This window comes from Aeromonas sp. 61P, from assembly GCF_051919545.1.
GTDB lineage: Bacteria > Pseudomonadota > Gammaproteobacteria > Enterobacterales > Aeromonadaceae > Aeromonas > Aeromonas veronii.
This window is the reverse complement of the sequence record NZ_JBQBEL010000001.1, coordinates 3,154,606-3,269,948: the sequence shown is the minus strand read 5'-3', so window position 1 is coordinate 3,269,948 and position 115,343 is coordinate 3,154,606. Positions and strand designations below refer to the sequence as shown.

At 58.1% G+C, this 115,343-nt stretch carries 93 protein-coding genes and 7 pseudogenes (2 of these 100 only partly in view); 52 read left to right on the top strand and 48 right to left on the bottom strand.

Annotated elements, in window-relative coordinates; genetic code table 11:
- A protein-coding gene (locus tag ACTG2O_RS15495; RefSeq protein WP_416034868.1) for a DEAD/DEAH box helicase crosses the window boundary here: on the top strand, window positions 1–686 show its final stretch. 715 nt of this gene lie to the left of the window's left edge; only the last 686 of its 1,401 coding nucleotides appear in the window; the start codon falls outside the window, past its left edge; it ends in the stop codon at window positions 684–686.
- A gap of 118 nt (window positions 687–804) precedes the next feature.
- On the opposite strand, the gene ACTG2O_RS15490 is transcribed toward ACTG2O_RS15495, so the two are convergent.
- The 5 genes from ACTG2O_RS15490 to cra all read right to left on the bottom strand — a co-directional run bounded on the left by ACTG2O_RS15490 (window position 805) and on the right by cra (window position 5,745).
- On the bottom strand, window positions 805–1,455 hold the full coding sequence (locus ACTG2O_RS15490; RefSeq protein WP_368216687.1) for a hypothetical protein: 651 nt from the start codon (window positions 1,453–1,455) through the stop codon (window positions 805–807).
- Between the two features lie 116 nt (window positions 1,456–1,571).
- Window positions 1,572–1,958, bottom strand: coding sequence for an MAPEG family protein (locus tag ACTG2O_RS15485; RefSeq protein WP_368216686.1), 387 nt, complete (start codon window positions 1,956–1,958; stop codon window positions 1,572–1,574).
- Between the two features lie 224 nt (window positions 1,959–2,182).
- Window positions 2,183–2,740, bottom strand: coding sequence for a hypothetical protein (locus ACTG2O_RS15480; protein ID WP_150998585.1), 558 nt, complete (start codon window positions 2,738–2,740; stop codon window positions 2,183–2,185).
- A gap of 253 nt (window positions 2,741–2,993) precedes the next feature.
- Window positions 2,994–4,187 carry an aromatic amino acid transport family protein gene (locus ACTG2O_RS15475; protein ID WP_047435317.1) on the bottom strand — a complete coding sequence of 398 codons (1,194 nt, stop codon included), beginning with the start codon at window positions 4,185–4,187 and terminating at the stop codon, window positions 2,994–2,996.
- 571 nt (window positions 4,188–4,758) lie between these two features.
- The gene (gene cra / locus ACTG2O_RS15470; RefSeq protein ID WP_439976276.1) at window positions 4,759–5,745 is read right to left on the bottom strand and encodes a catabolite repressor/activator; all 987 of its coding nucleotides are present in this window, start codon (window positions 5,743–5,745) and stop codon (window positions 4,759–4,761) included.
- Between the two features lie 296 nt (window positions 5,746–6,041).
- Between cra and fruB the strand changes: the two genes are divergently transcribed.
- The 4 genes and pseudogenes from fruB (at window position 6,042) to ACTG2O_RS15450 (ending at window position 11,960) form a co-directional block, all read left to right on the top strand.
- Complete coding sequence (fruB, locus tag ACTG2O_RS15465) at window positions 6,042–7,142, top strand: fused PTS fructose transporter subunit IIA/HPr protein (RefSeq protein ID WP_368216684.1); 1,101 nt, start codon at window positions 6,042–6,044, stop codon at window positions 7,140–7,142.
- Complete coding sequence (gene pfkB, locus ACTG2O_RS15460) at window positions 7,138–8,130, top strand: 1-phosphofructokinase (RefSeq protein ID WP_439976666.1); 993 nt, start codon at window positions 7,138–7,140, stop codon at window positions 8,128–8,130. The genes fruB and pfkB overlap by 5 nt, the downstream gene beginning before the upstream one ends.
- Window positions 8,127–9,863 (top strand): PTS fructose transporter subunit IIBC, encoded by a 1,737-nt coding sequence (fruA, locus tag ACTG2O_RS15455; protein WP_368216682.1) that lies wholly within the window; start codon window positions 8,127–8,129, stop codon window positions 9,861–9,863. Before pfkB ends, fruA begins: the two co-directional genes overlap by 4 nt.
- 778 nt (window positions 9,864–10,641) lie before the next feature.
- Window positions 10,642–11,960 (top strand): annotated as a pseudogene (locus ACTG2O_RS15450) (IS4 family transposase).
- Between the two features lie 66 nt (window positions 11,961–12,026).
- Here ACTG2O_RS15450 and metG read toward each other — a convergent pair.
- Complete coding sequence (metG, locus tag ACTG2O_RS15445) at window positions 12,027–14,060, bottom strand: methionine--tRNA ligase (RefSeq protein WP_439976275.1); 2,034 nt, start codon at window positions 14,058–14,060, stop codon at window positions 12,027–12,029.
- A 186-nt stretch (window positions 14,061–14,246) separates the two neighbouring features.
- Here metG and apbC point away from each other — a divergent pair, with 186 nt between their 5' ends.
- The 4 genes from apbC to ACTG2O_RS15425 all read left to right on the top strand — a co-directional run bounded on the left by apbC (window position 14,247) and on the right by ACTG2O_RS15425 (window position 18,565).
- A complete protein-coding gene (gene apbC, locus ACTG2O_RS15440) occupies window positions 14,247–15,329 on the top strand; it encodes an iron-sulfur cluster carrier protein ApbC (protein ID WP_439976274.1) in 1,083 nt (360 codons plus the stop codon).
- 110 nt (window positions 15,330–15,439) lie between these two features.
- Entirely contained in the window at window positions 15,440–16,084 is a 645-nt protein-coding gene (udk, locus tag ACTG2O_RS15435) for a uridine kinase (protein ID WP_439976273.1), read from the top strand.
- A gap of 63 nt (window positions 16,085–16,147) precedes the next feature.
- The gene (gene dcd, locus ACTG2O_RS15430; protein ID WP_005336719.1) at window positions 16,148–16,729 is read left to right on the top strand and encodes a dCTP deaminase; all 582 of its coding nucleotides are present in this window, start codon (window positions 16,148–16,150) and stop codon (window positions 16,727–16,729) included.
- A 366-nt stretch (window positions 16,730–17,095) separates the two neighbouring features.
- On the top strand, window positions 17,096–18,565 hold the full coding sequence (locus tag ACTG2O_RS15425; RefSeq protein WP_021230067.1) for an inorganic phosphate transporter: 1,470 nt from the start codon (window positions 17,096–17,098) through the stop codon (window positions 18,563–18,565).
- Between the two features lie 132 nt (window positions 18,566–18,697).
- Here ACTG2O_RS15425 and ACTG2O_RS15420 read toward each other — a convergent pair whose 3' ends face one another.
- On the bottom strand, window positions 18,698–18,949 hold the full coding sequence (locus ACTG2O_RS15420) for a DUF1289 domain-containing protein (protein ID WP_439976272.1): 252 nt from the start codon (window positions 18,947–18,949) through the stop codon (window positions 18,698–18,700).
- Between the two features lie 150 nt (window positions 18,950–19,099).
- Here ACTG2O_RS15420 and mltA point away from each other — a divergent pair, with 150 nt between their 5' ends.
- The gene (gene mltA, locus ACTG2O_RS15415; RefSeq protein WP_139410175.1) at window positions 19,100–20,251 is read left to right on the top strand and encodes a murein transglycosylase A; all 1,152 of its coding nucleotides are present in this window, start codon (window positions 19,100–19,102) and stop codon (window positions 20,249–20,251) included.
- 118 nt (window positions 20,252–20,369) lie between these two features.
- Here mltA and yfaE read toward each other — a convergent pair whose 3' ends face one another.
- The 5 genes from yfaE to ubiG all read right to left on the bottom strand — a co-directional run bounded on the left by yfaE (window position 20,370) and on the right by ubiG (window position 26,204).
- Window positions 20,370–20,690 (bottom strand): class I ribonucleotide reductase maintenance protein YfaE, encoded by a 321-nt coding sequence (gene yfaE / locus ACTG2O_RS15410; RefSeq protein WP_439976271.1) that lies wholly within the window; start codon window positions 20,688–20,690, stop codon window positions 20,370–20,372.
- Window positions 20,687–21,820, bottom strand: coding sequence for a class Ia ribonucleoside-diphosphate reductase subunit beta (nrdB, locus tag ACTG2O_RS15405; RefSeq protein ID WP_019445145.1), 1,134 nt, complete (start codon window positions 21,818–21,820; stop codon window positions 20,687–20,689). The genes yfaE and nrdB overlap by 4 nt, the downstream gene beginning before the upstream one ends.
- 80 nt (window positions 21,821–21,900) lie before the next feature.
- Window positions 21,901–24,168, bottom strand: coding sequence for a class 1a ribonucleoside-diphosphate reductase subunit alpha (nrdA, locus tag ACTG2O_RS15400; RefSeq protein ID WP_019838757.1), 2,268 nt, complete (start codon window positions 24,166–24,168; stop codon window positions 21,901–21,903).
- A gap of 624 nt (window positions 24,169–24,792) precedes the next feature.
- Entirely contained in the window at window positions 24,793–25,488 is a 696-nt protein-coding gene (locus ACTG2O_RS15395) for an HAD family hydrolase (RefSeq protein WP_439976270.1), read from the bottom strand.
- Window positions 25,488–26,204: a bifunctional 2-polyprenyl-6-hydroxyphenol methylase/3-demethylubiquinol 3-O-methyltransferase UbiG gene (gene ubiG / locus ACTG2O_RS15390; protein WP_108571790.1), complete on the bottom strand. Its 717-nt coding sequence runs from the start codon at window positions 26,202–26,204 to the stop codon at window positions 25,488–25,490. Before ubiG ends, ACTG2O_RS15395 begins: the two co-directional genes overlap by 1 nt.
- A 198-nt stretch (window positions 26,205–26,402) precedes the next feature.
- On the opposite strand from ubiG, the gene gyrA reads away from it, so the two are divergent.
- Window positions 26,403–29,180 carry a DNA topoisomerase (ATP-hydrolyzing) subunit A gene (gene gyrA, locus ACTG2O_RS15385; protein ID WP_439976269.1) on the top strand — a complete coding sequence of 926 codons (2,778 nt, stop codon included), beginning with the start codon at window positions 26,403–26,405 and terminating at the stop codon, window positions 29,178–29,180.
- A gap of 76 nt (window positions 29,181–29,256) precedes the next feature.
- Here the strand turns inward: gyrA and ACTG2O_RS15380 are convergent, their stop codons facing one another.
- Entirely contained in the window at window positions 29,257–30,654 is a 1,398-nt protein-coding gene (locus tag ACTG2O_RS15380; protein ID WP_439976268.1) for an alpha-amylase family protein, read from the bottom strand.
- Between the two features lie 262 nt (window positions 30,655–30,916).
- Between ACTG2O_RS15380 and ACTG2O_RS15375 the strand changes: the two genes are divergently transcribed.
- Window positions 30,917–31,072, top strand: coding sequence for a hypothetical protein (locus ACTG2O_RS15375; protein WP_005336695.1), 156 nt, complete (start codon window positions 30,917–30,919; stop codon window positions 31,070–31,072).
- A 170-nt stretch (window positions 31,073–31,242) separates the two neighbouring features.
- Here the strand turns inward: ACTG2O_RS15375 and ACTG2O_RS15370 are convergent, their stop codons facing one another.
- Window positions 31,243–32,298 carry a PA0069 family radical SAM protein gene (locus ACTG2O_RS15370; RefSeq protein WP_323909419.1) on the bottom strand — a complete coding sequence of 352 codons (1,056 nt, stop codon included), beginning with the start codon at window positions 32,296–32,298 and terminating at the stop codon, window positions 31,243–31,245.
- Window positions 32,299–32,471: 173 nt separating this feature from the next.
- Between ACTG2O_RS15370 and ACTG2O_RS15365 the strand changes: the two genes are divergently transcribed.
- From ACTG2O_RS15365 to ACTG2O_RS15300, 14 genes are all read left to right on the top strand, one after another.
- Window positions 32,472–33,059: a tetratricopeptide repeat protein gene (locus ACTG2O_RS15365; protein WP_439976267.1), complete on the top strand. Its 588-nt coding sequence runs from the start codon at window positions 32,472–32,474 to the stop codon at window positions 33,057–33,059.
- 232 nt (window positions 33,060–33,291) lie between these two features.
- Window positions 33,292–35,220, top strand: coding sequence for a threonine--tRNA ligase (gene thrS, locus ACTG2O_RS15360; RefSeq protein WP_005336690.1), 1,929 nt, complete (start codon window positions 33,292–33,294; stop codon window positions 35,218–35,220).
- Window positions 35,221–35,223: 3 nt separating this feature from the next.
- The gene (infC, locus tag ACTG2O_RS15355) at window positions 35,224–35,772 is read left to right on the top strand and encodes a translation initiation factor IF-3 (protein WP_026034907.1); all 549 of its coding nucleotides are present in this window, start codon (window positions 35,224–35,226) and stop codon (window positions 35,770–35,772) included.
- Window positions 35,773–35,858: 86 nt separating this feature from the next.
- A complete protein-coding gene (gene rpmI / locus ACTG2O_RS15350) occupies window positions 35,859–36,056 on the top strand; it encodes a 50S ribosomal protein L35 (protein WP_005336688.1) in 198 nt (65 codons plus the stop codon).
- Window positions 36,057–36,071: 15 nt separating this feature from the next.
- Complete coding sequence (rplT, locus tag ACTG2O_RS15345) at window positions 36,072–36,428, top strand: 50S ribosomal protein L20 (protein WP_005336687.1); 357 nt, start codon at window positions 36,072–36,074, stop codon at window positions 36,426–36,428.
- Window positions 36,429–36,807: 379 nt separating this feature from the next.
- Window positions 36,808–37,791: a phenylalanine--tRNA ligase subunit alpha gene (pheS, locus tag ACTG2O_RS15340; protein ID WP_005336686.1), complete on the top strand. Its 984-nt coding sequence runs from the start codon at window positions 36,808–36,810 to the stop codon at window positions 37,789–37,791.
- A 12-nt stretch (window positions 37,792–37,803) separates the two neighbouring features.
- Window positions 37,804–40,191, top strand: coding sequence for a phenylalanine--tRNA ligase subunit beta (gene pheT / locus ACTG2O_RS15335; RefSeq protein WP_021230076.1), 2,388 nt, complete (start codon window positions 37,804–37,806; stop codon window positions 40,189–40,191).
- Window positions 40,192–40,194: 3 nt separating this feature from the next.
- Entirely contained in the window at window positions 40,195–40,491 is a 297-nt protein-coding gene (ihfA, locus tag ACTG2O_RS15330; protein WP_005300715.1) for an integration host factor subunit alpha, read from the top strand.
- A gap of 15 nt (window positions 40,492–40,506) precedes the next feature.
- Complete coding sequence (locus tag ACTG2O_RS15325; protein WP_439976266.1) at window positions 40,507–44,496, top strand: response regulator; 3,990 nt, start codon at window positions 40,507–40,509, stop codon at window positions 44,494–44,496.
- Complete coding sequence (locus tag ACTG2O_RS15320) at window positions 44,483–45,727, top strand: response regulator (RefSeq protein WP_439976265.1); 1,245 nt, start codon at window positions 44,483–44,485, stop codon at window positions 45,725–45,727. Before ACTG2O_RS15325 ends, ACTG2O_RS15320 begins: the two co-directional genes overlap by 14 nt.
- 3 nt (window positions 45,728–45,730) lie before the next feature.
- Window positions 45,731–46,372, top strand: a complete 642-nt coding sequence (locus tag ACTG2O_RS15315) for a GNAT family N-acetyltransferase (RefSeq protein ID WP_019445155.1) — start codon at window positions 45,731–45,733, stop codon at window positions 46,370–46,372.
- Window positions 46,373–46,432: 60 nt separating this feature from the next.
- The gene (gene cobB, locus ACTG2O_RS15310; RefSeq protein ID WP_005336680.1) at window positions 46,433–47,206 is read left to right on the top strand and encodes a Sir2 family NAD+-dependent deacetylase; all 774 of its coding nucleotides are present in this window, start codon (window positions 46,433–46,435) and stop codon (window positions 47,204–47,206) included.
- A 91-nt stretch (window positions 47,207–47,297) separates the two neighbouring features.
- Window positions 47,298–47,774 (top strand): hypothetical protein, encoded by a 477-nt coding sequence (locus ACTG2O_RS15305; RefSeq protein WP_439976264.1) that lies wholly within the window; start codon window positions 47,298–47,300, stop codon window positions 47,772–47,774.
- Window positions 47,774–49,426, top strand: coding sequence for a diguanylate cyclase domain-containing protein (locus tag ACTG2O_RS15300; protein ID WP_439976263.1), 1,653 nt, complete (start codon window positions 47,774–47,776; stop codon window positions 49,424–49,426). The genes ACTG2O_RS15305 and ACTG2O_RS15300 overlap by 1 nt, the downstream gene beginning before the upstream one ends.
- 285 nt (window positions 49,427–49,711) lie before the next feature.
- Here the strand turns inward: ACTG2O_RS15300 and ACTG2O_RS15295 are convergent, their stop codons facing one another.
- Window positions 49,712–51,289 carry a methyl-accepting chemotaxis protein gene (locus ACTG2O_RS15295; RefSeq protein WP_104456125.1) on the bottom strand — a complete coding sequence of 526 codons (1,578 nt, stop codon included), beginning with the start codon at window positions 51,287–51,289 and terminating at the stop codon, window positions 49,712–49,714.
- A 219-nt stretch (window positions 51,290–51,508) separates the two neighbouring features.
- On the opposite strand from ACTG2O_RS15295, the gene ACTG2O_RS15290 reads away from it, so the two are divergent.
- The 4 genes from ACTG2O_RS15290 (at window position 51,509) to ACTG2O_RS15275 (ending at window position 56,669) form a co-directional block, all read left to right on the top strand.
- Entirely contained in the window at window positions 51,509–52,771 is a 1,263-nt protein-coding gene (locus tag ACTG2O_RS15290; protein ID WP_000608644.1) for an IS1380-like element ISEcp1 family transposase, read from the top strand.
- 239 nt (window positions 52,772–53,010) lie between these two features.
- Complete coding sequence (locus tag ACTG2O_RS15285; protein ID WP_000134999.1) at window positions 53,011–53,652, top strand: MBL fold metallo-hydrolase; 642 nt, start codon at window positions 53,011–53,013, stop codon at window positions 53,650–53,652.
- Between the two features lie 549 nt (window positions 53,653–54,201).
- A complete protein-coding gene (locus tag ACTG2O_RS15280; protein WP_000179844.1) occupies window positions 54,202–55,881 on the top strand; it encodes a Mu transposase C-terminal domain-containing protein in 1,680 nt (559 codons plus the stop codon).
- Between the two features lie 2 nt (window positions 55,882–55,883).
- The gene (locus tag ACTG2O_RS15275; RefSeq protein ID WP_439976262.1) at window positions 55,884–56,669 is read left to right on the top strand and encodes a TniB family NTP-binding protein; all 786 of its coding nucleotides are present in this window, start codon (window positions 55,884–55,886) and stop codon (window positions 56,667–56,669) included.
- 174 nt (window positions 56,670–56,843) lie between these two features.
- Here ACTG2O_RS15275 and ACTG2O_RS15270 read toward each other — a convergent pair whose 3' ends face one another.
- The 4 genes from ACTG2O_RS15270 to dfrA17 all read right to left on the bottom strand — a co-directional run bounded on the left by ACTG2O_RS15270 (window position 56,844) and on the right by dfrA17 (window position 59,355).
- A complete protein-coding gene (locus ACTG2O_RS15270) occupies window positions 56,844–57,344 on the bottom strand; it encodes a GNAT family N-acetyltransferase (protein WP_000376623.1) in 501 nt (166 codons plus the stop codon).
- Between the two features lie 127 nt (window positions 57,345–57,471).
- A complete protein-coding gene (gene sul1 / locus ACTG2O_RS15265) occupies window positions 57,472–58,311 on the bottom strand; it encodes a sulfonamide-resistant dihydropteroate synthase Sul1 (RefSeq protein WP_000259031.1) in 840 nt (279 codons plus the stop codon).
- Complete coding sequence (locus ACTG2O_RS15260) at window positions 58,305–58,652, bottom strand: quaternary ammonium compound efflux SMR transporter QacE delta 1 (protein WP_000679427.1); 348 nt, start codon at window positions 58,650–58,652, stop codon at window positions 58,305–58,307. The genes sul1 and ACTG2O_RS15260 overlap by 7 nt, the downstream gene beginning before the upstream one ends.
- 229 nt (window positions 58,653–58,881) lie before the next feature.
- A complete protein-coding gene (gene dfrA17, locus ACTG2O_RS15255) occupies window positions 58,882–59,355 on the bottom strand; it encodes a trimethoprim-resistant dihydrofolate reductase DfrA17 (protein WP_001389366.1) in 474 nt (157 codons plus the stop codon).
- 157 nt (window positions 59,356–59,512) lie between these two features.
- Between dfrA17 and intI1 the strand changes: the two are divergent.
- The 3 genes and pseudogenes from intI1 (at window position 59,513) to ACTG2O_RS15240 (ending at window position 64,282) form a co-directional block, all read left to right on the top strand.
- Window positions 59,513–60,526 (top strand): annotated as a pseudogene (intI1, locus tag ACTG2O_RS15250) (class 1 integron integrase IntI1).
- A 336-nt stretch (window positions 60,527–60,862) separates the two neighbouring features.
- Window positions 60,863–61,423: a recombinase family protein gene (locus ACTG2O_RS15245; protein ID WP_001161490.1), complete on the top strand. Its 561-nt coding sequence runs from the start codon at window positions 60,863–60,865 to the stop codon at window positions 61,421–61,423.
- A 3-nt stretch (window positions 61,424–61,426) separates the two neighbouring features.
- A complete protein-coding gene (locus tag ACTG2O_RS15240) occupies window positions 61,427–64,282 on the top strand; it encodes a Tn3 family transposase (RefSeq protein WP_439976261.1) in 2,856 nt (951 codons plus the stop codon).
- A 331-nt stretch (window positions 64,283–64,613) separates the two neighbouring features.
- Here the strand turns inward: ACTG2O_RS15240 and tetR(A) are convergent.
- A pseudogene (gene tetR(A), locus ACTG2O_RS15235) lies at window positions 64,614–65,263 on the bottom strand (tetracycline resistance transcriptional repressor TetR(A)).
- Between the two features lie 105 nt (window positions 65,264–65,368).
- On the opposite strand from tetR(A), the gene tet(A) reads away from it, so the two are divergent.
- The gene (tet(A), locus tag ACTG2O_RS15230) at window positions 65,369–66,568 is read left to right on the top strand and encodes a tetracycline efflux MFS transporter Tet(A) (RefSeq protein WP_000804064.1); all 1,200 of its coding nucleotides are present in this window, start codon (window positions 65,369–65,371) and stop codon (window positions 66,566–66,568) included.
- A 31-nt stretch (window positions 66,569–66,599) separates the two neighbouring features.
- Here tet(A) and ACTG2O_RS15225 read toward each other — a convergent pair whose 3' ends face one another.
- Both ACTG2O_RS15225 and ACTG2O_RS15220 read right to left on the bottom strand, forming a co-directional pair.
- Window positions 66,600–67,484: a DMT family transporter gene (locus ACTG2O_RS15225; protein ID WP_000058717.1), complete on the bottom strand. Its 885-nt coding sequence runs from the start codon at window positions 67,482–67,484 to the stop codon at window positions 66,600–66,602.
- A gap of 137 nt (window positions 67,485–67,621) precedes the next feature.
- Window positions 67,622–68,014 carry a cysteine hydrolase family protein gene (locus ACTG2O_RS15220; RefSeq protein ID WP_001351729.1) on the bottom strand — a complete coding sequence of 131 codons (393 nt, stop codon included), beginning with the start codon at window positions 68,012–68,014 and terminating at the stop codon, window positions 67,622–67,624.
- Between the two features lie 3 nt (window positions 68,015–68,017).
- Here ACTG2O_RS15220 and ACTG2O_RS15215 point away from each other — a divergent pair.
- Window positions 68,018–69,769 (top strand): annotated as a pseudogene (locus tag ACTG2O_RS15215) (Tn3-like element TnAs1 family transposase); the annotation flags it as partial.
- A 31-nt stretch (window positions 69,770–69,800) separates the two neighbouring features.
- Here the strand turns inward: ACTG2O_RS15215 and ACTG2O_RS15210 are convergent.
- The 12 genes and pseudogenes from ACTG2O_RS15210 to potA all read right to left on the bottom strand — a co-directional run.
- A pseudogene (locus ACTG2O_RS15210) lies at window positions 69,801–70,799 on the bottom strand (substrate-binding domain-containing protein); the annotation flags it as partial.
- Window positions 70,799–71,730, bottom strand: a pseudogene (gene rbsK / locus ACTG2O_RS15205) (ribokinase). The pseudogenes rbsK and ACTG2O_RS15210, both read right to left, overlap by 1 nt.
- Before the next feature lie 108 nt (window positions 71,731–71,838).
- On the bottom strand, window positions 71,839–72,714 hold the full coding sequence (rbsB, locus tag ACTG2O_RS15200; protein WP_042061682.1) for a ribose ABC transporter substrate-binding protein RbsB: 876 nt from the start codon (window positions 72,712–72,714) through the stop codon (window positions 71,839–71,841).
- A gap of 30 nt (window positions 72,715–72,744) precedes the next feature.
- Complete coding sequence (rbsC, locus tag ACTG2O_RS15195; protein ID WP_005336670.1) at window positions 72,745–73,713, bottom strand: ribose ABC transporter permease; 969 nt, start codon at window positions 73,711–73,713, stop codon at window positions 72,745–72,747.
- A complete protein-coding gene (rbsA, locus tag ACTG2O_RS15190; RefSeq protein WP_439976260.1) occupies window positions 73,710–75,239 on the bottom strand; it encodes a ribose ABC transporter ATP-binding protein RbsA in 1,530 nt (509 codons plus the stop codon). The genes rbsC and rbsA overlap by 4 nt, the downstream gene beginning before the upstream one ends.
- Window positions 75,240–75,275: 36 nt before the next feature.
- Window positions 75,276–75,695, bottom strand: a complete 420-nt coding sequence (gene rbsD, locus ACTG2O_RS15185) for a D-ribose pyranase (RefSeq protein WP_139432909.1) — start codon at window positions 75,693–75,695, stop codon at window positions 75,276–75,278.
- A 233-nt stretch (window positions 75,696–75,928) separates the two neighbouring features.
- Window positions 75,929–76,546, bottom strand: a complete 618-nt coding sequence (locus ACTG2O_RS15180) for a glutathione S-transferase family protein (RefSeq protein ID WP_439976259.1) — start codon at window positions 76,544–76,546, stop codon at window positions 75,929–75,931.
- 394 nt (window positions 76,547–76,940) lie between these two features.
- Entirely contained in the window at window positions 76,941–77,441 is a 501-nt protein-coding gene (locus ACTG2O_RS15175) for a hypothetical protein (protein WP_439976258.1), read from the bottom strand.
- A 509-nt stretch (window positions 77,442–77,950) separates the two neighbouring features.
- Window positions 77,951–79,018 carry an extracellular solute-binding protein gene (locus ACTG2O_RS15170; RefSeq protein WP_005345409.1) on the bottom strand — a complete coding sequence of 356 codons (1,068 nt, stop codon included), beginning with the start codon at window positions 79,016–79,018 and terminating at the stop codon, window positions 77,951–77,953.
- A gap of 81 nt (window positions 79,019–79,099) precedes the next feature.
- Entirely contained in the window at window positions 79,100–79,870 is a 771-nt protein-coding gene (gene potC, locus ACTG2O_RS15165; protein ID WP_005336644.1) for a spermidine/putrescine ABC transporter permease PotC, read from the bottom strand.
- Window positions 79,867–80,754, bottom strand: a complete 888-nt coding sequence (potB, locus tag ACTG2O_RS15160) for a spermidine/putrescine ABC transporter permease PotB (RefSeq protein WP_439976257.1) — start codon at window positions 80,752–80,754, stop codon at window positions 79,867–79,869. Before potB ends, potC begins: the two co-directional genes overlap by 4 nt.
- Window positions 80,741–81,844 (bottom strand): spermidine/putrescine ABC transporter ATP-binding protein PotA, encoded by a 1,104-nt coding sequence (potA, locus tag ACTG2O_RS15155; protein ID WP_439976256.1) that lies wholly within the window; start codon window positions 81,842–81,844, stop codon window positions 80,741–80,743. Before potA ends, potB begins: the two co-directional genes overlap by 14 nt.
- Before the next feature lie 201 nt (window positions 81,845–82,045).
- On the opposite strand from potA, the gene ACTG2O_RS15150 reads away from it, so the two are divergent.
- Both ACTG2O_RS15150 and ACTG2O_RS15145 read left to right on the top strand, forming a co-directional pair.
- Entirely contained in the window at window positions 82,046–82,783 is a 738-nt protein-coding gene (locus ACTG2O_RS15150; protein ID WP_005351939.1) for a hypothetical protein, read from the top strand.
- A 16-nt stretch (window positions 82,784–82,799) separates the two neighbouring features.
- A complete protein-coding gene (locus tag ACTG2O_RS15145; protein WP_139734853.1) occupies window positions 82,800–83,486 on the top strand; it encodes a DUF2987 domain-containing protein in 687 nt (228 codons plus the stop codon).
- 103 nt (window positions 83,487–83,589) lie between these two features.
- On the opposite strand, the gene ttcA is transcribed toward ACTG2O_RS15145, so the two are convergent.
- The 11 genes from ttcA to ccoN all read right to left on the bottom strand — a co-directional run bounded on the left by ttcA (window position 83,590) and on the right by ccoN (window position 93,832).
- Window positions 83,590–84,498 (bottom strand): tRNA 2-thiocytidine(32) synthetase TtcA, encoded by a 909-nt coding sequence (gene ttcA, locus ACTG2O_RS15140; RefSeq protein ID WP_005336634.1) that lies wholly within the window; start codon window positions 84,496–84,498, stop codon window positions 83,590–83,592.
- Between the two features lie 74 nt (window positions 84,499–84,572).
- Window positions 84,573–85,520, bottom strand: coding sequence for a universal stress protein UspE (gene uspE, locus ACTG2O_RS15135; protein ID WP_439976255.1), 948 nt, complete (start codon window positions 85,518–85,520; stop codon window positions 84,573–84,575).
- Window positions 85,521–85,670: 150 nt separating this feature from the next.
- On the bottom strand, window positions 85,671–86,426 hold the full coding sequence (locus ACTG2O_RS15130; RefSeq protein ID WP_005351934.1) for an FNR family transcription factor: 756 nt from the start codon (window positions 86,424–86,426) through the stop codon (window positions 85,671–85,673).
- A 68-nt stretch (window positions 86,427–86,494) separates the two neighbouring features.
- On the bottom strand, window positions 86,495–87,181 hold the full coding sequence (locus ACTG2O_RS15125) for a sulfite exporter TauE/SafE family protein (RefSeq protein WP_005360560.1): 687 nt from the start codon (window positions 87,179–87,181) through the stop codon (window positions 86,495–86,497).
- Window positions 87,165–87,353: a cbb3-type cytochrome oxidase assembly protein CcoS gene (gene ccoS / locus ACTG2O_RS15120; RefSeq protein WP_005360558.1), complete on the bottom strand. Its 189-nt coding sequence runs from the start codon at window positions 87,351–87,353 to the stop codon at window positions 87,165–87,167. The genes ACTG2O_RS15125 and ccoS overlap by 17 nt, the downstream gene beginning before the upstream one ends.
- Before the next feature lie 138 nt (window positions 87,354–87,491).
- Window positions 87,492–89,876 (bottom strand): heavy metal translocating P-type ATPase, encoded by a 2,385-nt coding sequence (locus ACTG2O_RS15115; protein WP_439976254.1) that lies wholly within the window; start codon window positions 89,874–89,876, stop codon window positions 87,492–87,494.
- 86 nt (window positions 89,877–89,962) lie between these two features.
- Window positions 89,963–90,463 (bottom strand): FixH family protein, encoded by a 501-nt coding sequence (locus tag ACTG2O_RS15110; RefSeq protein ID WP_005345427.1) that lies wholly within the window; start codon window positions 90,461–90,463, stop codon window positions 89,963–89,965.
- A 140-nt stretch (window positions 90,464–90,603) separates the two neighbouring features.
- Window positions 90,604–91,587: a cytochrome-c oxidase, cbb3-type subunit III gene (gene ccoP, locus ACTG2O_RS15105; RefSeq protein WP_005351929.1), complete on the bottom strand. Its 984-nt coding sequence runs from the start codon at window positions 91,585–91,587 to the stop codon at window positions 90,604–90,606.
- Complete coding sequence (locus tag ACTG2O_RS15100; protein WP_005336620.1) at window positions 91,587–91,766, bottom strand: CcoQ/FixQ family Cbb3-type cytochrome c oxidase assembly chaperone; 180 nt, start codon at window positions 91,764–91,766, stop codon at window positions 91,587–91,589. Before ACTG2O_RS15100 ends, ccoP begins: the two co-directional genes overlap by 1 nt.
- Before the next feature lie 10 nt (window positions 91,767–91,776).
- Window positions 91,777–92,391, bottom strand: a complete 615-nt coding sequence (gene ccoO / locus ACTG2O_RS15095) for a cytochrome-c oxidase, cbb3-type subunit II (protein WP_005336618.1) — start codon at window positions 92,389–92,391, stop codon at window positions 91,777–91,779.
- Between the two features lie 16 nt (window positions 92,392–92,407).
- Entirely contained in the window at window positions 92,408–93,832 is a 1,425-nt protein-coding gene (gene ccoN, locus ACTG2O_RS15090; protein WP_005360548.1) for a cytochrome-c oxidase, cbb3-type subunit I, read from the bottom strand.
- Between the two features lie 281 nt (window positions 93,833–94,113).
- Between ccoN and ACTG2O_RS15085 the strand changes: the two genes are divergently transcribed.
- The 9 genes and pseudogenes from ACTG2O_RS15085 to ACTG2O_RS15045 all read left to right on the top strand — a co-directional run bounded on the left by ACTG2O_RS15085 (window position 94,114) and on the right by ACTG2O_RS15045 (window position 107,785).
- The gene (locus ACTG2O_RS15085) at window positions 94,114–94,575 is read left to right on the top strand and encodes a hypothetical protein (protein WP_439976253.1); all 462 of its coding nucleotides are present in this window, start codon (window positions 94,114–94,116) and stop codon (window positions 94,573–94,575) included.
- Between the two features lie 93 nt (window positions 94,576–94,668).
- A complete protein-coding gene (locus ACTG2O_RS15080) occupies window positions 94,669–95,127 on the top strand; it encodes a GAF domain-containing protein (protein WP_005336610.1) in 459 nt (152 codons plus the stop codon).
- A gap of 102 nt (window positions 95,128–95,229) precedes the next feature.
- Window positions 95,230–95,868: an RNA chaperone ProQ gene (proQ, locus tag ACTG2O_RS15075; protein WP_005351923.1), complete on the top strand. Its 639-nt coding sequence runs from the start codon at window positions 95,230–95,232 to the stop codon at window positions 95,866–95,868.
- A gap of 8 nt (window positions 95,869–95,876) precedes the next feature.
- A pseudogene (gene prc / locus ACTG2O_RS15070) lies at window positions 95,877–97,891 on the top strand (carboxy terminal-processing peptidase).
- Between the two features lie 145 nt (window positions 97,892–98,036).
- Window positions 98,037–100,661, top strand: a complete 2,625-nt coding sequence (pepN, locus tag ACTG2O_RS15065; protein WP_439976252.1) for an aminopeptidase N — start codon at window positions 98,037–98,039, stop codon at window positions 100,659–100,661.
- Window positions 100,662–100,731: 70 nt separating this feature from the next.
- Window positions 100,732–100,953 carry a DUF2835 domain-containing protein gene (locus ACTG2O_RS15060; RefSeq protein WP_033136823.1) on the top strand — a complete coding sequence of 74 codons (222 nt, stop codon included), beginning with the start codon at window positions 100,732–100,734 and terminating at the stop codon, window positions 100,951–100,953.
- A gap of 278 nt (window positions 100,954–101,231) precedes the next feature.
- Window positions 101,232–106,070, top strand: a complete 4,839-nt coding sequence (locus ACTG2O_RS15055; protein WP_439976251.1) for an NAD-glutamate dehydrogenase — start codon at window positions 101,232–101,234, stop codon at window positions 106,068–106,070.
- A gap of 77 nt (window positions 106,071–106,147) precedes the next feature.
- Window positions 106,148–107,158, top strand: a complete 1,011-nt coding sequence (pyrD, locus tag ACTG2O_RS15050) for a quinone-dependent dihydroorotate dehydrogenase (protein WP_005351917.1) — start codon at window positions 106,148–106,150, stop codon at window positions 107,156–107,158.
- Window positions 107,159–107,248: 90 nt separating this feature from the next.
- Complete coding sequence (locus tag ACTG2O_RS15045; RefSeq protein ID WP_005351916.1) at window positions 107,249–107,785, top strand: cell division protein ZapC; 537 nt, start codon at window positions 107,249–107,251, stop codon at window positions 107,783–107,785.
- Here the strand turns inward: ACTG2O_RS15045 and ACTG2O_RS15040 are convergent.
- Window positions 107,773–107,916 carry a hypothetical protein gene (locus tag ACTG2O_RS15040; RefSeq protein WP_339385646.1) on the bottom strand — a complete coding sequence of 48 codons (144 nt, stop codon included), beginning with the start codon at window positions 107,914–107,916 and terminating at the stop codon, window positions 107,773–107,775. The two genes, ACTG2O_RS15045 and ACTG2O_RS15040, sit on opposite strands and share 13 nt — an antisense overlap.
- 247 nt (window positions 107,917–108,163) lie before the next feature.
- Between ACTG2O_RS15040 and ACTG2O_RS15035 the strand changes: the two genes are divergently transcribed.
- From ACTG2O_RS15035 to rmf, 6 genes are all read left to right on the top strand, one after another.
- Window positions 108,164–108,427: a type B 50S ribosomal protein L31 gene (locus ACTG2O_RS15035; protein WP_005336598.1), complete on the top strand. Its 264-nt coding sequence runs from the start codon at window positions 108,164–108,166 to the stop codon at window positions 108,425–108,427.
- On the top strand, window positions 108,428–108,553 hold the full coding sequence (ykgO, locus tag ACTG2O_RS15030; protein ID WP_005336596.1) for a type B 50S ribosomal protein L36: 126 nt from the start codon (window positions 108,428–108,430) through the stop codon (window positions 108,551–108,553). It abuts the gene before it with no gap.
- Window positions 108,554–108,692: 139 nt separating this feature from the next.
- On the top strand, window positions 108,693–110,888 hold the full coding sequence (gene rlmKL, locus ACTG2O_RS15025; RefSeq protein WP_026035067.1) for a bifunctional 23S rRNA (guanine(2069)-N(7))-methyltransferase RlmK/23S rRNA (guanine(2445)-N(2))-methyltransferase RlmL: 2,196 nt from the start codon (window positions 108,693–108,695) through the stop codon (window positions 110,886–110,888).
- Window positions 110,888–111,118 carry a glutaredoxin family protein gene (locus ACTG2O_RS15020; protein ID WP_064336064.1) on the top strand — a complete coding sequence of 77 codons (231 nt, stop codon included), beginning with the start codon at window positions 110,888–110,890 and terminating at the stop codon, window positions 111,116–111,118. Before rlmKL ends, ACTG2O_RS15020 begins: the two co-directional genes overlap by 1 nt.
- 73 nt (window positions 111,119–111,191) lie before the next feature.
- Window positions 111,192–113,105 (top strand): ATP-binding cassette ATPase Uup, encoded by a 1,914-nt coding sequence (gene uup / locus ACTG2O_RS15015; RefSeq protein WP_179903896.1) that lies wholly within the window; start codon window positions 111,192–111,194, stop codon window positions 113,103–113,105.
- A gap of 158 nt (window positions 113,106–113,263) precedes the next feature.
- Window positions 113,264–113,443, top strand: a complete 180-nt coding sequence (gene rmf / locus ACTG2O_RS15010; protein ID WP_005315693.1) for a ribosome modulation factor — start codon at window positions 113,264–113,266, stop codon at window positions 113,441–113,443.
- An 84-nt stretch (window positions 113,444–113,527) separates the two neighbouring features.
- Here rmf and fabA read toward each other — a convergent pair whose 3' ends face one another.
- Both fabA and ACTG2O_RS15000 read right to left on the bottom strand, forming a co-directional pair.
- Window positions 113,528–114,088, bottom strand: a complete 561-nt coding sequence (gene fabA, locus ACTG2O_RS15005; RefSeq protein WP_005336586.1) for a 3-hydroxyacyl-[acyl-carrier-protein] dehydratase FabA — start codon at window positions 114,086–114,088, stop codon at window positions 113,528–113,530.
- A 77-nt stretch (window positions 114,089–114,165) separates the two neighbouring features.
- A protein-coding gene (locus ACTG2O_RS15000) for a Lon protease family protein (protein WP_005336580.1) crosses the window boundary here: on the bottom strand, window positions 114,166–115,343 show its 3' portion. Its footprint extends 799 nt past the window's final position; the window shows 1,178 of its 1,977 coding nt (coding positions 800–1,977); its start codon lies off the right edge, out of view — the gene reads right to left on this strand; its stop codon occupies window positions 114,166–114,168.

Sequence of the window (115,343 nt, the reverse complement as noted above, 5' to 3'; positions counted from 1 at the left end):
TCACCAGCAACAACTGGCAGCAGGTACTGGTGTTCACCCGTACCAAGCACATGGCCAACCGTGTTGCCGAGACCCTCGACAAGAACGGCGTCAGCGCCGCCGCTATCCACGGCAACAAGAGCCAGGGTGCCCGTACTCGCGCGCTGGCCGGTTTCAAGGATGGTAGCGTCAAGGTGCTGGTGGCGACCGACATCGCCGCCCGTGGTTTGGACATCGACAAACTGCCGCAAGTGGTCAACTTCGAGTTGCCGAACGTGGCGGAAGATTACGTGCACCGCATCGGTCGTACCGGTCGTGCCGGTGCTGCCGGTCACGCCATCTCCCTGGTTGCTGCCGATGAAGGGAAGCTTATCAAGGCGATCGAGCGTCTGACCAAGCAGAACATCCCGTGCGAGCAGGTGGCCGGTTTTGAAGCCTCCCGCGAGACCCTCGACAACATCGCCCGTGGTATCGGCGCACCGCTGCGCAAAGAGCCCCGTGATCCGAGCGAGCAGCGCCGTGCGCCGCGTCCGCAAGGTCAAGGCCAGCGTCAGGGGGCCGGTCGTTCCGCCTCCAATGGCAATGCGGGTGGTGCACGTACCGGTAACGGTGGCAAGCCCAAGCCGCAAGGTGGTCAGCGTCCGGCTGATGGCGCTGGCAAACCGGCTCAGGCCCGTCGTCCACGTCGCTCTACCCACAACCAGTAAGCGGCTCGGGAGTTTGACTCCCCAGCTATGCGGTTGACTGAAAAGCCCTGCCAATCTGGCAGGGCTTTTTGTTTTTTCAGCCATGTAATCGGCACTGTGTGGTGCTGCGAGAACCGCGCTAGATGGCGGAGAGGTATTGCTTTTGCATCGCCAGCCAGCGGCCGTTATTGATAAACGCCAGCTGTACCTTGAGCAGGGCCGCAATTTCCGCGCGGTGCTTTTTATCGAGGTAGAGAAAGACCTGTTCTTTGGTGAGCTTCTGCCAGGGGGACGCCAGTGCGGGTTGAGAGGCGGGGCGCATCTTGATGAGCCAATCCACTTTGCCTCGATGCAGTTGGGCAAGCCCCTGCTTCTCATCGTTCAACCAGATGACCTGATAGTTGCCGAGGAAGCGCTCGCACCACTGGATGCCACGCAGGCAGCCAATCACGGTTCCCTTGGCAGGGGGCCAGTTCGGGTTATCCCTTGGCTGACCATAAATCGCCGCCTCCGAGATGGGAGCACCGATCTGCAGCAAGTGGGGATAGGTCTGATCAAAGCCCTTGATCCGGGCCATATCGCCATCGACGGCATGGTTTGCTTCAATCAACTTTTCGCAGCGGGCATAGGTGCAGGGGATCAACTGAAAGTCGATGCCGGCCCGGCCAAACCAGTCATGAATAAAAGGGCGCAATATCGCAGTGTGCTCGACCGCTGCCGCCAGCTTTAGCGGGGTTGCGTGGGCAACGTGAGTCAGCCCGACAAGCAGTAACCAGCCAATCCACTTCATATCGCACTCCTGAATCGGGCTTGTTCAAGCAGCACTGTTGCGACTATCTGTGCAGTAAAGAATAGCCGATGGGGATGGCTGGCAGACCGCTTCGCCAGCTATTCGTGACGGCCGGGTCAGGGGAGCTGCGCCGTGATCAGGATATGGGCAGCGCTCACCAGGATCACCGTGAAGGTCAGCCCCATTCCCGCCACCCGATAACGGAAGTTCTCCGGCGTGCGGCTCATGCCAAAGGCGTGGCAGAGACGGCCAAGGAGCAAGGTGCTCCCCAGCAGATGGATAAGCCAGGGGGCATGGCTGCCGGTTTCAACGAAATAGATGAGCAGCAGGGCGAGGGGGACATACTCGGCAAAGTTGGCATGCACCCGCATGGCACGCAACATGGCGGGGTCATCCCCATGCCCCAGCGCCACCTTGCGGCTATGGCGGGTGCGAATGGTTCGAATGCTCAGCAACACAAACAGCAGAGCGAGCAGGGCCGCGTAAACAGGCAGTATGGTCATGGTATCTGGCTCCTTGTGTGATGATAACGAGGGGCTGGAGTTGAGAGACTCGACATTGCTCGGCATCTCAATGATTTGCCTTGAGGGTAGCAGCAAACTGCGTTAGCACGACCGTCATCTATTCACTTGCCATCTGCCAAGCGCAGGCGCAAAAAAACAGCCCTGCCGAGGTGGCAGGGCTGTTTTTTGATCATATTGATGGTGGGCAGAGCAGGGCCCTGTCATTACCCCTCATAAGGGAGGGAGGAGTGGTGCAGCACGATGCGCACCTTGCCATCATCTCCTTTCTTGAAACCCCAGGTCTTGTCGACTGTAGTTTCCTTGTTGTCGCGATCCACCAGATGCACCTTGCCCATGGTCAGCGCCATGTCGCCGTTGATATAGACGGCGGCGTTGTCATAGCGATAGCTCTGCCAGTTTTTCAGGGCGAACCCTTTGTCGGCGGGGTAGGCGCTGTTGTTGCCGACAAAGTAGGCCAGCGCCCCCTCGCGGTTGGTGCGAAAGGTCTGCTCGCCACCGGCAAGGGTGGGTTTGAACAGCACCGGCCCCTGCTGGTAGCCATAAGCGCTGTCGAGCACCGACTCGGCAGTCGCCTTGGCGCGCTCAATCCCACCGGCGCGATAGTCATCGCTTATCTTGATGAGCGCCGCGCCCCAACCATCCTGCGCGGCCTTGATCTCCGCCTCGGTAATATTGTTGTTGGCGATTTCGGCTGCGCTGAGTGCGCCGCTGGCGGCAAGCAGGACGAGGGCAAGGGTGCTCTTCTTGAGGTGCAACATCATTGTTTTCAAACTCCTGATAGCGATAAACGAGCGGGCAGTGTAGCGAAGGAGCATGAACGGTTTTTGAACTGATTATTCAGGGTTGGGTAGTAAAAAGGTCGGTATATAGCTGAAGGTTTGGGTGTTTGTTTGGTAAGGGTCGCAGTCTTAATTAATGGCGGATGCCTGTATCCAACTTGATTTCTTGTCCAACAAAAAGCCCCGCCAATCAGATTGGCGGGGCTTTGCTATTTGGGGGCATCAGTATCGGGGATTACAGCGCTGGCAGCATTCCAAGGCTGACGCTGATCTGTACGCCAACAATCAGCACGCCCATGGCGGCGGCCACTCCCAGCGCCACCACGCCACCCGGGGCGCGGTAGTGGTGGGCGGGGGCTTGCTTGCGGCTCTGCCACACCAGCGCCACCGGCAGCAGTACCGCGAGGATCGCCAGCGCAATCGCGGCGTAGCCCAGCGCCATGATAAAGCCCTGCGGGAAGTAGAGGGCAAACAGCAATGGCGGCACAAAGGTGATGAGGCCGGTCTGGGTGCGGCCCTGCCAGTTGTCCTTGCGGCGGGTCACCTTGGCCATAAAGTCGAACAGCCCCAGCGTCACCCCGAGGAAGGAGGTGGCGAGCGCCAGATCGGCAAACAGGTGCATCGCCTGATTAAACGCAGGCCAGCTCACCAGCTTGCCGACGTTGGCCAGCAGGCTGTCCAGCGCGCCGCCGGTTTGCAGCAGGGCTTGCTGGCCGAGCAGACCTAGGATTGCTACCTGCCACAGCACATAGAGGATCAGCGGCAGGGCTGAGCCCCAGACAAAGACTCGGCGCAACTGCTTGGGGCAGTCACCGAGGTAGAGCATCACGCTCGGAATGGAGCCGTGAAAGCCGAACGAGGTGAAGATCACCGGCAGGCCCGCCAGCAACAGGCCCTGACCCAGCGGCATCGAGAGCAGATGCTGCCCTTCAGTGCGGGGCAGCAGCAACGCCAGCACCACCACCATGATCACCAGTTTGACAGTGAACATCAGCCGGTTGAGGTAATCCACCGAGCGGGTGCCAACACAGACCATGCCGCCAAACAGCAGGGTAAAGGCCCAGGCGGCCTGCTCCTGGCTCAGGGTCATGCCCGCATCGGCCAGCGCCTGTGCCAGCAGGCTGCTGCCACCGCTGATGTAGGCGGAGGCGAGCGAGTAGAACAGCATCAGGATACAGAAGGAGGCGATGCGCTTGCCCCAGGGGCCGAGCAGATGGTCCGCCAGCTGGTGCAGGTACCATTTGCCGGTGTTGAGGCTTGCCTCTACTTGCAGCATGGCGGTGAAGGCCATCAGGGCCCAGAGGCCGACCATCAACATCAGGGTGGCGGGGCCGCCGAGGGAGGAGGAGGCCAGCGGCAGGGCCAGCATGCCGGCGCCTATGGTGGTGCCGGCAATCAACAGGGTACAACCCAGGGTTTTGGTATTCATGTTATCCATCCGAACGTAGCGGTGTCAGTGCAAACAGGCGATGTCAGCAGTGACGTCAACAAGAGGGGGCCAATTGGCGTTATCAGAAGGTGCCTCCGGTGATAGGGCCGGAGGCTAGCAATATCGGAACGGGAACATCTGTACCTAAAACCTGTCAGTTGTAAAAGATGCTTGCCACGTTAGCGGATCAAAATAGCGGAAACAACCCCCTTTATACGGATCTTGTGCTGGCTTGTGGCAATAAGTGGAAATAAATGATGACAGCGGTAGCTGATTGCAGAAAATAGCACCGGAAAAATGACTGACAGGGGCTCATTGATACAGGTCAGCCAAGTGGTTGCAGCACGGATGGGGGAGTGCCTTGTCGTGGCGTTGGCGTTGGCGTTGGCGTTTAGTTGCGGGGTGAAAGGTGTGTGGAGGCCGGTTGTTTAGTCGGCCAGACGGTAGAAAAAGCAAAGCGGGCGGGTCGGGTTGTGGGGAAAAACAATAAGGCTGCCGATGCTGGCAGCCTTATTGTCATCTGTTCGCTTTACCCACCCATTGACAGCAAATCGGGTCTGCTTCGATCAGGTTAGCAACGGCGCTTGAGGGTGCGGCTCACATAGTGCAGCCCGCTCTGGTAGTCGCCATTGACCGCCTTGAGCGCCAGCTCCAGCGCCTGGCTCGCCAGCGCGTCGTGCTGCTGGGGCAGGGAGTTGATGCCAAAGGGGAGGAAGTCGAGCAGCCGATCGTCGCCGAAGGTGGCCATGGCAAGCTGGCTCATATCGGTCTCTTGTTCCAGCAGGTAGTCCAGTACCCCCTCCATCAGGATGTAGGAGGTGGTGATCAGCGCTTCGGGCAGCTGACCCAGCTGCTGGTGCAGATCTTTGATCAGGCGATACCCCTCAAGGCGGGAGAAGTGATCTCCCTCGCACAGGTGGCGAGCTGCGCTGTGACTGGCGACCGCCTGCTCGAAACCGGCTTTTCGCTCCTGACTGATCGTGAGTGCCGGCAGGGCGGTGATCAAGGCGATATGACGCAGAGTCGGGGTGAGCAGGGAGCTGGTGAGATCAAAGCTCGCTTTCTCGTTTTCACTAGCGACGGTGACGAACTTGTCGGCTGCCATCGCCCGGTCGATGGCGAGGATTTGGCTGCCTTGCGCCTGCAATTTGCCGTAGAAGGGGTCGTCTGGCGGCAGGCAACTGGCCACCAGCAGGGCGTCCACATGGCGGCTCACCAGCATCTGGGCCAGCTCTTTTTCGGTGGCAGGATCATCCTCCGAGCAGACGATGAGCAGCTGATAGCCCTGCGCCCGGGCCCCCTGTTCCAGCCGTTTGGCCAGCTTGGCGTAACTGGCGTTCTCAAGGTCGGGCAGGATAAAGCCCAGAGTCTTGGTCTGGCCGCCGCGCAGGGAGGCGGCGCGGCTGTCCGGCTGGTAGTTATGGGCGGTGACCACGGCCATCACCTTGTCGCGGGTGGCCTGGCTGATGCGGTATTGGTCGGCCTTGCCATTGATCACATAGCTTGCCGTGGTGCGCGAGACACCGGCGAGGGCGGCGATTTCATCCAGTTTCATCATATTGGCTCTGTTTGAGTTGCAAGGCCCACGGTCACTGCCGGGTGAGGGCACCGAAAAGTGTGCGCGGGATCATATCATTGAAAAGCACTCTTTGTGGGTACTTGATCAATTCGCTGAAACGATTCAGTCTGAGTGTAAGTGAAACGATTCAGCCTGTCAGCAGCGAAGAGACCCAGTGGCCTGAAAATCGGGCCCCGATCACAGTGAACCGTGTTCGGGTCTATTGTCAGCTGGCGAGTTACCCGAATGTTCAATTGTGACGTACCGGCGTGGCCGGAACCTGATGGAGAGTCTCTATGTTGAAGTTGGCGCGAGAGCAGATCTTGCTGGGGCAGTCGGTGGCGACCAAGTCGGACGCCATTGCCCTGCTGGCAGGCAAACTGACCGAAGCCGGTCTGGTGGAAGCGGGCTATGTGGATGGGATGCTGGCCCGTGAAGCGCAGCATGCCACCTATCTTGGCAGCGGCATCGCCATTCCCCACGGCACCACCGATACCCGTCATCTGGTGAAGAGCACCGGCGTCATGGTGGCCCAATTCCCTCATGGCATCGAGTGGGACGAGGGGCAGATCGCCTACGTCGCCATCGGCATCGCCGCCAAGTCCGACGAGCATCTGGGCATCTTGCGCCAGCTCACTCATGTGCTGGGTGACGAGCAGGCGGCAGCCCAGCTCAAAGAGGCCACCGATGCCGACACCATCATCAATATCCTGACCGGCGCCACTGCCGCCAAAGAGGTGCAATACCTGACCCTGGCCGACTTCCCGGCCGATGATCGCGACCAGCTGCTGCTGGGGGCGGCCGCCCGCGCCAAATCGGCGGGCTGGGGCGATGCCGCCATGGTGAGCGCCCTGCTGGCAAGCGAACCTGCCTATCTGGGCGAGGGCGTCTGGCTCGCTCGAGCACAAGCGGCCCAGACCGGCTGGGTGCTGGCCACCCCGAGTAGCGCCCTCACGGCAGGGGAGCAGCCGGTCAGCGCCATGCTGCTGCTGTGCGCCGCAGATAGCAGCCATCTGCCGCAACTGGAGAATCTGGCCAAACTGGCGGCTGTCGGCCAACTCGCTACGCTGGCGGGCGGCGAGGGACTGGCCATGCTGCAAGCGGGCCCCGCGAGCGGTCTTTCCGAAACCTTCACCATCATCAACCCCCACGGTCTGCACGCCCGCCCGGGCGCCATGCTGGTCAAGGTGGCCAAAGAGTTTGAATCAGATATCCGGGTTGCCAATCTGGATGGTAGCGGCGAAGCGGTCTCCGCCAAGAGCCTGATGAAGGTGATCGGCCTTGGGGTCAAGTGTGGGCATCGTTTGGCATTTCGCGCCGAAGGGGCAGATGCCGAAGCGGCCCTCAAGGGGATCGGTGAGGCGATCGCCGCTGGTCTGGGCGAGGGGGCGCATTGATGAAGATGTCACCATCACCCTCAACCCCGCCCTTGATCTCACTACTCGCCTTGAGGCAATGAGCCTTGGCGAGGTCAATCTGGTGAACGAGGCCAACCTGCGTGCCGCAGGCAAGGGGATCAACGTCGCCATGGTGCTCAAGGATCTGGGCCGCGACGTAGGCGTCACCGGCTGGCTGGGCGCTGACAATGAACAGAGTTTTGTCTCCCTGTTTGCCGAGCTAGCGCTGGATGATCACTTTGTGCGCGTAGCGGGCAGCACCCGCATCAACGTCAAGATCTCCGAGCAGTCTGGTCGGGTCACCGATCTCAACCTGCCGGGGCTCACCATCCAGCAAGGGGAGGTGAGCGCGCTGGAGCAGGCCATCGACCAATTGGCTGCACATGCTGAGTGGTTCGTGCTGGCGGGCAGCCTGCCCAAAGGGGTGGCTCCCGATTACTGCGCCCATCTGATCCGCTTGCTCAAGGCCAAGGGCAAGCAGGTGATCTTCGATTGCAGCGGTGCGGCCTTAAGCGAAGGGATCAAGGCGGCGCCGACCCTGGTCAAGCCCAATCTGGAGGAGCTCGGCCAGTGGGCGGGTCGCCCCATCAAGACCCTGAGCGAGCAGGCCGAGTGTGCCCGCGCGCTGCAGGCAAGCGGGATCCCCAACGTGGTGATCTCCAACGGCGCCGATGGCCTCATCTGGTTTGCCCCGGATGCCGTTTGGCAAGCCATTCCGCCGCGGATGCAGGTGGTCAGCACGGTTGGTGCTGGCGATTCTCTGGTGGCAGGTCTCGCCCATGGTCTCAGCCTTGGCTGGGCGCCGGAGCAGACCCTGCGGCTGGCCACCGCCGTCTCGGCCTTGGCGGTCAGTCAGGTCGCAGTCGGCTTTGACGATATCAATGTGCTCAACCCTTTACTTGAACAGGTGCGCGTAGAGCGTCTGGATGCGCTGGCACCGGTTCAATGCCATACCCCCTCAATGGAAAACTCAGGAGATGCCCAATGAAAGCAATCTTGGTTACGGCTTGCCCGGCGGGCATTGCCACCAGCTTTCTCGCTGCAAAACGGATAGAACAGCAGGCCAAACTGGCTGGCTGGGAACTCACCCTCGACGTCGGCTCCAGTGTGCAACCGCGCCAGATCCCCTCAAAAGAGCAGATTGCCGCGGCCGACCTGGTGCTGGTTGTCGCCAGTGCTCCGGTGGATCTCGCTGCCTATGATGGCAAGCAGGTCTATCAGGGCAGCATGGATCTCGCCCTGCAGGATCCGGCCGCCTTGCTGGAGGCAGCCGCCAGCGGCGCCAGTGTCTATCGTCATCAAGCCGTCTCCGCCGTTGCCAATGCTGCCGCCAAACCGGCCGCCGCTGGCAAGCGCATCGTGGCAGTGACAGCGTGCCCGACTGGCGTTGCCCACACCTTTATGTCGGCAGAAGCGCTGGAGACCATGGCCAAACAGCTGGGTTATCAGATCCGTGTCGAGACCCAAGGCTCGGTCGGTGCCCAGAACGCCCTGACTGCCGAGGAGATTGCATCTGCCGATCTGGTGTTCCTCGCCACCGATATCGAGGTGGACATGGCCCGTTTCGATGGTAAGCCGGTTTATCGCACCAGCACCGGCGCTGCGCTGAAGAAAACCCGCGCCGAGCTCGACAAGGCGTGGAACGAGGCGACACTCTATCGCCACAGCGGTGCCAGCCAACCCAAGAAAGAGGAAAAAGCTGGCCCCTACAAGCACCTGTTGACCGGCGTCTCCTTCATGCTGCCCATGGTGGTGGCGGGCGGCCTTATCATCGCGCTCTCGTTTGTGTTCGGTATCGAAGCGTTCAAGGTGGAAGGCACTCTGGCCGCCGCTCTGATGAAGATCGGTGGTGGCTCCGCCTTTGCCCTGATGATCCCGGTGCTGGCCGGTTACATTGCCTACTCCATCGCTGACCGCCCGGGTCTCGCTCCCGGCATGATCGGCGGTATGCTGGCAAGCTCGCTGGGTGCCGGTTTCCTCGGTGGCATCGTGGCCGGTTTCCTGGCCGGTTACAGCGCCAAGTACCTGAGCGACAAGGTGCGCTTGCCGACCACCCTGGAAGCGCTCAAGCCCATCCTGATCATTCCGTTGGTGGCCAGCCTCTTTACCGGTCTGGTGATGATCTACGTAGTGGGTGGTCCGGTGGCTGGCATCATGAATGCCATGACCGAGTTCCTCAACAACATGGGTTCTGCCAACGCCGTGCTGCTGGGTGTCATCATCGGCGCCATGATGTGCTTCGACATGGGCGGCCCTGTCAACAAGGCGGCCTACGCCTTCGGGGTCGGCCTGCTGGCCTCCAAAACCTACGCTCCCATGGCTGCGGTGATGGCCGCCGGTATGGTGCCGGCACTGGGGATGGGGATCGCCACCTTCCTGGCCCGCACCAAGTTCATCAAGGCGGAGCAGGAAGCGGGCAAGGCCTCCTTCGTGCTGGGTCTGTGCTTCATCTCCGAGGGGGCCATTCCGTTTGCCGCCAAGGATCCGATGCGCGTCATCCCGGCCTGTATGGTTGGTGGCGCCCTGACCGGTGCGCTCTCCATGCTGTTCGGCTGCGAGCTGATGGCACCCCACGGCGGTCTTTTTGTGCTCTTTATCCCGCACGCTATCAGCAACGTCATGATGTATATCGTGGCGATTGCAGCAGGGTCACTGCTGACCGGTGTCTCCTACGCCATGCTCAAGCGCGGTGAAGAGCAGGCCAAGCTGGCCACGGCCTGATAGCTCATCCTCGATAACAGAAGATGATCAATGCCGCCCGGTTGCAAAACCGGGCGGCATTTTTATATGCCTTTTAAACAGAATCGTTGAGCAGCGGTGACTTAGGTTTCGCATATCAGGGCCAAATACTTAACTCTGTGGGGAAGGGCCGTAACCAATATCCCGTGTATAGATTGTGCTGCCGCTAGGATAGGGGGAGCTGGCTAGTTCTCGGAAAGCAAATCTATATCAACCGACTGTTACCTATATGTGCATCTGTGTAGATGCAACTTGAGTTGATCATCAGTTAAACAAGACCTGAGGCAGGTTTGCTTTATGTCGAACCTCCTCATTTCTGCGAAAAGAGGATTCAGGTCTCGGTACAACCGAATGCCCTGGTTGGCAAGTATGCATTGAACCAGAGGGTTCCATATCAAATGGATCTTGAACCCTACACCAGACCATTGTAGATCGTCATATATACAACTTTTTGTATGCCAACAAACAAGATTTTACACAGACAAACTCAATTCGCATCATGCTGAACATAGAAGTAGAAAATGGACTTTCTCTGTTACGTCAAAAAGTAAACACGAGTTATCGCAGTGTTCAATGATAGAGAGATAACAGACAAAGCGGCTTTGCAGAACATGGGTATTAATGTGTCTGTGAGTGCACAGGGGAAAAGAGAAATAAAAAAGCCACACCGGTTGGTGTAATGCCGATCAGTTAAGGATCCATTGACCGATCCTTCTGCTGTGTGAAAATCCGAAACCTGTTGATTGGTTTCGGATTTTTTATGCGTATCGCTCAAGCGCTCGACTTCCTCCACGCCAGTAATGCTGCTCAGTTTTAGTCACTCTCAGACCTCATTGCTCCCGAGCTCATCACGACGCTGCTCGCCGAAGAGGATGTCGTGACCCTGCGTCGCCGCCGTAGCCCATGGAGCGTCTGGTCTGGGCCATCTTCCGCCATGTCCCCATGACCCAGCTGGTCAATCAGCTCGATATCCTGTTGCACGGCGACCGTCCTTTCGTTGCCCCCAGCGCCTTCCTGCAAGCTCGCCAAAAACTGGGGGACAAGAGCATCGAGCGGCTGTTTCACGAGACCGCCTCGCGTTGGCACCAGCAGGCCAACCACCCCGGTTGGGCCAGGCTGCAACTGCTCGCCGTCGATGGCGTGATGTGGCGCACCCCCGATACCCCGGACAATGACGCCGAGTTTGCCAAACCCGGCACCCAGCATGGCGAGACCACCTATCCGCAGGTGCGCATGCTTTGCCAGATGGAGCTGACCAGTCACCTACTTGTGCAGGCCGTCATGGAGAGCTGCGCCGTCAACGAGATGGTGTTGGCCGAACAGCTTGTCGCACGCACGCCGGACCACTCGCTCACCCTGTTCGACAAGGGGTTTTACTCTATCGGTCTGCTCCACGCCTGGCAAACCACTGGCAGCGAGCGGCACTGGCTGCTGCCACTCAAAAAGGGCACGCAATACGAGGTGGTGCGCAAGCTGGGGCGTCAAGATGTGCTGGTGCAGCTCAAGACCAGTCCACAGGCACGCAAGAAGTGGCCGCAACTGCCGGACACGGTGGAAGCCCGTTTGCTGACCCGCAACATCAGCGGCAAGGAGCGCCAAGTGTTGACCTCAATGGTCGACCCGATGCGTTTCCCGGGCGCTGACATCGTTGAGCTCTACAGCCAGCGCTGGGAAATCGAGTTGGGCTATCGGGAGATGAGGCACAGCCTGCAACAGCACCGGCTGACCCTGCGCAGCAAGAAGGCGACGGGGATACGGCAAGAGCTGTGGGGCGTGCTGCTGGCGTATAACCTCTTGCGCAGCCAGATGGTAAAGATGGCGGCGAGTCTGAAGGGATACACGGCGAACCAGTTGAGTTTTCACATGGCCTCGGTGTACCTCATCCATGAACGGAGCTGCATGCCGTACCTGTCACCGGGAAGCATCCCGAAGCGGGTGGCTGACCTGGAGAAACAAGCGGGCCAGTTTGTATTACCGGAGCGGAGCGAAGGGAGCGGAGTTATCCCCGCAGTGTGAAGGCAAGACCACAAAAGTATGCGGTGCAAAAAAGCCAATAAAAACAATGCCAGTCAGGCTTAACTGACTGGCATTAAGGCCGTTTGGCCTCTCTTCTCTATCTGGCTGTGGTCGCAGTCAGCGATACGCTTACTTGACGCGCATGCCCGGCTGGGCGCCTTCCTGCGGCTCCAGGATCCAGAGATCCTTGCCGCCCGGGCCTGCGGCCAGCACCATGCCTTCGGACATGCCGAAACGCATTTTGCGCGGAGCCAGGTTGGCCACCATCACGGTCAGCTTGCCTTCCAGATCTTCCGGGTTGTAGGCGGACTTGATGCCGGCAAACACCTGACGGGTTTCGCCGCCGATATCCAGTTGCAGCTTGAGCAGCTTCTCGGCTTCCGGTACCGCTTCGGCCTTCTTGATCAGCGCTACGCGCAGGTCAATCTTGGCAAAATCGTCATAGGTGATGGTTTCGCTGATGGGGTCATCAGCCAGCGGGCCGCTCACTTTCGGTGCCTGCTCTTTGGCCAAGTCTTCCTTGGAGGCCTCGATCATGGCTTCAATCTTCGCAGGCTCGATGCGGGAGAAGAGCGCCTTGAACGGTGCAACGGTGTGATTGACCAGCGGCATCTCGATGCCATCCCAGCTGAGGGTTTCGGCCAGGAAGGCTTCGGCACGTTCGGCCAGCAGCGGCATGACGGGCTTGAGGTAGGCCATCAGCACGCGGAACAGGTTGATGCCAACGGAGCAGACAGCTTGCAGCTCGGCATCAGCGCCTTCCTGCTTGGCGATAACCCAGGGAGCCTTGTCGTCCACGTAGCGGTTGGCCTTGTCGGCCAGCGCCATGATTTCGCGGATGGCGCGGCTGAATTCGCGGCTCTCATAGGCTTCCGCAATGGCGGTACGGGTGTTGGCGAACTCGGCGTAGAGCTCGGGTTCGGCGCAGGTTGCCGCCAGCTTGCCGCCAAAGCGCTTGGCGATAAAGCCGGCGTTGCGGGAGGCAAGGTTGACCAACTTGTTGACCACGTCGGCGTTGACGCGCTGCACGAAATCTTCGAGGTTCAGGTCCAGATCATCGATGCGGCTGTTGAGCTTGGCGGCATAGTAGTAACGCAGGCACTCCGGATCCAGGTGGTTCAGGTAGGTAGATGCCTTGATAAAGGTGCCCTTGGACTTGGACATCTTGGCGCCGTTGACGGTCACATAGCCGTGCACGTTGACCTTGGTCGGCTTGCGGAAGTTGGCACCTTCCAGCATGGACGGCCAGAACAGGCAGTGGAAGTAGGCGATGTCCTTGCCGATGAAGTGGTAGAGCTCGGCGTCGGAGTCCGCTTTCCAGTAGCTGTCAAAGTCGATGTCGTCACGCTTGTTGCACAGGTTCTTGAAAGAGGCCATGTAACCGATGGGGGCATCGAGCCAGACGTAGAAGTACTTGCCCGGGGCGCCGGGAATTTCGAAACCGAAGTAGGGGGCGTCACGGGTGATGTCCCACTGCTGCAGGCCGCTTTCGAACCACTCCTGCATCTTGTTGGCCATCTCTTCCTGAATGGCGCCTGAGCCACGTACCCACTCAGAGAGCCATTTTTCAAACTGCGGCAGGTCGAAGAAGAAGTGCTCGGAGTCCTTCATTACCGGAGTGGCGCCGGAGACGGCAGATTTCGGATCGATCAGCTCAGTCGGGCTGTAGGTGGCGCCGCAGCTGTCACAGTTGTCGCCATACTGCTCCGGAGACTTGCACTTGGGGCAGGTTCCCTTGACGAAACGGTCCGGCAGGAACATGGATTTTTCCGGATCGAACAGCTGGGAGATGGTGCGGCTCTTGATAAAGCCACCATTTTTCAGGCGGCCGTAGATCAACTCCGCCAGCTCGCGGTTTTCGTCGCTGTGGGTGGAGTGATAGTTGTCAAAGCTGATGTTGAACCCGGCGAAATCGGCCTGGTGCTCCTTGGAGACAGCGGCAATCATCTCTTCCGGGGTGATCCCCATCTGCTGTGCCTTGAGCATGATCGGGGTGCCGTGGGCATCATCGGCACAGATGAAGTGCACCTGATGACCGCGCATTCGCTGATAACGAACCCAGATATCGGCCTGGATATGTTCCAGCATGTGGCCAAGGTGAATGGAGCCATTGGCATAGGGGAGGGCGCAGGTTACCAGCATTTTACGAGGATCAGTTGCCATATTACGTTCTTGATGTGCTTGTTGGGATGATAGAGTGCCGTGCATGTTACCCGAATTGGGGGTAGCCTGCCTAGGGTTGTGGCTGTGCCAACCTTGGCAGCACCTGCTGTTACGATGGCAGGCAAGCCACTGATTTGTGTGCGGTAACCGTTCACCTCAAGATAATGACAAGATAATGAGGAGTTAATGGTGATTGATTCAGTAAAACAGATCTTCGCCGAATTTAAGCCAGCAGGCTGGCACAAGGATCTGGTGGATGCCGGCTTCGTTCGCGAGATCATCAATCAGGGTCAGGGGCTCACTATCCGGCTGGTATTGCCGTTTGCCGGTCTCTCGCTGCTCGATCAGCTCAAAGAGAACTACGATGCCAGGCTGCGCAGCGCCACCGGCGCCTCCCGCATCGACTGGGCATTGGAGATCGATGTGGCCAGCATGCCGAGGGCGCAGGGCCTCAATGCCGTGCAGGGCATTCGCAACATCATCGTGGTCGCCTCCGGCAAGGGGGGGGTGGGCAAATCTACCACTGCGGTCAACCTGGCGCTGGCCCTGCAAAAAGAGGGCGCGCGAGTCGCCATTCTCGATGCCGATATCTATGGCCCTTCCATTCCCACCATGATGGGCACCCTCAAGGAGCGCCCGGTCAGCCATGACGGCAAGCTGATGGAACCGGTGATGGCCTGCGGCCTCAAGAGCAACAGCATCGGCTATCTGGTCTCCGAACAGGATGCCACCATCTGGCGCGGCCCGATGGCGAGCAAGGCGCTGGCGCAGATCCTCCATGAGACCCGCTGGGGCGAGGTGGATTATCTGGTGGTAGACATGCCCCCGGGCACTGGCGATATCCAGCTCACCATGGCCCAGCAGGTGCCGACTTCGGCGGCGGTGATCGTTACCACCCCGCAAGATGTGGCACTGGCCGATGCCCGCAAGGGGATCGCCATGTTCAACAAGGTCAATGTGCCGGTGCTCGGTATTATCGAGAACATGAGCTACCACGTCTGCAGCGCTTGTGGTCACCATGAGCCGCTGTTCGGTACCGGTGGCGGCCAGAAGATGGCAGAGCAGTATCAAGTGGCGCTGCTTGGCCTGTTGCCGTTGCACATCGACATCCGCCAGCACATGGATGATGGCTGCCCGACGGTGTTCGGCGCACCGGAAGGGAGCCTGGCTCAGGCCTATTTGAAGCTGGCGCGCAGGGTAGGGGCTGAACTCTTTTTCAGCGCAAAACCGATTGCGACCCCCCTCTATGCCATGGCCCTGGATGAATAATCGGCGGTCGGTCACTTGAAAGGGAATTGAGGGTGGGCATGACCCACCCTTTTTTATATAATGGATCGGTTTAAACCATCCCCACTGCTCTTCTCTTTTAGGTATTTGTCATGTCTGATACTCAACATTCGTGTGTGATCATCGGTATTGCGGGCGCATCTGCGTCTGGCAAAAGTCTTATAGCCCAGACCATTTATGAAGAGCTGGTGGCCGAACTGGGCGCAGGTCAGATTGGTGTGATCACCGAAGATTGCTACTACCGTGATCAGACCCACCTGACCATGGACGAGCGGGTCAAGACCAACTATGACCACCCCAACGCGTTGGATCACGACCTGCTGGTACAGCACCTTAGTCAGCTGGTTAAAGGTGACGCGGTTGCCATTCCCCAGTACTCCTACACCGAACACACCCGGATGAGCGAAGTGACCCCGTTTGCGCCGCGCCGGGTGATCATTCTGGAAGGGATCCTGCTGCTGACCGACAGCCGTCTGCGGGATCTGATGGATGCCTCCATCTTTATGGATACCCCGCTCGACATCTGCCTGCTGCGCCGTCTGGTGCGTGATGTGCAGGAGCGGGGCCGTACCATGGACTCCGTGCTCAAGCAGTATCAGAAGACGGTGCGTCCGATGTTCCTGCAGTTTATCGAGCCGTCCAAACAGTATGCCGATGTGATCGTGCCTCGTGGTGGCAAGAACCGCATCGCCATCGACATGCTCAAGGCGCGTATCCGCCACATGTTGATCGGTTAAGATGAAACAAGCCGGGTGATGCCCGGCTTTTTTAAAAGCACAATTTGTCAGGAGAGTCGCCCAATGCGTCTGTGTGATACCGATATTGAACGCCATCTGGATGAAGGCAAGATCGTCATTGAGCCACGGCCCGGGGTAGAGCGGATCAGTGGTGTCAGTGTCGATGTGCTGCTGGGTAACGAGTTTCGGGTGTTTCGCGATCATACCGCACCCTATATCGACCTGAGCGGCCCGAGCAGCGAGATGGCCGATGCCATCGATCGGGTGATGAGTGATGAGATCCACATCCCCGATGGCGAAGCCTTCTATCTGCACCCGGGTCAGCTGGCGCTGGCGGTGACCTACGAATCCGTTACTCTGCCTGCCGATATCGTCGGCTGGCTGGATGGCCGCTCTTCATTGGCGCGCCTGGGTCTGATGGTGCACGTGACCGCGCACCGGATCGATCCGGGTTGGTCCGGTCGCATCGTGCTGGAGTTCTACAACGGCGGCAAATTGCCGCTGGCGCTGCGTCCGAAGATGAAGATCGGCGCCTTGAACTTCGAGATGCTCTCCGGCGTCGCGGCCCGTCCCTACAACAAGCGGGAAAATGCCAAGTACAAGAGCCAACAGGGCGCCGTTGCCAGCCGCATCAATCAGGACTGATAACTGGCAACACAGCAACGATTCAAGGGAGCACAAGGTGCTCCCTTTTTGCATCTGGAATCAAACGGATATGGGGTTGATGGTGCTGGTCGGATGAGATTGGTGGGGCAGGGACGTTTTATCACCACGTCTGCCCATTTTTCTGTCATAAAAATGAAATTATTGGCTTAATTGTCAGCTATTTTTGCCCTTTCCCGCAATCATTGATGGCTTTAATTAATCGATGGCAAGCCGCATGAAGACTGGCTCTAGGATATTTTTTTCCAAAAAGCTCTTTTTTTTTATGGCTGAAATATTTCAATGGTGGCTATGGTGTTGGCCGCCATCTGGCATAATCCGCCGCAACTCATAAACAGGCTTTTTTTTATGTTTGAAATGTTTAGTGGTTTGGGTTTGTGGTGGTCAATCGGTTTGGTATTGGCCGTTTTTTTTGTGCTTGCCTATGAATTTATCAACGGCTTTCACGATACCGCCAACGCGGTAGCAACGGTTATCTATACCAAGGCGATGCCAGCTCACCTGGCGGTCGTTGCATCGGGGATCTTCAACTTTTTTGGCGTCATGTTTGGTGGACTGGGTGTGGCCTATGCCATTGTCCATCTGCTGCCCATCGACCTGCTGCTTGGGATGGACTCCACCCAAGGGTTGATCATGGTCTTCTCCTTGCTGTTTTCCGCCATCGTGTGGAACCTGGGCACCTGGTTCTTCGGGATCCCGGCCTCCAGTTCACATACCTTGATCGGTTCCATTCTGGGGGTAGGCGGCGCCTATGCCTGGATCACCCATAAACCGGTGACAGAAGGGATCAACGTGGGCAAAGCGATCGACATCATGCTTTCCCTCATCATATCTCCCACCATCGGCTTCATCATCGCGGCACTGCTGCTGCTGGCGATGAAGCGCATCTGGACCAGCAACAAGATCCACAAAACGCCGGAAGAGCGCCAGCTGGTGGATGGCAAGAAGCACCCGCCATTCTGGGCGCGTCTGACCCTGGTGGCCTCAGCCATGGGCGTCAGCTTCGTACACGGCTCCAACGATGGCCAGAAGGGTATCGGTCTGGTGATGCTGGTGCTGATCTGCATGGCGCCCGCCTATTTCGCGCTGGACATGAACAGCCGCGCTTATGACCTAGATCGGACCCAGGATGCCAACCAGCGCATCATGGAGATCTACCAGCGCAACCAGTCCGCCCTCTCTGGCGTCATCAACTTCTCTGCACCGGCAACGGCTCAGGAAGAGCTGATGACTCACTGCTCCGCCGATGGAGTGCTGCAGGCGATGGCCACCCTGGATGCCCGTCTGGGTGCCGTGCGTACTTATGATCAGATGAGCCTGACCGACCGCCGCGAAGTGCGTCGTCTGCTGCTCTGTATCGATGACACCGCCCGCAAGGCTGCCAAGCTGCCGCTGCCAGCCAAGGAGCTGACCGATCTGGCCAAATGGCGCAAGGATCTGACCGCGACCGCTGAATACGCACCGACCTGGGTGATCGTCTCCATCGCGCTGGCGCTGGGTTGCGGCACCATGGTGGGCTGGCGTCGTATCGTTCATACCGTGGGCGAGAAGATCGGCACAACCGGCATGACCTACAGCCAGGGCATTGCGGCCCAGATCACGGCAGCAACCTCCATCGGGGTCGCCAGTCTGACCGGTATGCCGGTGTCCACCACCCACATCCTCTCTTCTGCGGTGGCGGGGACTATGATTGCAAACAAATCCGGCCTGCAGAGCCAGACCATCAAGACCATCCTGATGGCCTGGGTATTGACTCTGCCGCTGACCATGCTGCTCTCCGGCGGCCTGTTCATCGTCAGCCACCATCTGTTTGGTTGATCTGCCGCGTTCATAACGCGCATCACAATGACAATGCCGCCCGGTCGAAAGATCGGGCGGCATTTTTTATATGCTGGATAGGTCGTGTCTCGTGAGCGCAGGAATATGGCTTGCAGGGATGTTAGGAGCGGGTCAGAAATCCCAGCCAGATTGCGGTATTGGTTCAGGTTGATCGCCTTCCTGTGCCTTGCGCCGCGCAGCCTCGACCCGGCGTTTGCGATCCCGGCACAGGCGCATCACCTCTTGTTGCTGGGCAGGGGTCATGGTGAGCCAGTTGAAACGCTCTTCGCGGTTACGCAGGCACCCCTTGCAGTAGCCTTTGTTGTTCACTTCGCAGACCCCGATGCAGGGGCTCTGCAGCGGGAAGATTTCGAGCTGTTCCATCCATCACCTCGCACATCCTGTCACCTTGTTATAACCCAGCGGATCCCCTTTGGAGAAATCCTGCTTCAAGTGATTGATGTCGTTTGCTTTCCCCCTGCAAATTTGGCATCTTCCCCGCCGAGCATGGCTCTTGGCGTTATATGAGGACATATGAACAAACACGCGTACTGGCTGACCGCCGCAGTGCTGGGACTGGCCGGTTGTGCGGGCAACTCTGACAAAGCAGAAGTGCCCAAAAAACAGACCGACGACAGATGCTTTCTTAACTGCGAGGTGCCGGAAAATCTGGGCAAGCAGTATCTGGACGGGACCTTGCCAGAGGATCTGGTGAGGGTGGAGCGGGTCAATAGCCGTGCGCGTGCCGACTACAGCAAGTTTGGCCCGCAAAGCAGACTGGTATTGGAGCGCTCCGGCAAGATGACCCGCCGTTATGGCGAGCTCTATCACCAGCTCTCCCGCTGGGTAGCGAGCGGCGGCAATCCTGCCGACATCACCCGTTACGGTATCAGCCTGGCTCAGCTGGGCGGTGCTGATCGCATGGGGAACGTGCTCTTTACCGGTTACTACTCGCCGGTGCTGGAGGTGCGTCACCGCCCGGATGCCAAGTACAAATATCCCATCTATGCCATGCCCAAATGTGGCGGTCGCTGTCCGACCCGGGCCGAGATCCATCAGGGAGCCCTGGCCAACCGCGGACTGGAGCTGGGTTACAGCAAATCCCTGATCGACAACTTCCTGATGGACGTGCAGGGGTCGGGTTTTGTTCACTATGGTGACGACGATAGGTTGCAATATCTGGGCTACAGCGGCAAGAACGGTCACGGTTACGTGAGTATCGGTCGGGTACTGATCGACCGCGGTGAAGTGCCCAAAGAGCAGATGTCGATGAAGGCCATCAAGGAGTGGGCCAACCGCCAGCCGGAGGAGAGCGTCAAGGAGCTGGTGGAGCAGAACCCCTCCTATGTCTTCTTCGAGCGTCGACCCACCAATGATGTGATCGGCGCCGCCGGTATCCCGCTGCTGCCGCTGGCGGCCGTTGCCGCCGACAAGACCCTGCTGCCGATGGGTACCCCGATCCTCGCCGAAGTCCCCCTGCTCGATAAAGAGGGCAACTGGACCGGCAAGCACCAGCTGCGCTTGTTGATTGCGCTGGATGTGGGCGGGGCGGTGAAGAAGGGCCACCTCGATCTCTACCACGGTATGGGTGAGAAGGCCGGTGTTGCGGCCGGTCACTACAAGCACTTTGGCCGGGTCTGGAAACTGGGCCTGCACCATGGGCCGACTGCCGCCCCCTGGTTGTAATCCTCTGAGGGGTTGGGCGTCTGTCATCGCGCGCCCTAGCAATGTGAAGAGACAAAAAAAGCCGCCGGATTGCTCCGGCGGCTTTCTATTTTGTGCGAGTTGCCAGTCTGTGGCTTCGTCAGCTCTTCTGGATATCCAGCCGGATGGCGCCGACCGGTTTGCAGCAGCAGGGGAGGCACTCCCCCTGGGCGACGAATGCCAGCGGCACATTGGGGTAGTGCACCTTGCCAGCCATCAGCGGAGTGCGGCAGGCGCCGCAATAGCCGCTGCGGCACTGGAACTCGACCCGATGGCCGTGGCGTTCCAGGGTTTCCAGCACGCTTTCGCCGGGATGAGCGTGCAGCACGCCATCTCGGGTATGTACCCGTGGTGCCTGCACCGCCTGCTGTTCGGCAGGCGAGTGCGGGGCAGGTGCCAGCGTGCGGATGGCGTCACTCACAGCTCGAAATCACCCAGATCGTCGGCATTTACTTCGCTATCGATCTGACCCACCAGATAGGAACTTACCTCCACCTCTTGCGGGGCGACTTGCACGTTGTCGGAGGAGAGCCAGGTGTTGATCCAGGGGATCGGGTTCTGCTTGGTGCCGGCAAAGGCTGGCTGCAGACCGACGGCGGCCATCCGCAGGTTGGTGATGTACTCGACGTACTGGCAGAGGATGTCCTTGTTCAGGCCGATCATGGAGCCGCCCTGGAACAGGTACTCAGCCCACTCTTTCTCCTGAATGGCCGCCTCTTTGAACAGCTCGAAGCAGGCCTGTTCGCACTCGGCGGCGATCTCGGCCATCTCCGGGTCATCCTGACCGCTGCGCATCAGGTTCAGCATGTGCTGGGTACCGGTCAGGTGCAGTGCCTCATCGCGGGCGATCATTTTGATGATCTTGGCGTTGCCCTCCATCAGCTCGCGCTCGGCGAAGGCAAAGGAGCAGGCGAAGCTGACGTAGAAGCGGATCGCTTCCAGCGCGTTGACGCTCATCAGGCAGAGATAGAGCTTCTTCTTGAGCTCACGCAAGGTGATGGTCACCTCGCGGCCAGCAACGGTGTGGGTTCCTTCACCGTGCAGGTTGTAGAGGGCGGTCGCTTCGATAAGGTCGTCGTAGAAGTGGCTGATGGAGCCGGCGCGTTTGAGGATCTGCTCGTTGGTCACTATGTCGTCGAACACCTGGGCGGGGGTGTTGACGATGTTGCGGATGATATGGGTGTAGGAGCGAGAGTGGATGGTCTCGGAGAAGGCCCAGGTCTCGATCCAGGTTTCCAGCTCCGGAATGGAGACCAGCGGCAGCAGCGCCACGTTGGGGCTGCGACCCTGAATGGAGTCCAGCAGGGTCTGGTACTTCAGGTTGGAGATGAAGATGTGCTGCTCGTGGGGGGGCAGGGCCTGATAGTCGATGCGATCACGGGAGACATCCACCTCTTCCGGGCGCCAGAAGAAGGAGAGTTGCTTCTCGATCAGCCGCTCGAACACTTCGTGCTTTTGTTGATCATAACGGGCTACGTTGACCGATTGGCCAAAAAACATCGGCTCTTTGAGCTGGTCGTTTTGGGTTTGGCAGAAAGTTGAATAGGCCATGGTTACCAGAATATGTGAATAGAGAAAACAGGAGAGCGGGAGCTTGTCGCTCCCGCCCGGTTATCAGCTCTTGCCGTGACTTAGATTTTGCAAGCCCCGCCAGCGCAACCGTCATCTTGCAGATCGGTCTGGGCATCGTCCGCACCGTCACGGGTGTTGTGATAGTACAGGGTCTTGAGGCCGTATTTGTAGGCGGTCAGCAAGTCCTTGAGCAGCTGTTTCATCGGTACCTTGTTGCCTTCGAAACGGGCAGGGTCGTAGTTGGTGTTGGCGGAGATCGCCTGATCCACAAACTTCTGCATGATACCGACCAGCTGCAGGTAGCCGTCAACGCTCGGTTGCTTCCAGAGCAATTCGTATTGATCTTTCAGGCGATCATACTCGGGCACCACCTGTTTGAGAATGCCGTCTTTGGAGGCCTTGACCGACACCAGACCGCGTGGCGGCTCGATGCCGTTGGTGGCGTTGGAGATCTGGCTGGAGGTCTCGCTCGGCATCAGGGCGGTCAGGGTTGAGTTGCGCAAGCCCACGGACTTGATCTCTTCACGCAGGCTTTCCCAATCCAGATGCAGCGGCTCGTTGCACAGCGCATCCAGATCCTTCTTGTAGGTGTCGATGGGCAGGATGCCCTGGGCATAGGTGGTCTCGCCAAACAGCGGGCAGGGGCCGAACTCGCGGGCCAACTGCACAGAGGCTTTCAGCAGGTAGTACTGAATGGCCTCGAAGGTGCGGTGAGTCAGGGCCAGACCGGAGCCGTCGGAGTAACGGGCACCGTTTTTGGCCAGGTAGTAGGCGTAGTTGATGACGCCGATCCCCAGGGTGCGACGACCCATGCTGCCCTTCTTGGCGGCGGCAATCGGGTAATCCTGATAGTCGAGCAGGGCATCGAGGGCACGCACGGCCAGATCGGCCATCTCTTCCAGATCTTCCAGCTTCTCGATGGCACCCAGGTTGAAGGCGGAGAGGGTGCACAGGGCGATTTCGCCACTCTCGTCGTCGATGTTGTTGAGCGGCTTGGTCGGCAGCGCAATTTCGAGGCAGAGGTTGGACTGGCGTACCGGCGCCACACTCGGGTCGAACGGGCTGTGGGTGTTGCAGTGATCGACGTTCTGGATGTAGATGCGACCGGTACCGGCACGCTCCTGCATCATCAGGGAGAAGAGGTCTACCGCTTTCAGGGTCTTCTTGCGAATGGCCGGATCCTGCTCGTACTTGACGTAGAGCTCTTCGAACTTGTCCTGATCGGCGAAGAAGGCATCGTACAGACCCGGTGCATCGGACGGGGAGAACAGTGTGATGTCACCGCCCTTGATCAGGCGCTGGTACATCAGCTTGTTGATCTGCACGCCGTAGTCCATGTGACGAACACGGTTCTCTTCCACGCCGCGGTTGTTTTTGAGCACCAGCAGGCTTTCCACTTCGGTGTGCCACAGCGGGTAGAACAGGGTGGCCGCACCGCCGCGCACGCCGCCCTGGGAGCAGCACTTCACGGCAGTCTGGAAGTATTTGTAGAAGGGGATGCAACCGGTGTGGAACGCTTCGCCACCACGGATGGGGCTGCCCAGACCACGGATGCGACCGGCGTTGATGCCGATACCGGCGCGCTGGGAAACGTAACGCACGATGGAGCTGGCGGTGGCGTTGATGGAATCCAGACTGTCGTCGCACTCGATCAGCACGCAGGAGCTGAACTGACGGGTCGGGGTGCGCACGCCGCTCATGATCGGGGTCGGCAGGGAGATCTTGAAGGTCGAGACCGCATCATAGAAGCGCTTGATGTAGTCCAGACGGGTATCTTTCGGATACTTGGAGAAGAGGCAGGCCGCAACCAGCATATAGAGGAACTGCGGGCTCTCGTAGATCTCGCCGGTAACGCGATTCTGGACCAGATATTTGCCTTCCAGCTGTTTGACTGCCGCGTAGGAGAAATCCATGTCGCGCCAGTGATCCAGATGGGTGTTCAGCTCTTCGAATTCGGCCTGGGTGTAGTCTTCCAGCAGGTGCTTGTCGTACTTGCCCATGTCCACCAGACGAGCCACGTGCTGGTAGAGGTGGGGCGGTTCGAACTGGCCGTAGGCCTTCTTGCGCAGGTGGAAGATGGCCAGACGGGCTGCCATGTACTGGTAGTCCGGGGTCTGCTCGGAGATGAGGTCAGCCGTCGCCTTGATGATGGTTTCGTGAATGTCGGCGGTACGGATACCGTCATAGAACTGGATGTGGGATTTGAGCTCTACCTGGGAGACCGACACGTTGTCGAGCCCTTCGGCGGCCCAGTCCAGCACGCGGTGAATTTTATCCAGATCGATGGGTTCTTTGTGTCCGTTACGCTTCGTCACAAACAAGTTCATTGGCTGATGACCTTCAGTTGATTCCCGAAAAACCATCGCACAATGACGCCACCCAGGCCCCGGCGGTGTGCGGGAGTTGGGTAGAGATTGTGCGATGAATCACAAGATGTAGTGTTATTTTAAGTTCGAGCTACAAGATAGTGAGGTCGGCCCGCCATTGCAATGTGTGGATAAGTGACGAGCTGTGGATAAATTGTGAGTCTTGCCCCATCAGTTAGTGACCGCTCACAGTGAGCGGGTTTTCATTCGTCCGCTCCGCTAAAAGCAAGTCTCCCGATCGAAGATGGAAAATTTAAATAACTTTTTTTGCTTGCGAAACGGGGGGCTTTTTACTAGCAAACGGCGGCTGATTATCCCTTATGCAACAAGGGTCAAAAGCTGTCCAGTTGTCGCAGCCGCGGGCTCAGCGTGGCAAGGGCTTTGCATCAGATGACGGTGGTTTGTAGCCGCTTTGTGACGGCTGCGAGCTTGTCAAATGGGTATCCAACAGGCGGAAAGCTGCCTTTATTATCCATGAATAGAGGCGTGATGGTGGCGCAGGACGCGGGAGCGTAAAGGAAGAGATGCAAGGGGCGAAGAGTCTCTTCGCCCCCGTTTTCGCATATCAGCCGGTAAGGCTGCGCGTTACGCTTTGGCCGTCAACTCATAGCGCAGCCAGTGGTGCAAGGCTTGCACGGTATCAAAGTGCAGGTCGGCGCCCCACTGGGCGGGATCTTCCTCATCATTGAGATAGCCCCAGCCAGCGACCGCGGTGCGCATGCCGGCGTTGCGGCCCGCTTCGATATCCCGCACATGATCCCCCACATAGAGGCAGTGAGCTGCTTCGACCCCCAGCTTCTCACAAGCAAAGAACATGGGGGCGGGGTCGGGCTTTCGTACCGGCAGGGTATCGGCACTGACGGTGACGCCGCAGCTGGCAAGCTGTGGCAGGGCTGCCAGCAGCGGCTCGGTGAGAAAGCCCGGCTTGTTGGTGACGATGCCCCAGGGGAGCTGTTTTTCATCCAGCCACTCGATAAGATCCACCATTCCCTCATAGGGACGGGTACCGACGCAGAGATTGGCCGCGTAGTAGTCGAGCAGGGCATTGCGTAGGCGCGTGGCCCCCAGCTCTTCAAGCAGTTCGTCGCCGAGGCCCGCTTTCAGCAGTCCGAGCGCCCCGTGGGAGGTGGTCTGACGAATAATGTCGTCAGAGAGCGGCGCAAAACCTTCGTTGATCAGCACGTGGTTGACGGCGGCCCCCAGATCCGGGGCTGTGTCGAGCAGGGTGCCATCCAGATCGAACAGCACGCAACGAAGAGGTTGCAGGTGAGAGGCGCTCATCAACCGTGCTCCGGGCGGACAAACTCCACCATATAGTTGACGTCAACATTCTTGCCGAGCTTGAACTGGTTGGTGAGGGGGGCGTAGTGGACGCCGCTCATGTCCCGCACCAGCAGGCCAGCTGCTTCACCCATGCGACACAGTTCGGCCGGGGTGATGAATTTTTTGTGATCGTGGGTACCCTTGGGCACCATCTTCATCAGGTATTCGGCCCCGATGATCATCATCAGATAGGATTTGGGGTTGCGGTTGATGGTGGAGACGAACACCCGGCCGCCCGGGCGTACCAGAGTCGCGATGGCGCGCAGCACGGAGGCGGGGTCCGGCACATGCTCCAGCATCTCCATGCAGGTGACCACGTCATACTGGCCCGGCACTTCGGCGGCATGGGCTTCGGCAGTGATCTGGCGGTACTCGAGCTCGACACCCTGCTCCAGAGCGTGCAGGCGGGCGACGCCGAGGGGCTCCTTGCCCATGTCGATGCCGGTTACCCTGGCACCACGGCGGGCCATGCTCTCGGAGAGAATACCGCCACCACATCCGATATCGAGCATGCGCTTGCCAAACAGACCGCCACTTTTGTCGGTGATCCAGTCAAGGCGTACCGGATTGATTTGATGCAGGGGTTTGAATTCACCTTCCATGTCCCACCAGCGGGAGGCGATGGCTTCAAACTTGGCGATTTCTGTCAGATCGACATTGGCATCACTGTTCATTTTTCGAAGATCCTGTGGCAGGGCGCCCGCTTCTGAGTCATGGGCGCAATCTATTGTCCTGGCGGGCATTATAACGGACGGACTTTGTCACACCAGCCCGATCTGATACCCGATTTGTGGCTTAAGGTATTTGGCTCAGTGTGTTACCATGTCGCGCTGTTTAAGCCAAAGAACAACTAATTAGGGATAAGGCTTTCTATGAGCGATCTGGCCAGAGAGATCACGCCGGTCAACATCGAAGAAGAGCTCAAGAGTTCCTATCTTGATTACGCCATGAGCGTGATCGTAGGACGAGCTCTGCCGGATGTGCGTGATGGCTTGAAACCGGTTCACCGCCGCGTTCTGTTTGCTATGAACGAGTTGGGGAACGACTGGAACAAGCCCTATAAAAAATCGGCCCGTGTGGTCGGTGACGTAATCGGTAAATATCACCCGCACGGCGATATCGCTGTGTATGACACCATTGTCCGGATGGCGCAGGATTTCTCCATGCGTTACATGCTGGTCGATGGTCAGGGCAACTTCGGTTCAGTCGACGGCGACAGCGCCGCGGCGATGCGTTATACCGAAGTGCGGATGGCCCGCATCTCCCACGAGCTGCTGGCTGATCTGGACAAAGAGACCGTGGACTGGGTGCCGAACTATGACGGCACCGAGATGATCCCGGCGGTCATGCCTACCAAGGTTCCCAACCTGCTGGTCAACGGCTCCTCCGGTATCGCGGTGGGCATGGCGACCAACATTCCGCCTCACAACCTCACCGAGATTGTCAATGGCTGCCTGGCGCTGATCGAAAACGGCGACCTCACCATTGACGAGCTGATGACCTACATCACCGGCCCGGATTTCCCCACCGGCGGCATTATCAACGGTCGTTCCGGCATCGTGCAGGCGTACCGTACCGGTCGTGGCTCCATCTATGTGCGGGCCAAAGCTGAAGTGGAAGTGGACGAGAAGACCAGTCGCGAGACCATCATCGTTCACGAGATCCCCTATCAGGTGAACAAGGCTCGACTGATCGAAAAGATCGCCGAGCTGGTCAAAGAGAAGAAGATCGAGGGCATCAGTGCCCTGCGCGATGAGTCTGACAAAGACGGCATGCGCATCGTTATCGAGATCAAGCGCGGCGAGTCCGGCGAGATTGTGCTGAACAATCTCTACAAGCACACCCAGATGCAGACCACGTTCGGCATCAACATGGTGGCGCTCGATAACAACCAGCCCAAGGTGATGAACCTTAAAGAGATCCTGGATGCGTTCCTGCTGCACCGCCGTGAAGTGGTGACTCGCCGGACCGTGTTCGAACTGCGCAAGGCGCGGGATCGGGCGCACATTTTGGAAGGTCTGGCGGTTGCGCTGGCCAACATCGATCCCATCATCGAGCTGATCCGCCACAGCGCGACCCCGGCCGACGCGAAAGCGGGCCTGGTTGCCAAGGGCTGGGAACTCGGCAACGTGGCCGCCATGCTGGAAAAAGCGGGCGACGATGCGGCACGGCCAGAGTGGCTGGAGCCGGAGTTCGGTATCCGTGAAGGTCAATACTTCCTGACCGAACAGCAAGCCCAGGCCATCCTTGACCTGCGTCTGCACAAGCTGACCGGCCTCGAGCACGAGAAGATCCTGGAAGAGTACCAGTCTCTGCTGGATCTGATTGCCGAGTTGCTGCACATCCTGGCGAGCCCGGCTCGTCTGATGGAAGTGATCCGCGATGAACTGCTGGCCGTGCGTGAGCAGTATGGCGACGAGCGTCGCACCGAGATCAGCATGTCTAGTGCCGAGATCAACATCGAAGATCTGATCACCCCGGAAGACGTGGTGGTTACCCTGTCTCACCAGGGCTATGTGAAGTATCAGCCGCTCTCCGACTACGAGGCCCAGCGCCGTGGTGGTCGTGGCAAGTCGGCCACCCGGATCAAGGAAGAGGACTTTGTGGAGCGTCTGCTGGTGGCCAACACCCACGACACCATTCTGTGCTTCTCCACCCGTGGCAAGGTCTACTGGCTCAAGGTTTACCAGCTGCCGGAAGCCTCCCGTGGCGCCCGTGGTCGTCCGATCATCAACCTGCTGCCGCTGGAAGAGGGTGAGCGTATCACCGCTATCCTGCCGGTGAAGGAATATGACGCCGAGAAGTATGTGTTCTTCGCCACCGCCAACGGTACCGTGAAGAAGACCAGCCTCTCTGACTTCAGCCGTCCGCTCTCCTCCGGTATCCGCGCCATCAACCTCAAAGAGGGCGATGAGCTGATCGGGGTGGATATCACCGACGGCAGCAACGAGATCATGCTCTTCTCCGACGCGGGCAAAGTCGTTCGCTTCGCCGAAGGCAGCGGTCGCGCCGATGCGGATGTCAGCGATGACGTTGAAACCGACGACGATGCTGGCAACGACGATGATGGCAGCGACAACGGCGAAGGCACCGAAAGCAAGGGCACCTTCAAGGGCGTGCGTCCGATGGGTCGTACCGCCGCCGGTGTCCGTGGCATCAAGCTGGGCGCCGGTGACAAGGTGGTTTCCCTCATCGTTCCGCGCGGCGAAGGTGCCATCCTCACCGCCACCGAGAACGGTTACGGCAAGCGGACTGCGTTGGCCGAATACCCGACCAAGAGCCGTGGTACCCAGGGCGTTATCTCCATCAAGGTGGATGAGCGCAACGGCAAGGTGATCGATGCGATCCAGGTCGAAGATACCGACCAGATCATGCTGATCACCAACGGCGGCACCCTGGTGCGTACCCGTGTTGCCGAGGTGAGCGTCATTGGCCGTAACACCGGCGGTGTACGTCTGATCCGTACCGGTGAAGACGAGACCGTGGTTGGCCTGCAGCGCATCGCCGAGAGCGACGAAGACGAGAACGACGCGCTGGCCGTTGACGGTGAGGTATCTGAAGGTACCGATACCGCGACCGGCACTGATGCGGTCGATGCTGGGGAAGCGGGCGACGAGTATCGTCACCTGTTACCCGAGCAACGTCTCTGAGCAAAAAGAGCGACCCTGGTGGTCGCTCTTTTTATTTGTCTGCTTTTTATGACTCTCCGCTGATCTTACGGCTGGATCACTCCTGCAGCCACATTCTGGCGCTGCGGGCGGGAATGGCGACCCGTACCCACTGGCTCTGCACGTTGACCACGGCGCCTTGGTCGAGCACGTCACGATAGTTGCGATACCAGTTCATCTCGAATTTGGCGGTATCGAGCCAATACTCCTGCTCGTAGTCGCACTTGTTGATGCCGACCAGCCCCTGCTTGCCCCGTTTGAACAGCACAAAGCAGTCACCGCTGCCGACCAGCTGCATGGGGTGACCCTGCACCGCATTGTGGAAGCGGATCATCCCCTTGAGATCGGCGCGCTGGTAGTAATCCTGCCAGCGCAGTCCATCCTTGGCCTGGGTCTCGCCGTGATCCGAATAGACCAGCGGCGAGCCACCATCGCGGCCGAGCAGGTAGGCGTAGGCCAGCTTCTCGTCAGTCTGGGTCAGGATCTGATAGCGGAAGCCGTCGTTGGTGGGGATGTCGTGGGTCACGGCAAAGGTGACGGCACGACTGCCCGGCAGTGCCTGACCATAGGCGCCCGGATCCGCCAGCAGGTTCATGCTGCCGCCATACCCCAGCGCGCCGCGCAGGGAAGCAAACAGCGGAAAGTCATAGGCTCCCTGACCGCTACTGTCGAGGTAGGGTTTGAGGAAGCGCTCGTAATCGGTGCTGCCTGCGCCCCCTGTGGTGATCACTTCGCCAAACACGTGCATCCCCTGTTTGATTTCGGGGGTGAACACGGCATTGATCTGGTAATCGCTCATGTGTTTGACCGCATCGACCCGAAAACCCTTGATCCCCATTCCCTTGAGCGCCTTGAGATAGGCCTGTTGCTGGCTTACCACCCAGTTATTGGGATCCAGATCCGGCAGCCCCTTGTCACCGGCACCGCCACAGAGACGCCAATACTGGACATGACCCGGATCGCTCCAGTCGCTGATGCACCCTTCCGGATGAAAATCCTGACCGGAGAGGAAGTTTTGCCCCAGATCGCCAAACAGTTTCTGGCGCTCGAAATAGGCCGGGTTGCTGGCGTAGCTTTGCAGCAGCTCGTTGCCGGGATAGTTGAGGTCCTGGCGTTTCCAGCTTTCGTTGGCCATGTGGTTGAGCACCACATCGGCATAGACGGCGATGCCCCGCGCCTTCATGGCGGCGATCAGCTGCTCGAGCTCCTGCTTGTTGCCAAGAGGGGAGTCGACAAGACGCAGATCCTGCGGCTGGTAACGAGCCCACCACTCGTTGCCTGATGACTTGAGAGGCGGCGAGATGAGTACCTGTTTGTAACCGGCCGACTTGATAAGGTCGGCTTTGGCGGTTACTTCACTGTACTTCCAGTTGAAGGCGTGAAGTATGACGTCGGCGTGCGCCAAGGGGGCGATCAGCATGCCTGCGATCGCCCATATTCCCGCTGTGTGTTTCATTATTGTGTCCCTGTTTTTATAGATGCCTGAATGGGCAAGCCAGCTTTGGCGGGAACAGAGTGAGCTGCAATCCACAACCTGCAGATTTGTGACCGCTTTCAGGATGATTTCGCCGAATATGTGAACTGTTTCGGCTTTTCCTTGTCACGGCCAGTTGCCTTTTTACAAGTGATTTTTTTGTCATTTCCCTGTCATTCCCAGCCGCTATCCTGCCGGGCGAGTGGTGCGTTGTTGCTATCACCTTCACCGTCAGGAGCTGCATATGACCAGTTGGATCACGTGGGAAATTTGGTGGAGCCGGGTATGGGGCGAGTCAGAGGTGCCGCAGTATGAAGAGGATGAGCACGAAGTGGCCCATGAGCCCTCGCGACTACCGGTTGAAATGGTGCAACAGGGTCGGGATCAGCGCGCAGGCTAAGGCGTTAGCACGGTCATTACCGGATAGCGCGATCCTGTCGTGACATGGCTACTCCGTTGGAAAATTCTGAAAAGCGGGGTTTCCACAGGATGTGCCGCGACAGGCTTTCCTCTCAACCTCTTGGCAGGCAAGGGTTGTGCATCTGATGTATGCAGGGCGTAAAAGGGGGATTAGAAAAACGACAGCTGCTCCCCAGGGCGGATAAACCCATCCAGCCTGAGCTGAATATGGCGTTTGCCCAGATCAAGGCGCTTGCTGATAAGGCGAAAGCGCTGGGCCAGCAGATCGGCAAAGAGCCCCTCACCGCGCATGCGGGTGCCGAAGGCGGTACTGTTGAGCCCGCCACCGCGGCTGGCTCGCAACTGATTTAAAATAGCCTCCTTCTGGCCCGGATAGTGGGTATCGAGCCAGTCACCAAATAGCGACGCCAGCTCGTGGGGCAGGCGCAGCAGGATGTAATCGGCGCAACTGGCGCCAGCCTCGGCGGCCGATTTGATGATCTGCTCCAGCTCCGGTTCATTGAGCCTCGGGATCATGGGGGCGGCCAGTACCCCCACCTGCACGCCAGCGTTGGCCAGCTTCTCGATCACTTTCAAGCGGCCTGCACCTGTGCTGGCGCGGGGCTCCAGCTGTCGGCGCAGGGTTTCGTTCAAGGTCGTCACCGACACCATCACCTGACACAGTCCCTCTCTGGCCAGCTCGGTCAACAGATCGAGGTCGCGCAAGATCATGGCGCTCTTGGTAATGAGCCCGACCGGATGGCGGTGGGCCAGCATCACTTCCAGCAACTGCCGGGTGAGGCGATAGCGCTGCTCGATGGGTTGATAGGGGTCGGTATTGGCGCCAATGAAGATGGTCTGTGGCTGATAGGCAGGTTTGGCAAACTCCCGGCGCAGCAGGTCGGCTGCATTGCGTTTGGCAAACAGCTTGCTCTCGAAATCAAGGCCGGGGGAGAGCTCCAGATAGGCGTGGCTGGGTCTGGCATAGCAGTAGATGCAGCCGTGTTCGCACCCCTGATAGGGGTTGATGGAGCGACCAAAGGGGACATCCGGCGAGCTGTTGTAGCTGATGATGCTGCGTGCATCGATCTCCCGCACCTCGGTGTCAGGCACAGAAGGAGTGAAGGTGGCATCCCAATCGGACGATTGCCAGCCGTCATCGACCGCTTCGACAAGGGTGCAGCTAAAACGGTGATCGATATTGTGGGGGCTGCCTCGTCCTGCCATGGTGTGCACCGATACTGTTTATACATACAGTTATTTTGCAGGTGCACCGGATAAATGACAACAACTACTGATCGACCGGGTGCAAAAAGGGTTGTCGTAGGGATCTCTTGCTTGATCGCAACGCTACATTTCGTTTACATAGACGAAATGAGAACTGGATCACGGAAATCATCATGAGACCCACCACTTCCCGCTGGCAGTTTATCGGTCTGTTTGCGCTGGTTATCTGGCGTCTGCTTCCGCTCTCCACCGAGCAGGAGATGGCTGCCGCCAACCGTGCCTGGCGTACCGGTCACTTTGATGAGGCGACCCGGATCTGGTCGCCACTGGCCGATCAAGGCCAACCTCGGGCACAGGCTCTCATGGGTTGGAGTCATGAGGTGGGGCAGGGGAGCGAGCAGGATATCCATCAGGCCATCAGCCTCTATCGCCAGTCGGCGCAGGCAGGGGATCCCTTCGGCCAATACCGGCTGGCAGAGCTCTATCTGCGCGGTGTGGGGGTCAAGCGAGATCTGCGCCAAGCCTTTCACTGGATGGATCAAGCTGCCCGCAATGGTGATGTCCCGGCCATGCTGAAAGTCGGTGTGCTTCATCTGATGGGGGTCAGCGGCAGGGTCGATCTGCCTCAGGCGAAACAGTGGCTCTATCAGGCGGCACAAAAGGGCAACAAGCTGGCGCTTCAGGTGCTGCAAGAGCTGGCGCTGGCCGAGGAGGGGAGCAGTGACTTTGACTTCAACTGGCAATCTCTGCTTGGTGAATAGTCGGCAGGCGACTCATTTGACTGTAGAAAATATCTGCAAATCCGATACAGCACGCCCGACTTCTGGTAGCATGGGGCCGTTTTGGCTTGGTTTGTCACGTTAGACATGTGGTTTACGTGTCAGGCCGTCTTCGCAAAGTGCTGTGGAGAACCAAAACATCACCTTTTTGAATCTCTTTTCCATCCCGCATGTGACCTTTGGTAGGGGTCACCACTGTATAAGGAAACACATAATGCCAATCATTACTCTGCCTGACGGCAGCCAACGTCAATTTGCCCACTCTGTTTCCGTCATGGATGTGGCTGCGGACATCGGTCCCGGTCTCGCCAAGGCGTGCATTGCCGGTCGGGTAAACGGTGAACTGGTGGATGCGTGCGAGCTGATCGAAGCCGATGCTGCGCTGGCCATCATCACCGCCAAAGACGAAGAAGGTCTGGACATCCTGCGCCACTCCTGCGCCCACTTGCTGGGTCATGCTATCAAGCAACTTTGGCCCCAGACCAAGATGGCCATCGGTCCTGTCATCGACAACGGCTTCTACTATGACGTTGATCTTGACCGTACCCTGACCGATGAAGATCTGGCTGCCCTGGAAGAGCGCATGCTGGCGCTGGTAGCCAAGGATTACGACGTCATCAAGAAGAAAGTCTCCTGGCAAGAAGCGCGCGATGTATTCGAGGCGCGCGGCGAGTCTTACAAAGTCGAAATCCTGGATCAGAACATTGCCCGTGATGACCAGCCAGGTCTCTATCATCATGAAGAGTACATCGACATGTGTCGCGGCCCGCACGTGCCCAACATGCGTCACTGCCACCACTTCAAGTTGCTGAAGATGTCCGGCGCCTACTGGCGCGGTGACTCCAACAACAAGATGCTGCAGCGTATCTACGGTACTGCCTGGGCTGACAAGAAGCAGCTCAAGGCCTATCTGCAGCGTCTGGAAGAGGCCGCCAAGCGCGACCACCGCAAGATCGGCAAGCAGCTCGACCTGTATCACATGCAGGAAGAAGCACCCGGTATGGTGTTCTGGCACAACGATGGCTGGACCATCTTCCGCGAGCTGGAAACCTTCATCCGCGGCAAGCTCAAAGAGTACGACTATCAGGAAGTGAAAGGTCCGTTCATGATGGACCGCGTCCTGTGGGAGCGTTCAGGTCACTGGGAGAAATATGCCCAGGCCATGTTCACCACCCAGTCCGAGAACCGCGAGTACGCCATCAAGCCGATGAACTGCCCGGGTCACGTTCAGATCTTCAACCAGGGTCTGAAATCCTACCGCGATCTGCCGCTGCGGATGGCCGAGTTTGGCTCTTGCCACCGCAACGAACCGTCCGGTTCCCTGCACGGTCTGATGCGGGTGCGCGGCTTCACTCAGGATGACGCTCACATCTTCTGTACCGAAGAGCAGATCATGGAAGAGGTCTCCGGCTGTATTCGTATGGTCTATGACGTCTACGGTACCTTTGGCTTCGAGAACATCGTGGTCAAGCTCTCCACTCGTCCCGAGCAGCGTATCGGCTCCGACGAGATGTGGGATCGAGCCGAGAAAGCTCTGGCCGAAGCGCTGGAGCTCAACGGTCTGAAGTACGATCTGCAGCCGGGTGAAGGGGCGTTCTACGGTCCCAAAATTGAATTTACCCTGCACGATTGCCTTGATCGTGCGTGGCAATGTGGTACCGTGCAGCTCGACTTTGCCCTGCCTGGTCGTCTGGGTGCCACTTATGTGGGCGAAAACAACGATCGCCATGTACCCGTGATGATCCATCGGGCCATCCTGGGTTCTATCGAGCGCTTCATCGGTATTCTGACTGAAGAGTACGCCGGTCTGTTCCCGACCTGGTTGGCACCGACTCAGGCTGTGGTCATGAATATCACGGACAATCAGGCCGATTATGCGGTGAAAGTAGCCAAAGCATTGAATGATGCGGGCCTTCGCGCAAAAGCGGACTTGAGAAATGAGAAGATTGGCTTTAAAATCCGCGAGCATACTTTGAAGCGAGTACCTTTCATGCTGGTCTGCGGCGATAAAGAAGTTGAAGCCGGTAAGATTGCAGTACGGACTCGTAAAGGGGCTGACCTGGGCACTTATCCTGTTGAAGAGTTCATCGCTCTGTTGACCCAGGAAGTTCAGACCCGCGGACAAAAGAAAGTGGAGGAATAAGCTATAAAAGGCGGAAAAAAACTGGGCAAGCAACCGCAAGCCCGCGCTCACCGGATCAATGAAGAGATCCGTCTGAAAGAAGTTCGTCTGACTGGTCTGGATGGTGAAGCCATTGGCATCACCTCCATTCAGGATGCTCTGAACTTGGCCGCAGAGGCCGGAGTTGATCTGGTAGAGATCAGTCCAAATGCTGAGCCGCCCGTTTGCCGGATCATGGATTACGGCAAATTCCTCTACGAAAAGAGCAAAACAACCAAAGAACAGAAGAAAAAGCAGAAAGTCGTCCAGGTTAAGGAAATCAAATTCCGTCCTGGCACTGACGAAGGCGACTATCAGGTAAAACTACGCAACCTGGTTCGCTTTCTGGAAGACGGGGACAAGGCTAAGGTCACCCTGCGCTTCCGTGGTCGTGAAATGGCCCACCAGGATCTTGGTATCAAGGTTCTCGAGCGCGTCAAGAACGATCTGGAAGAGTTGGCCGTAGTCGAATCGTTCCCGAAAGTCGAAGGCCGTCAAGCTGTGATGGTCCTCGCACCTAAGAAGAAATCTTAAGGCCCACAAGAAATTGACTCATGGGGCTTGCCCCACGAGTTGGTTCGCCTTGCGATTTTGTTGTCACTCACAATGCGGAGTATGAAATGCCGAAGATGAAAACCAACCGGGGTGCTGCAAAGCGCTTCAAGAAGACTGGCTCGGGTCGCTTCAAGTGCAAGCACAACCACCTGCGTCACATCCTGACCAAGAAGAGCAGCAAGCGTAAGCGTCAGCTGGGACCGAAATTTATGGTTTCTGCTGCCGACCACAAACGTGTTGTCGCTTGTCTGCCGTACGCATAAGGGGGGATGTGAAAAATGCCAAGAGTTAAACGTGGTGTGACTGCTCGAGCTCGTCACAAGAAAGTAATGAAAGCCGCCAAAGGTTACTACGGCGCCCGTTCCCGTGTTTACCGCGTAGCGGTACAAGCGGTAACCAAAGCTGGTCAGTATGCCTACCGTGACCGTCGCCAGAAAAAGCGTCAGTTCCGTCAGCTGTGGATTGCGCGTATCAACGCTGCAGCCCGTCAGAACGGTCTGTCCTACAGCCGTCTGATCAACGGTCTGAAGAAGGCTTCTATCGAGATCGATCGCAAGATCCTGTCCGATATCGCTGTTCACGACAAAATGGCTTTCACCGCCCTGGTTGAAAAAGCTAAAGCAGCTCTGGTTTAATCCAGTTCTGTTATAAACGCTAAAAGGAGGCTCAGGCCTCCTTTTTTGTATCTGTCATTCACGTTTTTACATCACTTTTTCCTTTCTCTCGTCCATATTCTGTCCACTGTTTTACACGCGCTACATATTTCTCCACATAAGGTGATATGTGCGAGATGACCGATTCTACAACCGCTTTATATGCCAACAAACTGGATGTTTGTTCCACTATTTAAGGAGTTGCGGTGAACCGATAAGACTCGCTTGATATAACAAAATGATTTGTAGGGAGAAAAGCCCACCTTAACTATGGTCAGCGAAGGGGCTTTTTTTGTATTATTCCCCTCTTGACCTTATTTAGCCTAAAGGCTCCTGTACCGGGAGTGGTGACGAGGAAGACATGCAACAGCTTGAAGAAGTAGTCGGCCAAGCCAGAGCCGAAATTGAGGGCGTGAGCGATATCGCTACCCTCGACGAAATCCGGGTCAAATATCTGGGTAAAAAGGGCTTTTTTACCGAGCAGATGAAGGGCCTGGGTGCCTTGTCTGCCGAAGAGCGTCCCGCCGCGGGCGCCGTGATCAACCAGGCCAAACAGCAGGTTCAGGATGCGCTGAACGAGCGTCGTGAAGCGCTCGAAGTCGCCGTGCTGAACCAGAAGCTGGCTGCCGAGACTATCGACGTCAGCCTGCCGGGTCGCCGCATCGAGAATGGCGGTCTGCATCCTGTAACCCGCACCATCGAGCGCATCGAGCGCCTGTTTGGCGAGATGGGCTTCAAGGTTGCCCGTGGTCCCGAGATTGAAGATGGCTTCCACAACTTCGATGCGCTGAACATTCCGGCTCATCACCCGGCGCGTACCGATCACGATACCTTCTACTTCAATCCTGATCTGATGCTGCGTACCCACACCTCGGGCGTGCAGATCCGTACCATGGAGCATCAGCAGCCGCCGATCCGCATCATTGCACCGGGCCGCGTCTATCGTAACGACTACGACATGACCCACACCCCGATGTTCCATCAGGTTGAAGGTCTACTGGTTGACGAGCATGCCAGCTTTACCGAGCTGAAGGGCATCCTGCACGACTTCCTGCGCAACTACTTCGAGGAAGACCTGACCATTCGCTTCCGTCCTTCCTACTTCCCGTTCACCGAGCCGAGCGCCGAAGTAGACGTGATGGGCAAGAACGGCAAGTGGCTGGAAGTGCTGGGCTGCGGCATGGTTCACCCGAACGTACTGCGTTCAGTCGGCATCGATCCGGAAAAATACTCGGGCTTTGCCTTCGGCATGGGCGTTGAGCGCCTGACCATGCTGCGTTACGGGGTCAACGACCTGCGTGCCTTCTTCGAAAACGACCTGCGCTTCCTCAAGCAGTTCAAGTAAGGGCGAGAGAACATGAAATTCAGTAAATCCTGGGTGATGGAGTGGGTCCGCACCGAGTTGAGTGACAATGCGCTGGCCGAACAGATCACCATGGCCGGTCTGGAAGTGGACGCCGTGGAAGCGGTGGCTGGCCAGTTCAACAATGTGGTTGTGGGTGAAGTGGTCGAGTGCGCCCAGCATCCTGACGCCGACAAGCTGCGGGTGACCAAGGTCAACGTGGGTGAAGCCGAGCTGCTGGACATCGTCTGCGGCGCGCCAAACTGCCGTCAGGGCTTGAAAGTGTGTGTGGCCAAAGTAGGGGCGACCCTGCCGGGTGATTTCACCATCAAGAAAGCCAAGCTGCGTGGCCAGCCGTCCCATGGCATGCTCTGCTCTTTCAGTGAGCTGGGTATCGACGTTGAAGCCGATGGCATCATCGAGCTGCCGGCCGATGCCCCCATCGGTACCGATATTCGCGACTACCTCAATCTGAACGACGTCTCCATCGACGTGGATCTGACTCCGAACCGTGCCGATTGCCTCGGTATCGCCGGTCTGGCCCGTGAAATTGGCGTGCTCAACAGCGTGGACGTGGTCGAGCCGACCTGGGCACCAGCTGTTGCCACCATTGATGCAACTTTCCCGATCCGGGTTGAAGCACCAGCTGATTGCCCCCGTTATCTGGGCCGCGTCATCAAGGGGCTGAACTTGCAGGCCCAGAGCCCGCTCTGGATGCAAGAGAAGCTGCGCCGTGGCGGCATTCGTTCCATCGATGCCATTGTCGACATCACCAACTACCTGCTGCTGGAATACGGTCAGCCGATGCACGCCTTCGATCTGGCTACCCTGGAAGGGGAGCTGGTGGTGCGTCGCGCCCACACCGATGAGCCGATGACCCTGCTCGACGGCAACGAAGTGAAGCTCAAAGAGACCACCCTGGTGATTGCCGATGCCAAAGGCCCTGCCTGCATGGCCGGTATCTTCGGTGGCAATCGCACCGGTGTTTCCGAGACCACCACCGACATCCTGCTGGAGTGCGCCTTCTTCGCGCCGCTCTCCATCACCGGCCGTGCCCGTGCCTACGGTCTGCACACCGACTCTTCCCATCGCTTCGAGCGCGGGGTGGATCCGCAGCTGCAGGCCAAGGTGATGGACAGAGCCACCCGTCTGCTGCTGGATATCTGCGGCGGTGAAGCCGGTCCGGTCATCGAGGTCAAATCCGATGCCCATCTGCCCAAGGCTGCCCCCATCAAGCTGCGTCGCAGCAAGCTCGATAAAGTGATCGGTATCAGCGTGGCGGATGCTCAGGTGGTCGAGATCCTGACTCGCCTCGGCATGCAGGTGACTGTGGATGCTGACGGTTGGACTGCGTTGGCGCCCTCCTGGCGTTTCGATATCGCCATCGAGGAAGACCTCATCGAGGAAGTGGCTCGCATCTACGGCTACAACAACATCCCGAACCTGAAACCCGCCGCCTCTCTGGCGATGGTGGAGCAGGCAGAAGGGCAGGTGACCCTGAAGCGCGTGCGCGACCTGCTGGTTGACCGCGGTTTCCAGGAAGCGATCACCTACAGCTTCGTCGATCCCAAGACCCAGCAAACCCTGTTCCCGCAGAGCGATGCCATCGTGCTGCCGAACCCGATCTCGGTCGAGATGTCCGCCATGCGCGTCTCTCTGTTCCCGGGTCTGGTGCAGGCGGTGGTTTACAACCAGAACCGTCAGCAGCCGCGTGTGCGTCTGTTTGAACAGGGTCTGCGTTTCATCAAGGATGAAAGCGCCGAGAACGGCATCCGTCAGGAGCCGATGCTGGCCGGTATCATCACTGGCAACCAGAGCGACGAGCACTGGGATATCAAAACCCGTGCAGCCGACTTCTTTGATTTGAAAGGGGATCTGGAAGCGGTGCTGGACTTGACCGCCGAAGGGGCCACCTTTACCTTCGAGCGCACCGAGCACAGCGCCCTGCACCCGGGCCAGAGCGCAGCCATCCTGCGTAATGGCGAGATCATCGGCCACATCGGCGTGATCCACCCGAGCCTCGAGAAGAAGCTGGGCCTCAAGAGCCGTGCGGTGATGTTTGAGCTGGAGCTGGATAAGCTGACCCCGGCCAAGGTGCCGGTTGCAGCCGAGGTTTCCAAGTTCCCGGCGAACCGTCGCGACATCGCCGTCGTGGTCGATCGTCAGGTTCTGGCAGGTGATGTGCTTGCGGTAATTAAAAAAGTTGGCGGAAATCAGGTAGTTGGAATAAACTTGTTTGACGTATACCAGGGTGCTGGTATGGCAGAGGACAAGAAGAGCCTGGCCATCAGTCTTGTATTGCAAGATACCCAGCGCACCCTGGAGGAGAAAGAGATTGCCGAGACCGTAGACAATGTCGTGCGGGCCCTTGGTGAAGAGTTGAATGCATCCTTGAGGGATTGATCTATGGCGCTTACCAAAGCCGACATTGCAGAGCACCTGTTCACCCAGCTCGGGATGAGCAAGCGTGAAGCCAAAGATATGGTGGAAGCCTTCTTTGAGGAAATCCGACAGGCGCTTGAGCGTGGTGAACAAGTCAAGATTTCAGGCTTCGGTAACTTTGACCTTCGTGAGAAGAATCAGCGTCCCGGACGTAACCCCAAGACGGGCGAGGATATTCCTATCAGCGCCCGCCGCGTGGTGACCTTCCGGCCTGGCCAGAAGCTCAAGGCCAGGGTAGAAAATGTTGAACCCAACGAGTGATAAAAAGCCAGGCAGATGCCTGGCTTTTGTTTTCAGATGACCAAATTCCCCGTTTTTCTTCTAGGTGCCGTACTGGCACTGCCATTGCACGTCAAGCCTTTGCAGACCACAGTGCTGCCGTTGGCGCCGGCGACCCAAGCTTATGTAAATTCACTGAGTCAGCTTTCGCTCTGCTATCCTGCGACGCTTCCTCCACCATACCTGATGGCCGAGGGGGGACTGCTCAAGGATCGTCTCGCCCGGTTGCAGGAGCTGTTCCCGATTCCGCTGGTGCTCAAAGAGTTGCCCGATTGGCAGACATTGCGCAATGGGCTCGCAGAGGGTGACTGCGACATCATTCCCTATGTCGGAACCCGCAAGAAGGCCGTGGAGGGTATGCGGTTAAGTCGTCCGATGATGGAGACCGATGCCGCCATCCTCTACAAGGGAGAAAATCTCAAACAGGCCCGCTTTCTGGTCTACTCGGTGGCAGACTCAGCCCGCCTGCTGCACGAGCTCTATCCCCAGGCACGCGTTATTTCCCTAAAAAGCGGAGAGAAGGTCTACGACGCGCTGCAGAGTGGCAAGGGTGACGCCTATCTGGGGGACTATCTGCAACTGCGCTATCTGATGCGCGAGTTTCCTGCCGATGGGTTGCGCCTGCGCCGCCTGTTTGGTGAGGATCGGATCATCAGCTATCGCTTGATGATGCGTGATCAGCCTGAGTTGGCCAATCTAGTGGACACCCTGATCCGTCATATGCCCGCCGGTACTATCTATACCGATCTGGCTCGCTATCTCGATCAGGGGTCGCTATATGTCAACCAGCCCCACTTCAGCGATACCGAGCAGGCCTGGTTATCCGGCCGCGGGCGCACCATTCGCCTGGTGGTCAATCCCGAGTTGATGCCCTATAGCGGCGTCAATGATCTCGGGGAGGCGAAAGGGTGGAGCGCGGATGTGCTGCGCTGGGTCACCCAGGAGACCGGCCTGAAATACAAGCTGGTGCATGCCGCCAGCAAGGCGGAGGCCGTAGAAAAGCTGCGCCGTGGTGAGGCGGATATGATGGCCGGCTTGCCGGAATCCCCGGCATTGACGGATCAGTTCATTTTCAGTCGGACGATCTCCACCAACCGGTTTGCTTTGATCAGCAAGCGCAAGCTGGCTGCCGATCGCATCACCCAACTCAAGCGGCAGCGTATTCTGGTGCCGGAATCCCTCTACGATCCCTCCTTGCTCGCCCTGCTCGGTGATCAGGAGTGGCTTCGCACCGACGGCCTCGAGCAGGGGCTTGCCGCGATCAAACAGGGCAAGGCTGACGCCATGCTGAGCGAGCTATATCAGCTGCAATATCCCCAGCGTACCAACTTGCTGGAAGGGCTCGATATCGAGGAGCTGGAAGATCGCTTCAGTCTTGGCTTTGCCATCAACAAGAGTCAGACCGAACTGGCCGGGGTGATGGATCGCAACCTGATGGCACTGACCAGCACCCAGATTGATGAACTAAACCAGCGCTGGCGTCGCTTGCTCGTCGTGCAGCAGCCCGGCGTGAGCTACGCCGCCTGGTTTGGCTCCATTGCCATGGCACTGCTGATCAGCGGTATCGTCATCGGCGGGATCTGGCGCTCCCGCCAGCAACTGGCACGGGAGGTGGCCCAGCGTCACGCCGCCGAGAAGGCGCTAGCCATCGAGAGCGAGCTGCGGGAAACCATGTTTCAGGCGTTGCCGATGCCCGTCTATCTGCGCAATAGCCAGGGCAAGGTGATCAAATCCAACAAGCAGGGGCGACGTCTGGCCCTGCGCTATTCGCAGCAGTTGATGCTGCCGCCGGTGCAGCCTCAGAAGAGTGAAGGGGAGCTTGTGCTGGGGGATCAGGTCTTCGCCTATGCCCAGCATCCGCTGCGGCTGGACAAGCAGGCACCAGCCACCGATCTTATCGCCCTGTCGGATATCAGTGTGCTGCGTGAGCAGGCCCGTTTTTTGCGTCAGGCAGAACGCCGCCTGCGCGCCCTGACCAATACCGTTCCCGGCGTGGTGCTGCAGTTTATGTTCGAGCGGGGACGGGTAGGTGGGATCGAGTTTATCAGCCGGGGCTGTTACGAGCTGCTGGGGCTGGCGAGTCAGCAGATCCGTCGTGAGCCCAAACGGGTGCTCATTATGCTGGAGCGCGAGGATCGTCGTCGGGTAAGCCGTGAGATGTTCGCCATGTTGCAGGCTGGCAAACCCTTCGCGTTCACCATGCGCTACCACCATCCGACCAAGGGTCTGCGCTGGTTGCAGCTCTATGGCCGTGGCCGCAGTCAACCGCAGGGTTGGCGAATTTATGCGGTGATGCAGGATGCCACTGCCCGGGTCGAGCAGGATCAAGCACTGCAGCACTCCCATGAGCAGGCGCAACAGGCAGTTCTGGCCAAGGGGCGCTTTTTGGCCGCCATCAGCCACGAGATCCGCACGCCGATGAACGCCATGCTCGGTTTGCTGGAGTGGCTGGCCAGCACTCCTTTGTCGAGAGAGCAGGATTCGGCGCTGGCGCGGGTGCGTCAGGCGGGGGATGAGCTGCTCGGCCTGCTCAACGATGTGCTCGACTTTAGCCGCAACGAAAACAGCAAACTCTCCCTCTCGCCGCAACCCACCGATTTTGCCGAGCTGTGCGAGCACGTGGCGGCGGTGCACTGGACCAAGGCGCGGGCCAAGGGATTGCAACTGCGCCTTAAGTTGAACCCGGCTCTGCCAGCCCTGCAGACCCTCGACCCTCACCGGGTACGGCAAGTACTCCACAACCTGCTCTCCAATGCCATCAAGTTCAGCCTGCGTGGGGAAGTGGTGCTGTGGGCCGAGGTGGTTGCATCGACCTTGCGCTTTGGTGTGGATGATCAGGGACCGGGGATCACTACCAAGATGCGCACCACGCTCTTTATGCCGTTCGAGCAGTTTGCCGTTGAAGGCCAGCTGCGGGCGCCGGGCACCGGTCTTGGTCTGGCGATCTGCAAGCAGCTGATCGAGCAGATGGGGGGTCTTATCGATGTCGAGGGGCGTGTTGGTGGTGGTAGCCGCTTCTATTGCGAGTTGCCCCTGAAGCGGGTGCAGCAGGAGCCGGACTGGCTGCCCAATGTGCGGCAGCTGGCACTCTCTTTACCCCACGATGAGGCGCAAGCGCTCTCGCCCTGGCTCAGTCGCTTGGGGATCGCCACCGTCAGCAACGCCGTTGATACGCTGCAAGCGGAGGTGGACGAGAAGGGGCTCTACTATTGGGCCTGGCAAGGGGAGTCCTGGGTGCCCGGGACCATCATCACCCTGCTGCAGCCACGGCTGACCCCGGATCAACCGGTCGCCGGTACCCAGCCCGGGCTTGGCATGCGGGTACTGCTGGTTGAAGATCACGATGTCAATCGCGAGCTGATCAGCCTGCAACTGGGGCAACTTGGTGCCAGCGTTATCACTGCCGCCAACGGGCAGCTGGCGCTGGAGATGCTGGCGAAGCAGGAGGTGGATTTTGTGCTGACCGATCTGCAGATGCCGGTGATGAACGGGGCCGAGCTGTGCAGGCAATTGCGCCAATCCGCCCGTTGGGCCCGTCTGCCGGTCTATGTGATCACCGCAGATCTCAGTGATCAGGCGGCAAGGGAGCTGCAATCCTGCGGTTGCGATGGCCATCTGGACAAGCCGGTCGCCCTCAAGGAGCTGGCGACCTTGCTGCGCCATATTGCCAAAGAGGGGAGCAATGCTGTCGCCCCGACACCGGTTGCCTCGCTGCTGACCGATGAACTGGCCGCCCTTTATCTGAAGGCTACCCGTGATGATTTGGCCGAACTTGAGCGCTGCAGCACAGAAGAAGATGAAGTTGGCGTGAATGCTGCTTTACACAAGTTGAAGGGGGCCGCCAGAATGGTAGGGGCGACTGCGTTGGTGGCGGTCATTGAAGAGTGGCAACAGGCGCCCCATCCGATGCTGCAAGCCAGATTGAACCGGGCACTGGATGAGTTCAGCCAGCAGTTTTCAAAGAGGGCTCAAGATGATCATCACTGATGAAGAATTACTGGCGTTGCTCGATTCGGAAGAGCATGAGGCGGCAGGATTTTGCCCCATTGTGCTCTATGCCCTCGACAGCACCGCCCATGAGTTGGCCAGCACCATGACATTGCCCTCCGATGTCACGCTGCACCGTACCCGACCGGATGCCTGCTGGCAGTGGGAAGGGTTGTTTGCGGCAGGTGCCATTGCCCTTTACGACCCCGCCGCTCATCAGCAGGCGGACTACTTCCCCCAGTTGCAGCAGCATGAGGGGATTTACGCTATCGGCGAGGATTGGCTGGGGGGGCTTGCCGCCAGTTACCGTAAATGGTGCAACTGGCTGGCCGCTAACAAGGTGCTGCTGCTCGAGGATCACCCGTTTCAGGGGATGCAATTGCAACAGACCATCGCCGGGTTGGGGCTCTCCTGTCAGTGGGTACAGGATGAATCGGCCTGTCTTGCGGCATTGTCGGCGGGCGACATCAGCCTGCTGGTGTGCGATCTCAGTCTGGTGGAGCAAGATGCCATCAGTTTGCTGATGAACCAGCCCCAGTTGCAGGAGGCCGGGCTGCCCATTGTGCTGCTTTCGGCCCATGAGCAGACGCTGATCGACGGAGCCCGCCGCCTGCTGCACGATGCCGGTTTCAATATTCTGGCGGCGCTGGCCAAGCCGCTTGATTGCGACGAGCTGCTCAGGTTGCTGCGTCGACTCTATCTGGGCCCGCTGCGTCAGCAGCGCTTGAGCGGCCAGCGCCGCTCCATCCGCCGGTGGCAGGGGGAGGTGCAGGGTCAGCTTGGGCTGCTCTCCAGTCCCGCGACCCCTCATCCGGTCTGGCTGGCGGTAACGGGTTTACCCAGCCGCTGGGAGGCGCTCAAGGATTGGCTGACGGAGCAGTCGCGTACCCCGGCCGAACTGACCCTGCTGATCCACCGTCGTGACCACCTGCTCGGCAATGCCGATCGCTTCGCGCTGGTGCTGCAAGCCAGTCTGGCGGGGAGCAAGCTGGCGCTGCTGCTCGATAACAGCCAGCATCTGCCATTCGATCTGCTGGAGCGTTTGCCGCTGCAAGCCTTGCTGCTGGGGCAGGGGATCTTGCCGGAGATGGAGTCCTTGACCGGTGACTCCCTGCTGGGACGCTTTATGGCCCGGGTTCGGGAGCTGGGGATCGTCGTCTATCTGGATGATCCTTACAACCTGCTCGACGTCGAGGTGTGGCGAGAGCGCGGTATGACGGGGCGCTGGTAAGCCATGCCGCGCTACCTCTGCTGGCCCATGCACCGGGAGCGCCTTGGCAAAGGACTGGAGGGCTGGCCCCATCCGGTTTCCCGAGCTGCGCTGCCACTGGCGATGCAGGTCTCCGGGGTGCCTTGCCTGCTGCGCGAGCTGCATGGGGTGGCGCCTACCCGCATGCTGGCCGCTTACGATGCATTGAGTGAAGAGAGCATCTATCTGCGCTTTATGCGTCCGAAACGGACGCCGCCACCGGAACAGGTGGCCCAATTTCTCAATTACCATCCCGAACAACAGATTTCGCTGCTACTGACCGATCTGGCCGGTGAGCCGCTGGCTCAGGCGCAATCAATCCGCCGCCGCCTTCATCCCGATCGGGCGGAGTTTTCTTGCATCGTAGCGGATCACTTTCAGCACAAGGGGGCGGGGAGGCGCATTCTGCTGGCGCTGGCACTGCTGGCTAGAGCGGACGGGATCCGGGAGTGGACGGCGGAAGTGCTGGCCCAGAACCGGCCCATGCTGACCCTGCTCAAGCGCCTTGGTTTGCCGCTGACCCTGGTGACCGGGCGGGAGATGGTCTTTGTCAGGCTGGATCTGTCGGTACTGGATGCCTGGTTGCCCGTGCCGCCAGCGGCGCCGCTTAAGACCAAGGGCGAATAGTGACACTTTTTTCCCTGTGCTAAGGTCACATTTATTGTGCGGGGATAGACGGAGCAGCTTATGGCGCAGTCATATAAACATATCGTGATCCTGACCGGCGCGGGGATCTCTGCCGAATCCGGCATCAAGACTTTTCGTGCCTGCGACGGTTTGTGGGAAGAGCACAAGGTCGAGGATGTGGCGACACCCGAGGGGTATGCCCGGGATCCCGAACTGGTGCTGCGCTTTTACAACTCCCGCCGCAAACAGCTGCAACAGCCCCAGGTTCATCCCAATCCGGCCCACTATGCGTTGGCTCGTCTCGAGCGACTGCTGCCCGGTTCGGTGACGCTGGTCACCCAGAACATCGACAATCTGCACGAGAGCGCGGGCAGCAAGAACCTTATCCATATGCATGGGGAGCTGCTCAAGGCCCGCTGCCCCGAGTCCGGTCAGGTGATCGAGTGGCGCGGCGATCTCCATCAGGACGAGCTCTGCTCCTGCTGCCAGTTTCCCCAGCCGATGCGTCCCCATGTGGTCTGGTTTGGCGAAATGCCGCTCGGGCTGGATCGCATCTACAGCGCGCTGGCCCAGTGCGATCTCTTCATCTCCATCGGCACCTCTGGCGCCGTCTATCCAGCCGCCGGGTTTGTCCATGAGGCGGGCCTCAACGGGGCGCACACCATCGAGCTCAATCTCGAACCGAGCGAGGTGGGTAGCCAGTTTGACGAAAAACGCTATGGCCCAGCCTCCCTGCTGGTGCCCGCCTATGTCGATGAGTTGCTGGAGGCGTGCGGCATTCATCAACCGAGGCAAGTCGAGGGGCACAACTGGATGGAGATGCGCGGTCCCTGAGCTACTGTGCGACGGGACAGTTGCAATGGTTCGGTGAAATCGCCACACTGGCAACCATTTAAAAAATGGGACGCAGTTGGCGCAAATTACCATGACCGCAGTCAAGCAATGGATCGCTTTTTTTCTCCTGGTGCTGGCCAGTGCCAGTGCATCGGCCTCCATCCCCCTGATGACCCTGATACTGCCAGATGGCCAGCAGGTGAACCTCGATGAGGAGGCCCTCTCCGCCTTGCCACAGACCGAATTCACCACCACTACCCCCTGGACTCAGGGCGCCCACCACTATCGCGGACCGACCTTGTCAGCCGTGCTGGCGGCGCAAGGGAGCCCGGATGCCCGCAAGATCGCCGTCTCGGCCCTCAACGGTTACCAGCAGGTGGTGGATCTGGCACTGTTCGACGGCGTGCCGCTAACTCTGGTGCGTCACGAAGACGGCAAACCGCTGACCCGGCGCAACAAGGGGCCGCTCTGGCTGCTCATCCCGTTCACCACCTATCCCAAGCTGGACGTGCCAGCCATTCACAACTGCATGGTGTGGCAGGTGACCCGCATCGAGATCGTCGATTGATGGGGCTATCCCGCCAAAATCTGCTGTTGGCTGCGGTATCGCTGCTGTTTCTGCTCTCGTCGGGCAGCAGCCTCTATCTGCAGTATCGGCAGGAGCAGCTGGTCGATACCTTCTACCGCAATGTCCACTGGAACATCAGCCAGGTGATGCTCGAATCCCAGCGTTTTCTCTACGACCTGCAGCTCTATCGGGCTGGCAGACTGTCGATGGAGACCCTGAGCCTCGATTACGATCTGCTGTGGAACCGGCTCGACATCTTCCTCATCAGCAGTGAAACCGCCGAGATGCGCCAGCGGCACGGGCTCGGCAAAGTGCTGGCCACCCTGTTCGAGCAGATCAAGCAGCTCGAACCCCAGATGGAGGCCGGTGCGCTGCGCGAGGGGGCTGAGCTTGCCCGCTTGCAGGAGGCGATCGTCAGCCAGACCCGTCTCATCGAACAGATAGGGGATCAGATCCTCTCCGGCCAGGAGCGGGAGCAATCGGTCAGCCAGATCCGCAACAGCCTGTTCTGGCTGCAGATCTGGCAACTGATCCTGTTGCTGACCGGTGGCGCTCTGGTCGCTGCCCTCATTCGCGCCAATCTGGCGAACCGTCGGCTTGCCCTGCTCGATCCCCTGACCCAGCTTGGCAACCGCCGTGCCCTGCAGGAGCAGCTCTCTCGCGCTCTGCATGCTGGCGAGGTGAGCGCTTTGGTGGTGCTCGATCTCAAGCGCTTCAAGCAGGTCAATGACCTGCTGGGTTATCAGGTCGGTGATCGGCTGTTGCAGATGGTGGCCAACAAGCTGCAACAGGCTCATGGCAGTCACGCTTACCGCCTCGGTGGTGACGAATTTGCCGTGGTGCTGACCAAGGCGGATGATGCGCTGGAAACCGCCATTCATGAGCTGGTGGATCTGCTCCATTTCGAGTTTGTGACCCGGGAGTGCAGCTTCGATCTGGCCTGTCGGCTCGGGGTCGCCAAGGCGCAACAGCAGGATGCCGCCCGGCTGCTGGATCAGGCCATCCTGGCCCTTAACCAGGCCAAGCGTAGCTTGGATGGGGCGATCAGCTGGTTTGAGCCTGCCATGCTGCAGCAGTTGCAGTTGAGTCAGCAGCAGCTTCATCAGCTGCGAGAGTGGTTGGCGGGGCGCGAGCCAGCACCGCTGCGAGTGGCATTACAGGCGCTGACGGACGGACAGGGCAACGAGATGTGGCAATTGGCGCTTGAGTGGCGTGAGCAGGAGGGAGTACCTTGCCACATGCGCTGGCTGCAGGAGTGCGGTGTGCTGGGGCCCATGTTGGCCCGTGTGCTGCAAGCGCACAAGGCGCAGTATGCCGATGGTCGGGCACTGCTGGTCCCGCTCGACAACCAGGCCCAGCTGACTCATCTACTGGCCTATCTGCCGGAGGCTTCCCGTACGCCGCTGGTGTTGCTGGTGCCGATGCTGCAGCCGGATGGTGCCTTGCTGGCGGGATTGCGGCAGCAGGGTTGCACTCTGGCGCTCAGAGAGATTGGCAGCACCACCTCGGCGCAGCTGGCAGCCGGCTGGCCTGTCCGCTACTGGTTGCCGCAGGGTGATGAAGATGGTGAGTTGCTGCAACCGCTGGCCAGACGATTGGGGCTGGTGCCACTGCAAGTGCTGGCAGCCAGGGAGACCCGGTCGCTGGCCTGAGGGCAAAAAGCGGTATTGCACGGCAGAGATAAAACGAACAAGGCGACCTCGGGGTCGCCTTGTTCGTTTATTGCCCCTGAACGTCAGGGGCGAGGGGGGGGAACCGCAGAATTCGGAAAAAATCGTACGCTAAGCTAACGGTGTTCTCGTGACAGCTCTTTGACTAGGCTTTCTAAGGCCATTCTGATAGCCCTGACTTCCTGAAAAGCCATGGCTAAAATTTGTGCGGCTAAAAGGGATAACCGATGGTAAAGTAAGTTATCCCTGTCGAGATACTGAAAAGCGTTATCCTCGTTTTTCCCAAAACTGTTTTGCCAGTTCGCTCAGAGCGCTAGTTAACTGAGCGACAGATTTCGCACTTTGCAAATTATTCTGCCCGGTCTGTACATTGGTATCAGCAGCATCGCGTATATTGATAATACTGCGGTTTATGTCTTCACTTACTGCTCCCTGCTGCTCGACCGCAGTCGCTATTTGCGCGTTCATGTCGGTAATTTCGTTAACGCGTTGGCCAATTCCATCAAGAGCTGTAGCTGCTTCCTCTGCGTGAGCTACACTCGTGTGCGCTTGCCGACTACTTTGCTCCATGACTGTAACAGCGGATTGCGCTCGCTCTTGTAGAGCGCTGATCATGCTTTGAATATCCGTTGTCGATTGCTGTGTGCGAGCAGCAAGACTGCGAACCTCATCGGCGACAACAGCAAAACCACGCCCCTGCTCACCAGCACGCGCGGCCTCAATTGCTGCGTTGAGTGCCAACAAATTCGTTTGCTCGGCGATCCCTCGTATAACGTCAAGAACTTTTGATATCTCGTTACTTTGACCTTCAAGCTCATGAATAACCTGAGCGGCTTGCCTAATTTCACCTTCAAGGGCAGTGATTGACTGGCTTGTGTGGGCTACCAGACGCTGGCCAGATGCCGTCTCAGTGTCTGCTCTTCCGGCCGCATCTGCAGCATGCTGTGCATTGCTCGCAACCTCTTGAATGCTTGCCACCATTTGGTTTACTGCCGTTGCTATTTGATCTGTCTCTGCCTGCTGCTCAACTGTAAGTACATTGCTTGACTCAATATCCTTTAGTAGGCCTCGGGTGTGTTCGCTAAGCCGATTTGATGCATCACCTATGCGACCTACTATGGCGCCTGTTTCAGCTTGCATCATTCGTAAAGCAAACTCTATTTGGCCAAACTCATCGGTGCGCCCAGTGTAGAGGGATTGACTTAATGGGTTATTGGAAATATTCCTGGCTCTTTCAACCAGTCTTCCAAGAGGAGAGAGAATAGCCAAAACACTAACAGAGCTTAAGCTTCCTGACATTAAAGTGGCTAACAATAAGCTGCTTATTGATGTATCAGTAAGCATGCCGGCAGCCATTGCGCTTGATATAATACTACCCCATATGAGCAAGAGTATTTTCACGGAAAAGCTAGCAGCCAATTTCGGCCTCGCGGCCTTCCCGCTTCTCAATTGAGCATATAATTTTTCAGCAGCCAAAACCTGCTCAGGTTCAGGCTTGGTCCTTACAGACTGGTATTCAACAATCGAACCATTCTTAGCTATTGGCGTTACATAAGCACTTACCCAATAGTGGTCGCCATTTTTACAGCGATTTTTTACTAGCCCCATCCATGAGCGGCCAGATTTTAATGTACTCCACATATGCTCAAATGCAGCAGGCGGCATATCTGGGTGTCTTACGATGTTGTGAGGCTGGCCTAATAGTTCTTCCTCAGTGAAACCACTGATTTTAATGAAGTCAGGATTAACGTACGTGATATGGCTTTGAGGGGAGGTAGTCGAAAGAATATTGGCATCTTTTGGGAGTTCTAAGTTTCGACCCGTCACTGGTAAATTCTGGCGCATAAGAACCTCAAGGGTTGGCTGTTTTATTTTATTCCTAGATTCTACGTCAGTACTTCAAAAAGCATAATCAAAGCCTTGATAAATATGCATTCCTTCGAAATTCAGCTTTCACCCATTGGGTGAAAGAAAAGTGCTCAAAAATATGTTAAATTATCAGCTTTTATGACTCGATATATGGTAAAATAATAGTAAGAAAAGTAGTAAAAAGGGGTTCTAATTATGATTAATAAAATTGATTTCAAAGCTAAGAATCTAACATCAAATGCAGGTCTTTTTCTGCTCCTTGAGAATGCAAAAAGCAATGGGATTTTTGATTTTATTGAAAATGACCTCGTATTTGATAATGACTCAACAAATAAAATCAAGATGAATCATATAAAGACCATGCTCTGCGGTCACTTCATTGGCATTGATAAGTTAGAACGTCTAAAGCTACTTCAAAATGATCCCCTCGTCAACGAGTTTGATATTTCCGTAAAAGAACCTGAAACAGTGTCACGGTTTCTAGGAAACTTCAACTTCAAGACAACCCAAATGTTTAGAGACATTAATTTTAAAGTCTTTAAAAAACTGCTCACTAAAAGTAAATTGACATCCATTACGATTGATATTGATAGTAGTGTAATTAACGTAGAAGGTCATCAAGAAGGTGCGTCAAAAGGATATAATCCTAAGAAACTGGGAAACCGATGCTACAATATCCAATTTGCATTTTGCGACGAATTAAAAGCATATGTTACCGGATTTGTAAGAAGTGGCAATACTTACACTGCAAACGGTGCTGCGGAAATGATCAAAGAAATTGTTGCTAACATCAAATCAGACGATTTAGAAATTTTATTTCGAATGGATAGTGGCTACTTTGATGAAAAAATTATCGAAACGATAGAATCTCTTGGATGCAAATATTTAATTAAAGCCAAAAGTTATTCTACACTCACCTCACAAGCAACGAATTCATCAATTGTATTCGTTAAAGGAGAAGAAGGTAGAGAAACTACAGAACTGTATACAAAATTAGTTAAATGGGAAAAAGACAGAAGATTTGTCGTATCTCGCGTACTGAAACCAGAAAAAGAAAGAGCACAATTATCACTTTTAGAAGGTTCCGAATACGACTACTTTTTCTTTGTAACAAATACTACCTTGCTTTCTGAAAAAGTAGTTATATACTATGAAAAGCGTGGTAATGCTGAAAACTATATCAAAGAAGCCAAATACGACATGGCGGTGGGTCATCTCTTGCTAAAGTCATTTTGGGCGAATGAAGCCGTGTTTCAAATGATGATGCTTTCATATAACCTATTTTTGTTGTTCAAGTTTGATTCCTTGGACTCTTCAGAATACAGACAGCAAATAAAGACCTTTCGTTTGAAGTATGTATTTCTTGCAGCAAAAATAATCAAAACCGCAAGATATGTAATCATGAAGTTGTCGGAAAACTATCCGTACAAGGGAGTGTATGAAAAATGTCTGGTATAATAAGAATATCATCAATAAAATTGAGTGTTGCTCTGTGGATAACTTGCAGAGTTTATTAAGTATCATTGCAGCAAAGATGAAATCAATGATTTATCAAAAATGATTGAAAGGTGGTTGTAAATAATGTTACAATGTGTGAGAAGCAGTCTAAATTCTTCGTGAAATAGTGATTTTTGAAGCTAATAAAAAACACACGTGGAATTTAGGTTAGACTATAAATAGAAAAAGGTGTTTTGACAATGACAGAGATTATCAAAGATTTATACCAATTTACAGAGGTAATGGAGCCGATTAAGCTTTCAATGCACCAATACTTATTGATGACAAATGAGCCTGTTCTCATTCAGACCGGAGCCGTATCACAAGCGCAAACTACCATTCCTAAGTTGCAAGAGTTGCTCGGTGAACGCAAAATAAAATACATTCTAATTTCTCATTTTGAATCAGACGAATGTGGCGGACTTGCTTTGGTTCTCAAAGAACATCCCGAAGCTGTCGCGGTTTGTTCCGAAACCACAGCAAGACAACTGATGGGGTTTGGTATTACTAACAATGTGCTTATTAAAAAGCCGAATGAAATATTTGCCGGAGATGATTTTGAATTTCAAACTATCAGTTACCCATCTGAAATGCATATGTGGGAAGGACTTTTATTTTTTGAAAAGAAACGTGGTATTTTCTTTAGCAGCGACCTCATGTTCGGCATGGGTGAGAATCACGGACAAGTTATCGAAAGCAGTTGGGACGCAGCGGTAAAATCAAGCGGCGCAGATACATTGCCCAATCAAGAATCCGGACAAAAGCTATCCTCGGATTTGAGTGAGATTGAACCTAAGTTCGTTGCTTCCGGTCATGGGTTTTGCATTACGATTGTAGGATAAATCAAGCAAATAGACCTTGCAAAATAAGCATTTGCAAATATACCACTTCATAAAACCGTATACTGTAATTATCAAGATTTTGAACGATATTGAAAAACAGTAACTTAAAGGCTCGATATATTTATAATATATCGAGCTTTTTTCATGTCTAAAAACTTGGGGGTATATAGTGAAAAATACCGTCCCAACGTCCCAAAGGCTGATAAGTAGGCGCATTATATGGGGATTATTATTCGTCTGTTATACGGAAGTCTCCTTATTGTTTTCGGCATTAAGCCCAATTTCTTGAGCGTTACGATAAAGCTAGCATGGAAACGATAGGTGCAAGCAAGTTAAGGGTTGCATCGCGCATGTCAATCTAGGCTATACCCTAACTTGATGTCAGGCAGGGCCGCGCCGCTTCGTCAGTGTCATTTTCAGAAGACGACTGCACCAGTTGATTGGGCGTAATGGCTGTTGTGCAGCCAGCTCCTGACAGTTCAATATCAGAAGTGATCTGCACCAATCTCGACTATGCTCAATACTCGTGTGCACCAAAGCGAGGTGAGCATGGCGACGGACACCCCACGGATTCCAGAACAAGGCGTGGCCACTCTGCCTGATGAGGCTTGGGAGCGTGCGCGCCGTCGTGCGGAGATCATCAGTCCGTTGGCGCAGTCGGAGACGGTCGGGCACGAAGCGGCCGATATGGCGGCTCAGGCGCTGGGCTTGTCTCGGCGCCAGGTATACGTTCTGATCCGGCGTGCCCGGCAAGGCAGCGGCCTCGTGACGGATCTGGTGCCCGGCCAGTCCGGTGGAGGTAAAGGTAAGGGGCGCTTGCCGGAACCGGTCGAGCGCGTCATCCACGAGCTACTGCAAAAGCGGTTCCTGACCAAGCAGAAGCGCAGCCTAGCGGCCTTTCACCGCGAAGTCACTCAGGTGTGCAAGGCTCAAAAACTGCGAGTGCCGGCGCGCAATACCGTGGCCTTACGGATCGCTAGCCTTGACCCGCGCAAGGTCATCCGCCGGCGGGAAGGCCAGGATGCCGCTCGTGACCTACAAGGTGTGGGCGGCGAGCCTCCTGCCGTGACCGCGCCGCTGGAGCAGGTGCAGATAGACCATACGGTCATCGACCTGATCGTGGTCGATGACCGCGACCGGCAACCTATTGGCCGCCCGTACCTGACCCTCGCCATCGACGTGTTCACCCGCTGCGTGCTCGGCATGGTCGTCACGCTGGAAGCGCCGTCTGCCGTTTCGGTTGGCCTGTGCCTCGTGCATGTCGCCTGCGACAAGCGCCCTTGGCTGGAAGGACTGAACGTGGAAATGGATTGGCAGATGAGCGGCAAGCCCTTGCTGCTCTACCTAGACAACGCGGCCGAGTTCAAGAGCGAGGCCCTGCGCCGGGGTTGCGAGCAGCATGGCATCCGGCTGGACTATCGCCCGCTGGGACAGCCGCACTATGGCGGCATCGTGGAACGGATCATCGGCACGGCGATGCAGATGATTCACGACGAACTGCCGGGAACGACCTTCTCCAACCCTGACCAGCGCGGCGACTACGATTCCGAAAACAAGGCCGCCCTGACGCTGCGCGAGCTAGAGCGCTGGCTCACATTGGCGGTCGGCACCTACCACGGTTCGGTGCACAACGGCCTGCTCCAACCGCCGGCCGCGCGCTGGGCCGAGGCCGTGGCGCGTGTCGGCGTACCGGCCGTCGTCACACGCGCTACTTCGTTCCTGGTCGATTTTCTGCCGATCCTCCGGCGCACGCTGACCCGCACCGGCTTTGTCATCGACCACATCCACTACTACGCCGATGCGCTCAAGCCGTGGATTGCGCGGCGTGAACGCTGGCCGTCCTTTCTGATCCGGCGCGATCCGCGCGACATCAGCCGTATCTGGGTCCTGGAACCGGAGGGACAGCATTACCTGGAAATTCCCTACCGTACCTTGTCGCATCCGGCTGTCACCCTCTGGGAACAACGGCAGGCGCTGGCGAAACTGCGGCAGCAAGGGCGCGAACAGGTGGATGAGTCGGCGCTGTTCCGCATGATCGGCCAGATGCGTGAGATTGTGACCAGCGCGCAGAAGGCCACACGCAAGGCGCGGCGTGACGCGGATCGCCGCCAGCACCTCAAGACATCAGCTCGGCCGGACAAGCCCGTTCCGCCGGATACGGATATTGCCGACCCGCAGGCAGACAACTTGCCACCCGCCAAACCGTTCGACCAGATTGAGGAGTGGTAGCCGTGGACGAATATCCCATCATCGACCTGTCCCACCTGCTGCCGGCGGCCCAGGGCTTGGCCCGTCTTCCGGCGGACGAGCGCATCCAGCGCCTTCGCGCCGACCGCTGGATCGGCTATCCGCGCGCAGTCGAGGCGCTGAACCGGCTGGAAGCCCTTTATGCGTGGCCAAACAAGCAACGCATGCCCAACCTGCTGCTGGTTGGCCCGACCAACAATGGCAAGTCGATGATCGTCGAGAAGTTCCGCCGCACCCACCCGGCCAGCTCCGACGCCGACCAGGAGCACATCCCGGTGTTGGTCGTGCAGATGCCGTCCGAGCCGTCCGTGATCCGCTTCTACGTCGCGCTGCTCGCCGCGATGGGCGCGCCGCTGCGCCCACGCCCACGGTTGCCGGAAATGGAGCAACTGGCTCTGGCACTGCTGCGCAAGGTCGGCGTGCGCATGCTGGTGATCGACGAGCTGCACAACGTGCTGGCCGGCAACAGCGTCAACCGCCGGGAATTCCTCAACCTGCTGCGCTTCCTCGGCAACGAACTGCGCATCCCGTTGGTTGGGGTAGGCACGCGCGACGCCTACCTAGCCATCCGCTCCGATGACCAGTTGGAAAATCGCTTCGAGCCGATGATGCTGCCGGTATGGGAGGCCAACGACGATTGCTGCTCACTGCTGGCCAGCTTCGCCGCTTCGCTCCCGCTGCGCCGGCCTTCCCCAATTGCCACGCTGGACATGGCTCGCTACCTGCTCACACGCAGCGAGGGCACCATAGGGAACTGGCGCACTTGCTGATGGCGGCGGCCATCGTCGCCGTGGAGAGCGGCGAGGAAGCGATCAACCATCGCACACTCAGCATGGCCTGTCGACAACCTCTCGCGCAACCAAGACATCGCGGTCGGACTGCAAGTGATCTTGAAGCCACGGGCCCGTCCCACCCCGACATGGACCTCGATGCCCGAACGGACGTTAGATTTCGAGTTCTAGGCGTTCTGCGATGAAGGTTGGATCCCAGCCGGGATTGAAAGTGTCGACGTGGGTGAATCCGAGCCGCTCGTATAGGCCACGCAGGTTCGGGTGGCAGTCGAGCCGCAGCTTGGCGCACCCCTGCGTTCGCGCGGCATGGCGGCAAGCCTCGATCAGCGCGGAGCTGACACCCCGGCCCGCATGTGTCCGTCGCACCGCGAGCTTGTGCAGATATGCGGCCTCCCCCTTGAGGGCGTCGGGCCAGAACTCGGGATCCTCGGCCGACAAGGTGCAACAGCCGACGATGCCGTCGCTGCAACTCGCGACTAGGAGCTCGGATCTCAGGACGAAGGTCTCCGCGAATGTCCGGTCGATCCGCGCGACGTCCCAGGCGGGCGTTCCCTTGGCGGACATCCACGCCGCAGCGTCGTGCATCAGCCGCACAACCTCGTCGATATCACCCGAGCAGGCGACCCGAACGTTCGGAGGCTCCTCGCTGTCCATTCGCTCCCCTGGCGCGGTATGAACCGCCGCCTCATAGTGCAGTTTGATCCTGACGAGCCCAGCATGTCTGCGCCCACCTTCGCGGAACCTGACCAGGGTCCGCTAGCGGGCGGCCGGAAGGTGAATGCTAGGCATGATCTAACCCTCGGTCTCTGGCGTCGCGACTGCGAAATTTCGCGAGGGTTTCCGAGAAGGTGATTGCGCTTCGCAGATCTCCAGGCGCGTGGGTGCGGACGTAGTCAGCGCCATTGCCGATCGCGTGAAGTTCCGCCGCAAGGCTCGCTGGACCCAGATCCTTTACAGGAAGGCCAACGGTGGCGCCCAAGAAGGATTTCCGCGACACCGAGACCAATAGCGGAAGCCCCAACGCCGACTTCAGCTTTTGAAGGTTCGACAGCACGTGCAGCGATGTTTCCGGTGCGGGGCTCAAGAAAAATCCCATCCCCGGATCGAGGATGAGCCGGTCGGCAGCGACCCCGCTCCGTCGCAAGGCGGAAACCCGCGCCTCGAAGAACCGCACAATCTCGTCGAGCGCGTCTTCGGGTCGAAGGTGACCGGTGCGGGTGGCGATGCCATCCCGCTGCGCTGAGTGCATAACCACCAGCCTGCAGTCCGCCTCAGCAATATCGGGATAGAGCGCAGGGTCAGGAAATCCTTGGATATCGTTCAGGTAGCCCACGCCGCGCTTGAGCGCATAGCGCTGGGTTTCCGGTTGGAAGCTGTCGATTGAAACACGGTGCATCTGATCGGACAGGGCGTCTAAGAGCGGCGCAATACGTCTGATCTCATCGGCCGGCGATACAGGCCTCGCGTCCGGATGGCTGGCGGCCGGTCCGACATCCACGACGTCTGATCCGACTCGCAGCATTTCGATCGCCGCGGTGACAGCGCCGGCGGGGTCTAGCCGCCGGCTCTCATCGAAGAAGGAGTCCTCGGTGAGATTCAGAATGCCGAACACCGTCACCATGGCGTCGGCCTCCGCAGCGACTTCCACGATGGGGATCGGGCGAGCAAAAAGGCAGCAATTATGAGCCCCATACCTACAAAGCCCCACGCATCAAGCTTTTGCCCATGAAGCAACCAGGCAATGGCTGTAATTATGACGACGCCGAGTCCCGACCAGACTGCATAAGCAACACCGACAGGGATGGATTTCAGAACCAGAGAAAGAAAATAAAATGCGATGCCATAACCGATTATGACAACGGCGGAAGGGGCAAGCTTAGTAAAGCCCTCGCTAGATTTTAATGCGGATGTTGCGATTACTTCGCCAACTATTGCGATAACAAGAAAAAGCCAGCCTTTCATGATATATCTCCCAATTTGTGTAGGGCTTATTATGCACGCTTAAAAATAATAAAAGCAGACTTGACCTGATAGTTTGGCTGTGAGCAATTATGTGCTTAGTGCATCTAACGTTAAGTTCAGCGGCAGCTTTTAAGTTGCGGCTTTGTGGAATACTTTTGCGCAGCAAAACCACAAAGACGCGACTTAAAAGCTGTCCAAGGAGCGAAGCGACTGGTGCTGCAACGCATTGTTAGCCTTTTTTCCAAATCTGGTATGTATAATTTATATTAGACATAAAAAACTGTTCAAAAACCAAATTGAAATTCTCAGGCATTATAGGGAATTTGATATCACCTTCGACTTCAACGTGAACAGTAGACAAATGAATTATATCTGCTTTTTCAATAAGGCTATTATAGATTTGACCCCCGCCAGAGACATATACATGATCTGTAACTTTTGATAGCTCTTTCAAAGCATTTTCTATTGAAGGAAAAACTAGGACGTTTTCATTTGAGCTTGAAATTCCGTTCTTTGACACTACTGCATATTTGCGATTTGGAAGAACACCCATAGAGTCAAATGTTTTTCTTCCGACAAGGAGCCATTGATTATATGTGAGCGCTTTAAAGAGTAGTTGCTCACCTTTTACTGACCACGGGATATCAGGACCACTACCGATTACGCCATTTTCTGACACTGCAGAAATCAATGATATTTTCAATTTAACTCCCTTAATGGCTAACTTTGTTTTAGGGCGACTGCCCTGCTGCGTAACATCGTTGCTGCTCCATAACATCAAACATCGACCCACGGCGTAACGCGCTTGCTGCTTGGATGCCCGAGGCATAGACTGTACAAAAAAACAGTCATAACAAGCCATGAAAACCGCCACTGCGCCGTTACCACCGCTGCGTTCGGTCAAGGTTCTGGACCAGTTGCGTGAGCGCATACGCTACTTGCATTACAGTTTACGAACCGAACAGGCTTATGTCCACTGGGTTCGTGCCTTCATCCGTTTCCACGGTGTGCGTCACCCGGCAACCTTGGGCAGCAGCGAAGTCGAGGCATTTCTGTCCTGGCTGGCGAACGAGCGCAAGGTTTCGGTCTCCACGCATCGTCAGGCATTGGCGGCCTTGCTGTTCTTCTACGGCAAGGTGCTGTGCACGGATCTGCCCTAGCTTCAGGAGATCGGAAGACCTCGGCCGTCGCGGCGCTTGCCGGTGGTGCTGACCCCGGATGAAGTGGTTCGCATCCTCGGTTTTCTGGAAGGCGAGCATCGTTTGTTCGCCCAGCTTCTGTATGGAACGGGCATGCGGATCAGTGAGGGTTTGCAACTGCGGGTCAAGGATCTGGATTTCGATCACGGCACGATCATCGTGCGGGAGGGCAAGGGCTCCAAGGATCGGGCCTTGATGTTACCCGAGAGCTTGGCACCCAGCCTGCGCGAGCAGCTGTCGCGTGCACGGGCATGGTGGCTGAAGGACCAGGCCGAGGGCCGCAGCGGCGTTGCGCTTCCCGACGCCCTTGAGCGGAAGTATCCGCGCGCCGGGCATTCCTGGCCGTGGTTCTGGGTTTTTGCGCAGCACACGCATTCGACCGATCCACGGAGCGGTGTCGTGCGTCGCCATCACATGTATGACCAGACCTTTCAGCGCGCCTTCAAACGTGCCGTAGAACAAGCAGGCATCACGAAGCCCGCCACACCGCACACCCTCCGCCACTCGTTCGCGACGGCCTTGCTCCGCAGCGGTTACGACATTCGAACCGTGCAGGATCTGCTCGGCCATTCCGACGTCTCTACGACGATGATTTACACGCATGTGCTGAAAGTTGGCGGTGCCGGAGTGCGCTCACCGCTTGATGCGCTGCCGCCCCTCACTAGTGAGAGGTAGGGCAGCGCAAGTCAATCCTGGCGGATTCACTACCCCTGCGCGAAGGCCATCGGTGCCGCATCGAACGGCCGGTTGCGGAAAGTCCTCCCTGCGTCCGCTGATGGCCGGCAGCAGCCCGTCGTTGCCTGATGGATCCAACCCCTCCGCTGCTATAGTGCAGTCGGCTTCTGACGTTCAGTGCAGCCGTCTTCTGAAAACGACAGTCAGAATAGAGTCTGCTTTCCCATTTTTTGACACATGCCCGCGAAGGTTATAGATTTCAGCCTGACAGAAATGGGCTTTGAGGCACAACGGAACAGAAAGTGCACTTAAGCCGCCTTCAACCAAGGAGACATCGTGCAGGGGCACCGCATCGGCTACGTCCGGGTCAGCAGCTTTGACCAGAACCCGGAACGCCAGCTGGAACAAACCCAGGTGAGCAAGGTGTTCACCGACAAGGCATCGGGCAAGGACACCCAGCGCCCCCAGCTCGAAGCGCTGCTGAGCTTCGTCCGCGAAGGCGATACAGTGGTGGTGCACAGCATGGATCGGCTGGCCCGCAACCTCGATGACCTGCGTCGCTTGGTACAGAAGCTGACTCAGCGCGGCGTGCGCATCGAGTTCCTGAAGGAGGGCCTGGTGTTCACTGGCGAGGACTCGCCGATGGCCAACCTGATGCTGTCGGTGATGGGGGCCTTCGCTGAGTTCGAGCGCGCCCTGATCCGCGAGCGGCAGCGTGAGGGCATCGCCTTGGCCAAGCAGCGTGGCGCGTACCGGGGCCGCAAGAAAGCCCTGTCCGATGAGCAGGCTGCTACCCTGCGGCAGCGAGCGACGGCCGGCGAGCCCAAGGCGCAGCTTGCCCGCGAGTTCAACATCAGCCGGGAAACCCTCTACCAGTACCTCCGCACGGACGACTGACACATGCCGCGTCGCTTGATCCTCTCGGCCACGGAGCGGGACACCCTGCTTGCGCTGCCGGAAAGCCAGGATGACCTGATCCGCTACTACACCTTCAACGACTCCGACCTGTCGCTGATCCGCCAGCGACGCGGCGACGCCAACCGCCTCGGCTTCGCCGTGCAGCTCTGCCTGCTGCGCTACCCCGGTTACGCGCTGGGAACCGACAGCGAGCTGCCCGAGCCGGTCATCCTGTGGGTGGCGAAGCAAGTCCAGGCCGAGCCGGCGAGCTGGGCAAAGTACGGCGAGCGCGACGTGACCCGTCGCGAGCATGCCCAGGAACTGCGCACCTACCTGCAACTGGCCCCGTTCGGCCTGTCCGACTTCCGCGCCCTGGTGCGCGAGCTAACCGAGCTGGCCCAGCAGACCGACAAAGGCTTGCTGCTGGCCGGTCAGGCCCTGGAGAGCCTACGGCAGAAACGACGCATCCTGCCGGCGCTGAGCGTGATTGACCGGGCCTGCTCGGAAGCCATTGCGCGAGCCAATCGGCGGGTCTACCGCGCCCTGGTCGAACCACTCACGGACTCGCATCGGGCCAAGCTGGACGAGCTGTTGAAGCTCAAGGCCGGCAGCAGCATCACCTGGTTGACCTGGCTGCGCCAGGCACCGCTGAAACCCAACTCTCGGCACATGCTGGAACACATCGAGCGGCTGAAGACATTTCAGTTGGTGGACTTGCCCGAAGGCCTGGGCCGGCACATCCACCAGAACCGCCTGCTCAAGCTGGCCCGCGAGGGTGGGCAGATGACGCCCAAAGACCTCGGTAAGTTCGAGCCGCAGCGCCGCTACGCGACCCTGGCCGCCGTGGTGCTGGAGAGCACCGCGACCGTGATCGATGAGCTGGTCGATCTGCATGACCGCATCCTGGTCAAGCTGTTCAGCGGCGCGAAGCACAAGCATCAGCAGCAGTTCCAGAAGCAGGGCAAGGCGATCAACGACAAGGTGCGCCTGTACTCCAGGATCGGCCAGGCGCTGCTGGAAGCGAAGGAAAGCGGCAGCGACCCCTATGCCGCCATCGAGGCGGTGATTCCCTGGGACGAGTTCACCGAGAGCGTCAGCGAGGCCGAGCTGCTGGCCCGGCCGGAAGGCTTCGACCACCTGCACCTGGTCGGCGAGAACTTCGCCACCCTGCGCAAGGTGCCGGCCGATGCACCCACGGCCTTCATCAAGCCGCGCTGGAAGCCGCTGGTGATCACCCCGGAAGGCCTCGACCGGAAATTCTACGAAATCTGCGCCCTGTCCGAGCTGAAGAACGCCCTGCGCTCCGGCGACATCTGGGTCAAGGGCTCGCGGCAGTTCCGCGACTTCGACGACTACCTGCTGCCGGCCGAGAAGTTCGCCGCACTCAAGCGCGAGCAGGCCCTGCCCCTGGCGATCAACCCGAACAGCGACCAGTACCTGGAAGAGCGTTTGCAGCTGCTGGACGAGCAGTTGGCCACCGTCACCCGCCTGGCCAAGGACAACGAGCTGCCCGATGCCATCCTCACCGAGTCAGGGCTGAAAATCACCCCGCTGGATGCGGCGGTGCCGGATCGGGCGCAGGCGCTGATCGACCAAACCAGCCAGTTACTGCCGCGCATCAAGATCACCGAACTGCTGATGGACGTGGACGACTGGACGGGCTTCAGCCGCCACTTCACCCACTTGAAGGACGGGGCCGAGGCCAAAGACAGGACGTTGCTGCTGTCCGCAATCCTCGGTGATGCGATCAACCTCGGGCTGACCAAGATGGCCGAGTCGAGCCCCGGCCTGACCTACGCCAAGCTGTCCTGGCTGCAAGCCTGGCACATCCGCGACGAAACCTATTCGGCGGCCTTGGCCGAGCTGGTCAACCACCAGTATCGCCACGCCTTTGCCGCCCACTGGGGCGACGGCACGACCTCATCCTCCGATGGCCAGCGCTTCCGCGCGGGTGGCCGGGGCGAGAGCACCGGGCACGTCAACCCGAAGTACGGTAGCGAGCCGGGACGGCTGTTCTATACCCATATCTCCGACCAGTACGCGCCGTTCAGCACCCGCGTGGTGAATGTCGGCGTCCGCGATTCCACCTATGTGCTCGACGGCCTGCTGTACCACGAGTCCGACCTGCGGATCGAGGAGCACTACACCGACACGGCCGGCTTCACCGATCACGTCTTTGCCCTGATGCACCTGCTAGGCTTCCGCTTCGCGCCGCGCATCCGCGACCTCGGCGAAACCAAGCTGTACGTGCCGCAGGGCGTGCAAGCCTACCCGACGTTGCGCCCGCTGATCGGCGGCACCCTGAACATCAAGCACGTGCGTGCCCACTGGGACGACATCCTGCGCCTGGCCAGCTCGATCAAGCAGGGCACCGTCACCGCCTCGCTGATGCTGCGCAAGCTCGGCAGCTACCCGCGCCAGAACGGACTGGCCGTGGCCCTGCGCGAGCTGGGCCGGATCGAGCGCACGCTGTTCATCCTGGACTGGCTGCAAAGTGTTGAACTGCGCCGCCGCGTGCATGCCGGCCTGAACAAAGGTGAGGCGCGCAACTCGCTGGCCAGGGCGGTGTTCTTCAACCGCCTTGGGGAAATCAGGGATCGGAGCTTCGAGCAGCAGCGCTACCGGGCCAGCGGCCTCAACCTGGTGACGGCGGCTATCGTGCTGTGGAACACGGTGTACCTGGAACGCGCCACCCAGGGGTTGGTCGAGGCCGGCAAGCCGGTGGACGGCGAGCTGCTGCAATTCCTGTCGCCGCTGGGCTGGGAGCACATCAACCTAACCGGCGATTACGTCTGGCGGCAGAGCCGCAGACTGGAAGACGGGAAGTTTCGGCCCTTACGGATGCCCGGAAAACCTTAGCGTACGATTTTTTCCGAATTCTGCGGGCTCCCCTATCTCATCTGCGCAAGGCAGAACGTGAAGACGGCCGCCCTGGACCTCGCCCGCGAGCGCCAGGCGCACGAGGCCGGCGCGCGGACCCGCGCCACGGCCCACGAGCGGACGCCGCAGCAGGAGCGCCAGAAGGCCGCCAGAGAGGCCGAGCGCGGCCGTGAGGCTTGGACGCTAGGGCAGGGCATGAAAAAGCCCGTAGCGGGCTGCTACGGGCGTCTGACGCGGTGGAAAGGGGGAGGGGATGTTGTCTACATGGCTCTGCTGTAGTGAGTGGGTTGCGCTCCGGCAGCGGTCCTGATCAATCGTCACCCTTTCTCGGTCCTTCAACGTTCCGACAACGAGCCTCCTTTTCGCCAATCCATCGACAATCACCGCGAGTCCCTGCTCGAACGCTGCGTCCGGACCGGCTTCGTCGAAGGCGTCTATCGCGGCCCGCAACAGCGGCGAGAGCGGAGCCTGTTCAACGGTGCCGCCGCGCTCGCCGGCATCGCTGTCGCCGGCCTGCTCCTCAAGCACGGCCCCAACAGTGAAGTAGCTGATTGTCATCAGCGCATTGACGGCGTCCCCGGCCGAAAAACCCGCCTCGCAGAGGAAGCGAAGCTGCGCGTCGGCCGTTTCCATCTGCGGTGCGCCCGGTCGCGTGCCGGCATGGATGCGCGCGCCATCGCGGTAGGCGAGCAGCGCCTGCCTGAAGCTGCGGGCATTCCCGATCAGAAATGAGCGCCAGTCGTCGTCGGCTCTCGGCACCGAATGCGTATGATTCTCCGCCAGCATGGCTTCGGCCAGTGCGTCGAGCAGCGCCCGCTTGTTCCTGAAGTGCCAGTAAAGCGCCGGCTGCTGAACCCCCAACCGTTCCGCCAGTTTGCGTGTCGTCAGACCGTCTACGCCGACCTCGTTCAACAGGTCCAGGGCGGCACGGATCACTGTATTCGGCTGCAACTTTGTCATGCTTGACACTTTATCACTGATAAACATAATATGTCCACCAACTTATCAGTGATAAAGAATCCGCGCGTTCAATCGGACCAGCGGAGGCTGGTCCGGAGGCCAGACGTGAAACCCAACAGACCCCTGATCGTAATTCTGAGCACTGTCGCGCTCGACGCTGTCGGCATCGGCCTGATTATGCCGGTGCTGCCGGGCCTCCTGCGCGATCTGGTTCACTCGAACGACGTCACCGCCCACTATGGCATTCTGCTGGCGCTGTATGCGTTGATGCAATTTGCCTGCGCACCTGTGCTGGGCGCGCTGTCGGATCGTTTCGGGCGGCGGCCGGTCTTGCTCGTCTCGCTGGCCGGCGCTGCTGTCGACTACGCCATCATGGCGACGGCGCCTTTCCTTTGGGTTCTCTATATCGGGCGGATCGTGGCCGGCATCACCGGGGCGACTGGGGCGGTAGCCGGCGCTTATATTGCCGATATCACTGATGGCGATGAGCGCGCGCGGCACTTCGGCTTCATGAGCGCCTGTTTCGGGTTCGGGATGGTCGCGGGACCTGTGCTCGGTGGGCTGATGGGCGGTTTCTCCCCCCACGCTCCGTTCTTCGCCGCGGCAGCCTTGAACGGCCTCAATTTCCTGACGGGCTGTTTCCTTTTGCCGGAGTCGCACAAAGGCGAACGCCGGCCGTTACGCCGGGAGGCTCTCAACCCGCTCGCTTCGTTCCGGTGGGCCCGGGGCATGACCGTCGTCGCCGCCCTGATGGCGGTCTTCTTCATCATGCAACTTGTCGGACAGGTGCCGGCCGCGCTTTGGGTCATTTTCGGCGAGGATCGCTTTCACTGGGACGCGACCACGATCGGCATTTCGCTTGCCGCATTTGGCATTCTGCATTCACTCGCCCAGGCAATGATCACCGGCCCTGTAGCCGCCCGGCTCGGCGAAAGGCGGGCACTCATGCTCGGAATGATTGCCGACGGCACAGGCTACATTCTGCTTGCCTTCGCGACACGGGGATGGATGGCGTTCCCGATCATGGTCCTGCTTGCTTCGGGTGGCATCGGAATGCCGGCGCTGCAAGCAATGTTGTCCAGGCAGGTGGATGAGGAACGTCAGGGGCAGCTGCAAGGCTCACTGGCGGCGCTCACCAGCCTGACCTCGATCGTCGGACCCCTCCTCTTCACGGCGATCTATGCGGCTTCTATAACAACGTGGAACGGGTGGGCATGGATTGCAGGCGCTGCCCTCTACTTGCTCTGCCTGCCGGCGCTGCGTCGCGGGCTTTGGAGCGGCGCAGGGCAACGAGCCGATCGCTGATCGTGGAAACGATAGGCCTATGCCATGCGGGTCAAGGCGACTTCCGGCAAGCTATACGCGCCCTAGGAGTGCGGTTGGAACGTTGGCCCAGCCAGATACTCCCGATCACGAGCAGGACGCCGATGATTTGAAGCGCACTCAGCGTCTGATCCAAGAACAACCATCCTAGCAACACGGCGGTCCCCGGGCTGAGAAAGCCCAGTAAGGAAACAACTGTAGGTTCGAGTCGCGAGATCCCCCGGAACCAAAGGAAGTAGGTTAAACCCGCTCCGATCAGGCCGAGCCACGCCAGGCCGAGAACATTGGTTCCTGTAGGCATCGGGATTGGCGGATCAAACACTAAAGCTACTGGAACGAGCAGAAGTCCTCCGGCCGCCAGTTGCCAGGCGGTAAAGGTGAGCAGAGGCACGGGAGGTTGCCACTTGCGGGTCAGCACGGTTCCGAACGCCATGGAAACCGCCCCCGCCAGGCCCGCTGCGACGCCGACAGGATCTAGCGCTGCGTTTGGTGTCAACACCAACAGCGCCACGCCCGCAGTTCCGCAAATAGCCCCCAGGACCGCCATCAATCGTATCGGGCTACCTAGCAGAGCGGCAGAGATGAACACGACCATCAGCGGCTGCACAGCGCCTACCGTCGCCGCGACCCCGCCCGGCAGGCGGTAGACCGAAATAAACAACAAGCTCCAGAATAGCGAAATATTAAGTGCGCCGAGGATGAAGATGCGCATCCACCAGATTCCCGTTGGAATCTGTCGGACGATCATCACGAGCAATAAACCCGCCGGCAACGCCCGCAGCATCGCGACCGTCATCGGTGAGAAGTTCGGCAGGTATTGGGTGGTGACAATGTAGGTGCTGCCCCAAATGGCAGGTGCTATCGCTGTGAACAATAAATCGGGCGTGCGTAATGACATGCGATTACAAGACCTCCGCTACGGCGATGGGTTTTTGAGAGTTGCAGGCGCCGCGATGACCGCACCCTGACTTGGACTGGCCCTGCCTCGCACCAATCCACCTGCGGCTATGGCCGCGATCATGCGAGGCCCGAAAATTACACGACCTGTACACGTCCGCCGAACCCGGAACGCAACAGAGCTTCGTGGGCATCCCGATCCGGGTCGTAGCAGCAGTCCTGGACCAAACGCACGTCGTAGTCCGCATCACTAGCCCAGGCGACGCTTGAAAGAACAACGCCGGTGGTGCTTATCCCGGCCATGACAAGCGTGCTTACGCCGCGCGTCCGAAGGTCGGCGTCGAGCGCCGTGCCATAAAAGACGCTGGCTCGCGGACATGCATAGAAAAGGTCGCCCCGTTCGATCGCAAGCCCTTCGACGGGCAGACCGGTGCGAAATCGTCCGCTCGGGAGATACGGTGAGATTTGGCGATTCGTCGCCGGCGGCGCATGTTCATACTCTTCGCCGAGCGAAAAGTTGGGGAACAGCACGGGCCGGCCGCGCAAGGCGTGCTGGCAGCCGTGCAGACCCTGCGTGAGATGAACGCCGACAACCTGCGCAAGGTGCCGGCCGATGCACCCACGGCCTTCATCAAGCCGCGCTGGAAGCCGCTGGTGATCACCCCGGAAGGCCTCGACCGGAAATTCTACGAAATCTGCGCCCTGTCCGAGCTGAAGAACGCCCTGCGCTCCGGCGACATCTGGGTCAAGGGCTCGCGGCAGTTCCGCGACTTCGACGACTACCTGCTGCCGGCCGAGAAGTTCGCCGCACTCAAGCGCGAGCAGGCCCTGCCCCTGGCGATCAACCCGAACAGCGACCAGTACCTGGAAGAGCGTTTGCAGCTGCTGGACGAGCAGTTGGCCACCGTCACCCGCCTGGCCAAGGACAACGAGCTGCCCGATGCCATCCTCACCGAGTCAGGGCTGAAAATCACCCCGCTGGATGCGGCGGTGCCGGATCGGGCGCAGGCGCTGATCGACCAAACCAGCCAGTTACTGCCGCGCATCAAGATCACCGAACTGCTGATGGACGTGGACGACTGGACGGGCTTCAGCCGCCACTTCACCCACTTGAAGGACGGGGCCGAGGCCAAAGACAGGACGTTGCTGCTGTCCGCAATCCTCGGTGATGCGATCAACCTCGGGCTGACCAAGATGGCCGAGTCGAGCCCCGGCCTGACCTACGCCAAGCTGTCCTGGCTGCAAGCCTGGCACATCCGCGACGAAACCTATTCGGCGGCCTTGGCCGAGCTGGTCAACCACCAGTATCGCCACGCCTTTGCCGCCCACTGGGGCGACGGCACGACCTCATCCTCCGATGGCCAGCGCTTCCGCGCGGGTGGCCGGGGCGAGAGCACCGGGCACGTCAACCCGAAGTACGGTAGCGAGCCGGGACGGCTGTTCTATACCCATATCTCCGACCAGTACGCGCCGTTCAGCACCCGCGTGGTGAATGTCGGCGTCCGCGATTCCACCTATGTGCTCGACGGCCTGCTGTACCACGAGTCCGACCTGCGGATCGAGGAGCACTACACCGACACGGCCGGCTTCACCGATCACGTCTTTGCCCTGATGCACCTGCTAGGCTTCCGCTTCGCGCCGCGCATCCGCGACCTCGGCGAAACCAAGCTGTACGTGCCGCAGGGCGTGCAAGCCTACCCGACGTTGCGCCCGCTGATCGGCGGCACCCTGAACATCAAGCACGTGCGTGCCCACTGGGACGACATCCTGCGCCTGGCCAGCTCGATCAAGCAGGGCACCGTCACCGCCTCGCTGATGCTGCGCAAGCTCGGCAGCTACCCGCGCCAGAACGGACTGGCCGTGGCCCTGCGCGAGCTGGGCCGGATCGAGCGCACGCTGTTCATCCTGGACTGGCTGCAAAGTGTTGAACTGCGCCGCCGCGTGCATGCCGGCCTGAACAAAGGTGAGGCGCGCAACTCGCTGGCCAGGGCGGTGTTCTTCAACCGCCTTGGGGAAATCAGGGATCGGAGCTTCGAGCAGCAGCGCTACCGGGCCAGCGGCCTCAACCTGGTGACGGCGGCTATCGTGCTGTGGAACACGGTGTACCTGGAACGCGCCACCCAGGGGTTGGTCGAGGCCGGCAAGCCGGTGGACGGCGAGCTGCTGCAATTCCTGTCGCCGCTGGGCTGGGAGCACATCAACCTAACCGGCGATTACGTCTGGCGGCAGAGCCGCAGACTGGAAGACGGGAAGTTTCGGCCCTTACGGATGCCCGGAAAACCTTAGCGTACGATTTTTTCCGAATTCTGCGGGCTCCCCGAGGGGCGCAGGATTGCCTGATCACCAGGTCCGGGTCGACGGTGATCAGGTGGTTCTCCACCGCTTCGCCGTTGATGCGAGCTAACAGGCGGGTGACGGCGAGGCGCCCCAGCTCCTCTTTGGGCTGGTTGACGGTGGTGAGCGGCGGTGACATAAATTCGGCCAGCGCCACATTGTCGTAGCCAACGATGGAGAGGTCGCGCGGGATCACCAGCCCCGCCTGATGGGCGGCACTGATTGCTCCCATTGCCATCATGTCGTTGCAGACAAAGAGGGCGGTGGGACGCTCGGGCAATGCCAGCAGACGGGTCATCGCCTGATGGCCGCTGGCACAATCAAAGTCCCCCTCCTGGATCCAGTCAGGATTGAGCGTGAGACCTGCCTCCTGCAACGCCTGCTCAAAGCCAGCTTGGCGCTGGTTGGCGGGGGCGCGGCTGTGGGGGCCTGTGATACAACCGATGGCGGTATGGCCCAGCTCAATCAGATGGCGGGTCGCGAGATAACCACCGTGGAAGGAGTTGTCGGCGATAAGATCCACATCCTCGCTGACCAGCCCCCAATCCATCACCACCACCGGCAGGCTCTTGAGCCAGTCGAGCTGGTTGAAGACCTCTTGTTGTCCTTCGCTACACATGATCAGCAGGCCATCGACCCGCTTGCGCAGCATCATCTTGAGGTAGGAGAGAGCGGTTTCCGCCTGACCCTCGGTGTTGCCCAGCATCAGGTTGTAGCCCTGCTCGAAGCAGTAACGCTCCACCCCGCGCACCACCTCGGCAAAGAAGGGGTTGCTGGAGGTGGTGACCAGCATGCCGATACTGTTGGTCTCCTTCACCTTGAGGCTGCGGGCCACCAGACTCGGGGCATAGTTGAGCTCGCGCATGGCGGCGAAGACCCGCTCGCGGGTCTCCTCGGCCACAAAGCGGGTCTCGTTGATGACGTGGGAGACGGTGGTGGTCGAGACCCCCGCCAGCGCCGCCACCTCCTTGATATTGGCCATCAGTGCCCCTGCGCAGTCTGCTCAAGCAGGAAGGCGTTAACTTCCTGCTTGCTCGGGATCGAGCTCTGGGCACCGAATCGGGTGACGGAGAGCGCCGCCGCCCCGTGGGCAAAGCGCACCGCGCTGTGGAAATCGGCACCCGCCAGTTCCGCCGCCAGCAGGGCGCCGTTGAAGGTATCGCCCGCGGCAGTGGTATCCACCGCCTTGACCCGAAAGCCCGGGATCAGCTGTTGCTGCTGTGCGTTGCTGCAATAGACCCCCTGCGACCCCAGGGTGATCATCACGTCCGCAATCCCCATCTGGTGGAAGCGGGCGGCAGCCTCGCGGGCGCTCGTTTCGTCGGTGACTTTGACGCCGGTCAACAGCTCGGCTTCAGTCTGGTTGGGGGTGATAAGATCCACCAGCGCCAACAGCTCAGCGGAGAGCGGACGGGCGGGGGCGGGGTTGAGTACCACCCGGGTGCCGTTGGCGCGAGCCAGCCGTGCAGCTTCATGGACGCTCTCCAGCGGCACTTCCAGCTGCAACAGCAGGGTGTGGGCGTCGGCGATCATCGCTTCATGGTTTTTCACCACAGCCGGAGTGATGGCCCCGTTGGCTTCGGCTGAGATGCCGATACTGTTCTCCCCCTCATCGCTCACATAGATGATGGCGATACCGGTCGGGAGCTTGGGATCGAGTTCGACGGCGCTCACGTCGATGCCATCTTTGGCAAAACCGCTTTTCATCTGGTGGCCGATGGCGTCATCACCGATGCGGGCGATAAAGGAGACGGGGGCGCCAAGGCGGGCAGCTGCGACTGCCTGATTAGCCCCCTTGCCACCCGGGACCACCTGATAGCTGTGACCGGTCGGGTTTCACCCGGGCGAGGAAAGTGGGGTACGCGCAGCACATGGTCTGCATTGACACTGCCCAGAACGACGAGACGATTCATGTTGACTACTCCTGATGCATCTTGGCTTGAACACTGTGATGGAGTGAGCCCAAGCCGGGAGGCACCTGAACGAGAGGGAAAAGGGGAGGCGAACCTCCCCTCGAGCACTTACTTGCTGACCACTTGCAGCGGTACCGGAATGGATTTCTCGACCGGCTGACCTTTGAGCACCTTGTCGGCAGTCTCGACGCCGATGGCACCAATCAGAGCCGGTTGCTGGGCCACGGTGGCGGCCAGTTTACCCTTGGCCACGGCGGCTTTGCCATCGTCAGTGCCGTCGAAGCCGACGATCATCACTTCTTTACCGGCAGCCTGCACGGCGCGGATGGCACCCAGCGCCATCTCGTCGTTCTGGGCGAACACTGCCTGTACGGTCGGGTGGGCAGCCAGCAGGTTTTCCATGACGTTCAGACCCTTGGTGCGGTCAAAGTCGGCAGGCTGGGAAGCCAGTACCTGCAGCTTGTTGGCCGCCACGGCCAGGGCAAAACCTTCGCCACGGTCGCGGGCGGCGGAGGTACCGGCAATCCCTTCCAGCTGGATCACCTTGGCACCGGTACCCAGTTTTTCGGTGATGAAGTCACCGGCCAGCTTGCCGCCCGCCACGTTGTCGGAGGCGATGTGGGCTTTCACCTCGCCTTGCGCGGCGCCGCGGTCCAGGGTCAGCACCGGAATGTTGGCGCGGTTGGCCAGACGGATGGCGTTGCCGACTGCTTCGGAGTCGGTCGGGTTGATCAGGATGGCGCCGACCTTGCGCACGGTGAGATCTTCCATGTTGGAGAGCTCTTTGGCCGGGTCATTCTGGGAATCCAGCACCACCAGCTCGTAACCAAGCTCCTTGGCTTTGGCTTCTGCACCCTCTTTCATGGTGACGAAGAAGGGGTTGTTGAGGGTGGAGACCACCATCGCCAGGGTTTGATCGGCGGCCTGGGCAGTGCCCAGCACGGACATGATGGCGGCAGCGAGCAGGGTATTGAGCTTTTTCATCATTTCATTCCTTGTGTGTGGCTTGTCTTATTAACGGTTGCTTTTGTTATCGATCATCACGGCAAGCAAGATCACGCTGGCCTTGGCGATCATCTGGTAATAGGACGATACGTCGAGCAGGTTGAGGGCATTGTTGAGAAAACCGATGATCAAGGCACCTATCAGGGTGCCCATGATGCGGCCCTTGCCGCCCATCAGGCTGGTTCCGCCCAGCACCACCGCAGCGATGGCATCCAGCTCGTAACCCATGCCCGCCGTCGGCTGGGCAGAGGAGAGGCGAGAGGTAACGATAAGCCCAGCCAGCGCCGAGAGCGCGCCGCACAGACCATACACCGCCAGCTTCACCCGATCCACATTGATACCGGAGAGGCGGGTGGCAGATTCGTTACCGCCCAGCGCGTAGATGTAGCGACCGAGACGGGTGTGGTTGAGCATGAACCAGGCCAGCAGGAAGACGATGGCCATCAGCCAGATGGGCACCGGCAGACCGAACAGGTAACCGGTACCGAGCCAAGCGAAGTGATCGGCGCCGTCACTGAAACCGGTGGAGATGGGGCGACCCTCGGTATAGACCATGGTGATACCGCGCAGGGCAGTCATGGTGACCAGGGTAGCGATAAATGCCTGCACCTTGCCCTTGGCAATGATGAGGCCGCTGACGCCGCCCAGCAGGGCACCGGCACCCAGAGTGAGGGGCACCACCAGCCAGATCGGTAGCTCCATGGCGACCATGGTCGCCGCCAGCGCACCGCACAGGGCCAGTACCGAGCCGACCGACAGATCGATACCGGCGGTGAGGATAACCAGCGTCATACCGACCGCCATGATGGCGTTGACCGAGGTCTGGCGCAGGATGTTGAGGAGGTTGTCGGCGGTGAAGAAGTTGGGGCTCAGAAAGGAGACCACACCAATCAGGACCAGCAGCGCGACCAGGGATTTGTTCTCGATCCACCACGCCTTGCTCATGACGCCGCGGCGGGAAAGGGTTTGGGTTGTCATTGGGATGCCTCTTGCTCTGCTTGCCACTGTTTACCGACTGCCGCCGCCATCAGCTTCTCCTGATTGGCATCGCGGGTGTTGAACTCTGCGCTGATGCGCCCTTCGTGCATCACCATGATGCGATCACTCATGCCGAGCACTTCCGGCATCTCGGAGGAGACCAGAATGATGCTCATCCCCTCCTTCTTGAACTGGTTGATCAGCTGATAAATTTCCTTTTTCGCCCCCACGTCGACGCCGCGGGTCGGCTCGTCGAGGATCAGCACCTTGGGCCGGGTCAGCAGCCCCTTGGCGATGGCTACCTTCTGCTGGTTGCCGCCAGAGAGCAGCTTTATCAGCTGATCCTGACTCGGGGTCTTGATGTTGAACAGGCGCACATAGTCGCTCACCGCCTGCCGTTCGGCCTTGCCGTCGATCTTGCCGTTGCTGATGAACTCGTCGAGGGCGCAGAGACTCATGTTCTCCCGCACCGACAGCTCCAGCACCAGACCATCCCCCTTGCGATCCTCGGAGATATAGGCGATGCCAGCGGCCAGGCCATCGGCCGGACTGGTTGGTACCAGCGCGTGGCCATCCACCGTAATGTCACCGGCGCTGACGGGGCTGGCGCCGTAGATCAGCTTCATCAGCTCGGTACGACCGGAACCCATCAGGCCGCTAAAACCCAGAATCTCCCCCTGACGCAGGGAGAAGCTCACCCCGCGCACGCCGGGACCGGCCAGATCCTTCACCTGCAGGCTGACGGGGCCGAGCTCGCGCTCAAGACGCGGGTACTGCTCTTCCAGACGGCGACCCACCATCATCTCGATGATCTTGTCTTCATCCAGATCGCTCACCGCCTTCTCGCCGATCCACTTGCCATCGCGCAGCACAGTGACCCGATCGCAGATCTCGAAGATCTCCTTGAGGCGATGGGAGATATAGACGATGCCGCAACCCTGTTCACGCAACTCGCGGATAACCTTGAACAACTGCTCGGTCTCGGTATCGGTCAACGCATCGGTCGGTTCATCCATGATGATGACGCTGGCATCGAACGACAGCGCCTTGGCGATCTCCACCATCTGCTGTTCGCCGATGGAGAGACTTCCGAGTCGTGTATCAGGGCCATGTTTGACGCCAAGCCGTGCCAGCAGACCGCTGGCACGCTCACGCAACTGCTTGTGGTCGATGCTGCCAAAACGGGTGCGGGGCTCGCGGCCGAGGAAGATGTTTGCGGCAATCGACAACTCCGGCAGCAGGTTCAGCTCCTGATGGATGATGCTGATCCCCTGATCCTGAGAGTCGCGGGGGCCCTTGAAGTGAACCGGTTGACCGCGGTAGCTGACGCTGCCCGTATCGGCCTGATAGATACCGGTCAGCACCTTCATCAGGGTGGATTTGCCGGCGCCATTTTCGCCGAGCAGAGCCATCACCTGGCCCGGATAGACCCGCAGACCCGCTTCGTCGAGGGCGCGTACACCGGGGAAGGTCTTGACGATCCCGGTCAGCTCCAGAATGGGTGAGAGGGGGGAGGTTGTGCTCATTTGCAGCTTCCTTGAAGAGGCCTTCTTTGAAGAATGTCAGAACGCCACACCGGCGCAGAGGATCAGGTTGGCGTAGGGAGTCACCTCGCCGCTGCGCACGATGGCCTTGCTCTGGCGGGAGCGGGTTTTGAACTCCTCGTGCAGGCAGTATTCGATGGCGATGGGCTTGCCCTGGGCGGCTGCGTGCGCCTCAAGCTGATCGACCAGAGCCTGATGGGCGGCGGGGCTGATCTGCCTGATCTCGCTTGCCATGATCACCTTCTCCACCACCAGATCGGTGAGCAGGGCGGTCAGTACGGTTTCAAGGCTGGGTGTCCCCGCCATCAGCGCCAGATCGATCCGCTCCGGACCTGCCGGAATGGGCAAGCCTGCATCGCAGACGGTGATCTCGTCGGTGTGGCCCATCTGTGCCACCAGAGCACTCAGGGGAGCATTGAGCAGTACGCCTCGTTTCATACAGCACCTCATCAGGCCATGGCCCGTCAATCTGTGAACCGCTAGGCAACCGGTTACGCAACCGGTTGCGTCATGGCGCAAAGATAGGCTTTTTACTAAGGAAGGGCCACGGCAAAACCACGGAAATGTGAAAACGATCTCAAAGGCGGGAGAAGAAGTGCAGGGGAGGAGGCAGGAAGGGTGTCAGCAGAGCCCTGACACCCTTGTTATTTATCGAGCTATTGATTTTATTGTTAGTTGGCCAGTGCCTTGGCGACCGCCGGACGGCTCAGCATTCGCTGATAATGATCGGCAACCTTGGGGAATTCACTGATCTCGACCCCATCGCTTTTCAGCCAGCCCGCGACCACGAACAGATAGATATCCGCCACGCTGAACTGCTCGCCCAGCACCCAGGGGCCTGCCAGATAGTGCTGCTCAATCTGGGCAAAGCCATCGCGCATATTGCTGGCGACTTTCTGTTGCATGGCGGCAATGGCCTGCTCGTCATCGGCCCAGCGGCTGCCACGGCGACCGTGGGCGTGGGAGACATGCACGGTGGAGGCGAGGAAGCAGTTGACCTCCTGCATGCGGGCCAGCAGGAACGGGTTGTCCAGCGGTGCCAGCTTGGCTGCGGGGAAGCGCTGCGCCACATAGAGCAGCAGGGCCGGGGTCTCGGTCAGGGTGCCCTGCTCGGTGACAAGGGCTGGCACCCGCCCTTTGGGGTTGATGGCAAGATACGCAGGGTCACGTTGCTCCCCTGCGGCGAGGTTGACGAGACGGGGTTGGAACGGGGCATTCGCTTCCAGCAGGGCAATCTGCACGGCCATGGCACAAGTGCCGGGAGCGAAATAGAGGGTCAGATCGGACATGAATACTCCTGATTGGCTCAGGCCACCCGCGATATCGGCGAAAAACGTGTTTTCCGTGATACCTCGAGGGGTCATGAAAAAAGAGAGGGGGCAACGCTTGCCCCCACAGCCAATCTACACCCCTGAGGGGGGATGAAAAAGCGCAGAATTAATCGATTCTTGCCATCTTATTGGTTGTCCATACCTTAAACTCCTCGGCCAAAACCTCGAACTAGCTACATAAACGCGGTTAAGCAGTCATTCTTCTGGATCAACTACGTTTAAACCTATATATCAAATAATCTACAGAGTTATTTAATTTCCATTTTTTAGCTCTAAGCGTATAACACTGATTTAAGGGGTTGAAAACATATACTTCAAACAAGGTGACTGCTTTAAATACCTAATTAAAAAATCATTTTCCTCTTGTATCAATAAGGCCGGTTAAATCCTGCTCATGAAACATTGATAACAATTCTGGATTATCAATGAAGTGAAGTTTAACCAGGTCACAATGTAGCTCACTATACAGTCTTTCAGCTTCAGTGACTAATGAGAGCAAATCAGATAGTGTCATTCTTGTATTCTCATTCTTAAGAGAGAATATTTCCTCTTCAACAGAGTCTTCATAGATAACCATCATCAAAGGATTATGAGCAATTAAATTTCGCTTTTTTGCTAGCTCTAGCATTTTTTTCATATTTTCGCAAAATGACTGAACTTCTTTGCGCTCACCATACCTATCGTTTGCCAAATCAATTACTATGTTTATTCTTTGCGCCAGAGGTAAACTTGTTAAGTGATTTAAAATTACTTGGCTATTTAACCATTTACTGATGCAATCAATGGTGAATCTTTCTAGGCTGCCAAACGACAGGAAAACCTTGCCAATATTTAGCGCCCATTCATCATTCAAATCAACAATTTTTGCCGTACCGTTCCTCAATCTATAGCAGTGATTAAATGGAAAATATAAATTGATCTGTTAAAATAGCTTTCCATATAAATATGTTTTACTCATGATTGTCAAAGGACCGTAGGTTCGATTAGCGAAGCGTAATCGGACGTTCGCGGTTTCGATAATACTGCACAGTCATTCCCCATAAACGTATCTATTGTGCCTATATCTCCACAATGGAGCAATGCTGAATCCATTCTGAATATAAAAAGACACCACTACCACTATCATATTCCCCTGACAATTTACTTTGAAGCTGGCTGCTGTGGAGAACGGACAAGAGTTGTGGTCTGTCAGTCTGGCTTAAAGGCGACTGTCCATATATTTTGCCATTAACCGAGGCTCGCCTGTGCCTCTCTGTGTCAATGAATGTTACGCTTAAAAATTGCGCAGATTGGTAAAAGGCGAAGGGGGCAAATATTGCCCCCTTAATCCATTAATCCCGTCAGGGCCGATTAACCGCCGACTTAACCGGCTTTGGCCACCATGGCTTTCAGCTGCAGAAAGTACTGCTCGTAGAGGCGGGAGGCGTCCCCCACATCGGACTGGAATTCCCCCTTGCGCTTGATCTCGTCGCTCGGGAAAACCATGGGGTTGTTGCGAAACGCCGGGGTGAGCAGGGGAATGGCATCCTTGACCGGGGTGGGGTAGCCAATTGCCTCGGCCACCTTGGCGGCCACATCGGGGCGCATCAGGAAGTTGATCAGGGCGTGGGCCTCCTTCACATGCTTGGCCTTGGCCGGGATGGCGAGGTTGTCCATCCAGAGCACGGCGCCTTCTTCGGGGTAGGTCATCTGGATGGAGGGATATTCACGCTGGGCGCCGTAGGCCGAGCCGTTCCACAACATGCCGATATTGACCTCGCCGGCGATAAAGGGGTCGGCCGGGTTGTCGGAGTTGAACGCCTTGACGTTCGGCATCAGCTTTTTCAGGTATTCGAACGCTTCGGCAATTTGCGCCTTGTCCTGGGTGTTGGGGCTATAGCCCAGTTGCACCAGCGCGATATGGAATACCTCGCGGGCATCGTCCATCAGCAGCAGACTCTCTTTCCACTCCGGAGCCCAGAGCTGTTTCCAGCTGGTAACGGGTTGCTCGATGATGTCGGTGTTAGTGCCGATCCCGGTTGCGCCCCAGATATAGGGGATGGAGTAGCGGTTGTCCGGGTCGTACTCGTGGTTGAGCAGGGTGGGGTCGAGGTGCTTGAAGTTGGGCAGCTGGGCGCGATCCAGCGGCTGCAGCATTCCCTCCTTGGCCATTTTCGAGATGAAATAGGTGCTGGGCACCACCACGTCATAGCCGTCGCCATGGGTTTTCAGCTTGGCGTAGAGGGTCTCGTTGGATTCGTAGGTGGAGTAGATCACCTTGATGCCGGTCTCTTGCTGGAACTGCTCCAGCAGGCCATCCGGCACATATTCCGACCAGTTGTAGAAGTAGACCACCTTGTCATCGGCCGCGTGAGCGCTCTGGCTCAGCAGCGGGGTGGTGAGGGTGAGGGCGGCTGCCAGCAGGGCGCCGGCCTTGTGTTGGATTGTCATCAACAACTCCTTGGGGTTATGGGGCCTTGCGGCCCACCGTGACAGAGTTCGCCAAAGGTGGCGGGGACGAAACGGGCAGGGTCAACCCTGCCGTTTACGCAGTAACAGTTGCGCCAGCAGCACCATCCCGAGGGAGGCGACCAGCATCAGGGTGGCCAGGGCGTTGACCTCGGGGGAGACCCCCACCTTGACCATGGAGTAGATCTTGAGCGGCAGGATCTCGTAGGCCGGGCCGGTAACAAAGGAGCTCACCACCACGTCATCCAGCGACAGGGTAAAGGAGAGCAGCCAGCCCGCCATCACCGCGGGCAGGGCCAGCGGCAGTATGATGCGGCGCAGGATGATCCACTCGCCAGCACCCAGATCCCGCGCGGCTTCCAGCATCCGCACATCGAAGCCACACAGCCGCGAGTAGACGGTGATCACCACGAACGGCAGGCAGAAGGTAATGTGGGCGATCAGCAGCGACCAGAAGCCGAGCGCAATACCGGTCACTACAAACAGGGTCAGCAGGGAGATGGCCATGACGATATCGGGGGACATCATCACCACGAACAGCATGCCGCTCACGTACTGTTTGCCGCGAAAGCGGTAGCGAAACAGCGCCACGGCGGTGAGTGTACCGATCAGGGTGGCGGCGGTGGCGGTGAGGGCGGCGATGGTCAGGGAGTGCTGGGCCGCCTGCATCAGGCTGGCGCTGGCAAACAGCTTCTCATACCAGCCCAGGGTAAAGCCGCGCCAGTCGATGCCATATTTAGACAGGTTGAAGGAGTTGGCGATCAGCACCCCGATGGGCACATAGAGATAGCCAAACACCAGCAGCAGAAACAGAGCTTTCAATGCGCGCATCATGCCAGCTCCCCCTTCTTGCTGAGCAGTTTGCCCGCCCGCCAGTAGCAGTAGACCAACAGTGCCATCAGCACCGTCAGCATCACGCTGATGGCGGCGCCGAAGGGCCAGTCACGGCTGTTGAGGAACTGGGTCTTGATCAGGTTACCGATAAGCAGGTGCTTGGCGCCCCCCAGCAAGTCGGAGACGTAGAACATCCCCATGGCGGGCAGGAACACCAGCAGACAACCGGCGATGATGCCGGGCAGAGTGAGGGGCAGAATGATCCGCACCAGCCGCTGCCAGCCGTTGGCGCCAAGATCTCGCGCCGCCTCCAGCAAACGGCCATCCAGCTTCTCGATGCTGGAGTAGAGCGGCAGCACCATAAAGGGGAGCAGCACATAGACCAGCCCGATGATGACGGCCACCTCGGTATACATCATCTGCAGCGGCCGCTCGATAAGCCCCAGATCCAGCAGCCAGCCATTGATCAGCCCCCGGGTGCCGAGCAGCACTTTCAGCGCATAGGTACGAATGAGGGAGTTGGTCCAAAACGGCACCACCACCAGAAACAGCAGCAGCGGGCGGATACGCGCTGGAAGATGGGCCAACAGCCAGGCAAAGGGGTAGCCCACCAGCAGGCAGATGGCAGTGGCGAGCAGCGCCAGCCAGAGGGAGTGGAGCAGCACCTCGAAATAGAGCGGGTCCAGCAGGCGGCCATAGTTGTTCAGGGTAAAGAGCGGCGCGATAAGCTCGGACTCATCACGAGTCAGGAAGCTGACGCCGATGATCATCAGGTTGGGCAGGAAGACAAACAGCGTCAGCCAGCCCAGGATCAGCGCGATGGCCCCGTTGCGAAAGCCGTTGTGGGCAAAGCTGTGTGGTACCCGCAGATTAGTGAGGCTCATAGGGCAGCACCACCTCCCAGCTGTCAACCCAGTGGATCGCCACCTCCTGACCCAGGCGGTAGTCAAAGTCGGGGTCATCCTCGTCGAAGAACTCGGAGATAAGCAGCTGTTTGCCACTTTCGAGCTCGATCACCGAATCCAGCGTCGCCCCCTTGTAGTTACGCTCGCGGATATTGCCCCGTAGCGCACCGCTCTGATCGTCATCCTGATCGAGAATGCGCAGATCTTCCGGGCGCAGCAGCACCAGCACCTTGTCGTCTGGCTGGAACGGCAAGGCGGTATGGAGCAGGCATTCGCGCCCCTCTACCTCGGCCTGCCAGATACCGGGCTCGCGCTGGCTGATCAGCTTGCCATCCATCACGTTGATCTCGCCGATAAAGCGGGCCACGAACAGATTGGCTGGCGATTCGTAGATATCGCGCGGAGTGCCACGCTGGATGATTTGGCCCCCCTCCATCACCAGGATGCGATCAGACATGGTGAGCGCCTCTTCCTGATCATGGGTAACGAAGACAAAGGTGATGCCAAGGCGACGTTGCAGCGCCTTGAGCTCGCTCTGCATCTGCTTGCGCAGCTTGTAGTCGAGCGCCGAGAGGGATTCGTCGAGCAGCAGCAGGCGGGGCTTGTTGACCACGGCGCGGGCAATGGCGACCCGTTGTTGCTGGCCGCCGGAGAGCTGATCCGGGCGGCGGTTGGCCAGCTCGGTGAGCTGCACCATGGCGAGGGTCTCCTCGACCCGCTGGCGGATCTCGCTGGCCGGTACTTTCTGCATCTCGAGGCCAAAGGCGACGTTTTCAAACACCGTCATATGAGGGAAGAGCGCATAGCTCTGGAACACGGTGTTGATGTGCCTGTGTTCGGCGGGGATATGGGTGATCTCGTCACCGGCCAGATAGATGGTGCCACCATCGACCGATTCGAGCCCGGCCAGCAGGCGCAGCAGGGTGGTCTTGCCACAGCCGGAAGGGCCCAGCAGGGTAAGAAATTCACCGTCATAGATTTCAAGGTCAAGGTCACTCAGGATCACCTTGCCATCGTATTTTTTGCTGATCTTGTTCAGCGCGACAATTACCTGTGGATTGTTCATCATCCGCCAGTCTCACCCCAGCCAGTGGCCATCGTGTTGAAAGAGGGCCGCATTCTATGCAGCCGACACATGAAATTAAAGGCTTTTTGGCCCGAATTAGCCGCAAGTGCGCAGGAAAAACGGCTACGAATAGCAGACCAAATCGCTATAATGTGCCACCTGATTTGGTCGTTTTCGATATTGGATAGTCAATTGAGTAATAAAATGCGTATTGGCGGCTCCCTTGAGCAGTCTCTGAACCAGGGCTACCGCCTTGATCTGAAAGGGGTCATCCAGGAGGGATGGCAACAGACCCGCCGTACCGGATTTGGCCTGCTGCTGGCGATTGTCGGGGTGACGGCGATCTGGATCCTGCTCAGCAATGTGCTGCTGTTGCCCTATCTGGGGGATGACAGCCAGATGAATGTAGCCATGGTGCTGAGCCTGCTGATGACGGTGGTGATGGCTCCCATGACCAGCTCCCTCGATATGCTGGGGTTGCAGCAGTCGGTCGGGGTACGCGCCCGGGCCAACCAGGTGTTCGACTTCTTCCGCCACTTTGTACGCCTCGGCATGCTGAGCCTGCTTGGCAGTCTGCTCACCAGCCTGTTTGGCCCGCTGTTCGATCTGCTGGGATTGCCCGCCGTACTCTCTTTCATTCCCTCGGCCCTGATCGGCATGGGGCTGCTCTTTACCGTCCCGCTGGTGCTGGAGCGTGGCCTGACGCCGCCCCAGGCCATTCTGGTCTCTCTCAAGCTCTTTGCACGCGGCTGGCCCAGCATTGTGCTGTTCCACGGCGTGATGACCGCGCTCTTCTTCCTGGCTCTGATCCCCATGGGATTGGGGCTTATCTGGGTGGCACCGCTCTATTTCAACTGTAAGGGGATCCTCTATCGGGATCTCTGCGGGGTGGGGGTAGAGGTTAACGAGGTGACAGAAGGCCCCAACCATTTCAATGCATGATGCAAAAGGACGTTGAATGACCCGTCGATATGGAGTGACCAAGGCTGTGCGCCAGAGTCTGCTGGCCACGCTCTTGCTGCCAGGGCTGGCGCTGGCTGAGCCGGTGCTGGATCTGCAATACAGCACCTTCTACAGCCAGATGAAGACCTTTGCTAAAGGGGAGTTTGGTCACGCCAGACTGGGGTTTTATCTGACCGATCCGCAAAATGGTCAGCGCTGTGGCCTCACCTTTGCCCGGGTTGCAACCGACAGCAAGGAAGTGGCGGGCGAGGTAACGGTCGATAGCGAACTGCGCCTGCCTTTTGATGAGGATCTCAACCTCGACAAGGGGATCGTGACCGTTGGCCTGAAAGAAGAGCACGCCACATGCGATATGACGGTACAGGTAATGGCAGATGCGCCGAACGGGCCCGAGCTGCCCTTGGCCGAGCTGGCGGCCCGTCAGCTGCAGATGCAGTCGCTGCTCGACAAGATGGCAGGCATGGTCGGCAAGCACTTCCTGCCGAAGATGGAAGGGGTACGCATTACTCTGGTGGAGCAGAGCGGCACTGCTTATCTGATTGATGGCGCCCGTCAGGAGGCGCTGCCCTGGCAGGAAGGCCACCTGCTGCTGAGCAATGAGCAACTGGCCGCGTTCGCCGCCGGGCAACTGCGCCTGCAGGCTGACGTGCTGCGCCTGACCCCCTGGTTGCACAAGGGCTGATGCCGATGGTGTTGTCACGTTGGTAACAGGCAGATAAAGAAAGCAAAAAAGGAGCGATCATCGCTCCTTTTTTATTGCGTGGCGTTTGCCCTGTGACGGCGGCTTAGCGCACTTCAATCACATCCAGCATGTCCATCTCGTCGATATCCAGCAGCGGCGCCTTCGGCATCTCGGGCGGATCAAACGCCTTGTCGCCGCCATCGATGATGCCGGAGTCGCGGTTGATGCTCTTGAAGTCAAACAGCTTGTGGTCGAGCAGGTGGCTCGGGATCACGTCCTGAATGGCGGTGAACATGGTTTCGATACGACCGGGGAAGCGGCGATCCCAATCCTGCATCATCTGTTTGATGGCCTGACGCTGCAGGTTCTCCTGCGAGCCGCACAGGTTGCACGGAATGATGGGGAAGGCTTTGACGTCGGCGTAGCGGATCAGATCCTTCTCTTTGCAGTAGGCCAGCGGGCGGATCACCACGTTCTTGCCATCATCGCTCACCAGCTTGGGCGGCATGGACTTGAGCTTGCCACCGTAGAACATGTTGAGGAACAGGGTCTCGAGGATGTCGTCACGGTGGTGGCCAAGGGCAATCTTGGTGCAACCCAGCTCCTGGGCGGTGCGATAGAGAATACCGCGGCGCAGCCGTGAGCAGAGGGAGCAGGTGGTTTTGCCTTCCGGTACCTTCTCTTTGACGATGGAGTAGGTATCTTCCTCGACTATCTTGTACTCGATGCCGAGGGAATCCAGATACTCGGGCAGCACATGCTCGGGGAAACCGGGCTGCTTCTGATCCAGGTTGACGGCAACCAGATCGAAATGGATGGGGGCGCTGGCTTTGAGGCTCATCAGTATGTCGAGCATACCGAAGCTGTCCTTGCCGCCGGAGAGGCAGACCATGACCTTGTCGCCCTCTTCAATCATGTTGAAGTCGGCAATGGCCTGACCCACGTTGCGCCGCAGGCGCTTTTGCAGTTTGTTGAAACTGTATTTTTCTTTGGCGTTCAGCTCTTCTAGCATGCTCGTAAAACCCGGGACACAAATAAGCGCGTTATTATAGCCATGTCCCGGGGGAGGGCAAGGTGCCAGGCACCTTATGATTGATTGCGACGACTGTCGACCGGGCAGCTATAGTCCGCCGGTTTGAGGATCAGGATGTCGCAGGAGAGGCGGTCAATCACATGTTCGGCGGTATTGCCGAGCAAAGCTGCAGAAAGACCGGTACGGCCGACGCAGCCCATGATCATCAGGGTCGCCTTGAGCTCTTCGGCCATATCCGGCAACACCTCTTCCGGTAGCCCCTCTGCTACCCGGGTCCAGAGATGACCAATCCCGAACTTGTCGGCATGGCTGAACAGCAGGCTTTCGTGATGTTTGCGGATAGCTTCGTTGTAGGCGTTGGGGTCAAACTCCGGCAGCTCGATGGCCACGTTGACCGGAGTGCCCGGGTAGGTGTTGACCAGATAGAGGTTGGAGCCCAGCAGCTCGGCGATGTCGCTCCCCTCCTGGGTGATCCGTTCGTTGAGCAGTTTCTGATCCGGATCGTCACTTGAGCAGTTGATGGCGGCGATGATGTTGCCGCCCCGTTGCCAGTGACCCTCCTTGACCAGCAGCACCGGACAGGGGCATTTGCGCAGGAGGTGCCAGTCGGTGGGGGTAAAGATGAAGGTTTGCAGGAAGCTGTGATGATGAGTGGCTTTGACCACCAGATCGTGGCGCTGCTCCAGCACTTCCTGAATGACGCACTCGAAGGGGCGATTGTGCCAGACTACTTTCACCTCGCATTCGATCCCCTGTGCCCGATAGGGGGTCAGGATCTCGTCCAGCCACTCACGTCGCTGTGAAATGACGCCGTCGCGCATCTCTTGCCGCTCGTCCACCGAGAGCATGGCAGTCATTTCATACGAGAAGTCATAGATGGTGAGCAGCAGGGTCAGATGGGCGTTTTCGTCCAGCTCGGCGACTTTGACTGCCCGTTCGAGGGCGATTTGACGCTCCTCTTCTGGATTGATAACCACCAGAATATTCTGATATTTGACCATCTTCTCCTCCTTGGAAAAGTCCAATGACAGCAGAATCTTAGCCATTACAGCTTAGCGCAGGAGGAGTGTATGGGGAACGTACCGGATCACATTCCAGAGGAAAGGATCCGGCAGAGAAAGCAGGAGAAAAGCGGGAGAGTAAGCGGAAAATCAGCCGCAGGGCGGGCGAGTTGCACCGGCCATCATGCCCAGCGCGACCTGATCCAGCACGGTAATGTATTTGCCTTTGACGCTGATGAGACCGGACTTCTGGAAACGGCCGAGCAGACGACTGATGGTCTCGACGGTCAGACCCAGATAGTTGCCAATGTCACCACGGGTCATGGAGAGACGGAACTCCTTGGCGGAGAAGCCGCGCTCGGAGAAGCGTACCGACAGATTGTGCAGGAAGGCGGCGAGGCGCTCTTCAGCATTCTTCTTGGAGAGCAGCAGGATCATCTCCTGATCGCCCATGATTTCGCTGCTCATCAGACGCATGATCTGCTGTCGCAGTTTGGGCATCTTGCCGGAGAGATCATCCAGCACTTCAAAGGGGATCTCGCACACCATGGCTGTTTCCAGCGCCTGGGCGAAGGAGGGGTGGGCCTGCTTGTTGATGGCATCAAAACCGACCAGATCGCCAGCCAAGTGGAATGCAGTGATCTGCTCATCACCTTGCTCGGTGATGGTGTAAGACTTGATGGTCCCGGAACGGATGGCATAGAGCGATTTGAACTCATCGCCAGCCTTGAACAGCTCTTCACCCTTCTGGATCGGCTTCTTGCGCTCGATGATGCTGTCCAGCTGATCAAGCTCGTTGTCGTTCAGAGTGAAGGGAATACAGAGCTGACTGATGCTGCAATCCTGGCAATGAATTGCACAGCCACCGCTCTGGATACGTCTGCCAGGTTTCTTTTCCGGGATCATAGGCTCATACGAATAATTGATTTATATCAAACAAGTTTACCATCAACTCATCCGTTTTGGATAGGGTTTCAAAAGGAAGCAATGCCAATCCAGAAGGTATGTACCCCGAACAAAATGAGCAGCAGGGCACCGCCAAGGCGCAAACTGCGCAGGGTGAGCCAGTATCTCAGGCGATCGGCAAGCCCGCCCAACGCGAACAGGGTGGGCAGGGTGCCGAGACCAAAAAAGAGCATGATGAGCGCCCCGCCACTGGCCGAACCCGCCGCCGCGCTCCAGGTCAGCATGGAGTAGACCAGCCCGCAGGGGAGCCAACCCCACACCATGCCAAAGGGCAGTGCCTGCACAGGTGAGGTGAAGGGGATAAATTTGCCCGCCAGCGGTTTGATACGGGGCCAAAGTCTGGCACCGAGTCGCTCCAGCAGCAAGATCCCTTGCCACCAGCCCGCCAGATAGAGACCAAGCGCAATCATCAATAGCGCTGCCATGAGGCGTAATCCGGCGATGGCGTGCTTGCCAGTGCCCAGCTCGCTGGTGGTGGCGAGCAGCCCGCCCACCAGTGCACCTGCAATGACATAGCTCAGGATCCGGCCGAGGTTGTAGTTGAGCAGATAGGCAAGCCGCCCCCAGAAGTGCTGCTTGTTGGCGGGGATCGCCATGGAGAGCGCGGCGGAGACGCCACCGCACATGCCGATACAGTGGGCAGAGCCTGCCAGTCCGACCAGCAGGGCGCCGGCCAGATCAAGGTTGTGGGTCATGGTCAGCAGGCTTTGCGGGTTTGTGGGTGGGTTGCTCTTCGTCAAACAGGATGTTGGAACCCTGCCGGTCGAGATCTTCAAACTGCTCGGAGCGAATGGCCCAGAAGAAGACGACCCCGGCGATGATCACAAACAGGATGGCGATGGGGATCAGGACAAAAATTATATTCATGAGAGGTACCTTGGCGTTCATCCTTGGCAAGCTTCCCCTATGGTAACCCTGTTCGGGCAGGGGGCCAGCCGCTATCAGTGAGAAATGTGGCCTGCATCGGAGGCAGGCCACATTTTCAGCTATTTTCCGCCACCAGCCTCATCGGTTGAGGCGCATGGAGTTGGTTACCACGATGAGTGAGCTGAGCGACATGCCCGCCGCCGCCAGATAGGGGGGCAGCCAGCCGCAGGCCGCCAGCGGCAGCACCAGCAGGTTGTAACCGATAGACCAAGCGAAGTTCTCGATGATGATCTTGCGGGTACGCATTGCCAGCACTCTTGCCTCGAGCAGTCGGCTCAGGTCATCGGCCAGCAGGATGGCGTCGGCGCTGTTTTTCGCCAGATCGGTGCCACCAGCCATGGCAAACGAGGCGTGAGCGCCAGCCAGTACCGGCGCGTCGTTGATGCCATCGCCCACCATGATGCTGATATCCCCTTGGGCTTCCCGGGCCTTGAGGTAGGCCAGCTTGCCATCGGGTGAGACCCCCTTGATCAGCTCATCTACTCCCAGCTCGCGGGCAATCTCGTCTGCCTGCAAAGAGCTGTCGCCAGTCAGCACGGTAGTTTGCAGACCTGCCGTCTTGAATGCCGCGATCAGCGCCCTGGCATCGGGGCGCAGGGTATCTTCCAGATTGAAGCGGGCCAAGACCTGCTGCTCGTCGGCCAGATAGATAGCCAGACCGCGGCCGCGTTCTTGCGCCGGATCCAGCCCAAGCCAGCGGGCACTGCCGATGCGGTAGCGTACGCCATCCACCAGCGCTGTGATGCCGTGACCGATGACCGGGGTGATCTCGCGGGCGGATGGCAGCACACTGATACTGTCGGCAGGTAGCCGGAAGGCGCGAGCTATGGGGTGCTCGGATTGTGCCTCCATGGCCCGGGCGATGGCGAGGCAGTGCGTCTCGTCCATCTCTGCCAAGGTGGTGGTGCCGGTCAGACTGATCTCACCTGTGGTCAGGGTGCCAGTCTTGTCCATCACGATCCGGTTGGCCTTGGTCAGCACGTCCAGCACATGACCGCGGCGCAGCAGGATACCGTTGCGGGTCAGATTGGCGGTGGCCGAGGTCAGCGCCGTCGGGGTGGCCAGCGACAGGGCACAGGGGCAGGTGGCAACCAGCACGGCGAGGGTGATCCAGAACGCCTGATCTGGTTGATGGAAGTGCCAGAAGGTCCAGACCGCAGCGGCAATGATCAGCAGCACCAGAATAAAGTGGCGTGACAGCAGATCCGCCATCTGGGCGATGGCCGGTTTGTCATCGAGGGCGTGATCCTGCAGCCGCATGATCTGGGCGATCCGCGACTCTTCAATACGGTGGCTGACCCGGATCTGCAGCGGGGCATCCGTGTTGATGGTGCCGGCATAGACCTGATCACCACGCTGTTTGAGCAGGGGCAGCTGTTCACCGGTCAGCATGGATTCGTTGAGGCTGGCTTGCCCTTCGACAATGATGCCATCCGCCGGCAAGGTTGCGCCGGCCAGCACCCGTACCCGATCGCCGACCTGCAAGGTCTTGGCCGCTACCTCATGCTCCCCTTCATCATCGATGCGGGTCGCCATGATGGGCACCAGTCGCGCCAGGTTGGAGCTTGATTCCGACGCCTTGCGCCGGGCCCGCAACTCGAGAAAGCGCCCCAGCAGCAGGAAGAAGACGAACATGGTGATGGAGTCGTAATAGACCTCACCGGTATTGAACACAGTGGCCCACATGGAGGCGATAAAAGCCCCGATCAGCGCCAGCGACACCGACACATCCATCGACAGGTGACCCTGTTTCAGGCTGCGCCAGGCGCCCACGTAAAAGGGCTGGGCCGAATAGATCATGATGGGGGTGGAAAGTAACAGGCTTATCCACTTGAAGTAGACCATGAACTCATCTTCAACGCTGATGAAGAGATCCATGTAGAGGGCCACGGCGCACATCATCACCTGCATTGAGCCCAGCCCTGCCAGTGCCAGCCGGAACATATAGCTGCGCACCTCTTTGGCGTAGAGCGCCTCCTGTTGATGGGTCTGGAACGGGTAGGCACGATAACCGATCTGGGCAAATCCCTTGAGGATGTCACTCAGGGAGAGCTGGTCAGGCTCCCACTTGATGCGGGCCCGGTGGGTGGTGGTGTTGACGTTGATGTAGCGCAGGCCGCCAAGGGTCATCAGGTGGCGTTCGATAAGCCAGGCACAGGCGGCGCAGGTGAGCCCTTCTACTGTCAGCTGGATTTCGCGAAGGGTACCGCTGTCGGTGACAAAATCCTGTTGCACTTCTGCCAGATCGTAATGGGTGAGGGCGGCCAGCTCTTCGGGCACCAGATCGCCCTTGGTGCCGGGGGCGGTGCGGTGATCGTAGTAACTGGCGAGGCCGCACTCCATGATGGTTTCTGCCACAGCCTGACAACCGGGGCAGCACATGGGGCGAACAATCCCCTTTATCTTGAGGGAATAACCACTATTAGCGGGTACCGGCTCACCACAGTGAAAGCAGGGGGTCATGCGTTATGCCTCCCTGAATGCAGAATGCAAGCAGCAGGGGCGGTGGCGAGCACCGGCTCGCCACAGTGAGAACAGCCGGTCATGGCTTAGCGTCCTTTCGGGTCGAGTTCGACAGGGGCCAGGGTAGGCAGCTGGACGGTCTCTTGCAATCGCCACTGGTGATCAAAGGCATCGACCCGAATGTGCCACTTGCCGACCAGCGGCTTGTCGAAATGGAGGCGATAGGTGCCGCTCGCATCGGCGGTGATCATGTGTTCGCTGTCCTGACCGGCCAAAGTCGGGTGGAACAATGAGAGATAGAGAGCTTGCCCGGCAGGAATGTCACCGCTGATGGGTTTGAGAGTCAGCTCGTTGCCGTCAACCTCCAGTCCAAAGCGGATATTGAGCGCTTCGGAGCGGTCAAACTTGCTCAAGTCCTGATTGATCTCTTTCCCTTGTTTGTAATAGTCCTCGGCCACCAGATTGACCCCATCCTTGCTGGCGATGATGGCGGTGGCGATACTGCCGACAACGGCTGCAGTGGGGAGGGCGATGATAAACCAGGGCCAGAATTGGCGATACCACGGTTTGGATAGAGGTTGGGTCATGATTGCTACTGCCATGAAACGAATGATTAACGTGGAAGATGGTTTTTACGCAACACAAGATAACAAAAAGCCTCGAGGAGTCGAGGCTTTTTGCTGTGTAATCACGTGTTTATCACATGTTACAACGTTACGGGTGAACCTTATTTGGCAGACTGTTGATGAGACAGGCTGTAAACGTAGGAGGCCAGCAGGTGAACCTTGTCCTCACCCAGAATGTCTTTCCAGGCTGGCATCACGCCGTGACGACCGTGGGTGATGGTTTGCACCACCACTTCGCGGGAGCCACCGTAGAGCCAGGTGTTGTTGGTCAGATCTGGCGCACCGACGGCAATACCGCCCTTGGCATCGGCCCCGTGGCAGGCTGCGCAGATGGCAAAGCGTGCTTCACCTTTCTTCGCTTCCACCAGGTCGACCTTGCGACCGGAGAGGCTCAGCACATAGGAGGCCACTTCCTGAACGCCATCTTTGCCGAGGATTTCACCCCAGGCAGCCATGATCCCCTGACGACCGCCCATGATGGTGGTCTTGATTTGATCTGGCTGGCCGCCCCATTGCCATTCGCTGTCGGTCAGGTTCGGGAAGCCGCGGCCACCGCGGGCATCGGATCCGTGGCACTGGGAGCAGTTCTGCAGGAACAGACGCTGACCCACTTTCAGGGCTTCCGGATCCTTGGCGATTTCGGTAATGGCACGATAGGTTTTGCCATCCGCTTCATAGGTGAGTTCACGGAACTTGGCGCCGTAGATCTCGTCAGCCTTGGCGACCTCACGGTCATACTCCACCGCGCGACCTTCAGCCTTGGCCGATTCGGTTGCAGCCTTGGACTCGGCCAGCGAGCGCACGTCCTGGTTGGAACTTTGCCAGCCCAGCAGGCCTTTGAAGTTGCCAAGCCCCGGGAAGGCGATCAGATAGACCAGACCGGTGACGATGAAGAAGAGGAACATGTAAGTCCACCACTTCGGCAGCGGGTTGTTGATCTCCTCGATGCCATCGAAGGAGTGACCCATCGATTTGCCTTCTTCCACACCCATCTTGTCCTTGCGGCACCACATCAGCAGCAAGAAGCAGCCGAGGATGGTTCCCAGACTGATGACAGTCACAAAAATGCTAAACAGAGTGCTCATTATTGTTTCGCTCCTGCGTTCTTTTTATCAGCACCGGGTTGCTCATCATCGGCAAAAACCAGATTGGCAGCCTCGTCGAAAGAGGTCTTGCGGCGTTTGCTGTAGGCCCAGACGATGATGCCAATCATGATGGCCATCAACAGCAGGGTATACAGACCGCGAAATGTGCCGTAGTCCATCTTTGCCTCCTTATTTCAGGGCATGACCCAGTGATTGTAGATAGGCCACCAGCGCATCCAGCTCGGTTTTGCCCTTCACGGCTTCGCCAGCACCCTGAATATCGGCGTCGGTATAGGGCACACCGAAGTGATCGCGGAACAGCGCCAGCTTCTTGGCCGTCATCTCGCCGGTCAGCACATTGGTATCAAGCCAGGGGTAGGCGGGCATGTTGGATTCCGGTACCACATCGCGCGGGTTGATCAGGTGAACCTTGTGCCACTCGTCGGAGTAGCGGCCACCAACACGGGCCAGATCCGGACCTGTACGCTTGGAGCCCCACAGGAAGGGGTGCTCCCAGACGCTCTCGCCTGCGACCGAGTAGTGACCGTAACGCTCGGTTTCGGCACGGAACGGACGGATCATCTGGCTGTGGCAGTTGGTGCAGCCTTCGCGAATGAAGATGTCGCGTCCTTCCATCTGCAGAGCGGTGTAGGGCTTTAGGCCCTCCACCGGCTCGGTGGTCTGCTTCTGGAAGAACAGCGGAGTGATTTCAACCAGGCCCCCCAGACTGATGGCGAAGATGATGCCGACCACCAGCATGGGAACGCTTTTTTCAAATATTTCGTGACGGTTATTGTTGCTCATGGGTTGACCTCTTCAATCATGCTGGCTGGGCGACAGGTTCCAGAGAACCTTTGGGCGCAGTGATGGTGCGATAGGCGTTGTAAGCCATCAGCAACATGCCGGTGACGAAGAAGCAGCCACCCAGGAAGCGCACGAAATAGAAGGGATAGGATGCCTGCAGGGCTTCAACGAAGCTGTAGGTCAGGGTGCCGTCTTCGTTGACTGCACGCCACATCAGGCCCTGCATCACGCCGGAAATCCACATGGCAACGATGTAGAGCACGGTGCCCACGGTCGCCAGCCAGAAGTGAACGTTGATCAGCTTGACGCTGTACATCCGGCCCTGACCGAACAGGTTCGGGATCAGGTGATAGACCGCACCGATGGAGACCATGGCAACCCAACCCAGCGCACCGGAGTGAACGTGACCGACGGTCCAGTCGGTGTAGTGGGAGAGGGCGTTGACGGTTTTGATCGCCATCATTGGGCCTTCGAAGGTCGACATGCCGTAGAAAGAGAGGGAGACGATCAGGAAGCGCAGGATGGGGTCATAACGCAGTTTGTGCCAGGCACCGGAGAGAGTCATGATGCCGTTGATCATGCCGCCCCAGGAGGGGACAAACAGGATCAGGGACATCACCATGCCCAGTGACTGAGCCCAGTCAGGCAGTGCGGTGTAGTGCAGGTGGTGAGGACCGGCCCAGATATAGAGGGAGATCAGCGCCCAGAAGTGCACGATGGAGAGGCGATAGGAGTAAACCGGACGACCGGCCTGCTTGGGCACGAAGTAGTACATCATCCCCAGGAAGCCGGCGGTCAGCAGGAAGCCTACCGCGTTGTGGCCATACCACCACTGCACCATGGCGTCCATGGCGCCGGAGTACATGGAGTAGGACTTCATGCCGGAGAGCGGCACTTCCATGTTGTTGACAATGTGCAGCACCGCGACGGTGATGATGAAGGCGCCGAAGAACCAGTTCGCCACATAGATGTGGGAGGTGGTGCGCTTCATCAGGGTGCCGAAGAAGACGATGGCATAGGCGACCCATACCACAGTGATGGCGATATCAATCGGCCACTCCAGCTCGGCATACTCTTTGGCGGAGGTGAAACCCAGCGGCAGAGATATGGCGGCAGAGAGGATGATTGCTTGCCAACCCCAGAAGACGAAGGTTGCCAGCGGGCCACCAAACAGTCTGGTTTGACAGGTGCGCTGAACCACGTAGAAGGAGGTTGCCATCAGTGCACTGACGCCGAAGGCGAAGATCACTGCGTTGGTATGGAGGGGCCGCAGACGACTGTAAGTCAGCCACGGGGTCTCGAAGTTGAGGGCAGGCCAGATCAACTGGGCTGCGATCAGTACGCCAACCGACATGCCGACAATTCCCCAGACAATCGTCATGACGGTAAACTGGCGAACAACGGTGTAGTTGTACTCAGGATGGTTAGTTGTATGGCTCATCGTTATATTCCGCTTCCGATGCTGCTGTTGTTTGGTTTTGTATCCGGAGAACCGGACTGGCTTCATCAGCCACCGCCGACCAGTTGTTAACATCTGTTAACGAAAGGAAAAGCAAAAGATGGCTAAATGAAAACTGCATGGGAATGATACTGAAGTGACAGGTAAAATAACAGTATAAACAGTGATATATTTGGCTCCGTCCGGTCTCGATATGGCAGTTTTTTACCTTGTTCGAGATCACAAAAAACTATTTTAATTGCATCTTAATCGGGCTGTTTTTGATGAAAGAGAGACTTACCGCACGTAAAGTTTTGCACCTCGTACTGGTATTGGCGCTGTTATTGGCGCTGATGGCCTATCGCACCTGGTTTTCGGCCGATAACAGCGTCTCTGCTGACCAGAAAAAAGATCAGATTTGTGATCTTTCCCACACCCCTTGCAGCGCGCTGATTGGTGACAAGCCGCTGACGGTCGCCATTAAGGAATTACCGCTGCGCGCCGAACATGACTTTGCCATCGCTATTACCGGCGGCGATCCGGTCGTCAAACCTGTGAAAGCGACACTCGAAGGCAAAGATATGTTTATGGGCATCATTCCGGTGAACTTTGAACAAATAGAAGGACAGTGGCAGGGGGTAACCCAGGTGGGGAGCTGTACATCACCCGTCATGATCTGGTTGTTAAATATCGAGTGGAGTAATGGTCAACGCCAGCAATTGGCGCTTTCCGTTGCCCGGGAATAACGGCGCAAGAGGTGGGGAGTGGAAAAAATATTTGAAATTTCCCGGCCAGGCGTTACCTTCCCCAAACCATCAGGGAGTGAAGTTCATTTAATCATGATTGAAAAACAACCGTTTTATCGCACCCTCAACCAGCAGGCCAAGGCGCTGCTGGAGGGGGAAACCGATCTTATTGCCAATCTGGCCAACCTCTCCGCGCTGCTGAATCAGGAGCTGGAGGAGATCAACTGGGTCGGTTTTTATCTGTTGCAGGGTGAGACCCTGGTATTGGGGCCATTTCAGGGCAAACCGGCCTGCGTACGGATCCCGGTCGGCCGCGGGGTGTGTGGTACGGCAGTGGCAGAGGGGAGAACCCAGCTCATTGACGATGTCCACCAGTTCGACGGTCACATCGCTTGCGATGGCGCGAGCAACTCGGAAATCGTGATCCCGGTGCGTCGTGGTGGCGAGATCATCGGGGTGCTCGATATCGACAGTCCAATTTTTAACCGTTTCGACCAGCAAGACCGGATTGGCCTCGAAGAAACGGTGCAAATTTTGGAAAGCATGCTCTAAGTCATTGCTAGATGGTTCGCAAAAGGCCCCAAGCTCTCTATAATGGGGCCTTTGTTGTGCTCGGGACGTGCCCGTGCGTTTATATGAAAGCCAAGGTTATACATGGAAAACACTGAGAAGCTGAAGAACAGTAAAGAGATCGTTGCCTACCTGGTCGAGAAATTCCCGGCCTGCTTCGTTGCTGAAGGAGAGGCCAAGCCGCTCAAGATTGGCATCTTCCAGGATTTGGCCGAGCGTCTTGCTGACGATGCCAGAGTCTCCAAGACCATGCTGCGTTCCGCACTGCGTCAATACACCTCCAGCTGGCGCTACCTGCACGGTCTCAAAGCTGGCCAGGCTCGCGTTGATCTGGATGGCAACCCGGGCGAACTGCTGACCGAAGAGCACATCGAGCACGCCAAGCAAGCTCTGAAAGAGAGCAAAGAGCGCGTATTCGCCAGCCGTCGTACCAATACCAAAGAGAAGGATGAGAAGGCCAAGAAGCCCCGTCGTCCTGCTGTGCGCAAAACCGAGAAAGCTGATGTAGCTGCCAAGCCGAAAGCTGCCGCCAAGGCACCGGTCGCTGACGCTCCGCTGGTTAAAGTGGATGCCGCTACGCTGAAAGTGGGCCAGGATGTGCGCGTCGTTATGGGTAAATTCCCGGTTCCGGCAACCATCAAGGAAGTAACCAAGGACGATGTACAGGTCCAACTGCAGACCGGCATGATGGTGCGGGTCAAATCAGAGCACTTGGTTCTCTAAGGAGACAAATGTTGAAGCATGGCGTAATTCGTTTTTCCCTCGTTGCCTGTAGCCTGGCGCTTGCCGGGCTTGCACAGGCCATCGAGCCGGTGCTCAAGGAGAGTGATTTGCCTGTGTTGGCTCAAGAGAGCCAACATGCTACGGCCAGCAAGCGAATTACCAATTTGTTTACCCGCTCGCACTACAAACAGTTCAAGCTGGACGATGCCTTTTCCTCCGTGATTTTTGATAAATATCTGGAGAATCTGGACTACAGCCGCAACCTGTTTTTGGCCTCTGATATAGCCGTTTTGAAAAGTACCGTAACGGTTTTGACACCGACCTCGAAAGAGGCCGTCTGGCTCCCGCCTACGAGATGTTCAACCTGAGTCAGCAGCGGCGTTATGAGCGGTTCGAATACGCCCTCAAACTGCTTGATACTCCTTTCGATTTTACCCAGACCGACAACTATGTGTTTGATCGGGAAGGGGCGGCTTGGCCCAAAGATGAAGCAGAGCTCAACGAGCTGTGGCGTCAGCGGGTCAAGTTCGATGCCCTGAGTCTCAAGCTCAGTGGCAAGGAGTGGCCCGAGATCAAGGAGCTGCTTGGCAAGCGTTACAACAACGCTATCAAGCGGATGTCCCAGACCGAGAGCGAGGATGTCTTCCAGCTCTTCATGAACTCCTTCGCTCGCGCCATCGAACCGCACACCAGTTACCTCTCACCACGCAGTGCCGATCGTTTCAACACCGAGATGAACCTCTCGCTGGAGGGGATTGGTGCCGTGTTGCAGGCGGAAGATGACTTTACCGTCATCCGTTCTCTGGTGCCCGGTGGCCCGGCTGCCAAATCCAACCACCTCAAACCCGATGACAAGATCACCGGGGTGGGGCAGGAAGATGGCAAGATTGTCGATGTGATCGGCTGGCGTCTTGATGACGTGGTCGAGCTCATCAAGGGGCCCAAGGGGAGCAAGGTCAAGCTGGAGATCCAGCGCGGCAAGGGTGCAACCGCCAAGACCGAGCAGATCGAGCTGACCCGCGATAAGGTGCGCCTTGAAGACCGGGCTGCCAAGTCCAAGGTGATTAACGCCGAAGGCAAGAAGATTGGCGTTATCGAGATCCCGAGTTTCTACGTCAATCTGCACGATGACGTGATCAAGGAGCTTTCCAGCCTGAACAAGAAGAAGATCGATGGCTTGATCATCGATCTGCGCGGTAACGGCGGCGGCGCCCTGACCGAAGCTTCCGCCCTGAGCGGTCTCTTCTTTGCCAGCGGTCCCGTGGTGCAAATTCGTGATCATATGGGCCGTATCACGGTCAATGGCGATGACGATGGCAACGTCTACTACGGTGGGCCCATGTCGGTGATGATCGACCGCTACAGTGCCTCGGCCTCCGAGATCTTCGCTGCCGCCATGCAGGATTATGGCCGCGCGTTGATTCTGGGTGAAAACTCGTTCGGCAAGGGGACGGTGCAGCAGCATCGCAGTCTCGCCAAGGTCTATGACTTCTACGAGCAGCCGCTCGGTCACGTGCAGTACACCATCGCCAAGTTCTACCGGATCGACGGTGGCAGCACCCAGAACAAGGGCGTTGCGCCGGATATCAGCTTCCCGACACCGGTTGCTCCGGAAGAGACGGGCGAAAGCCGTGAGTTCAATGCGTTGCCGTGGGACAAGATTGCCTCCGCCAACTACGAGAAACTCGGCAACTTCGCCAGCGTACTGCCCAAGTTGCAGGCGGCGCACGATGCCCGGATCGCCAAGGATCCTGAGTTTGCCTATGTGATGCAGGACATCGCCGACTACAAGGAGGAGAAAGACAAGAAGTCGGTCTCCCTCAACGAGGCGGAGCGTGTTGCAGAGCAGGCGAAACAGGATGAGAAAGCGCTCAAACGTACCAACGAACGTCTGGCACGTCTTGGCAAGCCGGCGGTGAAGAGTCTGGATGAACTGCCCGCTGATTTTGAAGCGCCCGATGAGTATCTCATCGAAGCGGCCAATATCACGGCGGATCTGGCCAAGGTCAGCAAACGCAGCTGACAAGGCGACCTCCAATGCACAAGGGCGACTGCGGTCGCCCTTTCTTTTTGTCTGGCGTATCTGACGTAATGCCAAATTGTTTGACCCCGCCAGTTGGTTGTGACAGCCTCTTTCTCGCCTTTAACAAGCGTGGAAGCAGACAATAATGACCGATCACTCCCAGGCCATGACGGCCAAATATCGCCAGGATTATCAGGCGCCGCTCTACTGGATCGACACCATCGACCTCGATTTCCAACTGCAGGAGCCGCTGACCCAGGTCACCGCCATCACCCGCATTCGTCGCAACGGCGAGCACAATGCGCCGCTCGTCCTCGATGGTGAACAGCTGACCCTCAAGGGCGTTGCCATCGATGGCATTCCCTGTGACCATTACGAGCAAGGCGAGAGCAGTCTGACCCTGTTCAACCTGCCGGCCGAATGTGTGCTGACCATTGTCACCCTGCTGGATCCGGCCGCCAACACCGCCCTGGAAGGGCTTTACAAGTCAGGCGATGCCTACTGCACCCAGTGTGAAGCGGAAGGCTTTCGCCGCATAACCTATTATCTGGACCGCCCCGACATTCTGGCGCGCTACAGCACCCGCATTACCGCCGACAAAGCCCAGTTCCCCTTCCTGCTCTCCAACGGCAACAAGGTCGACAGCGGTGATCTGGATGGCGGACGCCATTTCGTGCAGTGGCAGGATCCTTTCCCCAAACCGAGCTATCTGTTTGCGCTGGTGGCCGGTGATTTCGATGTGGAGCGCAGCCACTACACCACCAAGAGCGGTCGCAAAGTGGCCCTCGAGATCTTCGTCGACAAGGGCAACCTCGATCGCGCCGGTTTTGCCATGGAGAGCCTCATCAACTCCATGCGCTGGGACGAACAGCGTTTTGGCCTCGAGTATGATCTCGACATCTACATGATCGTTGCGGTGGACTTCTTCAACATGGGCGCCATGGAGAACAAGGGGCTCAACATCTTCAACTCCAAGTTCGTGCTGGCCAATCCGGCCACCGCCACCGACAGCGACTACCACGGTATCGAACGGGTGATCGGCCACGAATATTTCCACAACTGGACCGGCAACCGCGTCACCTGTCGTGACTGGTTTCAACTCAGCCTGAAAGAGGGGCTGACAGTGTTCCGGGATCAGGAGTTCTCCTCCGACCTAGGCTCCCGTGGCGTCAACCGCATCAACAACGTGCGTACCGTCCGCGGCCCGCAGTTTGCGGAAGATGCTGGCCCCATGGCGCACCCGATCCGCCCGGATGTGGTGATCGAGATGAACAACTTCTACACCCTGACCGTCTATGAGAAAGGGTCGGAAGTGATCCGCATGATGCACACCCTGCTGGGGGAAGATGCCTTCCAGGCTGGTATGCGTCTCTACTTCGAGCGTCACGACGGCTCGGCCGCTACTTGTGATGATTTCGTGCAAGCGATGGAGGATGCTTCCGGTGTCGATCTCGGCCGTTTCCGCCGTTGGTACAGCCAGTCCGGTACCCCTGAGCTGACAGTGACCGACGAGTATGATGCCGCCAGCGGCGTTTACCGTCTGCATGTGAGCCAGCACACCCCGCCGACTCAGGATCAGCCGCAGAAGCTGCCGCTGCATATCCCCTTCGATATCGAGCTTTATGACGAGCAGGGTGCCGTCATTGCGCTGCAGTATCAGGGAAAGGCCATCGGCAACGTGCTCGACGTGCTGGAAGCGGAGCAGACCTTCGAATTCGATCGGGTGCCGGTCAAACCGGTTCCCTCCCTGCTGCGGGACTTCTCCGCGCCGGTCAAGCTGCACTATGACTACAGCGATGAAGCGCTCGCCTTCCTGATGCGCTTTGCCCGCAACGAGTTTGCCCGTTGGGATGCGGCCCAGATGCTGATCAACAAGGCGGTCATCGACGGGGTGGCGCGGGTCCAGCACGGGCTGGGGGTTGAGCTCTCCCAAACCCTGTTGGCCGCCTTCGTCGCTATTCTGGACGACAGCGATCTCGATTTGGCCCTCAAGGCGGAGATCCTGGCGCTGCCCGGTGAAGCGACCCTGGCCGAGCTGTTCGAGGTGGCCGATATCGATGCCATTCATCAGGTGCGCAACGCGATCCACACCCGTCTTGCCGAGGCCTTTGGCGCACGCTTGGCGGCGACCTATCAGAGCCTGCGTCTGAATGGTTATCAGGTGGTGCATGCCGACATGGCCAAGCGGGCCCTCAAAGGGGTAGTGCTCGGCTATCTGGCGGCGCTGGATGCGGAGCATGCCGATGCGTTGGTGCGCGAGCAGTATGCAACTGCCGACAACATGACCGACACCCTGGCGGCGTTGCAGGTGGCCAACGGCTATCTGTTGCCATGCCGTGCCGCGCTGTTGGCCGATTTTGAAGGCAAGTGGGCCAAGGATGGACTGGTGCTGGACAATTGGCTGCGGCTGATTGGCAGCAAACCGGCTGCCGATGTGCTTAGCGAAGTGAAACAGGCGATGAATCACCCCACTTTCAGCATTCGCAATCCTAACCGGCTGCGGGCGCTGATCGGTAGTTTCGCCATGAGCAATCAGGTGCAGTTCCATGCGGTGGATGGCAGCGGTTACCGCTTCCTGACCGATCTGCTGATCGAGCTCAACGAGGTCAATCCGCAGGTGGCCTCCCGCCTTATCACTCCGCTTATCCAGTTCAAGCGATTGGATGAGGCGCGCAAGGCCCTGATCCGCGCCGAGCTGACCCGTCTTGCCAACCTTGAGGGGCTGGCACGGGATCTGTTCGAGAAGGTCAGCAAGGCACTACAGCAGTAAGTGTTGACGGGGCAGGGGCGTGAATGCGCCTGCCCCTATTGTGTGATTTGTCGTGTGATCAGGAGCAAGCGTGAAGCAGTTTACTTTTCGGCTCTCATTGAGCAGTGACGAGGTGATGCTGATGTATCAGGGCCATGCCAGACGGCTGGTGGTGCGCAGCGAACAGGGATTGACCCTGGAGCTTGGCATAGAAAAAATACGGCCCTTTGTCGCCATCAATGGTGTGCATGGCTATTTTCGGCTGAAAACCCAGGACGATTACCGCTTTATCAGCCTCGAACGCATAAATTAACAAAAATCGAACAGATTACCGACTGTTTATCTGCTTTGCGTCACTATCCATCCGGTAAACTGGCACAAAGGTAGTGGGAATTTCTGTATTTTTGGTTATTTGCAAAATTTCTCACAGTTTAAGCCGTGATCTGCACCTTGTTTTTAACATCCCGTTAGCACCTTTCCTCGCCTTCCCTTATCCAAGCCATTACACTTCGCAACAACTCTGCACCAGCGGGTAACCAGGGTGGTTGCCTCTGCGTCGGTGGTTAATGTCGTCCGATAAGGAATATAAAAATGGCATTGAAAGACGCCCCTACCTCAGTTCTGCTCGAAAACGTTCTCAGCCTGATCCATCAAAAGTTGCCCAAAAACAGCGCCTCTCTGGTCGAGTGCTTCGTTGCCAAGTTCTACGGCAACATGGCGAGCTCCGATCTGCACGATCGCAATGACAGCGATCTCTACGGTGCGGCCCTGAGCCTGTGGAATGCCCTCAATCAGCGCAGCGGTACCGATCCCTACATCCGGGTCTACAACCCCGAGCTGACCCGTCACGGCTGGCAATCGCCCCATACCATCGTCGAGGTGATCCTGCAGGACTCGCCCTTCCTGGTGGACTCCATTCGGATGGCGCTCAAACGGCTCAATATCACCGCCCACATGATGCTGCACCAACCGCTGCACCTCATTCGCGGTTCGGATGGCAAGATTGACTCCATTCTGGAGCTCGACAACACCGACGGGCAGACCTCGGTTGAAACGGCATTCCTTATCGAGATCGATCACCTCACCAGCGAGGAGCAAATGGCCGCGCTGGCTGCCGAGCTCAACTCGGTGGCTGGTGAAGTGGCGCTGGCAGTCGGCGACTGGCAGCCGATGCTGGCCAAGCTCAATGAGATCATCGACGAACTTCCCAAGCGCAAGCACCCGGTCAGCAAGGAGGAGGTGGCCTCCTGCGTTGCTTTCCTTAAATGGGTGGCTGCCCACAACTTCACCCTGATGGGGTATCGCCGTTACGACGTCAAGGCGGTGGAGGGGGATCACGAGATCCTGCCGCAGGCGAGCTCCAGTCTGGGGCTGATGAAGAACTCCATCAAGGAGGTGGGCCAGCGCCTTGGCAACATGCCTGCCAGCGCCCGTCATGCCGCTCTGAGTTCTGACCTGCTGATCCTCACCAAATCCAACAGCAAGTCCCGGGTGCACCGTCCGGCTTATGTGGATTACATCGGCATCAAGCGCTTTGACGAGCATGGCAAGGTGATCGGGGAAGATCGCTTCATCGGTCTCTATGCCTCTTCCATCTACAACACCAGCGCGACCCAGATCCCGCTCATCAGCCATCGTCTCGAGCGCATCATGGCCGCCTCCGGTCATGAGAAGGGCTCCCACGCCTACAAGGCGCTGCTCAACGTATTGGAAACCTATCCTCGCGATGAGCTGATCCAGGCCCGTGAAGAGGAGCTGCTGGCCACCGGTCTTGGGGTGCTGGAGATGCAGGAGCGTGACATGCTGCGGCTGTTCGTGCGCCGCGATGTGTACGGCCGTTTCTTCTCCTGCATGGTCTATGTCACCAAGGAGCGCTACAACACGGCGCTGCGGATCAAGACCCAGCAAATATTGCAGAAATATTTTGGCAGCAACGAAGAGGTGGAGTTCAACGTCTACTTCACCGAGGGCGTGCTGGCGCGGACCCACTACATAGTGCGGGTCAACAACAACAACGTGGATGTGGATGTGAACGAAGTACAGAACAACCTGATTGAAGCGGCCCGCAGCTGGGACGACAGACTCGACTCCGTGCTGCTTTCCCATTATGGCGAGGCCCGTGGTAACGAGCTGCGCCGCCGTTTCAGCACCGCCTTCCCCCGTGCTTACAAGGAAGATGTGCTGCCGGGCTCTGCTGTGGCCGACATCATGGCGCTCGATAACCTGAGCGAAGCCGAGCCGCTCGGTATGCTGTTCTACCGCGCGCAGGAGGAGGAGAACGACCGTCGGGTACGGCTCAAGCTGTTCCACCGCACCGAGCCCATTCACCTCTCCGATGTGCTGCCGATGCTGGAGAACATGGGACTGCGGGTGATAGGTGAGACCCCGTATCAGGTACGCACTCCAGGTGGCGATCTGTTCTGGATCCTCGACTTCTCCATGTTGCTGCACGGCGAGCAGCCCTTTGATCTGGCCCAGAGTCAGCAACGCTTCCAGCAGGCCTTTGCTGCCATCTGGAACAAGCAGCTGGAAGATGACGGCTTCAACCGGCTGGTATTGGGGGCGGGTCTCACCGGCCGCCAGGTGTCGGTGCTGCGCGCCTATGCCAAATACATGCGCCAGACCGGCGTCTCCTTCAGTCAGTCCTATATCGAAGAGACTCTGACCCGTTATCCCGATATCGCCCAACAGCTGTTTACCCTGTTTGAGCAGCGCCTCGACCCGGCTGGCAAGCAAGATGCCAAAGCAGAAGCCAAGCTGCACGAGGAGCTTGCCGCCAAGCTGGATCAGGTGGCCAACCTGGATGACGATCGCATCATCCGCCGCTATGTGGAGATGATTGACGCTACCCTGCGTACCAACTACTACCAGCTGGACAAGGCGGGCAATATCAAGCCCTACATCTCCTTCAAACTGGCTCCCTCCAGCATCACCGACATGCCGCTGCCGCTGCCGAAATTCGAGATCTTCGTCTACTCGCCGCGGGTGGAAGGGGTGCATCTGCGCTGGGGTAAAGTGGCTCGTGGCGGTCTGCGCTGGTCCGATCGCAAGGAGGACTTCCGTACCGAAGTGCTGGGTCTGGTGAAAGCCCAGCAGGTGAAGAACACCGTCATCGTGCCGGTGGGGGCCAAGGGCGGTTTCTACTGCAAGCAGATGCCGGTGGGGGCGCCCCGCGCCGTCATTCAGGAGGAGGGCAAGGCCTGTTATCGCCTGTTTATCCGCGGCCTGCTCGATGTGACTGACAACATCATCGGCGGCGAGGTGATCCCGCCCAAATCCGTGGTGCGTCACGATGAGGATGACTACTACCTGGTGGTTGCTGCCGACAAGGGGACTGCCACCTTCTCGGATATTGCCAACGAGATCAGCCTCGAATACGGCCATTGGCTCGGCGATGCGTTCGCCTCCGGCGGCTCGGTCGGTTACGACCACAAGAAGATGGGTATCACCGCCCGCGGCGCCTGGGAGTCGGTCAAGCGGCATTTTCGTGAAATTGGCGTCAACTGCCAGACCACCGACTTCACTTGCGTGGGGATTGGGGACATGGCCGGCGACGTGTTCGGCAACGGCATGCTGCTCTCCGAGCACACCCGGCTGGTGGGCGCGTTCAACCACATGCACATCTTCGTTGACCCCACTCCGGATGCGGCCAAGAGTTTTGTCGAACGCCAGCGTCTGTTCGATCTGCCGGGTTCCAGCTGGGATGACTACAACCGCGAGCTGATATCACAAGGGGGCGGCATCTTCCTGCGCTCGGCCAAGTCCATCAAGCTCAGCCCCGAGATGCAGACCCTGCTCGGCACTGACAAGGCCAGCATGGCGCCGAACGAGCTGATCAAGGCGCTGCTCTGCCTCAATGTCGATCTGCTGTGGAACGGCGGCATCGGCACCTACGTGAAGAGCGCTCGCGAGAGCGATGGGGAAGTGGGCGATCGCAGCAACGACGCACTGCGAGTCAACGGCCGCGATCTGCGGGCCCGTATCGTGGGTGAGGGAGGCAACCTCGGCTTTACCCAGCTCGGTCGGGTGGAGTACGCCAGTCAGGGCGGTCGCATCAACACCGATTTTACCGACAACGTGGGCGGGGTGGATTGCTCCGATAACGAGGTGAACATCAAGATCCTGCTGAACCAGTTGGTGGCCGCAGGGGATCTGACCCTCAAGCAGCGTAACCAGATGCTCTATGAGATGACCGACGACGTGGCGCAGATCGTGATCACCAACGCCTATCGCCAGTCCCAGTCCATCTCGGTCACCAGCTTCCGCGGCTCTGAACAACTGAAAGAGCAACAGCGCTTTATTCAGGGGCTGGAGCGGGAAGGCAAGCTGGACCGTGCGTTGGAGTTCCTGCCATCCGATGAGGAGCTTTCCGAGCGGATGGCGGCAGGGCAGGGACTGACCCGCCCCGAACTGGCGGTGCTGGTGGCTTACGGCAAGATGGTGCTGAAAGAGCAGCTCAACTGCCCGGAAGTGACCGACGAGCCCTTCCTCGCCAACATGCTGGTCACCAGCTTCCCAGCCAAGGTGCAGCAGCAGTTTGGTACCCAGCTGGCCGATCACCCGCTACGCGGCGAGATCATCGCTACCCGGGTGGCCAACATGCTGGTTAACGACATGGGGCTCAACTTCGCCAGCCGGATGAAGGACGAAACCGGTGCCTCGGTCGCCGAAGTGGCCTGCTGCTTTGCCATGGCCCGCGAAGTGTTTGGCATGAACCAGCTGTGGCGCGATATCGAAGGGTGCGACAACCTGGTGGATGCCCAGACTCAGCTCGAGCTGATGTTCTACAGCCGCCGCATTGTACGCCGTGCCACCCGCTGGTTCCTGCGCGCCCGCAATCGCAGCTGGAGCATCAGCGAGAACATCGCCTTCTTCCGTCCAGCGTTCGAGACCTTGGGGAAGCACCTCTACGAGGTGATGGATGAGAGCGAAGTGGCCGAGCATCGTCAGGCTGTTGCCAAGTGGATGGAGAAACAGGTGCCGGAGGCCATTGCCCGTCAGGTCGCCCATATGAGCAGCCTCTTCTCCAGCCTGGATCTGGCGCAGATTGCCGCGGAGCACAAGACCGATATCCTGCGTGCCGCCAACGTTTACTATCGCCTCGGAGCCAAACTGGATCTGCACTGGTTCCTCGACCAGATCAACCATCAGCCGGTCGGCAACCACTGGCAGGCGATGGCGCGAGCCTCCTTCCGCGAAGATCTGGACTGGCAGCAACGCAGTCTCACTTCTGTGGTACTGGAAGGGTGCAAAGATCAGGGAGAATGCGCTACCATACTGGCCGACTGGATTTCGGAGCATGAGCAACTCTTGTCCCGTTGGACCCACATGTTGGCCGACTTCAAGACCACCAGTACCCACGAGTTCGCCAAGTTCTCGGTGGCCTTGCGAGAGTTGAACCTGCTCCAGTTGAATTGTCGGGCACTTTAATTGCCAGATTAAGGCATGACACCGACATTACACCCAAAGCCCCGGCCAGTTGCCGGGGCTTTCTTTAAGGAGCAAAGATGTTGTACCCCATCGCCAGGCATTTCCTGTTCAAACTCAATCCGGAACAGGCTCACGATCTCTCCATGAAATATTTGCCCCGCCTTCTCGGTACGCCACTCGATTGTTTCTTCCGCCAGAATTTGCCGAAACGCCCCGTCACTGTCATGGGGCTTTCTTTTGCCAATCCGGTGGGATTGGCGGCCGGTCTGGATAAAGATGGTGAGTGCATTGACGCGCTGGGCGCCATGGGATTTGGTTTTATCGAAGTCGGTACCGTCACCCCCAGACCCCAAAGCGGTAATGACAAGCCGCGCCTGTTCCGGGTTATTCCGGCAGAGGGGATCATCAACCGGATGGGATTCAACAACAAGGGGGTGGATCATCTGGTGGCCAAGGTAAAAGAGGCCAAATATCAGGGAGTCATCGGCATTAATATCGGCAAAAACAAAGACACTCCCATCGAACAGGGCAAGGATGATTACCTGATCTGCATGGACAAGGTTTATGATCATGCCGGTTATATTGCCGTCAATATCTCTTCCCCCAACACCCCGGGTTTGCGTTCACTGCAATATGGCGAGGCGCTGGATGAATTGCTGGCCGCCCTCAAGGTGCGTCAGCAAGAGCTGGCCGCCCAATATAAAAAGTATGTGCCGCTGGCGGTTAAAATTGCCCCGGATTTAAGCCTTGAAGAAATAGATCAGGTGGCCGCTTCGCTGGTACGGAATGGTATTGATGGGGTTATCGCCACCAATACCACCCTCGAGCGCGAGATGATTTATGACATGCCCCACGCCGGTGAAGCGGGTGGCCTGAGTGGTCGTCCGCTGCAGCACAAGAGTACCGAGGTGATCCGTCATCTGGCCAAGGCGCTCAATGGTGTTCTGCCAATTATCGGTGTAGGTGGTATTGATAGTGCCATGGCCGCCCGTGAAAAATTGGCCGCCGGTGCCAGTCTGGTACAAATTTATAGCGGCTTTATTTATAAAGGGCCGGGGTTGGTCAAAGAGATTGTGACCAATATTTAAGAAATAGATGGCGGAGCCCTTTATTTGACGTTGCTGATTTTCTGCATATGGAATAAAGTCAACTGGTAATTATCAAGTAAGGGCTCCAACATGTTTATCCAACCGACCGATAGCTGGCAATGGCACTATGATGCCCAGAGTGACCGTCTGATGTTGGACCTGTCTGATAACATGTTATTTGCGACCGAGTATAAAGGGCGGCAATTGGTGCCCAGCTCGTTTGCGACCCAACCTTTTTGTGTCGATGATGCCGCCCTCTATTATCAGTTGATGGATAAAGCAGCCGAACTTGAGTGGAGTATTCCGCATCAGGTTCAGTTGGTGCTTAATGCCATCGCGGTCAGTCGCTTTTATAAACCTTTGATGCCGCAAAGCTGGTTTTTTAGTGAACAGCATCCGCAAGTGATCCCGCAAAACGGTGATCTGGTCCTGATGAATACACCCCATGGCAACGGCGAATTTATGGTCATTGAGGCAGGGGATCAGGCTAGCGTCTGTTTGAACCTCACTGCCGATCTGGTATTGACCACCAGTAAAAACTTGCCGCGTTTCGGGGTGATCAAAGTGATGAATAACCGGATGAAACCGCGTATTACCGTGACCGAGCAATATCGTCAGGTCAGTTGATATATTTTCATCAATCTTTTTATCTCTGTGATTACACTGCTGCTTGTTTTTACTGTTGTCACCTCAATCGCGCCTCGTTTCTGATACTTCATTGATCCGCGAACATCTTGCCCATTCTGATTGATCTTCATGGTTGTGATCCAGCCTCTCCTGAGGCTTGTTACACTCACTTGCACCTTGTGTTCTAACCCACGCAGTATCTTGGTCTTCCGCGCAGCAAGCATGGTGTCTCCCTCTTGTTTCGTTCTGCTTGTGTAGTGCCTCCACCTCAGCATCAACACATCACTCACTGCAGCGATTTTCTTCATACGACATTTTATGCTTGAAACGAGAGCTATTCTCACTTACATTTTGTTATAACATAAAAATGGGGTTGCCATGAAGCCTCATATTCACCCGGATTATCGTTTGGTGCTGTTCCATGACACGGCAGCAGATGCCTTTTTCCTGGTCGGTTCAACCATCAAGAGCGACCGCCGCTACACGTGGCAAGACGGGAAGGAGTATCCCTATGTGTCGCTCGATGTTTCCAGCCAGTCGCACTCGTTCTATACCGGCAAGCAGAAGCAGGTATCGAGCGAGGGGAGTGTGGCCCGTTTCAACAAGCGCTTTGGCGCATTTTCAAGCAAGAAGGAGTCCTGAATGCAGGTCGTCTGTTCACTCAAATCCGCACGGGCACGTCATCCTGATTGTCAGTTGGTGCGCCGCCGGGGCAAATTGTTCGTGATTTGCAAAAGCAATCCCCGTTTCAAGGCTCGTATGAAGTGATGCGCTAAATGATGTTTGGCCCCATGATCTCGCCATCGGGTAGTCATGGGGCCTTTTACCTTTTCGCCACCTATCAATCTGTTTCCATCCTGCTGTTTGCGCCGACTTTTGCATGCTCCAGCCCGCCTGATGAGGTATAATACGGCACTATTTTTATGGGTTCCCCGTGAGCGTGATGAAAGAATTTTTTGCAACCTGCCCCAAGGGGCTGGAAAACCTGTTGGCCGATGAGCTGACCAATCTTGGCGCAGAGCAGGTCCGTGAGACCGTGGCTGGCGTCCATTTCAAAGGCGAACTGGCGATTGGCTACAAGGCCTGCCTGTGGAGCCGTTTTGCCTCCCGTATCGTGCTGGTGCTCTCCGAATTCCAGATGAACGACGATCTGGATCTCTATCTGGGCGCCCACACCATTCCCTGGGAAGAGCACTTCTCCGGTACCTCTACCATCGCGGTGGACTTTACCGGTACCAACCCTGCCATTCGCAATACCCAATATGGCGCGCTGAAGATCAAGGATGCCATCGTCGACCGCTTCACCAAGCGCGGTCACGTGCGTCCGGACGTGGACAAGAAGTCGCCGGATATCCGTATCATGGCGCACCTGGGCAAGGGCAAGGCCAATATCACGCTGGACTTGTCAGGCCCGGCGTTGCACCAGCGTTTCTATCGTCAAGGCACCGGTGAAGCCCCCCTCAAAGAGAACCTGGCCTGCGCCATGATTGCCCGTAGTGGCTGGGCCGGTGAGCCCATGATGGACCCGATGTGCGGTTCCGGTACCTTGCTGATTGAAGCGGCCTTTATTGCCGCCGACATGGCGCCTGCGCTGCGCCGCGAGCGCTTCGGTTTCGATCGCTGGCTGCAGCACGATAGCGAACTGTGGCAGAGCCTGATGATGGAAGCGCAAGTGCGTGCCAAACGCGGCATGCAACGTTGCGAAGTGAAGCTGTTTGGCTGTGATGCCGACCAGCGCGTGCTGCTCAAAGCTCGCGACAATGCCAAAGCGGCCGGTGTGGCCCATCTCATCACCTTCAAGCAGGCCGATGTCACCAAGCTGGAAAACCCGCTGCCGATGCCTGCCCCTGTTGAAGGGGAAGAAGGTCAAGGGGAGGCCCGCCAGGTCGGCATGCTTATCTCCAACCCGCCTTATGGGGAGCGTCTTGGCGAGTTCCCGGCGCTGTTGGAAGTGCATCAGGCGCTGGGCGATGCTCTGCGTCGCAGCTTCCAGGGGTGGAGAGTCTCCATTCTGTCCGCATCACCCGAGCTGCTCAGCTGTCTGCGCCTGCGCGCCGACAAGCAATATCGCCTGTTCAACGGCGCTCTCGAGTGTCAGCTGCGCAACTACCAGATCGCGCTCGATGCCGTCGCCTCGCAAAAAGAGGTGGCGCAGGACTTTGCCAACCGTCTGCGCAAGAATCTGAAAGCGCTCGAGAAGTGGGCCAAGAAAGAGAATCTCGACTGCTACCGTCTCTACGACGCCGATCTGCCTGAGTACAACGCCGCCATCGACCGCTATCAGGACTACTTGGTGGTGCAGGAGTACGCGGCGCCCAAGGATATCCCCGCCCAGAAGACCCGTCAGCGTCTGCTCGACATGGTGCAGGCCGCCATCAAGGTGACCGGCATGGATGGCGAGAAGGTGATCCTGAAGGTGCGCGAGCGTCAGGAAGGCAAACAGCAGTATCAGAAGCTCTCTGAAGAGCAGCACCGGATGGAAGTGCAGGAGTACGGTGCCCGTCTGTGGGTCAACCTCTACGACTATCTCGATACCGGCCTGTTCCTCGACCACCGTCAGACTCGCCGCATGCTGGGTCAGATGGCAAAGGGCAAGCGCTTCCTGAACCTGTTTGCCTACACCGGCAGTGCCACCGTGCACGCAGGTCTTGGCGGTGCCAGCGAAACCACCACAGTCGACATGTCTCACACCTACCTGAACTGGGCGCAGGACAACATGCGTCTCAACTCGCTGGTGGGCCGTCAGCACAAGTTTGTCCAGGCTGATTGCCTGAAGTGGTTGTCTGAAGCCGATGAACAGTACGACCTCATCTTCATCGATCCGCCCACCTTCTCCAACTCCAAGCGGATGGATGAGAGCTTCGACGTGCAGCGCGATCACCTGTTGCTGATGCAGCACCTGAAGCGCCTGCTGGCGGCGGACGGCACTCTGGTCTTCTCCAACAACAAGCGTCACTTCAAGATGGATCTGGCCGGTCTAGAGGCCACTGGTCTCAAGGCCCAGAACATCACCCAGAAGACGCGACCGAAGGATTTCGAACGTAACCAGCACATCCACAACTGCTGGATCATCACCCATGCGCCGGAGCAAGGCGAGGCGTGATGCTGACCCTGTTTCATACCGACGGTTGCCACCTGTGCGAGCAGGCCTGGGCGCTGGTGGAGGAGGCTGGTCTTGCCACCGCCACCCGCCAGTGCGACATCATGGATGATGAGCAGTGGCTTGCCGCCTATCGGGTGCGCATTCCGGTGCTGCGTGACGAAGCAGGCCGCGAGCTCGGTTGGCCCTTCACACTGGCCGAGCTAAAAAGCTGGGCCGCCCGTCAGGGGTGAGAGTGATTTGACGATAAAACGGGGGCAGACCCAGTCTGCTGCCCGTTTTTTTCATATGAAATAAGGAACACACATGGCTCTTTTAACATTGCACGGCGCATGTCTGTCGTTCAGTGATTTCCCGCTGCTCGACAATGCCGAATTGACCATCGAGCGGGGCGAGCGCCTCTGTCTGGTTGGCCGCAACGGGGCTGGCAAGTCCACCCTGATGAAGGTCATTGCCAGCGAATTGCCGCTGGATGACGGGCGTCTGGTGCTGCAACAAGATTTGAAAGTGACCCGCCTTGAGCAGGATCCGCCTGCTTCCAGCGAGCTGACGGTGTTTGACTATGCCGCCGAAGGGCTGGCGGGGGTGGGTGAGTTGCTCAAGCAGTACCACCACATCTCCATGGAGCTGGCGAGCGATCCGTCAGATGCCAACATTCGCAAGATGAGCGAGTTGCAAGAGCAGCTCGATTATCAGAACGGCTGGCAATTCGAGACCCGCATCAGTCAGGTGTTGACCCTGCTGGGGCTGGATCCTGACGTGACCCTCGACAGCCTCTCCGGCGGCTGGCTGCGCAAAGTGGCGCTGGCCCGTGCGCTGGCTTGCGATCCCGACTTGTTGCTGCTCGATGAGCCGACCAACCACCTGGACATCGAAGCCATCAACTGGCTGGAAGATTTCCTCAAGGATTTTCGCGGCGCCATCGTCTTTATCTCTCACGATCGGGAGTTCATCCACAAGCTGGCGACCCGGATCATCGATCTCGATCGCGGCGCCATCACCTCCTGGCCGGGTAACTACGACGAGTATCTGCAGGGGAAAGAGGAGTGGCTGCGGGTCGAAGAGCTGAAAAATGCCGAGTTCGACCGCAAACTGGCCCAGGAAGAGGTGTGGGTGCGTCAGGGTATCAAGGCTCGCCGTACCCGTAACGAAGGTCGGGTGCGCGCCCTTGAGGCAATGCGCATGGAGCGCAGCCAGCGCCGCGAGCTGCAGGGCAAGGCCAAGCTGCAACTGGACGAGGTCAATCGCTCCGGCAAGCTGGTGTTCGAGACTGAAGGGCTGGGGCTGGACTTTGGCGATCGCACCCTGTTCAAGGGGCTCGATCTGCAAGTGCTGCGCGGCGACAAAATTGCGCTGGTCGGCCCCAATGGCTGCGGCAAATCGACCCTGATCAAGCTGTTGCTGGGTCAGCTTGAGCCAACCCGTGGCACCGTCAAGGGGGGCACCAATCTGGAGGTGGCCTACTTCGATCAGTACCGCGAGCAGCTCGATCCCGAGCAGACCGTGGTGGACAACGTCGGGGAGGGCAAGCAGGAGGTGATGGTGCGCGGCCGCTCCCGTCACATTCTTGGTTACCTGCAGGACTTCCTGTTCGAGCCCAAGCGGGCCCGTACGCCGGTCAAGGCGCTCTCCGGTGGCGAGAAGAACCGGCTGCTGCTGGCCAAGCTGTTCCTCAAGCCGAGCAACCTGCTGATCCTCGATGAACCGACCAACGATCTGGATGTGGAAACCCTGGAACTGCTGGAAGAGCTGCTTTCCGACTACCCCGGCACCCTGCTGCTGGTCAGTCACGATCGTCGCTTCATCGACAACACAGTGACCGGCTGCTGGCTGTTTGAAGGGGATGGCCGCATCAGCGATTACGTGGGTGGTTACGCCGACATGATGGCGACCCGCGAACAGCAGAACGCTCAACAACAGGCCAAGAGTGCAACGGTCAAGGCGCCCGAGCCGGTCGTTGCCGCCGCGCCAGAAGCGCCGAAGAAAAGCAAGAAGCTCTCCTACAAGCTGCAGCTTGAACTGGAAGGGTTGCCTGCTCGTCTTGAGCAGCTGGAAGCCGAGCTGGATGCGCTGCAAAGCGAGATCAACCAGCCCGGGTTCTTCTCGCTGCCGGCAGATAAAACCCAGCCGAAACTGGATGCGCTCAATGCCGCTGAAGCCGCGCTGGAGCAGGCATTTGCTCGCTGGGAAGAGCTGGAAGGACTCAAAAATCAGGAGTAAGTTCCCTGTAATTAAAACTTAATCCAGTTCAGTGCCTTGTGTCACATAGCCCGGTTAGGGTGGAAGTTTTTGTTTGACCCAGTGCGCTCGCAGGAGTAAAGATGAAAGCGACCGATGCAGAATTGGTCGCTTTTTTTGTTCCACGAAGAGGGTCGTAGATGATGAAGAGACAGAAGCGGGACCGTCTGGAAAGAGCTCGTGCTCGTGGTTATCAGGCTGGCGTGGTCGGCAAACAGAAAGAAGCGTGTCCGTATCAATGCCTGGATGCCCGAGGGCATTGGCTTGGTGGTTGGCGTGACGCCATGGAAGGGCGGGGCTCAGGCCTCTTCATGAAGTAGCAGGTACTTCATCACTCATTACAAAAGGAAAGGGGCCGTTGTGGCCCCTTTGCGTTAATGCTGTTTTACCACCAATCAGAGAGATCAGAATGCGGTGGTATCTTTGAACAGGCCCACTTTCAGATCGGTGGCGCTGTAGATCGGACGGCCGTCAACTTCGACCACACCATCAGCAATCCCCATCACCAGCTTGCGGTTGATGACGCGCTTGAAGGTGATCTTGTAGGTCACTTTCTTGGCAGTCGGCAGGATCTGGCCGGTGAATTTCACTTCACCCACGCCCAGAGCACGCCCCTTGCCGGGGCCACCTTTCCAGCCCAGGAAGAAGCCAACCAGCTGCCACATGGCGTCCAGACCGAGACAGCCAGGCATCACAGGATCACCCGGGAAGTGGCAATCGAAGAACCAGAGATCCGGAGTAATGTCGAGCTCAGCCAGGATCTCGCCCTTGCCGTGTTCGCCGCCGTTGTCATTGATCTTGACGATGCGGTCCATCATCAACATGTTGGGGGCAGGCAGCTGACTGTTACCCTCACCAAACAGTTCGCCACGGCTGCAAGCCAGCAGCTCTTCACGGGTAAAAGAGTTCTTGCCCTGTTCGCACAGGGAAAGGCGGGCTTCCATGGTGGTATTGTCTACGGTCACGCGGTATTTCCTTCAAATGGGTCAAAGCCGGGCCAATTTAGCTTACAGTTGTTCGCTAAACAACTCCGATCACTTCATCAGCGGCCAAACAGGCGCCCCAGCAGGGATTGCAGCAGTCCGACTTTGGCAGTGGAGCCGTTCAACTCGTCCAACCGCTCCTGAATACGGCCAAACAGGGTATCGGGCATATCAGGCTCACCGGCGACACAGCCAGTCAGCAACTCGATGGCCTCTTCCACATGATCCACCGGGTGGATGTGGAACTGGCCTGCTTCAACCGCTGCAATCACCTCGTCAGAGAGGTTTAGCTGCTGGATGTTGGTGCCCGGCAAAATGATCCCTTGCTTGCCGGTGATGCCGTGGATTTTGCACACCCGGAAGAAGCCTTCAATCTTCTCGTTCACTCCACCAACGGCCTGCACATTGCCAAACTGATCGACCGCACCGGTCACGGCGAAGTGCTGATAGATAGGCTGGCGGGCGAGGGCAGAGAGCAGGGCACACAAGCCGGTCAGTGAGGCACTGTCGCCATCAATTTCGTGGTAAGACTGCTCGAACACCAGATTGGCCGACAGGGGGGAGGGGTTCTCTGCACCAAATTTGTTGGAGAGATAGCCGTGGATAATCATCATCGCCTTGGCGTGGATATGACCGGCCAGCTCCGCTTTGCGCTCGATATCCGCCACATCGCCATCACCAAGGTGTACGGTAGCGGTGAGGCGCACCGGCTCGCCGAAGTCATAAGGGTGACCGGAGACCTGAATGACCGACAGGCCGTTGATCTGGCCAATCTCTTCGCCATCGGTTTGCAGCAGGATCTGACCGTCGATAACCCCCTGATCTGACTGCTCAACCAGATAGTTGAGGCGGTAATCCTGCTCCTCCAGTGCGCCACGGATATGCTCGTCGGTGACCACATCAGATTCCAGCTCCCGGGCCAGACTGTCAGCCATCCGCATGATGGCGGAGAGTTGCACTTCGGAGAGCGACAGCCACTCCTGATGGTCACAGAGGCGGCTGGCATGACGACAAAGGGCGGCGAGGGCGGCTGGTGTGAAGTCCAGCAGACTCCAACGCTGGCGCAGCCAAGCCAGGTACTGCAGAAATTCCTGCAGATCCTCTTCAATATTCACCTCTGATACCAGATCCGCGCGCAGGAAGATGCGCTCGGACATATCCCGATCCAGCATCTGGAACTCGGCCACATCGAGTCGGTCACCCACCAGGATCAGCTTGAGCTTGATGGGGGTCGCTT

Excerpts from the sequence above, each read along its gene's own strand:
- ACTG2O_RS15490 (WP_368216687.1), bottom strand. The coding sequence starts at position 1,455 with ATGAAGTGGATTGGCTGGTTACTGCTTGTCGGGCTGACTCACGTTGCC.
- ACTG2O_RS15485 (WP_368216686.1), bottom strand. The coding sequence starts at position 1,958 with ATGACCATACTGCCTGTTTACGCGGCCCTGCTCGCTCTGCTGTTTGTG.
- ACTG2O_RS15480 (WP_150998585.1), bottom strand. The coding sequence starts at position 2,740 with ATGATGTTGCACCTCAAGAAGAGCACCCTTGCCCTCGTCCTGCTTGCC.
- ACTG2O_RS15475 (WP_047435317.1), bottom strand. The coding sequence starts at position 4,187 with ATGAATACCAAAACCCTGGGTTGTACCCTGTTGATTGCCGGCACCACC.
- cra (WP_439976276.1), bottom strand. The coding sequence starts at position 5,745 with ATGATGAAACTGGATGAAATCGCCGCCCTCGCCGGTGTCTCGCGCACC.
- fruB (WP_368216684.1), top strand. The coding sequence starts at position 6,042 with ATGTTGAAGTTGGCGCGAGAGCAGATCTTGCTGGGGCAGTCGGTGGCG.
- fruA (WP_368216682.1), top strand. The coding sequence starts at position 8,127 with ATGAAAGCAATCTTGGTTACGGCTTGCCCGGCGGGCATTGCCACCAGC.
- metG (WP_439976275.1), bottom strand. The coding sequence starts at position 14,060 with ATGGCAACTGATCCTCGTAAAATGCTGGTAACCTGCGCCCTCCCCTAT.
- apbC (WP_439976274.1), top strand. The coding sequence starts at position 14,247 with ATGGTGATTGATTCAGTAAAACAGATCTTCGCCGAATTTAAGCCAGCA.
- udk (WP_439976273.1), top strand. The coding sequence starts at position 15,440 with ATGTCTGATACTCAACATTCGTGTGTGATCATCGGTATTGCGGGCGCA.
- dcd (WP_005336719.1), top strand. The coding sequence starts at position 16,148 with ATGCGTCTGTGTGATACCGATATTGAACGCCATCTGGATGAAGGCAAG.
- ACTG2O_RS15425 (WP_021230067.1), top strand. The coding sequence starts at position 17,096 with ATGTTTGAAATGTTTAGTGGTTTGGGTTTGTGGTGGTCAATCGGTTTG.
- ACTG2O_RS15420 (WP_439976272.1), bottom strand. The coding sequence starts at position 18,949 with ATGGAACAGCTCGAAATCTTCCCGCTGCAGAGCCCCTGCATCGGGGTC.
- mltA (WP_139410175.1), top strand. The coding sequence starts at position 19,100 with ATGAACAAACACGCGTACTGGCTGACCGCCGCAGTGCTGGGACTGGCC.
- nrdB (WP_019445145.1), bottom strand. The coding sequence starts at position 21,820 with ATGGCCTATTCAACTTTCTGCCAAACCCAAAACGACCAGCTCAAAGAG.
- nrdA (WP_019838757.1), bottom strand. The coding sequence starts at position 24,168 with ATGAACTTGTTTGTGACGAAGCGTAACGGACACAAAGAACCCATCGAT.
- ACTG2O_RS15395 (WP_439976270.1), bottom strand. The coding sequence starts at position 25,488 with ATGAGCGCCTCTCACCTGCAACCTCTTCGTTGCGTGCTGTTCGATCTG.
- ubiG (WP_108571790.1), bottom strand. The coding sequence starts at position 26,204 with ATGAACAGTGATGCCAATGTCGATCTGACAGAAATCGCCAAGTTTGAA.
- gyrA (WP_439976269.1), top strand. The coding sequence starts at position 26,403 with ATGAGCGATCTGGCCAGAGAGATCACGCCGGTCAACATCGAAGAAGAG.
- ACTG2O_RS15380 (WP_439976268.1), bottom strand. The coding sequence starts at position 30,654 with ATGAAACACACAGCGGGAATATGGGCGATCGCAGGCATGCTGATCGCC.
- ACTG2O_RS15375 (WP_005336695.1), top strand. The coding sequence starts at position 30,917 with ATGACCAGTTGGATCACGTGGGAAATTTGGTGGAGCCGGGTATGGGGC.
- ACTG2O_RS15370 (WP_323909419.1), bottom strand. The coding sequence starts at position 32,298 with ATGGCAGGACGAGGCAGCCCCCACAATATCGATCACCGTTTTAGCTGC.
- ACTG2O_RS15365 (WP_439976267.1), top strand. The coding sequence starts at position 32,472 with ATGAGACCCACCACTTCCCGCTGGCAGTTTATCGGTCTGTTTGCGCTG.
- thrS (WP_005336690.1), top strand. The coding sequence starts at position 33,292 with ATGCCAATCATTACTCTGCCTGACGGCAGCCAACGTCAATTTGCCCAC.
- rpmI (WP_005336688.1), top strand. The coding sequence starts at position 35,859 with ATGCCGAAGATGAAAACCAACCGGGGTGCTGCAAAGCGCTTCAAGAAG.
- rplT (WP_005336687.1), top strand. The coding sequence starts at position 36,072 with ATGCCAAGAGTTAAACGTGGTGTGACTGCTCGAGCTCGTCACAAGAAA.
- pheS (WP_005336686.1), top strand. The coding sequence starts at position 36,808 with ATGCAACAGCTTGAAGAAGTAGTCGGCCAAGCCAGAGCCGAAATTGAG.
- pheT (WP_021230076.1), top strand. The coding sequence starts at position 37,804 with ATGAAATTCAGTAAATCCTGGGTGATGGAGTGGGTCCGCACCGAGTTG.
- ihfA (WP_005300715.1), top strand. The coding sequence starts at position 40,195 with ATGGCGCTTACCAAAGCCGACATTGCAGAGCACCTGTTCACCCAGCTC.
- ACTG2O_RS15325 (WP_439976266.1), top strand. The coding sequence starts at position 40,507 with ATGCCTGGCTTTTGTTTTCAGATGACCAAATTCCCCGTTTTTCTTCTA.
- ACTG2O_RS15320 (WP_439976265.1), top strand. The coding sequence starts at position 44,483 with ATGATCATCACTGATGAAGAATTACTGGCGTTGCTCGATTCGGAAGAG.
- ACTG2O_RS15315 (WP_019445155.1), top strand. The coding sequence starts at position 45,731 with ATGCCGCGCTACCTCTGCTGGCCCATGCACCGGGAGCGCCTTGGCAAA.
- cobB (WP_005336680.1), top strand. The coding sequence starts at position 46,433 with ATGGCGCAGTCATATAAACATATCGTGATCCTGACCGGCGCGGGGATC.
- ACTG2O_RS15305 (WP_439976264.1), top strand. The coding sequence starts at position 47,298 with ATGACCGCAGTCAAGCAATGGATCGCTTTTTTTCTCCTGGTGCTGGCC.
- ACTG2O_RS15300 (WP_439976263.1), top strand. The coding sequence starts at position 47,774 with ATGGGGCTATCCCGCCAAAATCTGCTGTTGGCTGCGGTATCGCTGCTG.
- ACTG2O_RS15295 (WP_104456125.1), bottom strand. The coding sequence starts at position 51,289 with ATGCGCCAGAATTTACCAGTGACGGGTCGAAACTTAGAACTCCCAAAA.
- ACTG2O_RS15290 (WP_000608644.1), top strand. The coding sequence starts at position 51,509 with ATGATTAATAAAATTGATTTCAAAGCTAAGAATCTAACATCAAATGCA.
- ACTG2O_RS15285 (WP_000134999.1), top strand. The coding sequence starts at position 53,011 with ATGACAGAGATTATCAAAGATTTATACCAATTTACAGAGGTAATGGAG.
- ACTG2O_RS15280 (WP_000179844.1), top strand. The coding sequence starts at position 54,202 with ATGGCGACGGACACCCCACGGATTCCAGAACAAGGCGTGGCCACTCTG.
- ACTG2O_RS15270 (WP_000376623.1), bottom strand. The coding sequence starts at position 57,344 with ATGGACAGCGAGGAGCCTCCGAACGTTCGGGTCGCCTGCTCGGGTGAT.
- sul1 (WP_000259031.1), bottom strand. The coding sequence starts at position 58,311 with ATGGTGACGGTGTTCGGCATTCTGAATCTCACCGAGGACTCCTTCTTC.
- ACTG2O_RS15260 (WP_000679427.1), bottom strand. The coding sequence starts at position 58,652 with ATGAAAGGCTGGCTTTTTCTTGTTATCGCAATAGTTGGCGAAGTAATC.
- ACTG2O_RS15240 (WP_439976261.1), top strand. The coding sequence starts at position 61,427 with ATGCCGCGTCGCTTGATCCTCTCGGCCACGGAGCGGGACACCCTGCTT.
- ACTG2O_RS15225 (WP_000058717.1), bottom strand. The coding sequence starts at position 67,484 with ATGTCATTACGCACGCCCGATTTATTGTTCACAGCGATAGCACCTGCC.
- rbsB (WP_042061682.1), bottom strand. The coding sequence starts at position 72,714 with ATGAAAAAGCTCAATACCCTGCTCGCTGCCGCCATCATGTCCGTGCTG.
- rbsC (WP_005336670.1), bottom strand. The coding sequence starts at position 73,713 with ATGACAACCCAAACCCTTTCCCGCCGCGGCGTCATGAGCAAGGCGTGG.
- rbsA (WP_439976260.1), bottom strand. The coding sequence starts at position 75,239 with ATGAGCACAACCTCCCCCCTCTCACCCATTCTGGAGCTGACCGGGATC.
- rbsD (WP_139432909.1), bottom strand. The coding sequence starts at position 75,695 with ATGAAACGAGGCGTACTGCTCAATGCTCCCCTGAGTGCTCTGGTGGCA.
- ACTG2O_RS15180 (WP_439976259.1), bottom strand. The coding sequence starts at position 76,546 with ATGTCCGATCTGACCCTCTATTTCGCTCCCGGCACTTGTGCCATGGCC.
- ACTG2O_RS15170 (WP_005345409.1), bottom strand. The coding sequence starts at position 79,018 with ATGACAATCCAACACAAGGCCGGCGCCCTGCTGGCAGCCGCCCTCACC.
- potC (WP_005336644.1), bottom strand. The coding sequence starts at position 79,870 with ATGATGCGCGCATTGAAAGCTCTGTTTCTGCTGCTGGTGTTTGGCTAT.
- potB (WP_439976257.1), bottom strand. The coding sequence starts at position 80,754 with ATGAGCCTCACTAATCTGCGGGTACCACACAGCTTTGCCCACAACGGC.
- potA (WP_439976256.1), bottom strand. The coding sequence starts at position 81,844 with ATGATGAACAATCCACAGGTAATTGTCGCGCTGAACAAGATCAGCAAA.
- ACTG2O_RS15150 (WP_005351939.1), top strand. The coding sequence starts at position 82,046 with ATGCGTATTGGCGGCTCCCTTGAGCAGTCTCTGAACCAGGGCTACCGC.
- ACTG2O_RS15145 (WP_139734853.1), top strand. The coding sequence starts at position 82,800 with ATGACCCGTCGATATGGAGTGACCAAGGCTGTGCGCCAGAGTCTGCTG.
- ttcA (WP_005336634.1), bottom strand. The coding sequence starts at position 84,498 with ATGCTAGAAGAGCTGAACGCCAAAGAAAAATACAGTTTCAACAAACTG.
- uspE (WP_439976255.1), bottom strand. The coding sequence starts at position 85,520 with ATGGTCAAATATCAGAATATTCTGGTGGTTATCAATCCAGAAGAGGAG.
- ACTG2O_RS15130 (WP_005351934.1), bottom strand. The coding sequence starts at position 86,426 with ATGATCCCGGAAAAGAAACCTGGCAGACGTATCCAGAGCGGTGGCTGT.
- ACTG2O_RS15125 (WP_005360560.1), bottom strand. The coding sequence starts at position 87,181 with ATGACCCACAACCTTGATCTGGCCGGCGCCCTGCTGGTCGGACTGGCA.
- ccoS (WP_005360558.1), bottom strand. The coding sequence starts at position 87,353 with ATGAATATAATTTTTGTCCTGATCCCCATCGCCATCCTGTTTGTGATC.
- ACTG2O_RS15115 (WP_439976254.1), bottom strand. The coding sequence starts at position 89,876 with ATGACCCCCTGCTTTCACTGTGGTGAGCCGGTACCCGCTAATAGTGGT.
- ACTG2O_RS15110 (WP_005345427.1), bottom strand. The coding sequence starts at position 90,463 with ATGACCCAACCTCTATCCAAACCGTGGTATCGCCAATTCTGGCCCTGG.
- ccoP (WP_005351929.1), bottom strand. The coding sequence starts at position 91,587 with ATGAGCACTCTGTTTAGCATTTTTGTGACTGTCATCAGTCTGGGAACC.
- ACTG2O_RS15100 (WP_005336620.1), bottom strand. The coding sequence starts at position 91,766 with ATGGACTACGGCACATTTCGCGGTCTGTATACCCTGCTGTTGATGGCC.
- ccoO (WP_005336618.1), bottom strand. The coding sequence starts at position 92,391 with ATGAGCAACAATAACCGTCACGAAATATTTGAAAAAAGCGTTCCCATG.
- ccoN (WP_005360548.1), bottom strand. The coding sequence starts at position 93,832 with ATGAGCCATACAACTAACCATCCTGAGTACAACTACACCGTTGTTCGC.
- ACTG2O_RS15085 (WP_439976253.1), top strand. The coding sequence starts at position 94,114 with ATGAAAGAGAGACTTACCGCACGTAAAGTTTTGCACCTCGTACTGGTA.
- ACTG2O_RS15080 (WP_005336610.1), top strand. The coding sequence starts at position 94,669 with ATGATTGAAAAACAACCGTTTTATCGCACCCTCAACCAGCAGGCCAAG.
- proQ (WP_005351923.1), top strand. The coding sequence starts at position 95,230 with ATGGAAAACACTGAGAAGCTGAAGAACAGTAAAGAGATCGTTGCCTAC.
- pepN (WP_439976252.1), top strand. The coding sequence starts at position 98,037 with ATGACCGATCACTCCCAGGCCATGACGGCCAAATATCGCCAGGATTAT.
- ACTG2O_RS15055 (WP_439976251.1), top strand. The coding sequence starts at position 101,232 with ATGGCATTGAAAGACGCCCCTACCTCAGTTCTGCTCGAAAACGTTCTC.
- pyrD (WP_005351917.1), top strand. The coding sequence starts at position 106,148 with ATGTTGTACCCCATCGCCAGGCATTTCCTGTTCAAACTCAATCCGGAA.
- ACTG2O_RS15045 (WP_005351916.1), top strand. The coding sequence starts at position 107,249 with ATGTTTATCCAACCGACCGATAGCTGGCAATGGCACTATGATGCCCAG.
- ACTG2O_RS15040 (WP_339385646.1), bottom strand. The coding sequence starts at position 107,916 with ATGAAGATCAATCAGAATGGGCAAGATGTTCGCGGATCAATGAAGTAT.
- ACTG2O_RS15035 (WP_005336598.1), top strand. The coding sequence starts at position 108,164 with ATGAAGCCTCATATTCACCCGGATTATCGTTTGGTGCTGTTCCATGAC.
- ykgO (WP_005336596.1), top strand. The coding sequence starts at position 108,428 with ATGCAGGTCGTCTGTTCACTCAAATCCGCACGGGCACGTCATCCTGAT.
- ACTG2O_RS15020 (WP_064336064.1), top strand. The coding sequence starts at position 110,888 with ATGCTGACCCTGTTTCATACCGACGGTTGCCACCTGTGCGAGCAGGCC.
- uup (WP_179903896.1), top strand. The coding sequence starts at position 111,192 with ATGGCTCTTTTAACATTGCACGGCGCATGTCTGTCGTTCAGTGATTTC.
- rmf (WP_005315693.1), top strand. The coding sequence starts at position 113,264 with ATGATGAAGAGACAGAAGCGGGACCGTCTGGAAAGAGCTCGTGCTCGT.